General features: G+C 39.9%; 99 protein-coding genes, 2 tRNA genes, 1 rRNA gene, 4 pseudogenes and 1 other annotated feature (1 of these 107 running past the window's edge). Of the genes and pseudogenes, 85 read left to right on the forward strand and 21 right to left on the reverse strand.

Features of this window, described 5'->3' with window-relative positions:
- The first annotated feature begins 13 nt into the window (after nt 1-13).
- From rrf to C1A12_RS14700, 10 genes are all read left to right on the forward strand, one after another.
- Nucleotides 14-127, forward strand: a 5S ribosomal RNA gene (gene rrf / locus C1A12_RS14655).
- A gap of 66 nt (nt 128-193) precedes the next feature.
- A tRNA-Met gene (locus C1A12_RS14660) sits at nt 194-270 on the forward strand.
- Between the two features lie 165 nt (nt 271-435).
- Nucleotides 436-512: transfer RNA gene (locus C1A12_RS14665), tRNA-Asp, on the forward strand.
- A 122-nt stretch (nt 513-634) separates the two neighbouring features.
- Entirely contained in the window at nt 635-1603 is a 969-nt protein-coding gene (gene thiL, locus C1A12_RS14670; RefSeq protein WP_101844956.1) for a thiamine-phosphate kinase, read from the forward strand.
- 1 nt (nt 1604) lies between these two features.
- Nucleotides 1605-2057 carry a tRNA (adenosine(37)-N6)-threonylcarbamoyltransferase complex ATPase subunit type 1 TsaE gene (gene tsaE, locus C1A12_RS14675; protein WP_101844958.1) on the forward strand — a complete coding sequence of 151 codons (453 nt, stop codon included), beginning with the start codon at nt 1605-1607 and terminating at the stop codon, nt 2055-2057.
- Nucleotides 2054-2740 carry a tRNA (adenosine(37)-N6)-threonylcarbamoyltransferase complex dimerization subunit type 1 TsaB gene (gene tsaB, locus C1A12_RS14680; RefSeq protein ID WP_101844959.1) on the forward strand — a complete coding sequence of 229 codons (687 nt, stop codon included), beginning with the start codon at nt 2054-2056 and terminating at the stop codon, nt 2738-2740. The genes tsaE and tsaB overlap by 4 nt, the downstream gene beginning before the upstream one ends.
- Nucleotides 2741-3187 carry a ribosomal protein S18-alanine N-acetyltransferase gene (gene rimI, locus C1A12_RS14685; RefSeq protein ID WP_101844961.1) on the forward strand — a complete coding sequence of 149 codons (447 nt, stop codon included), beginning with the start codon at nt 2741-2743 and terminating at the stop codon, nt 3185-3187.
- Nucleotides 3184-4212, forward strand: a complete 1029-nt coding sequence (gene tsaD / locus C1A12_RS14690) for a tRNA (adenosine(37)-N6)-threonylcarbamoyltransferase complex transferase subunit TsaD (protein ID WP_101844962.1) — start codon at nt 3184-3186, stop codon at nt 4210-4212. Before rimI ends, tsaD begins: the two co-directional genes overlap by 4 nt.
- Before the next feature lie 340 nt (nt 4213-4552).
- A complete protein-coding gene (locus C1A12_RS14695; RefSeq protein WP_101844964.1) occupies nt 4553-5095 on the forward strand; it encodes a TetR/AcrR family transcriptional regulator in 543 nt (180 codons plus the stop codon).
- A gap of 144 nt (nt 5096-5239) precedes the next feature.
- Complete coding sequence (locus tag C1A12_RS14700) at nt 5240-5425, forward strand: CsbD family protein (RefSeq protein WP_101844966.1); 186 nt, start codon at nt 5240-5242, stop codon at nt 5423-5425.
- Nucleotides 5426-5513: 88 nt separating this feature from the next.
- Here C1A12_RS14700 and brnQ (C1A12_RS14705) read toward each other — a convergent pair whose 3' ends face one another.
- Nucleotides 5514-6881, reverse strand: a complete 1368-nt coding sequence (gene brnQ / locus C1A12_RS14705; protein WP_101844967.1) for a branched-chain amino acid transport system II carrier protein — start codon at nt 6879-6881, stop codon at nt 5514-5516.
- 350 nt (nt 6882-7231) lie between these two features.
- Here brnQ (C1A12_RS14705) and dacB point away from each other — a divergent pair, with 350 nt between their 5' ends.
- On the forward strand, nt 7232-8728 hold the full coding sequence (gene dacB, locus C1A12_RS14710) for a D-alanyl-D-alanine carboxypeptidase/D-alanyl-D-alanine-endopeptidase (protein WP_101844969.1): 1497 nt from the start codon (nt 7232-7234) through the stop codon (nt 8726-8728).
- A 48-nt stretch (nt 8729-8776) separates the two neighbouring features.
- Here the strand turns inward: dacB and C1A12_RS14715 are convergent, their stop codons facing one another.
- Both C1A12_RS14715 and C1A12_RS14720 read right to left on the reverse strand, forming a co-directional pair.
- Complete coding sequence (locus tag C1A12_RS14715; RefSeq protein ID WP_101844971.1) at nt 8777-9181, reverse strand: carboxymuconolactone decarboxylase family protein; 405 nt, start codon at nt 9179-9181, stop codon at nt 8777-8779.
- A gap of 14 nt (nt 9182-9195) precedes the next feature.
- Nucleotides 9196-10746, reverse strand: a complete 1551-nt coding sequence (locus C1A12_RS14720) for a BCCT family transporter (RefSeq protein WP_101844973.1) — start codon at nt 10744-10746, stop codon at nt 9196-9198.
- A 342-nt stretch (nt 10747-11088) separates the two neighbouring features.
- On the opposite strand from C1A12_RS14720, the gene C1A12_RS14725 reads away from it, so the two are divergent.
- The 5 genes from C1A12_RS14725 (at nt 11089) to C1A12_RS14745 (ending at nt 16267) form a co-directional block, all read left to right on the forward strand.
- On the forward strand, nt 11089-11979 hold the full coding sequence (locus C1A12_RS14725; RefSeq protein ID WP_101844975.1) for a 3-keto-5-aminohexanoate cleavage protein: 891 nt from the start codon (nt 11089-11091) through the stop codon (nt 11977-11979).
- Nucleotides 11980-11982: 3 nt separating this feature from the next.
- Entirely contained in the window at nt 11983-12927 is a 945-nt protein-coding gene (locus C1A12_RS14730; protein ID WP_101846459.1) for a 3-hydroxyacyl-CoA dehydrogenase NAD-binding domain-containing protein, read from the forward strand.
- Nucleotides 12928-12939: 12 nt separating this feature from the next.
- Nucleotides 12940-13410, forward strand: coding sequence for a thioesterase family protein (locus C1A12_RS14735; RefSeq protein WP_101844977.1), 471 nt, complete (start codon nt 12940-12942; stop codon nt 13408-13410).
- 127 nt (nt 13411-13537) lie between these two features.
- On the forward strand, nt 13538-15184 hold the full coding sequence (locus C1A12_RS14740; RefSeq protein ID WP_159462199.1) for a DUF2207 domain-containing protein: 1647 nt from the start codon (nt 13538-13540) through the stop codon (nt 15182-15184).
- A 291-nt stretch (nt 15185-15475) separates the two neighbouring features.
- Entirely contained in the window at nt 15476-16267 is a 792-nt protein-coding gene (locus C1A12_RS14745; protein ID WP_101844981.1) for an ABC transporter ATP-binding protein, read from the forward strand.
- 35 nt (nt 16268-16302) lie between these two features.
- Here the strand turns inward: C1A12_RS14745 and C1A12_RS14750 are convergent, their stop codons facing one another.
- Nucleotides 16303-18243: an ABC-F family ATP-binding cassette domain-containing protein gene (locus C1A12_RS14750; RefSeq protein WP_101844983.1), complete on the reverse strand. Its 1941-nt coding sequence runs from the start codon at nt 18241-18243 to the stop codon at nt 16303-16305.
- A gap of 158 nt (nt 18244-18401) precedes the next feature.
- On the opposite strand from C1A12_RS14750, the gene moaC reads away from it, so the two are divergent.
- From moaC to C1A12_RS14765, 3 genes are all read left to right on the forward strand, one after another.
- A complete protein-coding gene (moaC, locus tag C1A12_RS14755; protein WP_101844984.1) occupies nt 18402-18878 on the forward strand; it encodes a cyclic pyranopterin monophosphate synthase MoaC in 477 nt (158 codons plus the stop codon).
- 24 nt (nt 18879-18902) lie between these two features.
- The gene (locus C1A12_RS14760) at nt 18903-19556 is read left to right on the forward strand and encodes a redox-sensing transcriptional repressor Rex (RefSeq protein ID WP_101844986.1); all 654 of its coding nucleotides are present in this window, start codon (nt 18903-18905) and stop codon (nt 19554-19556) included.
- 237 nt (nt 19557-19793) lie between these two features.
- On the forward strand, nt 19794-21197 hold the full coding sequence (locus C1A12_RS14765; protein WP_101844988.1) for an MDR family MFS transporter: 1404 nt from the start codon (nt 19794-19796) through the stop codon (nt 21195-21197).
- Between the two features lie 16 nt (nt 21198-21213).
- Here the strand turns inward: C1A12_RS14765 and C1A12_RS14770 are convergent, their stop codons facing one another.
- From C1A12_RS14770 to C1A12_RS14780, 3 genes are read right to left on the reverse strand one after another with little or no spacing between them, the layout of a single operon-like run.
- Entirely contained in the window at nt 21214-21780 is a 567-nt protein-coding gene (locus C1A12_RS14770) for a GNAT family N-acetyltransferase (protein WP_101844990.1), read from the reverse strand.
- Between the two features lie 18 nt (nt 21781-21798).
- Nucleotides 21799-22008, reverse strand: a complete 210-nt coding sequence (locus tag C1A12_RS14775; protein WP_101844992.1) for a YdiK family protein — start codon at nt 22006-22008, stop codon at nt 21799-21801.
- A 1-nt stretch (nt 22009) separates the two neighbouring features.
- Complete coding sequence (locus tag C1A12_RS14780; RefSeq protein ID WP_101844994.1) at nt 22010-22720, reverse strand: CPBP family intramembrane glutamic endopeptidase; 711 nt, start codon at nt 22718-22720, stop codon at nt 22010-22012.
- 262 nt (nt 22721-22982) lie between these two features.
- Here C1A12_RS14780 and groES point away from each other — a divergent pair, with 262 nt between their 5' ends.
- The 12 genes and pseudogenes from groES to C1A12_RS14840 all read left to right on the forward strand — a co-directional run bounded on the left by groES (nt 22983) and on the right by C1A12_RS14840 (nt 35731).
- The gene (gene groES, locus C1A12_RS14785; RefSeq protein ID WP_101844996.1) at nt 22983-23267 is read left to right on the forward strand and encodes a co-chaperone GroES; all 285 of its coding nucleotides are present in this window, start codon (nt 22983-22985) and stop codon (nt 23265-23267) included.
- A gap of 57 nt (nt 23268-23324) precedes the next feature.
- Complete coding sequence (gene groL / locus C1A12_RS14790) at nt 23325-24959, forward strand: chaperonin GroEL (protein ID WP_101844998.1); 1635 nt, start codon at nt 23325-23327, stop codon at nt 24957-24959.
- A gap of 642 nt (nt 24960-25601) precedes the next feature.
- Nucleotides 25602-26063, forward strand: a complete 462-nt coding sequence (locus tag C1A12_RS14795) for a GNAT family N-acetyltransferase (RefSeq protein WP_200816617.1) — start codon at nt 25602-25604, stop codon at nt 26061-26063.
- Nucleotides 26064-26776: 713 nt separating this feature from the next.
- Nucleotides 26777-27003 (forward strand): annotated as a pseudogene (locus C1A12_RS14805) (YciI family protein); the annotation flags it as partial.
- Nucleotides 27004-27888: 885 nt separating this feature from the next.
- A complete protein-coding gene (locus C1A12_RS14810; protein WP_101846461.1) occupies nt 27889-28251 on the forward strand; it encodes a MarR family transcriptional regulator in 363 nt (120 codons plus the stop codon).
- A 13-nt stretch (nt 28252-28264) separates the two neighbouring features.
- Nucleotides 28265-28488: a binding site (T-box leader), on the forward strand.
- 46 nt (nt 28489-28534) lie between these two features.
- On the forward strand, nt 28535-29779 hold the full coding sequence (gene tyrS, locus C1A12_RS14815) for a tyrosine--tRNA ligase (RefSeq protein WP_101846463.1): 1245 nt from the start codon (nt 28535-28537) through the stop codon (nt 29777-29779).
- Between the two features lie 721 nt (nt 29780-30500).
- Nucleotides 30501-31253, forward strand: a complete 753-nt coding sequence (locus C1A12_RS14820) for a fumarylacetoacetate hydrolase family protein (RefSeq protein WP_101845004.1) — start codon at nt 30501-30503, stop codon at nt 31251-31253.
- A gap of 26 nt (nt 31254-31279) precedes the next feature.
- The gene (locus tag C1A12_RS14825) at nt 31280-32017 is read left to right on the forward strand and encodes a fumarylacetoacetate hydrolase family protein (protein WP_101845006.1); all 738 of its coding nucleotides are present in this window, start codon (nt 31280-31282) and stop codon (nt 32015-32017) included.
- Between the two features lie 13 nt (nt 32018-32030).
- Complete coding sequence (locus C1A12_RS14830) at nt 32031-32411, forward strand: 5-carboxymethyl-2-hydroxymuconate Delta-isomerase (RefSeq protein WP_101845008.1); 381 nt, start codon at nt 32031-32033, stop codon at nt 32409-32411.
- Nucleotides 32412-32508: 97 nt separating this feature from the next.
- Complete coding sequence (locus C1A12_RS14835; protein ID WP_235001623.1) at nt 32509-33951, forward strand: aldehyde dehydrogenase family protein; 1443 nt, start codon at nt 32509-32511, stop codon at nt 33949-33951.
- A gap of 71 nt (nt 33952-34022) precedes the next feature.
- The gene (locus C1A12_RS21685; protein WP_373420472.1) at nt 34023-34139 is read left to right on the forward strand and encodes a symporter small accessory protein; all 117 of its coding nucleotides are present in this window, start codon (nt 34023-34025) and stop codon (nt 34137-34139) included.
- Complete coding sequence (locus C1A12_RS14840) at nt 34136-35731, forward strand: sodium:solute symporter family protein (RefSeq protein WP_101845010.1); 1596 nt, start codon at nt 34136-34138, stop codon at nt 35729-35731. The genes C1A12_RS21685 and C1A12_RS14840 overlap by 4 nt, the downstream gene beginning before the upstream one ends.
- Nucleotides 35732-35749: 18 nt before the next feature.
- Here C1A12_RS14840 and C1A12_RS14845 read toward each other — a convergent pair whose 3' ends face one another.
- Nucleotides 35750-36691 carry a LysR family transcriptional regulator gene (locus C1A12_RS14845; RefSeq protein WP_101845012.1) on the reverse strand — a complete coding sequence of 314 codons (942 nt, stop codon included), beginning with the start codon at nt 36689-36691 and terminating at the stop codon, nt 35750-35752.
- A gap of 195 nt (nt 36692-36886) precedes the next feature.
- Here C1A12_RS14845 and hpaE point away from each other — a divergent pair, with 195 nt between their 5' ends.
- Genes hpaE through hpaI form a run of 6 tightly spaced genes read left to right on the forward strand, consistent with a single transcriptional unit; the run spans nt 36887 to nt 43249 of the window.
- Entirely contained in the window at nt 36887-38407 is a 1521-nt protein-coding gene (gene hpaE / locus C1A12_RS14850; protein WP_101845014.1) for a 5-carboxymethyl-2-hydroxymuconate semialdehyde dehydrogenase, read from the forward strand.
- A 21-nt stretch (nt 38408-38428) separates the two neighbouring features.
- A complete protein-coding gene (gene hpaB / locus C1A12_RS14855) occupies nt 38429-39904 on the forward strand; it encodes a 4-hydroxyphenylacetate 3-monooxygenase, oxygenase component (protein ID WP_101845015.1) in 1476 nt (491 codons plus the stop codon).
- A gap of 11 nt (nt 39905-39915) precedes the next feature.
- Nucleotides 39916-40896 (forward strand): 3,4-dihydroxyphenylacetate 2,3-dioxygenase, encoded by a 981-nt coding sequence (gene hpaD / locus C1A12_RS14860; RefSeq protein ID WP_101845017.1) that lies wholly within the window; start codon nt 39916-39918, stop codon nt 40894-40896.
- Nucleotides 40897-40934: 38 nt separating this feature from the next.
- Entirely contained in the window at nt 40935-41393 is a 459-nt protein-coding gene (locus tag C1A12_RS14865; protein ID WP_101845019.1) for a flavin reductase family protein, read from the forward strand.
- Between the two features lie 25 nt (nt 41394-41418).
- The gene (locus C1A12_RS14870) at nt 41419-42294 is read left to right on the forward strand and encodes an FAD synthetase family protein (protein ID WP_159462200.1); all 876 of its coding nucleotides are present in this window, start codon (nt 41419-41421) and stop codon (nt 42292-42294) included.
- Nucleotides 42295-42328: 34 nt separating this feature from the next.
- Nucleotides 42329-43249 (forward strand): 2,4-dihydroxyhept-2-ene-1,7-dioic acid aldolase, encoded by a 921-nt coding sequence (gene hpaI, locus C1A12_RS14875; RefSeq protein ID WP_101845023.1) that lies wholly within the window; start codon nt 42329-42331, stop codon nt 43247-43249.
- A gap of 715 nt (nt 43250-43964) precedes the next feature.
- On the opposite strand, the gene C1A12_RS14885 is transcribed toward hpaI, so the two are convergent.
- The 3 genes from C1A12_RS14885 to C1A12_RS14895 all read right to left on the reverse strand — a co-directional run bounded on the left by C1A12_RS14885 (nt 43965) and on the right by C1A12_RS14895 (nt 48208).
- Nucleotides 43965-45443 (reverse strand): aldehyde dehydrogenase family protein, encoded by a 1479-nt coding sequence (locus tag C1A12_RS14885; RefSeq protein WP_101845027.1) that lies wholly within the window; start codon nt 45441-45443, stop codon nt 43965-43967.
- 180 nt (nt 45444-45623) lie between these two features.
- Nucleotides 45624-46829: an iron-containing alcohol dehydrogenase gene (locus C1A12_RS14890; protein ID WP_101845029.1), complete on the reverse strand. Its 1206-nt coding sequence runs from the start codon at nt 46827-46829 to the stop codon at nt 45624-45626.
- 620 nt (nt 46830-47449) lie between these two features.
- The gene (locus C1A12_RS14895) at nt 47450-48208 is read right to left on the reverse strand and encodes a response regulator transcription factor (RefSeq protein ID WP_101845030.1); all 759 of its coding nucleotides are present in this window, start codon (nt 48206-48208) and stop codon (nt 47450-47452) included.
- Nucleotides 48209-48500: 292 nt separating this feature from the next.
- On the opposite strand from C1A12_RS14895, the gene C1A12_RS14900 reads away from it, so the two are divergent.
- The 9 genes and pseudogenes from C1A12_RS14900 to ald all read left to right on the forward strand — a co-directional run bounded on the left by C1A12_RS14900 (nt 48501) and on the right by ald (nt 59142).
- Complete coding sequence (locus tag C1A12_RS14900) at nt 48501-49823, forward strand: NAD(P)/FAD-dependent oxidoreductase (protein WP_101845032.1); 1323 nt, start codon at nt 48501-48503, stop codon at nt 49821-49823.
- Nucleotides 49824-49843: 20 nt separating this feature from the next.
- Complete coding sequence (locus C1A12_RS14905; protein ID WP_101845034.1) at nt 49844-50203, forward strand: cupin domain-containing protein; 360 nt, start codon at nt 49844-49846, stop codon at nt 50201-50203.
- A 94-nt stretch (nt 50204-50297) separates the two neighbouring features.
- Nucleotides 50298-51905: pseudogene (locus tag C1A12_RS21690) on the forward strand (amidohydrolase).
- A complete protein-coding gene (locus C1A12_RS14920) occupies nt 51902-52837 on the forward strand; it encodes a DMT family transporter (protein WP_101845040.1) in 936 nt (311 codons plus the stop codon). The pseudogene C1A12_RS21690 and the gene C1A12_RS14920 overlap by 4 nt, the downstream one beginning before the upstream one ends.
- Before the next feature lie 601 nt (nt 52838-53438).
- Entirely contained in the window at nt 53439-54014 is a 576-nt protein-coding gene (locus C1A12_RS14925; RefSeq protein WP_159462202.1) for a TetR/AcrR family transcriptional regulator, read from the forward strand.
- 94 nt (nt 54015-54108) lie between these two features.
- Nucleotides 54109-55497, forward strand: a complete 1389-nt coding sequence (locus C1A12_RS14930) for an aspartate aminotransferase family protein (RefSeq protein WP_101845044.1) — start codon at nt 54109-54111, stop codon at nt 55495-55497.
- 14 nt (nt 55498-55511) lie between these two features.
- A complete protein-coding gene (locus tag C1A12_RS14935; RefSeq protein ID WP_101845046.1) occupies nt 55512-56612 on the forward strand; it encodes a class II histone deacetylase in 1101 nt (366 codons plus the stop codon).
- 324 nt (nt 56613-56936) lie between these two features.
- A complete protein-coding gene (locus C1A12_RS14940; RefSeq protein WP_159462203.1) occupies nt 56937-57857 on the forward strand; it encodes a DMT family transporter in 921 nt (306 codons plus the stop codon).
- Nucleotides 57858-58005: 148 nt separating this feature from the next.
- Nucleotides 58006-59142: an alanine dehydrogenase gene (ald, locus tag C1A12_RS14945; protein WP_101845050.1), complete on the forward strand. Its 1137-nt coding sequence runs from the start codon at nt 58006-58008 to the stop codon at nt 59140-59142.
- 752 nt (nt 59143-59894) lie between these two features.
- Here ald and C1A12_RS14955 read toward each other — a convergent pair.
- Nucleotides 59895-60095, reverse strand: coding sequence for a class I SAM-dependent methyltransferase (locus tag C1A12_RS14955; protein ID WP_101845053.1), 201 nt, complete (start codon nt 60093-60095; stop codon nt 59895-59897).
- 673 nt (nt 60096-60768) lie between these two features.
- On the opposite strand from C1A12_RS14955, the gene C1A12_RS14960 reads away from it, so the two are divergent.
- Nucleotides 60769-61923, forward strand: a complete 1155-nt coding sequence (locus tag C1A12_RS14960) for a S1C family serine protease (protein ID WP_101845055.1) — start codon at nt 60769-60771, stop codon at nt 61921-61923.
- A 24-nt stretch (nt 61924-61947) separates the two neighbouring features.
- On the forward strand, nt 61948-62817 hold the full coding sequence (locus C1A12_RS14965; RefSeq protein WP_101845056.1) for a peptidylprolyl isomerase: 870 nt from the start codon (nt 61948-61950) through the stop codon (nt 62815-62817).
- A 461-nt stretch (nt 62818-63278) separates the two neighbouring features.
- Here C1A12_RS14965 and C1A12_RS14970 read toward each other — a convergent pair whose 3' ends face one another.
- The 3 genes from C1A12_RS14970 to C1A12_RS14980 form a co-directional block, all read right to left on the reverse strand.
- Nucleotides 63279-64805, reverse strand: a complete 1527-nt coding sequence (locus tag C1A12_RS14970; protein WP_159462204.1) for a CotH kinase family protein — start codon at nt 64803-64805, stop codon at nt 63279-63281.
- Between the two features lie 71 nt (nt 64806-64876).
- Nucleotides 64877-65575, reverse strand: coding sequence for a DUF4956 domain-containing protein (locus C1A12_RS14975; protein ID WP_101845060.1), 699 nt, complete (start codon nt 65573-65575; stop codon nt 64877-64879).
- Complete coding sequence (locus C1A12_RS14980) at nt 65575-66288, reverse strand: polyphosphate polymerase domain-containing protein (protein ID WP_101845062.1); 714 nt, start codon at nt 66286-66288, stop codon at nt 65575-65577. Before C1A12_RS14980 ends, C1A12_RS14975 begins: the two co-directional genes overlap by 1 nt.
- A 194-nt stretch (nt 66289-66482) precedes the next feature.
- Between C1A12_RS14980 and C1A12_RS14985 the strand changes: the two genes are divergently transcribed.
- From C1A12_RS14985 to C1A12_RS15015, 7 genes are all read left to right on the forward strand, one after another.
- Nucleotides 66483-67157: a response regulator transcription factor gene (locus tag C1A12_RS14985; protein WP_101845064.1), complete on the forward strand. Its 675-nt coding sequence runs from the start codon at nt 66483-66485 to the stop codon at nt 67155-67157.
- The gene (locus C1A12_RS14990) at nt 67147-68553 is read left to right on the forward strand and encodes a HAMP domain-containing sensor histidine kinase (protein WP_101845066.1); all 1407 of its coding nucleotides are present in this window, start codon (nt 67147-67149) and stop codon (nt 68551-68553) included. The genes C1A12_RS14985 and C1A12_RS14990 overlap by 11 nt, the downstream gene beginning before the upstream one ends.
- Nucleotides 68554-68679: 126 nt before the next feature.
- Entirely contained in the window at nt 68680-69078 is a 399-nt protein-coding gene (locus C1A12_RS14995; protein WP_101845068.1) for an HI0074 family nucleotidyltransferase substrate-binding subunit, read from the forward strand.
- Nucleotides 69079-70312: 1234 nt separating this feature from the next.
- Entirely contained in the window at nt 70313-70567 is a 255-nt protein-coding gene (locus C1A12_RS20945) for a hypothetical protein (protein ID WP_145997056.1), read from the forward strand.
- 792 nt (nt 70568-71359) lie between these two features.
- A complete protein-coding gene (locus C1A12_RS15005) occupies nt 71360-72718 on the forward strand; it encodes a S8 family peptidase (protein WP_101845071.1) in 1359 nt (452 codons plus the stop codon).
- Between the two features lie 223 nt (nt 72719-72941).
- Nucleotides 72942-73619: an N-acetylmuramoyl-L-alanine amidase gene (locus C1A12_RS15010; RefSeq protein WP_101845073.1), complete on the forward strand. Its 678-nt coding sequence runs from the start codon at nt 72942-72944 to the stop codon at nt 73617-73619.
- A 386-nt stretch (nt 73620-74005) separates the two neighbouring features.
- Complete coding sequence (locus tag C1A12_RS15015; RefSeq protein WP_101846467.1) at nt 74006-74563, forward strand: AAA family ATPase; 558 nt, start codon at nt 74006-74008, stop codon at nt 74561-74563.
- Nucleotides 74564-75164: 601 nt separating this feature from the next.
- Here the strand turns inward: C1A12_RS15015 and C1A12_RS15020 are convergent.
- From C1A12_RS15020 to C1A12_RS15035, 3 genes are all read right to left on the reverse strand, one after another.
- Nucleotides 75165-76571, reverse strand: a complete 1407-nt coding sequence (locus tag C1A12_RS15020) for a NucA/NucB deoxyribonuclease domain-containing protein (protein ID WP_101845075.1) — start codon at nt 76569-76571, stop codon at nt 75165-75167.
- Between the two features lie 1122 nt (nt 76572-77693).
- Nucleotides 77694-77981, reverse strand: a complete 288-nt coding sequence (locus C1A12_RS21135) for a LysM peptidoglycan-binding domain-containing protein (RefSeq protein WP_159462205.1) — start codon at nt 77979-77981, stop codon at nt 77694-77696.
- Nucleotides 77978-78325, reverse strand: coding sequence for a gamma-glutamyltransferase (locus tag C1A12_RS15035; protein ID WP_101845079.1), 348 nt, complete (start codon nt 78323-78325; stop codon nt 77978-77980). The genes C1A12_RS21135 and C1A12_RS15035 overlap by 4 nt, the downstream gene beginning before the upstream one ends.
- A 151-nt stretch (nt 78326-78476) precedes the next feature.
- Between C1A12_RS15035 and C1A12_RS21695 the strand changes: the two genes are divergently transcribed.
- Nucleotides 78477-78713 carry a hypothetical protein gene (locus tag C1A12_RS21695; protein WP_373420491.1) on the forward strand — a complete coding sequence of 79 codons (237 nt, stop codon included), beginning with the start codon at nt 78477-78479 and terminating at the stop codon, nt 78711-78713.
- A gap of 205 nt (nt 78714-78918) precedes the next feature.
- Nucleotides 78919-79638, forward strand: a complete 720-nt coding sequence (locus C1A12_RS15040; RefSeq protein ID WP_101845081.1) for a poly-gamma-glutamate hydrolase family protein — start codon at nt 78919-78921, stop codon at nt 79636-79638.
- Nucleotides 79639-80100: 462 nt separating this feature from the next.
- Here the strand turns inward: C1A12_RS15040 and C1A12_RS21425 are convergent.
- Nucleotides 80101-80253 (reverse strand): annotated as a pseudogene (locus C1A12_RS21425) (ATP-binding protein); the annotation flags it as partial.
- A 672-nt stretch (nt 80254-80925) separates the two neighbouring features.
- Here C1A12_RS21425 and C1A12_RS15050 point away from each other — a divergent pair.
- The 16 genes and pseudogenes from C1A12_RS15050 to C1A12_RS15120 all read left to right on the forward strand — a co-directional run bounded on the left by C1A12_RS15050 (nt 80926) and on the right by C1A12_RS15120 (nt 101239).
- On the forward strand, nt 80926-82416 hold the full coding sequence (locus tag C1A12_RS15050) for an aldehyde dehydrogenase family protein (protein WP_101845083.1): 1491 nt from the start codon (nt 80926-80928) through the stop codon (nt 82414-82416).
- A 65-nt stretch (nt 82417-82481) separates the two neighbouring features.
- Entirely contained in the window at nt 82482-83384 is a 903-nt protein-coding gene (gene dapA, locus C1A12_RS15055; protein ID WP_101845085.1) for a 4-hydroxy-tetrahydrodipicolinate synthase, read from the forward strand.
- Nucleotides 83385-83424: 40 nt separating this feature from the next.
- Nucleotides 83425-84816, forward strand: a complete 1392-nt coding sequence (locus C1A12_RS15060; RefSeq protein WP_101845087.1) for an NAD(P)/FAD-dependent oxidoreductase — start codon at nt 83425-83427, stop codon at nt 84814-84816.
- A 405-nt stretch (nt 84817-85221) separates the two neighbouring features.
- Nucleotides 85222-86808 carry a BCCT family transporter gene (locus tag C1A12_RS15065; protein WP_101845089.1) on the forward strand — a complete coding sequence of 529 codons (1587 nt, stop codon included), beginning with the start codon at nt 85222-85224 and terminating at the stop codon, nt 86806-86808.
- A gap of 68 nt (nt 86809-86876) precedes the next feature.
- Nucleotides 86877-87806, forward strand: coding sequence for a DMT family transporter (locus C1A12_RS15070; protein ID WP_101845091.1), 930 nt, complete (start codon nt 86877-86879; stop codon nt 87804-87806).
- 131 nt (nt 87807-87937) lie between these two features.
- Nucleotides 87938-88804 (forward strand): MurR/RpiR family transcriptional regulator, encoded by an 867-nt coding sequence (locus C1A12_RS15075; RefSeq protein ID WP_101845093.1) that lies wholly within the window; start codon nt 87938-87940, stop codon nt 88802-88804.
- A gap of 153 nt (nt 88805-88957) precedes the next feature.
- Nucleotides 88958-89397: pseudogene (locus C1A12_RS15080) on the forward strand (SDR family NAD(P)-dependent oxidoreductase); the annotation flags it as partial.
- A 232-nt stretch (nt 89398-89629) separates the two neighbouring features.
- Nucleotides 89630-90358, forward strand: a complete 729-nt coding sequence (locus C1A12_RS15085) for an MOSC domain-containing protein (RefSeq protein ID WP_101845095.1) — start codon at nt 89630-89632, stop codon at nt 90356-90358.
- A 1294-nt stretch (nt 90359-91652) separates the two neighbouring features.
- A complete protein-coding gene (locus tag C1A12_RS15090; RefSeq protein WP_101845097.1) occupies nt 91653-92513 on the forward strand; it encodes a MurR/RpiR family transcriptional regulator in 861 nt (286 codons plus the stop codon).
- Nucleotides 92514-92734: 221 nt separating this feature from the next.
- Nucleotides 92735-93661: a proline dehydrogenase family protein gene (locus tag C1A12_RS15095; protein ID WP_101845098.1), complete on the forward strand. Its 927-nt coding sequence runs from the start codon at nt 92735-92737 to the stop codon at nt 93659-93661.
- 1 nt (nt 93662) lies between these two features.
- Complete coding sequence (gene pruA / locus C1A12_RS15100; protein ID WP_101845100.1) at nt 93663-95240, forward strand: L-glutamate gamma-semialdehyde dehydrogenase; 1578 nt, start codon at nt 93663-93665, stop codon at nt 95238-95240.
- 489 nt (nt 95241-95729) lie between these two features.
- Complete coding sequence (gene putP, locus C1A12_RS15105; RefSeq protein WP_101845101.1) at nt 95730-97205, forward strand: sodium/proline symporter PutP; 1476 nt, start codon at nt 95730-95732, stop codon at nt 97203-97205.
- Nucleotides 97206-97437: 232 nt separating this feature from the next.
- Nucleotides 97438-98490 carry a proline racemase family protein gene (locus tag C1A12_RS15110; RefSeq protein WP_101845103.1) on the forward strand — a complete coding sequence of 351 codons (1053 nt, stop codon included), beginning with the start codon at nt 97438-97440 and terminating at the stop codon, nt 98488-98490.
- A 145-nt stretch (nt 98491-98635) separates the two neighbouring features.
- Nucleotides 98636-99604: an ornithine cyclodeaminase family protein gene (locus tag C1A12_RS15115; RefSeq protein WP_101845105.1), complete on the forward strand. Its 969-nt coding sequence runs from the start codon at nt 98636-98638 to the stop codon at nt 99602-99604.
- 207 nt (nt 99605-99811) lie between these two features.
- Nucleotides 99812-99934 carry a hypothetical protein gene (locus tag C1A12_RS21525; RefSeq protein ID WP_255408422.1) on the forward strand — a complete coding sequence of 41 codons (123 nt, stop codon included), beginning with the start codon at nt 99812-99814 and terminating at the stop codon, nt 99932-99934.
- A gap of 180 nt (nt 99935-100114) precedes the next feature.
- Entirely contained in the window at nt 100115-101239 is a 1125-nt protein-coding gene (locus C1A12_RS15120; RefSeq protein WP_101845107.1) for a tyramine oxidase subunit B, read from the forward strand.
- 953 nt (nt 101240-102192) lie between these two features.
- Here C1A12_RS15120 and C1A12_RS15125 read toward each other — a convergent pair.
- Nucleotides 102193-102738: a helix-turn-helix domain-containing protein gene (locus C1A12_RS15125; protein ID WP_101845109.1), complete on the reverse strand. Its 546-nt coding sequence runs from the start codon at nt 102736-102738 to the stop codon at nt 102193-102195.
- 429 nt (nt 102739-103167) lie between these two features.
- On the opposite strand from C1A12_RS15125, the gene C1A12_RS15130 reads away from it, so the two are divergent.
- The 5 genes from C1A12_RS15130 to C1A12_RS15150 all read left to right on the forward strand — a co-directional run bounded on the left by C1A12_RS15130 (nt 103168) and on the right by C1A12_RS15150 (nt 107032).
- The gene (locus C1A12_RS15130; protein ID WP_101845110.1) at nt 103168-103440 is read left to right on the forward strand and encodes a (2Fe-2S)-binding protein; all 273 of its coding nucleotides are present in this window, start codon (nt 103168-103170) and stop codon (nt 103438-103440) included.
- A 35-nt stretch (nt 103441-103475) separates the two neighbouring features.
- Nucleotides 103476-103784, forward strand: coding sequence for a (2Fe-2S)-binding protein (locus C1A12_RS15135; protein WP_145997066.1), 309 nt, complete (start codon nt 103476-103478; stop codon nt 103782-103784).
- Nucleotides 103777-104985 (forward strand): NAD(P)/FAD-dependent oxidoreductase, encoded by a 1209-nt coding sequence (locus C1A12_RS15140; protein WP_101846471.1) that lies wholly within the window; start codon nt 103777-103779, stop codon nt 104983-104985. Before C1A12_RS15135 ends, C1A12_RS15140 begins: the two co-directional genes overlap by 8 nt.
- A 37-nt stretch (nt 104986-105022) precedes the next feature.
- Nucleotides 105023-106204 (forward strand): FAD-binding oxidoreductase, encoded by a 1182-nt coding sequence (locus tag C1A12_RS15145; RefSeq protein ID WP_101845114.1) that lies wholly within the window; start codon nt 105023-105025, stop codon nt 106202-106204.
- A gap of 84 nt (nt 106205-106288) precedes the next feature.
- Nucleotides 106289-107032 carry an ornithine cyclodeaminase gene (locus tag C1A12_RS15150; RefSeq protein WP_101845116.1) on the forward strand — a complete coding sequence of 248 codons (744 nt, stop codon included), beginning with the start codon at nt 106289-106291 and terminating at the stop codon, nt 107030-107032.
- Between the two features lie 109 nt (nt 107033-107141).
- Here the strand turns inward: C1A12_RS15150 and C1A12_RS15155 are convergent, their stop codons facing one another.
- Nucleotides 107142-107525, reverse strand: coding sequence for a branched-chain amino acid transport system II carrier protein (locus C1A12_RS15155; RefSeq protein WP_235001624.1), 384 nt, complete (start codon nt 107523-107525; stop codon nt 107142-107144).
- On the opposite strand from C1A12_RS15155, the gene brnQ (C1A12_RS15160) reads away from it, so the two are divergent.
- The 7 genes from brnQ (C1A12_RS15160) to C1A12_RS15190 all read left to right on the forward strand — a co-directional run.
- Nucleotides 107517-108536: a branched-chain amino acid transport system II carrier protein gene (gene brnQ, locus C1A12_RS15160; protein ID WP_101845118.1), complete on the forward strand. Its 1020-nt coding sequence runs from the start codon at nt 107517-107519 to the stop codon at nt 108534-108536. The two genes, C1A12_RS15155 and brnQ (C1A12_RS15160), sit on opposite strands and share 9 nt — an antisense overlap.
- 874 nt (nt 108537-109410) lie before the next feature.
- Nucleotides 109411-111015 carry a sensor histidine kinase gene (locus C1A12_RS15165; RefSeq protein ID WP_101845120.1) on the forward strand — a complete coding sequence of 535 codons (1605 nt, stop codon included), beginning with the start codon at nt 109411-109413 and terminating at the stop codon, nt 111013-111015.
- Nucleotides 111015-111692 (forward strand): response regulator, encoded by a 678-nt coding sequence (locus C1A12_RS15170; protein WP_101845122.1) that lies wholly within the window; start codon nt 111015-111017, stop codon nt 111690-111692. Before C1A12_RS15165 ends, C1A12_RS15170 begins: the two co-directional genes overlap by 1 nt.
- A gap of 142 nt (nt 111693-111834) precedes the next feature.
- On the forward strand, nt 111835-112827 hold the full coding sequence (locus tag C1A12_RS15175; protein WP_101845124.1) for a tripartite tricarboxylate transporter substrate binding protein: 993 nt from the start codon (nt 111835-111837) through the stop codon (nt 112825-112827).
- 83 nt (nt 112828-112910) lie between these two features.
- Nucleotides 112911-113354: a tripartite tricarboxylate transporter TctB family protein gene (locus C1A12_RS15180; RefSeq protein ID WP_101845126.1), complete on the forward strand. Its 444-nt coding sequence runs from the start codon at nt 112911-112913 to the stop codon at nt 113352-113354.
- Between the two features lie 14 nt (nt 113355-113368).
- Complete coding sequence (locus C1A12_RS15185) at nt 113369-114868, forward strand: tripartite tricarboxylate transporter permease (protein WP_101845127.1); 1500 nt, start codon at nt 113369-113371, stop codon at nt 114866-114868.
- Nucleotides 114869-114907: 39 nt separating this feature from the next.
- A protein-coding gene (locus tag C1A12_RS15190; RefSeq protein WP_235001625.1) for an SLC13 family permease crosses the window boundary here: on the forward strand, nt 114908-115343 show its start. Its footprint extends 941 nt past the window's final position; only the first 436 of its 1377 coding nucleotides appear in the window; its start codon is at nt 114908-114910; its stop codon lies beyond the right edge, outside the window.

The following is a 115343-nucleotide window of genomic DNA, read 5'->3' on the forward strand; positions in this document are numbered from 1 at the left end:
CACCTCTATATGATGTGGTGGCGACAGCGAAGAGGTCACACCTGTTCCCATGCCGAACACAGCAGTTAAGCTCTTCAGCGCCGATGGTAGTCGGGTTTACCCCCGTGAGAGTAGGACGCTGCCACGTCGTTTCATTTTTTCAGTACTCATTGCTGATATTTCATGGAAACTAAATAATAGTTATCCACATTATCGCGGGGTAGAGCAGTCTGGTAGCTCGTCGGGCTCATAACCCGGAGGTCGCAGGTTCAAATCCTGCCCCCGCAACCAAAATTCAACTTACCTCGTTGCATATACCTCTTTGTTAGTTGGAAATAGTAGTACTTTTAAGTGCAACCAAAATTCAACTTACAGCATCGAAGAAAAAGTGACTTTCAATTAATTCAGCGGAGGACGTTGAATTATATTAGCAATTACACTTACAATTTAAATAACGGTCCGGTAGTTCAGTTGGTTAGAATGCCTGCCTGTCACGCAGGAGGTCGCGGGTTCGAGTCCCGTCCGGACCGCCATTACATCTTAAATTACAGCCTTAGGGGTTCCTTCCTAAGGCTTTTCTTTTGTTCTTTTTTATTTTCGCGTCCTTCCTTGGTATAATGGGTTTATTGTGAAGAGGCGTGAGAGGAGTTTTTCTATGGACGAGTTTTCTTTTATACGATCAATTCAGCCTTCTACTTATTCTCAGTCATCTTTGATTAAGGGAGTGAGTGATGATGCGGCAGTCTTTCGTCAACCATCCGAGGATATTGTGACGACGGTGGATACTATGGTGGAAGATGTTCATTTCTCAAAAAAGACAATGGATCCCTATCATGTAGGCTATCGGGCGTTGGCTGCGAATCTAAGTGACCTGGCAGCTATGGGTAGTACGCCTGCCTTTTATTTAGTCTCCCTGGTGGTTTCAGATGAGTGGTCGGAGGAAGAACTTAAGGAGTTATATCGCGGCATGAGCACACTGGCTGAAGACTATCGTATTGACTTAATTGGCGGTGATACGGTATCTGGAAAGCAGTTGTGTTTATCGATTACAGTGTTTGGCTATGTTTTAAAAAATAAAGCGCGTTATCGTAGTGTTGCTCGTCCAGGTGATGTTGTATTTGCAACAGGGACGTTAGGAGATGCGCGGGGCGGGCTTGAATGTTTACTTACCGATCTTTATGACCCTTATTTAGTAAAGAGACACCGAATGCCTGATCCGCGGGTGAATTTTGCTATAAGCTTAGCAGCTCTGTCACGTGTATGCTTAAATGATGTAAGTGACGGTATTGCAAATGAAGCTAATGAAATCGCTGAGTCTTCTGATGTCGTACTTGATTTAAACGTTGGCGACATTCCTTTTTCTCCTCAACTTGCGAAGCTTTTTCCTGACCACTATGAAGAATGGATGCTTTCAGGTGGGGAAGACTTTGAATTAATTGGGACGGTTAGTGATAAGGAATGGCCGCTTGTGCTTGAGGCTGGCAAGCGAACGAATACCTCGGTCAATCAGATCGGCCGTGTAATAGAGAGTAAAGGTAAGCCATCTGTCCATCTTTCTAAAGAAGGGAAACGATCACTGTTAACTAAATCAGGGTATACCCATTTGCAAGAGGAACGTGGTTAATATGACAATGATATGGAAGACACATTCAGAAGAAGAAACGAAGGAGTTTGCCGAACAACTTGGGCGCTTACTGACCGCTGGTGATGTGCTGACACTTGAGGGAGGTTTAGGTGCTGGAAAAACGACCTTTACAAAAGGACTGGCCCAAGGTCTCGGAGTTAAGCGAACCGTGAACAGTCCAACGTTTACGATTATAAAAGAGTATATGGGACGGCTGCCGTTTTATCATATGGATGTGTATCGTTTAGAGGAGAGCGATGAGGATTTGGGTTTTGAGGAGTTTTTCCATAGTGAAGGGGTGACGGTAGTGGAATGGTCGCAGTTCATTGAGGACTACCTCCCTGAAGAGCGTTTAGACATCGTTATTACGCAAGTTAGTGAAACATCGCGTACGATTTCGGTTACACCCCGGTCGCCTCATTTTGAACAAGTGTGTAAGGAGTTGGACTCATGAATATACTAGCGATCGATACGTCAAATGATGTGTTAGGTCTTGCGGTTGTCAAAGACGGAGTCGTCTCTGGAGAGCTGATGACCAATGTGAAGAAAAATCATTCGGTACGGCTGATGCCAGCGATCGATCAACTGATGCGCGAAACACAGACGAAGCCGGCGGAGTTAGACCGGATAGCCGTGGCGCACGGTCCGGGTTCTTACACGGGAGTAAGGATCGGATTAACCACCGCAAAAACTATGGCCTGGTCGTTACATATTCCGGTGATCGGGATATCAAGCCTAGAAGCAATGGCGAGTCAGGGACAGCTTTTCGAGGGGCTGATTTGTCCATTTTTTGATGCGAGAAGAGGGCTTGTTTATACAGGTCTTTATGATCACAATATGGAAGTTATCAAAGAGGAAGCGAATGTGGTTATGACGGATTGGCTTAGCTCCTTAAAGGAGATGGAGGAATCAGTTCTGTTCGTCAGTCAAGACCTTACATTGCACGAGGATGTGATTAAAGAGTACCTTGGGGAGAAAGCGGTGTTTCCTGGTGCAGGGTATCATTATCCGCGTCCGTCTTATTTAGGTCTGGCGGCAATTGATAAAGAGCCAGGGTCTTTACATGAGCTCGTTCCGAACTACTTACGGCTCCCGGAAGCTGAGGCAAAATGGCTTGCGCAGCAGGAGAAACAGTAAATGGCACAGATTCGGCAAATGCTTGAAAGTGACGTAAAGCAGGTGATGGACGTCGAACACGCAACGTTTACTGTGCCCTGGTCGGAGGAAACGTTCAGGAGTGAAGTAAACGGAGAGAATCCTTACGCTCACTATTACGTGATTGAAGAGGATGGAAAAGTGTTCGGCTATTGCGGCGTGTGGTTAATTATTGATGAAGCACACGTTACAAATATCGCGATCCATCCTGACTATCGGGGGAAAAAGTACGGAGAGCAGTTGTTTCGGTATTCATTTGAACAAGTGATTGAAATGGGTGCCATTCAGCTGAGCTTAGAAGTGAGGGTGTCCAACACGGCTGCCCAGTATCTTTACCGCAAGTTCGGACTCGTTCCCGGCGGCATAAGGAAAAACTATTATACGGATAATGGTGAAGACGCATTAGTGATGTGGGTGGGGTTAAAATGAAGAATCAATATATTTTAGCGATTGAAACGAGCTGTGATGAAACAGCTGTTGCCATTGTAAAGAATCAACGTGAACTTGTAACTAATGTAGTTGCTTCACAAATTGAGAGTCATAAGCGATTTGGCGGTGTCGTGCCGGAAATCGCTTCCCGGCATCATATTGAACAAATAACAGTTACTCTTGAAGAAGCACTAACTAAGGCAGAGCTTTCGATCGACGATATTGAGGCGATTGCCGTGACAGAAGGCCCTGGACTTGTCGGAGCCTTGCTTGTCGGTGTAAATGCTGCAAAAGCTCTAGCGTTTGCAAAGCAGAAACCGCTTGTCGGTGTTCATCATATTGCGGGACATATTTACGCCAACCGTCTGGAAAAAGAATTTGAATTTCCACTGCTTTCTCTTGTCGTCTCAGGGGGGCATACAGAGCTGATTATTATGGACGAGCACGGAAGCTTCGAAGTAATAGGAGAGACACGTGACGATGCCGCAGGAGAGGCCTATGACAAAGTGGCGCGTACGTTAAAGCTTCCTTATCCCGGTGGACCGCAAATTGACAAGCTTGCCCAGCAAGGAGAAGTGTCGATCGATTTTCCCCGGGCCTGGCTTGAAGAAGACTCGTTTGATTTCAGCTTCAGTGGTTTAAAGTCCGCAGTTATCAACAAGATGCACAATGCAAAACAGAAAAATGAAGATCTTCCTCCACAGGATGTGGCGGCAAGCTTTCAGGCAAGTGTTGTAGATGTGTTATCCACAAAAACGTTCCGAGCGGCAGAAGCGTATGGCGTTAAGCAGGTGATCGTTGCAGGCGGGGTGGCTGCCAACAGCGGCTTACGTAAGGCGTTGGAACAGAAGTTTGAAGCTGTGGATTGTGAATTGTTAATCCCGCCGCTTCACTTATGCACAGATAACGCAGCAATGATAGCAGCTGCTGGGGCTGTTGCTTATCAACAGGGGCATCGAGCCGGGTATGATTTAAACGCGAATCCTGGTCTTAACCTTGAAATGTACGGCAGAAGAGGCTCTTAAACTCCCTTTTATAAAAGGGAGTTTTCTTTGTATCTGTTTAGTTATACACAGACGTATATTTATACAGTGGATGAAATAATTATTTGGTTGAATTTAAAGTATAGAAAACGTTCCCATATTTTGTGGATAACTTAACTGTTATTTGTGGATAATGTGAATAAACTTGTTGAAAACCGATGATATCCATACACAACTGTTGAAAAGTGTGTGGATAGTAATACTTCTGTCATACAACTCTATGCAAATCTAATTCCACTCCTAAATGATCAGCTTAAATTGAAAAACCCTAAAACTACTGATAACATTATTGAAAAACGTACTTTATAAATGAGGGAAGAACATGCCAAGAGAATCGAAACGGCATAAAATTTTAGAAGCAGCTGCATTGATTGTAAAAGAACAGGGCAGTGATGCTTTGACGTTGGATGCTGTAGCTAAAAGAGCACAAGTCAGCAAAGGAGGTCTCCTGTATCATTTTTCAACAAAAGAAGCTCTGGTGGAAGGGCTCGTACAGCACATGAACGATATCTACCGCGGGAATGTGGAGGAGCTTGTTGAGAAAGACGATGGAGAGACAGGGAAATGGGCGAGATCGTTTATCAACGTCATGCATGCGAAAAGTGTGGAAAACGAAACGATCAGTGCCGGCATGTTGGCAGCTCAGGGGATAAATCCCAAACTGCTTAAACCATTACAGGATACATATGCAGATTGGCAGAATCATATTGAACACGACGGAATTGATCAAGTGGATGCGACAATTCTGCGTCTTGCTGTGGATGGCTTGTGGTTATCTGAAATTTTTGGTCTTGGTCCCTTGAATCCGAGTCTTAGGAAAAAAGTGCTTGAGCGGTTAACGGACCAAACGCATCCCACGGATTAACAACCTGTTAAAGGGTATAAGTCATCAGGACCTTTCTGGGAAATGGTGGCTTTTTTCTATTTCATGTAAACAGGAATAAAAGAATAGGATCGTTCTTAAACGGGTATATATTCTCCAAACGTTTAAAAAGGAGAGTGAAGATCGATGGCTGATAATAATGGGATGACTGATAAAGTAAAAGGTCAGAAGAATAAGGCCGAGGGAGAAGTGAAGAATCAAACAGGAAAGCTTAAGAACGATCCTAAAATGGAGAGTAGAGGAAAGAAGGATAAAGCAAAAGGAAAAGCCCAGAAAGGGATTGGAAATATTAAAAATGATATAAATAATTAAATCTGCTTGATTGCAGAGAAAGCAAAAACACCTCCAAAGTTGTAAAATGATTTTACATTTGGAGGTGTTTTTTATATAGCTTCCTAATTTAATTTTCAACTGTCCTGTACTGTGGAGTGGAATCGTCCTGTCCCGTCCAGAAACAACCGATCAAAGCACCTGCTAACGCTGGAAGAATCCAGCCGAGTCCGATGTCGTAAAGGGGTAAATAATGAACATAAAACTCCCTGACGGCTTCAATCGAGGAAAGGGAGGCTCCTGGTAAACTTTCAACTAAAGTATGGTACCCATCGACGATACTGACGAAAAACGTTAAAAACATAGATACAGCGTAAACACTGCGTTTATGAGCAAACAGAGGGGAGCTCAGTCCTAATAAAATAAGAACAATTGCAAGCGGATATAAGAACATCAATACCGGCAGAGCAAACTGAATAATATTGTTTAAGCCAAAGTTTGCAATCGTAAAGGAAACCAGGCATAGGATCAGCACGAACGTCTTATAGCTCACTTTTGGAAAGGTGTTATGGAAAAATTCACTGCACGAGCTGATCAAGCCGATACTTGTTTTTAAACAAGCGAGTACGATTATAATCGCAAGTAAAACCGCGCCAAAAGATCCGAAATAATATTGAGCGACAGCTGCAAAGATCAGCCCGCCGTTATCCAGTGTACCAACAGCCGATACACTGGAAGCCCCCATGTAGGTGATGAGGCCATAAATGAGCATCATTAAGCCCATAGCGAAGATTCCTGCTTTCCACGTAGCTTTTGCGATAGCCTTCGTGTCTGTAATTCCCTGGCTCTTAATGGCGTGAATAACGACAATCCCGAAAGCGAGAGAGGCTAGAGCATCCATCGTGTTATAGCCTTCTTTAAACCCGGTCATAAACGCCAGTTGAGAGTAATCGCCTGCTGGTACTCCAAAATTCCCCATCGGCCGTACGATTGCCACGATAATTAATAGGAATAAGAACACTAAGAATGTCGGCGTTAAGTACTTTCCGATATAATCCATAATTTTGGCAGGATTGAGAGAGAAATAATAGACAATCCCAAAAAACAAGAAGCTGAAGACACCAAGCCATAAGCTTGCTTGATCAGGATTCATAAAAGGTTCAAAACCGACCACAAAAGGTACCGTTGCAGTACGGGGAATAGCGAAAAACGGGCCGATTGTTAAATAAAGGATGAGACTAAATATAAGTCCAAAAAGTGGATGGACGCGGCTTGCTAAATCGCGCACTCCATTACTTCCTGACAAACCAATCGCCAGAATTCCTATAAACGGCAGCCCGATTGCTGTCACTATAAAGCCGATCAGCGCCGGCCAGAAGTTTGTCCCGGCCATTTGCCCTAATTGGATCGGAAAAATTAAGTTCCCGGCCCCGAAGTATAGCCCAAACAGCATCGTCCCGATGAGGGCATACGTTGAAAATGGTATTTTTTTCTGCATATTTCTTTGTTCCCTTCTCGTTGTAAAATGTGTCTCTATTTTTAACAATAAAGATAATATTAACAGGGATTGAGAAAAGGGACAACACGCTTAAGCTAAATAGGCTGCTGCAGCTTTCAATTACATAATCGATCAGCGGCTTTCCTAAATAAGAATGAGTGCATTGGAATAAGCTATATGTATAAAAAACCTACTATGGGGCTGTTTTCTACTTTAAAAATTAAAAAAAACTAAGACTTTCGCCAAAGGGACCAAGTATTTCACATATATTTTTACATTAAATTGTTAAAATTTTCTGTTTAATCTGCTAAGGTTAAAGGGACTACAATATTGAAGGAGGAAAATACATAATGAGGCTGTCCATCAAAAGTAAGCAAATGCTTATCCTGTTCCTTGCCGTGTTCTTAACGTTTACTCCTTCTCAAGCCATGGAGGAGCCTCAGGTAAAGGCATCACCTGAGGAAGGATCTATGTCCGATCAAATTGATGAAATAGTAAGTGATGAAAGATTAGACGGAGCATTAGCGGGAGTCAGTGTGCGTTCGGCTGACAACGGTGAGGTGAGTTATGAACATGATGGTGATGTTCGTTTAAAACCCGCCTCTAATATGAAGCTGCTGACAGGAGCTGCTGCACTCGAGACGCTCGGGGAGGATTACACGTTTACGACGGAAGTCTTTGTGGATGGCAGTATTAAGGGAAAGAAGCTGCATGGTGACTTGTATATAAAAGGAGAAGGCGATCCAACGTTAATGCAAGAGGATTTTGAAGCGTTCGCCCAATCCGTGAAAGAGAACGGAATTCAGGAAGTCAAAGGGGACCTCATCGCTGATGATACTTGGTACGACGATATCCGCTTATCTGAAGACATTTCATGGAACGATGAAACCAACTATACAGCTTCACAAATCTCAGCACTGACTGTATCTCCAAATGAAGACTATGATGCGGGAACTGTGATTGTCGACGCGTATCCTGCAGAGACAGAAGGCGATCCGGCGGAGGTGCAAGTCACCCCGGAGAATGACTATGTAGAAATCGTGAATAAAACAGTTACCACAGCCTCTAGCCAGTCCAGGGACATTTCTATTGAAAGGGAGCATGGCACGAATCAGATTATTGTTGAAGGGGAAATTCCACTGGAAGGGAGTCGTTCACGGTCCTGGGTAGCTGTTTCTGAACCGACAGGACTTGCCCTGAACTTATTTCACAAGGCATTAGCCGAAGAAGGAATCAAAGTCAAAGGTGAAGAGCGTGCAGGTGAAAAAACGCCCGAAGCAGCAGACTCACTTACTTCAAAAGAGTCTATGCCGCTAAAAGAGCTGTTTATACCATTTATGAAGCTCAGTAACAACGGGCATGCGGAAGTGCTGATAAAAGAGATGGGCAAAGTGGTTCATGGTGAAGGCAGCTGGGATAAAGGTCTTGAAGCAGTGGAAGAGTTTCTTGAAGGCAACGATGTTAACGCTGATGAGATGAGACTGCGTGACGGTTCCGGGATGTCACACGTCAATATGGTCCCGGCAAATGAAATATCACAACTTCTTTATCAGGTTCAAGACAAAGAGTGGTTCCCGACTTACTTAAATTCACTGCCGGTCGCTGGAGTAAGTGACCGCTTCGTCGGTGGAACGCTGCGCAATCGAATGGGCAATACCGCCGCAGAGGATAACGTGCAAGCTAAAACAGGTTCTTTAACAGGTGTGAATTCTCTATCTGGGTATGTGACAACAAAGGACGGGGAAAAGCTCATCTTCACGATTCTTTTAAACAATTACCTTGGAGCAGCTCAATCGATAGGAGATGAAGTTGCTGTTGCGTTAGCGGAGTATGAATCCGGCGAATAAAGTAAAAAAGTCACCAGCTTCCCTATGGAAGGGCTGGTGATTTTTTGGTTAAGCGTATGCAGCTTCTTTGGATCGTTCGTGAAAAACGTGCTGTGCCTGTTTTACTGCATTGATGACAGTTGGAAAACCGACATACGGAATGAGTTGAATCATGGCTTCTACAATTTCTTCTTCTGTTAAGCCCACGTTGAGCGCGGTATTAATGTGCAGTTCAAGCTGCGGAAGACTCCCCGCCCCTTGGGTAACCAGACTTGAAAGGACGGTCAGAGCACGATGCTTATTGCTTAAATTACTGCGGCTGTAAATATCCCCGTAAGCAAATTCAACAATATATTTTCCGATATCAGGAGCAATGTCTTCAAGTCCTTTCATCAGTTCAAAATGGTTTGTTCCTTTTTCTTCATTTGTATAATCGCGTAACTTCTCGATTCCTTTTTCATAGCGTGTTTTCATGGTGTGAACTCCTTTTACGATGCATTTTTTTCTTCTTCTTGCGCTTCAGCTGCTTCTTTATCTTCGTTTACAAGTTTAATAAATGACCAGCCTAAGATCGGGAGAATGATCAGCAGTGGAAAGCCTCCGATGATACTTATCGTCTGCAGGGTTGTCAGTCCGCCCAGATACATGAATACCATTGGCAGTACAGAAAGAGCGAGAGCCCAAAACAGTCGGTTTAAGCGGATCGGTTCCTTTTCAACACGTTTTTGAACGACAGAGGCGATAACGTAAGAGCCTGAGTCATACGTTGTTGACAAAAAGACGACTGCCAGTAATACAAATACGATGATGGCAAGTGTTGAGAATGGCAGCTGCGTTAAGGTTCCGATGATGGCTGCAGCATCTCCCTGCTCATTTAACGTATCCACTACAGAGTATTGTCCGGTCAGCTCCAGGTGCATGGAGAAGTTTCCTAGAATTCCAAAGAATAAGATCGTACCTAAACTTCCAAAGAGCACCGTCCCGAAGACGATTTGACGAATTGTACGACCTTTAGAAATCCGTGCAATAAACAAACCGACAAACGGAGCGTAAACAATCCACCATGCCCAGTAAAACACAGTCCAGCCTTCCGGGAAGCCGGTCTGTTCAAAGCCGCCAAGGTCATTAAAAGGTTCGGCCCACATGCTCATAAGAAAGAAGTTGTCCATCATGCGGCCAAGTGCTGTACCTGTTGATTCCATAATAAATGTCGTCGGTCCCACAGCAAAAATGAACAGCAGCAGGACAAAGGCCATCCACAAGTTAATATCACTAAGCAGACGAATCCCTTTCTGCAATCCAGAATAGGCACTGAATCCAAAAATCATCGTACATATGAGCAGGATTATTGATTTTGTGAAGATCGTATCGGGCATACCGACCAGGTGATTCAGACCGGCTGAAATAATCGGTGCAGACAGGGCAAGACCGGTCCCTCCTCCTCCGAGTAAACCGAACATGAACAGCACATCAACCAGTCGGCCGATCGGACCATCGGTGTATTTTCCAAGCACCGGACGGCAGGCTTCACTGATTTTAAATACATCCGTCTTTTTCACAAAAAACAAATAGCCAATCGGAAGGGCCGGGATCGCAAACATTGCCCAGGCAATCGGGCCCCAGTGGAAGAATCCGTAAGTAGAAGCCCATTGAATTGCTTCTTTAGATTCGGCTTCCATTCCAAAGGGAGGCCCCTGATAATAATAGGCCCATTCAATAACGCCCCAATAAAGAATTCCGGTTCCGATCCCGCTTGTAAACAGCATCGCCGCCCACGAGCTTGTTTTAAATTCCGGTTTCGTCGCTCGATCCCCTAGCTTAATGTCTCCGTAGCGGCTTATTCCTACGAAGATTAGAAAGAGAAGCATCACTAATCCTACTGATAGAAATAAGAATCCTAATCTCTGAGTGACAATATCGTTCGCTGCTAACACGACCTCTTTTCCTTTTTCCGGGAAAATGATCAGCGGGAGCGATACACAAATTAATAAGGACAATGCTCCCCAAAATGTTTTCCAATCCATGAGTTCTTTCCTCACAATAATCCTCCTTCATTTGATTTAATATTTATTTCAAGTTGTTTTCTTCTGCCTTTAAAACTGTACAATCCAGACGGTTTTCTTTCAAAATAGAGATAAGGGAGCAAATTAGAGTATATAGGATCATATAGAAGATAGTTGATAATATAAGACTTTTATCACAGATTTTGAATTGCATCAGTTTTTAATAGGTTATTACACGGAATAAGCGGAAGAATCTTAAAGTCTTCTTAGTTTTTAACAGGATATGAGAAAAAGGGATTGAAAATAAACAGTCCGGATGGTACACTTTGAAGCGTTGAACAATCAGAACTAAATCTAATTCAAAGGAGGACCTTTGGAATGAATAATAAAGTATTACTCACTTCTGCCGTTACAGGTGCAGGAGACACGCTAGAAAAAAATCCAAACGTACCGGTCACACCGAAAGAAATCGCAGAATCAGCGATTGAATCGGCGAAAGCAGGGGCAACGGTTGCCCATGTGCATGCACGTGATCCAAAGACAGGCGGCATCAGTCACAATCTTGAGCACTACCGTGAAATTGTGGATCGCATTCGAGAGTCTGAAACCGATGTGATCATTAATATTACGTCCGGGGGCGGGGGAGATTTTATCCCAAGTCTCAATACACCGGCTGCCGGCGGTGATGGAACTGATATCCAGACACCAGCAGAACGACACGAGCCGGTTGGTGAGCTGCTTCCTGAAATGTGTACTCTGGACTGCGGAAGCACGAATTTCGGCAACATGATTTATATGAGCCCGACAGACTGGCTGAGAGATCAGGCTAAGCTGATACAAAAAAGCGGCGTAAAGCCTGAGCTTGAATGTTTCGACACGGGTCACATTCGATTTGCCAGCCAATTAGTGAAAGAGGGACTGATTGATGGGGATCCGATGTATCAATTCTGTCTGGGAATTCCCTGGGGAGCGGCTGCAGATGCAGAAACGATGATGTATATGAAGAACCGCATTCCAGAGAACGCGCACTGGTCTGCTTTTGGAATCGGTCGGATGCAGCTCCCGATGGCTTCTCAGACCGCACTTCTTGGAGGGAACATCCGTGTCGGGCTGGAGGATAACATCTATCTCTCCAAAGGGGTTCCGGCAAAAAATGAGCAACTGGTCGATAAAGCAGTCACGATGCTGAACGGACTCGACCTTGAACCAATGACACCACAGGAAGCTCGTGAATATCTCAATCTTCGGAATCCGCTTGGAGGGAAATAAGTGATGAAAATTGCAATTGTTGGCACAGGAGTTATCGGAAATGGCTGGATTGTACGCATGCTTGCTCAAGGGTATGATGTAGTAGCAACGGATCCGGCAGAAGGGGCAGAAGAACGAATGCGTAAAGCGGTTGAGCAATCATGGCCTTACGTGGAAGCACTTGGATTGGCGGAAGGTGCATCTAAAGATCGATTAACGTTTGAACAAGAATTAGCAGATGCCGTTAAGGGTGCTGATTTTATTCAGGAAAACGTGCCTGAGGTCGAAGAATTAAAACAAACCGTACTACAGACGATTGACCAGCATGCAAAGCCGGATGCGCTGATTGGATCAAGCACGTCGGGGATCATGCCGTCAGAACTGCAGGAGAACCTTCAGCATCCCGAGCGGTTTGTCGTTGCGCACCCTTTCCACCCCGTCTATATCCTGCCGTTAGTGGAGGTTGTGCCTGGAAAACATACTACGCTTGAAAACGTGGAAAAAGCGAAGAACTTTTATGAAAGCATCAATATGAAAGTGCTGCTCGTTCGGCACGAGATTGAAGGACACATTGCCGATCGCTTAATTGAAGCAATTTGGAGAGAATCTCTTCATATTGTTAATGAAGGCATTGCGACCACAGAAGAAGTCGACAAAGCGTTTACTCACGGAGCAGGACTTCGTTATGCACAGTACGGACCTTTCCTGACCTTCCATTTAGCAGGCGGAGAGGGTGGTATGCGTCATATGCTGAAGCAGTTTGGGCCGGCACTGAAAAAGCCGTGGACGAAGCTGGAAGCTCCTGAACTGACCGATGAACTTTATGATAAAGTAGTATCAGGATGTGAAGCACAGTCGAACGGCATGTCGATGTCTGAGCTCGATCAAAACCGTAATGAGTTTTTGATCCGTTTATATGATTTAGTTCAGGAATACTGGCCAAAAGAGCAAGAGAAAACACGAGTGTAAAGGAGAGGTCATATGGAACAATCCTTTCTATTCAGACAAACCGTCCCTGCAGATTGGGTGGATTACAACGGGCACATGAACGATGCAGAATACAACCGTGCATTCAGTCAGGCGACAGATGCATTTATCGATCACCTCGGACTTGATGAAGAGGCACGCGCCCACTTTTCTTACACGATTTTTACCCTGGAAACCCACACGTGTTACTTGCAGGAAATGAAACAAGCGTCAGCCTTTGAAATTACAGCCCGTGTACTCGATTATGACGCCAAACGCATCCATTTATTTTTATTTATGCATGATGCAGACGGCAATATCGTGGCAACCTTGGAGGAAATGCTTATGGGAATTGATCAGAACGAAGGAAGAGGAGCACCATTCCCGGAGGCCATTAAAGAAAGTATTGCAGGCTTCTATGAGAAATGGTCGGAACACGATCTGCCTAAGCAAGCAGGCCGTACCATCGGTATTCGAAGAAAATAAACACCTCAAAAGGCAAGCAGTCTAGCATAACTAGAGGCTTGCCTTTTTATATGGGGATGGGGAAATTGTGAAAGATGAAACCTTTTCTTGTTAAGTTCGTAGAAAAGACAGAAAGCAGGTGACGAACGTGAAAAAAATAATCAGTGTATTTCTTCTTTTCTTTCTCTTAGGATTCCCTGTTACGGTAGCTGCGGTTGATTTTGAGATTGATGAAACGAACATAACAGCTTCCTTGCAGGCAAATGGTCAAGTGGCAGTAAAAGAAACCCACACGTACAGTTTTGACGGAGACTTTAACGGAATTACACGGACGCTTATTCCTAAAAAGAATACGGCGATCGCCAATGTACGCGCTGCTGAAGGAGACACCAGCTTGAAGGTTGAACAGGAAGATAACCTTTACAAGGTTTACCGCAGCGGTTCGGATGAAACGGTGACGGTCGACTTGTTTTATACCATTAAAGATGGTGTGAGTGTGTATGATGACGCTGCCGAGTTTTATTGGCCGTTTTTTGATGAAAGCAATGAATCGACGTATCATAATATGACGATCACGATTGAGCCCCCTGAACCTACTGAGGCAAAAGCGGCTTACGGCGAGGATGAAGCCTACGATACGGCAGTAACCAACGAGGACGGGAGTGTAACCTTCGAGCTTGGCGAGGTACCTGATGGAGAGAATGGAGATATCCGCGTAGCGTATGATCCACACCTTTTTCCTGCCACCCCTGTAACGAGTGAAGAACCGATGCTGGAAACCATTCAATCCGAAAAAGAGGCTTTAGATGAAGCGGTGGCCGCCAGAGAGGAGCAGCATGCACGCTGGGGAACCATTGGAGCATACACCACAGGCAGTTTAATACTTGCTGGCTTAGTATTAATCATACAAGGTTGGAGAAAAAGACAGGAAACCCTGCGTGAAGCAGAGCGGCAAAGTGATGGGGCAAGCCGTTTTCCATCCGTTTCAATGAGCCTCCCCGCTATGCTTGCTTTTACGAATCACGGGCACCTGCCGACCACATCGCTAACAGCTGCATTGCTTGACCTTGTTCGAAAAGGAAAGGTAGAGAAAGTGTCGGAAAAAGAATTTAAATTGGTTGACCGTTGGACCGACCATGAACATGAACGTCGTTTAATAGAGTGGTTGTTTGATGAGATCGCAAATAAAGAAACATTTCATGTGGATGATCTTACTGCTTATGCTGAGAACAAAGATAACCATGAAAGCTATCAACTGAACTACAGCGCCTGGCGAGATACGGTGAAGAACGAATATCTCCAATATGATTTATATAAAACCTCTGAGAAACCGAGGTGGATCGCAGGAATAGCTGCACTGATAACGCTGCCGCTTGTCATTCTCTTCCCTTATTATGAGCAGTTCGGCTGGATGGCTGCTTCCATTGCGTTACTTATCTTTTTTGTTGGCTTCGCAATTGGTTACCGTCCACTTACTATAGAAGGACACAAAATTAAGCTCGCGCTGCAGCCGCTTAAACATGGGGACCAGTGGAAAACATGGGAGAAAGAAGATCAGGTGCCTGCCCTTTTATATCAAATTGGTTCAGGCAGACGCGATCTGTTATCAAACCCTAATCCTGCTGTATCTTCATCAAACGACGACTGGGTCCTCTTCCTGCTGCTCGGAACCACTTTGCATAGCAGCTTTAAGAAAGCTGACGAGCACGCCTCTGTTTCCGCTGCTTCAAGCGTTGGCTCCGGCGGTGGAGGTGCTGGTGTCGGTGGCGGAGGAGGAGGTTCTGGCGCTTTTTAATCTTCTGTATAGAGAAGGGGCAGGGAAAAAGCTCTCCAAAAAGGTAAAACGGAGATCCTTTTTTCCAGCCCCTTTGTTCATAAACGCCTCGCTGAAAGTGTTAGAAATCATAGATGGATAGAGTTATTTATAATAGAATAAATGATAATCACAAACAAAAATCCATGACAATAGTGGGACATGGGTGATATTTGCTTGAATCCTGTGAATCATCATAGTTTGAATTTAAATAAGGGAGAAACCTATTTTAATTAAACTAGACAGCTCAAGTATTAGAAGGGAGTCTTACATATGGTACTAGAGATGGAGAACGTGTCGATCAGACGGGGAGACAGCTGGATCTTGAAGGACATTAATTGGAAGGTGGAAAAAGGGGAGCATTGGGTGCTGCTTGGTCTGAATGGTTCAGGAAAAACATTTATGCTCAATCTGATGAATGCGTATACGTTTGCGACCAAAGGTAACGTCAATGTCCTCGGTCTGCAGTTTGGCCAAACCTATCTTGCTGAGAAGCTGCGGCGGCAAATCGGGTTTGTATCTTCAGCAATTCAACAGAAGATCCATCAGGGGGATAACGCGTTTGAAGTCGTCCTAAGCGGAGCCTTTGCGTCGATCGGCCTGTATGAAAAACCGACAGACGAAATTAGGCAGAAGGCTATTTCCCTCCTTGAAGATCTTGGCTGCATAGAGTACGCCAACCGGGAATATGAAACGTTGTCTCAAGGGGAACGACAGCGTGTACTCATTGCCCGGGCACTAATGGCAGATCCTAAGCTGCTCATTCTTGATGAGCCGACCAATGGGCTCGATTTTATAGCCCGTGAACGATTGCTTGAAGCGATTGAAGATCTGGCAAAGAAACCAGACGCACCTACCATTATTTATGTGACCCATCACGTTGAAGAAGTTTTACCCGTGTTTCAGAAAACGCTGCTGCTGAAAGAAGGAGAAGTATTTGGCTCAGGCGATACTAAAGAAATGATATCAACCCGGCAGCTTACTCAGTTTTTTGACCTCCCAGTTGAGGTAAGCTGGCATAACGATCGGCCTTCTCTTTCTAAGGTGCAGATGGCGAAAAAGTAAAAAAGTTCAGCGTGATGTTCACGCTGAACTTTTCGTTATGAATCGAGACTTTCCCACTCTTCGAGCAATGCTTCCATCTTTTCCTGCAATTGTTCATTTTCTTCTGTAAGTTCAAGCGACTTCTCATGATCCTGGAAGACTTCAGGCTCACATAAGCGCGCATCATTTTCTTCGACTTTCGCTTCAAGCTGTTCAATTTCCTGCTCGATTTCTGCGATGCGGCGTTTACGTCTGCGTGCTTCGCTTTTTTGTGCTTTATCCTGCTGGAAGCTGTTTTTTACGTCCTGCTCCTGCGTCTTTGTGGCCGCAGCCTGTTCCGCAAGCTCGGCTTCCTCGATCTCCCTTAGCTCACGTTCTTCCTGCTTCTTATGAAGATAATAGTCGTAGTCACCGAGGAAGACGCGCGTTTCTTCAGGCTGCATTTCAACAATCTGTGTTGCGATTTTGTTAATGAAATAACGGTCGTGTGAAACGAAAAGAATCGTCCCCGGGTAATCAACAAGTGCAGATTCAAGCACTTCCTTGCTGTCTAAATCGAGATGGTTCGTCGGCTCATCCAGGATCAGCAGGTTGGCTTCCTGCATCATCAGTTTCGCGAGCGAAAGACGTGCTTTTTCGCCGCCGCTTAGCGCAGAGACCGGCTTTAATACATCTTCTCCTGTAAATAAAAAGTTTCCGAGAATCGTGCGGATGTCTTTTTCATTTTTCAATGGATAATCATCCCACAACTCGTTCAGCACGGTTTTTTTTGAGTTCAGCTTTGTCTGCTCCTGATCGTAGTAACCGATTTGAACATTCGTGCCGATCATTATATTGCCTTCGGCCGCCTTTAAGTCTCCAATAATCGTTTTTAAAAGCGTCGTTTTCCCGACACCGTTAGGTCCGACTAAAGCAAACGAATCGCCACGCTGTAAGTCAAATGAGAGCTGTTCGAACACATTGGCGGACGACTCATCGTAGCGAAACGCGAGGTCACGGATCTTCAGCACATCATTTCCGCTTTTCTTCGCAGTCTGAAAACTGAAGCTTGCAGACTTCTGATCGGCTTTTGGTTTATCGAGCTTATCCATTTTCTCCAGCTGCTTGCGCCGGCTTTGCGCACGTTTACTCGTCGTCGCCCGCACGATATTCTTTTGAATAAACTCTTCCATCTGCTTAATCTCGCTCTGCTGCTTTTCATAATGCTTCAGCTCAAGCTCATAATCTTCTTCTTTCTTCTTTAAATAGTCACTGTAGTTGCCGTGGTATTTCTTCGAGCCCTGGTGGGCGATCTCATAGACAGTATTGACGATCTTATCTAAGAAATAGCGGTCGTGTGAGACGATGACAACCGCACCCTCATAACCCTGTAAATACGTTTCAAGCCATGAAAGCGTATCGATATCCAGGTGGTTCGTCGGCTCGTCTAATATCAATACGTCCGGTTTTGTTAACAGCAGCTTACCAAGCGCCAGGCGTGTCTTTTGCCCACCGCTTAATGTCGCAATCGACGTGCTCCAATCGAAATCATGGAAGTTCAGTCCATTTAATACGGCTTTGATCTCAGCTTCATATTGATAGCCGCCTGCCATCTTAAAATAATCCTGCTTCTCATCGTATTTCGTAAGCAGCTGCTGATATTTATCCTGATCAGCAAGCAGGTCAGGGTCGGCCATGTCAGCTTCCATCTGTCTCAGTTCACGCTCAAGCTTCTGCAGATGAGCAAACACTTTATTCATTTCATCCCAAATTGAATCGTCTGACTGCAGTCCAGTGTTCTGCGCCAGGTAGCCCATCGAGACTTCTTTCGGTTTAAAAATGTCTCCCTCATCATGGCTCATTTCTCCCGCCATCATCTTAAGAAGCGTACTTTTACCGGCCCCATTTCGTCCCACAATTGCAATCCGGTCATTCATTTGTACATCCAGTTTAATATTTTTTAAAATTAACTCGGCGCCAAACCGTTTCGTTAATTGATTTAGTTGCATGAGAATCATGTCGTTTCACCTCAATGAAATAAGTGTATCTCACATTGGACGAGGCTAGCAAGGAGAGGTACTTAAGAGATTGTGAACGCTTTAACACTTTCGTTTGATTTTTTGATAAAATAAGAGTAGTGTTTGAGTAACTACCCGTGTAGCAAAGGAGTCACCGCATGTCTGAATTTACGCATTTCAATGAGCAGGGGCGGGCCCGTATGGTCGATATTTCCGAGAAGAAAGATTCCGTACGTACCGCGCTTGCTCATTCAAGTATTGAAGTAAATGAAACCATATATCATAAAATTACAAACGGCAGTATTGAGAAAGGGGACGTGCTTTCTGTCGCCCAGATCGCTGGGATTATGGCGGCAAAGAAGACACCCGACTTTATTCCAATGTGTCACCCACTTCCATTAAAAGGAATTGACGTTAACTTTGAGTGGGAGACGGAAGAGAACTACGTGCTGCACATTCTTGTATCAGTGAAAACGAAAGGAAGTACGGGTGTTGAAATGGAAGCACTAACCGCTGCATCTGCGACAGCTTTAACCGTTTACGACATGTGCAAAGCAGTCGATAAAGGCATGGTCATCGGACCGACCTATTTAGAAGAGAAAACAGGAGGGAAATCCGGCGACTTTAAACGATAAAGCCGTTAAGGGGAGGTTAAACCAATGGATGAAGAAAATGCAAAAATCCCACAGGCGACTGCAAAGCGCCTGCCATTATACTATCGGTTCATTAACAATCTCCATAGCCAGGGCAAGCTGAGAGTTTCCTCGAAAGAGCTGAGTGAAGCTGTCAAAGTCGATTCCGCAACGATTCGGCGCGATTTTTCTTACTTTGGAGCCTTAGGAAAAAAAGGCTATGGATATAACGTCGAGTACTTACTCTCGTTCTTCCGGAAGACGCTCGATCAGGACGAAACGACAAGCGTCGCCTTAATCGGAGTCGGGAACTTAGGAACTGCGTTTTTAAATTATAATTTTATGAAAAATAATAATACGAAAATTGAAGTGGCATTTGATGCGAGAAATGAACGGATCGGTCAGACAGTCGGCGGCGTGCCGATTAAGCATATCGATGACTTAGAGAAATATATGGAAGGAATATCTGTAGCGATTTTAACTGTTCCTTCTTCCGCCGCTCAGGGAATTGCCGACCGTTTGGTGAAGGCGGGGATCTCCGGCATATTGAATTTCACCCCGGCGCGTATTACCGTGCCCTCAAGCGTCCGTGTGCACCACATTGATTTAGCCGTCGAGCTGCAGGCGCTCGTGTATTTCTTAAAGCATTATCCTTTAGACGAAGAAGAGGACAACGAATAAGGTTGTTCTCTTTTTTATACTTTAATAATGTTTAACTTTGTTAAAGGGCTAATGTATAAGAAGACTTCAACTTCCGCCATTGGACATGGCGGAAACAATCAAACGATTTTGGAAAGCAGAAGACATTGCAGGTGATGTAGGGTATTTGCCTGATGAGCAGCAAACGATGTGATGTCAATTTATAGAAGTGATAAAATAAGGGTTATACAATAGTCCAGAGTAATGAAGGTGAGTACTTTGAAAAAAATACCGAGCAAATGGCTGGTCGTTCTATCCGTTTTATTCGGAACATTCACCGTCATTTTAAATAACAGTATGTTAAACCCGATCCTTCCGCGCTTCATTGAAGTATTTGATTCCAATGCCGTTTCGGTTGGCTGGATTTTAACCATATTTATGGTCTCCATGGGAATGACGATGCCGTTGACCGGCTATTTAGGCGATCGCTTTGGGAAGAAGAAAGTCTATATCACCGGGCTCTCTCTGTTTATCATTGGTTCGATCTCCGGTATCTTGTCTCAGACATTAAGCATGGTTATTATGTCACGAGCTGTGCAGGGGATGGCAGGCGGGATGATGATGCCGATTGCGATGGCGCTGATATTCAATTCATTTCCGCGTCATGAACGAGGATTGGCTGTCGGTGTATATGGTGTTGCCGCAATGGTGGCACCGGCGATTGGACCTACAATCGGTGGATTCATCATTCAGTTTCTCGAATGGCCATGGCTGTTCGCATTTAATATTCCGTTTGGTGTCCTTGGTCTTCTCTTATCAATAAGGTTCCTTGAGCCAACAGAAACCCACCCCGAGAAGAAGTTCGATTATCCCGGCTTCCTTATGATTACGCTCGGGATTGGGGCGGTCCTGCTTGCACTCGGCCGGGGACGAGAGCTTGACATGCTCCTCGACCCTTTCAACGTAACGCTTATCATTGCAGGTTTAGCTGCCATCGTGGTGTTTGTTTTCTATGAAAATCGTCAGAACGATCCGCTTCTGAACTTATCGGTATTTAAAGTGCCTACGTATTCTGTCTCAATTCTAGTTACATCAGCGGCTTCAATTGGTTTATTCTCCGGTATCTTTTTGCTGCCGCTGCTCATTCAAGTCGTCTACGGTTTAAATGAAGTCATGACAGGCCTTCTGTTTTTACCGGCCGCGGCAGCCAGCGGCATCTTCATGTCGATCGGCGGACGATTACTTGATAAAAAAGGTCCGCGCTATGTCGTGCCGCCTGGTCTCGCCATCATGGCTGCAGCTACGATCGGACTAGGCATGCTGCACGTCTCCACCCCATATTGGATGATCCTGCTGCTAAATACCGTGAGGGGGCTCGGCATGGGAATGGGGAATATGCCGGCTACAACTTCAGGGATGAACTCGATTCCTGAGCATCTCGTCGCACAAGGGTCAGCGATGAACAACATCATCCGGCAAATCTCATCATCTTTTGGTATCGTATTTTTTTCGATTTACTATGAAGTGCGGCGCGCACAGGTGGCAACAGCACCTGATATGGACATGCAGTCCGCTACATTGCAAACGTTAAACGAAGCATTTCTCGTTTCAGCCGCCGTTCTCTTAATTGCGCTGCCGTTCTCCTTTGTGTTAAAAGGCGTACAAGATGATAAGCAGGCATAAAAAAATGCTGAAGGAGCTACTCCAGCTCTTCTTCAGCATTTTTTTCTTTCTGCTCGCGCCACTCGCGTGCAAGCAGACCATAAATAAACATATCGTACGCTTCCCCGTCGCGTAGGATAAACTCACGCTGAGCACCTTCGTACGCAAAGCCGAGCTTTTCATACAGCCATAACGCCGGCTGATTGTACTCAAAGACTGTCAATTGCAGACGGTGAAGGTTCAGCTCATGGAAGGCGTAGTTGATTAACAGCTCCATCGCTTCACTTCCGTAGCCTTTTCCTTGAAGGTCAGCATCCCCAATTGCAATGCTGACCCAGCCATTACGCTGATTCCACAAGATGCTGTCAAGCTCCACGAAGCCAATGAACGTCTCCCCGTCACATATGGAGAAAAGAAAATCACTGTCGCTTTTATTCGCCTCATCGCGCCATTTCTTTAACGAATCATAAGAGCGCGGACGGGCAGCTGCGGCATCGAAGCGGCGCAGAAAAAGTGAGTGGTTGAACCATGATGAGATTTGTTCCAGATGCTCATCTGTCACAGGGCCGAGCCGAACACGGTGTCCGTGTAAGATGGCTTTCATAGCCTAAACCTCCTGTCCCTATTTCTTATTCTCATTCTTCTTCTGTTTAATCTTTAGGTGAATGTTGATTAAGCGAATCGTCACCGCAAAGTTAAATGTCGCAATCACAGCGGGGAACAGCGTCGGAAAATCCCAGATCGTATCAGAAGTCGGACGCGCCGCGATATACGTAAAGGCAACTCCCATAAAAAAGTAAATAGCCGCCATGGTAAGCGGAGAGGCTCTCATACTAGAACAACCCTCCTAATAAGATCGTCTGCAGCTCTTCCTGCATGCGGCGGATATCTTCCTCAGTATAGAACAGCTGGGTAATGACAACCATTGAGTTCATCGCCATATGAGCTATGATCGGTGTAATGATGCTCTTCGTTTTTACATATAGGAAGGCAAACACAACACCCATAGAGAAATACACCAGCATATGAAGGAAGTCAAAGTGAAACGCACCGAAGATGACAGAAGACAAGAGAACGGCAAGCAGGAAGTTCGTACGCTTATAAACCTGCCCGAAAATCACTTTACGAAAAATAATTTCTTCGGTTATGGGTGCGAACACAACGGGTAATAGAATGAACAGTGGTGATTCTCTAGCGATACTCATTAAATCCATTGTATTCTCAGATCCAGCAGGTATACCAAAAACCTTCGTTTCGATTGTAGCGGCAATTCCCTGTGCAAATAACGCCATGAACACACCTAGAATTGACCAGAGGACAATCTTCCCGGAACTTGAGCGCTCGCCGCGCAGCTGAGGATCGGTCATATCAGGTTTTAACAGACGCAATATAACAATCGTGGCAATGGTGAAGCTGATAATGGACCATACCGCAATTGCATCAGACTCACCGAGTCCAACCATAAGCATCAACGGCAGTCCAATAAAGGAAGACAGCTGAGCAATAATATATGTGATAATGATCCACCAATATCGTTTTGGCATGTGGCATAACTCCTTTTTAATTGGAAAAGCAGGGTGTTTCCATACTTTATGTATTTTATCATAATTTAAAAACAACCCCTAAGAATAAAGGCTTATAAAGGCTGCGGTAATTGTAGAAAAAAGTTGATAAAAAAATGATAGTTTCTACTTGAAAATCAAAAGTGAATTGATTATTATAAGAATTGTGTTAGCACTCGGGTGTATCGAGTGCTAACAAGCGACATGAATCGAAATATTAACCTGACTAAGGAGGGTGTCCTAATTGTTAAAGCCATTAGGTGATCGTATTGTTATTGAATTAGTAGAGGAAGAACAAACGACGGCAAGCGGAATCGTACTTCCGGACTCTGCCAAAGAGAAGCCGCAGGAAGGTAAAGTGATCGCGGTTGGTACAGGCCGTGTAACAGACAATGGAGAAAAGGTAGCACTTGAAGTAAGTGCTGGCGACCATGTCATTTACTCTAAGTTTGCTGGTACTGAAGTGAAGTACGAAGGCAACGAATACTTAATTATTCGCGAGAGCGATATTTTAGCAGTCGTTCAGTAAGACCTTAAGCACAATCAATTCTATCGATACGAATTTTGATAAGGAGGGCATTTTATTATGGCTAAAGAACTGAAGTTTAGTGAAGACGCACGCCGTGCCATGCTGCGTGGTGTAGATACATTGGCTGATGCCGTTAAAGTAACATTAGGACCAAAAGGACGTAACGTTGTTCTTGATAAGAAATTTGGTTCCCCGCTGATTACGAACGACGGGGTAACAATCGCGAAAGAAATCGAACTCGAAGACCACTTCGAAAACATGGGTGCACAGCTTGTGTCCGAAGTAGCTTCTAAAACTAACGACGTTGCTGGTGACGGTACAACCACTGCAACTGTTCTTGCACAGTCTATGATCCGTGAAGGACTTAAAAACGTAACTTCCGGAGCGAACCCAGTAGGCATTCGCCGCGGAATTGAAAAAGCTACACAAGTCGCAACGGAAGAACTGCGCAAAATCTCTAAGCCAATTGAAGGCCGCGAGTCTATTTCTCAAGTAGCTTCCATTTCAGCTTCTGACGATGAAGTAGGTCAGTTGATTGCTGAAGCAATGGAGCGTGTAGGTAACGATGGTGTTATTACAATTGAAGAATCTAAAGGCTTCAACACAGAGCTTGAAGTTGTAGAAGGTATGCAGTTCGACCGCGGATACGCTTCCCCGTACATGGTCACTGACCAGGATAAGATGGAAGCCGTACTTGAAGACCCATACATTCTAATTACAGATAAGAAAATCAACAACATCCAGGAAGTTCTGCCTGTGCTTGAGCAGGTTGTACAACAGTCCAAGCCACTTCTATTGATCTCTGAAGACGTAGAAGGCGAAGCGTTAGCGACACTCGTTGTAAACAAACTTCGTGGAACATTCAACGCCGTATCCGTTAAAGCACCAGGCTTTGGCGATCGTCGTAAAGCAATGCTAGAAGATATTGCAGCCTTAACAGGCGGTCAAGTCATTACAGAAGACCTTGGTCTTGATCTGAAGAATACCACACTTGATCAATTAGGACGCGCTTCTAAAGCCGTCATTACAAAAGAACACACAACAATCGTTGAAGGTGCCGGAAACCCAGAGCAAATCGCATCACGCGTTTCTCAAATCCGTGCACAAGCAGAAGAAACAACTTCTGAATTCGACAAAGAAAAACTACAAGAGCGCTTAGCTAAGCTTTCAGGCGGGGTTGCCGTTATTAAAGTCGGTGCTGCAACTGAAACAGAGCTGAAAGAGCGTAAACTACGCATTGAAGACGCCCTGAACTCTACTCGAGCAGCAGTAGAAGAAGGCATCGTAGCAGGCGGCGGTACAGCCCTTGTAAACATTATCAAGTCTGTAGAAGGCCTTGGCCTTGTTGACGATGAAGCAACAGGTGCAAGCATCGTTCTACGCGCCCTTGAAGAGCCAGTACGTCAAATCGTACACAATGCTGGACAAGAAGGATCCATCATTGTTGAGCGCTTGAAAGGCGAAGCTGTAGGCGTTGGCTTCAATGCAGCCACAGGCGAATGGGTGAACATGGTAGAACAGGGTATCGTAGACCCAACCAAAGTTACTCGTTCCGCACTTCAAAACGCAGCGTCCGTAGCGGCTATGTTCCTAACTACTGAAGCAGTAGTTGCAGACCTTCCTGAAGAAGAAGGTTCTGGCGGCGGTATGCCTGACATGGGCGGCATGGGTGGAATGGGCGGCATGATGTGATAGCCCCCAAAACCCTTTCAACATAGGGTTTGAGAACAATTTGACTGGATTTTGACTGGTTTTAAAAATCGTTTACTAAATCTACTGGCCTCTCATGAGTTCATAAACTTTTGAGAGGCTTTTTTTATTCATAAATATGAGCCGGAAGGATGTTTTCACTATGATTAATAATTTGGAGATGTTTACGGAAGAAGAACGAACGAGGGGCTTTCTTTTTTTGTGTCCCCAGCTGCCTAGGATTGAAAGAATGTTTTGCATGTGAGACACTTACTAAAACTTTCTCTACCCCTAAATGAAGAGATATTTCCCCATGGTGTCTCGTCGTTAGCCTGGGAATAATTTAGCCTATCGTCTCTTTTTTGTAATCTCTAAGATTTTTTATATTATGCTTAGCGTACGTTTTCCGCGTTTTGCTGGTTGTACCCCTTATATAGCAGCTTTAACAACGTTAATATTCCCCACAAAAAAGACAACCGCAACAACCTGCGATCGCCTTACTTTGATCTGTTTTTTCTCTTTTCAATTTCCTGTTTGATTATCGGTATCCTTTTTCTTTAACCGCTTTTTTCACTTTAGGATTATTCCGCAGTTTTGCAACCTTAGCCAGTAAACTACAAAGGGGGAATTTTGGTGAGCTATATAATGCTTCGAAACGTAATTGAAGATGATCTTCCGGTTTTTTTTAAACACCAACAGGATCGGGATGCAAATCACATGGCGGCATTTACAAGTAAGGACCCGGGGGATTGGAACAGCTTCTTAACCCACTGGAATAAAATTCTGACGGATAAAGACATCATCAAGCAAACGATCACTGTTCAAAATAAGGTTGCTGGAAATATTCTATGTTTTGAACAGTTCGGCGTACCAGGGGTTAGCTACTGGATAGGAAAAGAATATTGGGGCAAAGGAATCGCTACCAGTGCCTTAAGGGAATTTTTAAAACACGTTACCATCCGTCCACTTTATGCTCGTGTTGCCAAAGACAACATTAGGTCACTCAAGGTTCTGGATAAATGTGGTTTTAGAATCTCTGGCGAAGATAGTGGTTTTTCTAACGCACGTGGTGAAGATGTCGAAGAATTTGTTCTTACACTTGAATAAAGATTATTTACAGTGTGTCAGTAAGTTACTGTGAGACTTGGTTTTAAAAATATTTTAAAAAACATAGTTTATTCTGTTAAAGGGTGTAATTAAAGAAAATTGAATTACACCCTTTGTTCCATTTTAGGGAAATATTGGCTAATACGAAGGATCGCTTTTTTTAACGTGAAAGGATAATTGAAAGCGAAGTTTTTATTATCTTTGCTTTTAAAATCCTATCAGGCATACTTGCATCATAAAGCAGGTACGTCTTTATAGTAATGACATTTCGTCCACTTTAGTTATTATTTCATAACCTCGTACTCCAGCTTCATTGCATCACTATTTCCATAAACTTCAGTATTTAAGAGTTTTAAACCGTTCTTTATTATTATGTTGATAGCCACTCCCAAGTTAAAAGTAACCCAAGCTCTCCTGTTACCTCCCAAAGATACGTCTTTTGCGTATGCAATAAATATATACATCCACCTTGTATTTCACGGACACTAGAGAGTTGCTGTGTTGGCTTCAACCAATTCGATTGTGTGATTCTCACATTTTTATTAATTGAAAGGAATTTTGCTTCCCGCCCAAGAAAGTGTTAGGGAGACCAAAAAAATTAAATTATTGTCGATTCAGTAAAGGTTAGTTCGTCGTATATATAGAAGCGGAATTACCCGAATGAATGTTACAAGGGTTAACAAAGCTTCAAAAAATAAAGGAGGTAAACACATATGAGATTTATGATCATTGTCAAGGCTACAACAGATTCAGAAGAGAAGGTTATGCCGAGTGAGGAACTTTATAGTGCCATGCAAAAGTACCATGAAGAATTGAGAGAGCTGGTGTTTTGCTCGATAGGGCTGGGCTGCAGCCTAGCTCAAGCGGAATACGGCTTTCCTATCCAATACCTGGAGAAAAACCGAAAGTCATTGATGGTCCGTTTACGGAAGCTGAAAAGGAGCTTTTATTGAACCGGGTAAATGATTGTGAGTCCTAAAGCATTGAATTAACTTTCTTCGCCTTGTCGATTGTAGCGTTCCTCGTTCGTCGCTTCAAAAGTCATCTTCCGACAAGTAGGAATTAAAGATTCTTTTCTTCTAGTCTGAAATATAGGAGAAGTTTTGGTGACTGGATAATTACTGGATACTGTCCATAAAGTATTAAAACTTATTGTGTTTAATTAATTTAGTTACTAAGGAAAACCTTGGTATAATAAGGTTCTACAAGATCTGTTATGGTATATATAGCTAAGCAAGTGAATGGGCGGCATGATGTGATAGCGCCCAAAACCCTTTCAACATAGGGTTTGAGAACAATTTGACTGGATTTTGACCGGTTTTTTAAAAAGTGCTACAAAATTTAACAAAAACTCTAGAGGATACTGCATGTAGTGGATATTTATCCCTGCGATCTTTGGCTTTTGGAAAAAGTCATTTCAAATAAAGCCTTTGGAGTTGCTTATGGACGAGGATACGGATCCTCTATGAAGAGTAATTGTGTAAAATGGATATTATTTATCATGCTCGTATTATTTGTGAGTTTGAAATTTTAGGGTATGTAACAAGAAAGAATAGTAAAAGAGAGAAAAAATGGGAATTACTATAATGCGCTTGAATATTGCAAAGGTATATTTTTTTTGGTAATATCGTTTCATAGCTAACGATTATGAAAATTAAAAGGGAGGTTTGTTGTTATTCATTCATTTAATGAGGATGGGGAGTTATTACCTGATGAGAAGGATACGATCAATCTCTTAGCTAAACTTCCTTTGGATTCACTTGACTTAGATGCTATTTCAGTTGTTACGAATATTTATAAAGTTGCGCAAGGACTAAGAAATAAAATGGAACGTGAAGTTTTATCAGAGTTTGGGTTATCGTGGACATCCTTTTCATTGCTTTATGATTTGTGGATCTGGAAATCGATAGAAACAAAAAAGTTAGCAAAATCAGCAGGAGTTACAAAAGCTACTATAAGCAATATTACAAAAACAATGGAACGAAGAGAGCTTTGTTTTCGAAAAAGGGATAACAGAGATAGACGGATTACTTACGTAAAGATAACAGATAAAGGAAAAAAAGTAATGGAGAAGTTATATCCGCATTTTCATAAGAGTGAAGTAGATATTGTTTCAACATTAACTTTAGATGAACAAAGAAACATTTCGAAGTTACTAAGAAAGGTAATTATAGAGAATGATTTTTAAACAATTTAATAGTTAAAAAGCGAGGACAGGAAAGACAGTAGTAGTTATCTCACTGTATTCAGAGAGTCGATGGGTGGTGTGAATCGACGCAAAGGTAATACGAATTACATTCCTTGAGCTTTCTTTGTGCATTAAAATGTAGCAAAGAACGGACGAACCGTTAATCATAGAGTGGGAGGATTAAATGATCCTTCAATTAGGGTGGTACCGCGTGAAAAAGTTAACCACGTCCCTTTTTCTTAGGGATGTGGTTTTTTTATATTTAAATTTAGGAGGAAGAGGAATGAGTAATTTTCTAGAACAATTAAGCGAGGAACAACTAAAAGAAGTAAAGAGACAAATGAAAATCTATAGCCAGGGAGTTCAAGAAATTATTCCAACTGAAGAGTTAGAAAACAAGGTGGCAAAATCTATCATAGAGAATAAACCACTTAAGATAAAATTGGGTCTAGATCCTTCTGCTCCAGATGTACACCTTGGGCATACAGTTGTTCTAAACAAGATGAGGCAGTTTCAGGAGAATGGTCACATAATCCAACTCATTATAGGAGACTTCACGGGAAAAATCGGTGATCCAACAGGTAAATCAGTGGCAAGGAAACAATTAACGGATGAAGAAGTAAAGCATAATGCGGAAACATACTTCGAACAATTTGGAAAGGTAATTGATATGGAAAAGGTAGAGCTTCATTATAATTCCAAATGGTTATCTCAATTAAATTTTGAAGATGTTATCCAGCTTGCAGGAAAAATAACGGTAGCACGTCTATTAGAACGAGATGACTATGAAGAGCGTATGGCTATGGGCAAAGCTATTTCCTTACACGAATTCTTTTACCCTTTAATGCAAGGTTATGATTCTGTCATGTTAGAATGCGATATAGAGCTGGGTGGAACAGACCAGCATTTCAATATTTTAATGGGAAGGCATTTTCAAGAGAGATTCGGGAAAGAAAAACAAGTAGCATTGTTAATGCCACTATTAGAGGGGCTTGATGGTGTTGAAAAGATGTCTAAGTCCAAGAAAAACTATATTGGTATTTATGAGAGTCCACAAGAAATGTTTGGGAAAACTATGTCTGTTCCAGATGAATTAATGATTAAATACTTCGAATTGGTAACAGATTTTACTCCAGAACAAATACAAAAAGTAAAAGAGGATCTAAAATCCGGTGTATTGCATCCAAGAGATGCTAAAATGCTGCTTGGTAAGACAATTGTTAGAATGTACCATGGCATTGAAGCGGCAGAGCAAGCAGAACATCATTTTGTTTCGGTCTTCCAAACAGGTTCTATGCCTGATGATATTCCAGTAATAGAGTGGGAAGGAAATAAGGAAGTATCAATCGTTGAGCTGTTGGTTGATTTGCAAATTTTAAATTCTAAAAGTGAAGCGAGAAAAATGATTAAAAATAATGGCGTTAAAGTAAATGGAAATAAGGTAGAAGACCCATATTTACACCTTGCAATCACTGACGGATTAATTGTTCAGGTAGGTAAACGTAAATTTGTAAAATTGAAATTATAATGTAAAAAATAACCACTAGATAAGGATGGTAATTATACAGTTTTAAAAATAAGGACTGGGTATTATTTGGAGTAGGAATTGACCTTCAAGATTCGAACTCAACGGACAGAGGAAAATATTAATTTCACATGGTTATTTTCATTTAATTAATGGTTTAGGTAGATTTCAATTGAAATTGAAAGGTGGCTAACAATGCATTCTCTATCGGATGTCAAGTTTTTTTAAAATTAACGGTACGATCACACGAATAGCGCCTATAGGGACTCTGAAAAAATCTAAAGTTTATAAAATGTAAAAAGAGTGGGAGTAGTTGCTCCCACTCTTTTTATGCTTTTTTAGACCTTTCAATTAACTAAGATAAGTATATTGAAAGTGTTTATTTAAGTAATAGCCAGAAGGAGGAGCTCTCAAATAGCGTAATTGTTAGGAAGTTGGGGGGATTCTTTTGGATTGAAGTCTCTCCAAACAAGAGTACTTTTTTGCTTTTTCCTTTCCATTCCTTCGCAATCGTTTATATTCTTCTTCTACTTTAGATTGGCTTAAAAACAAAGCAATTAGACTCCACAAACAATAGGTTTAACTGTGGGTACTGCAGTTGTATATTTTTTTAATATGATAAACGTATATTATAGATATTTTAAATATGAATGTGTGGGTGTTAGTTTAATATCAGATACTTCTGAAAATATAAAAAAAGAAAAACTTAAGAGGAGTGTATTTTATGCCATATGCTAAAGCTGTTTTTGGAGGAGCAATACAAGAGTCAAGAATTGAACTTCCATCTTCTAACTTCAAAGCCACATCAGATGATCACAATGATATAGAAGGTTTTTGGAACCCACCGATCACTGGGACGATTTACGGTACTCTATTAAACTATCGTGGAAGTCTAGAGGACATGGGAAGTGCCCTTCATAACGATCCTTATAAATCACCCCCAAAAGCCCCTGTTCTTTATATTAAACCAAGGAACACCTTGGTAGGCCATAAAGGGATTATTCCAATACCTGAAGATACCGACGAATTAGCGGTTGGCGCAAGTATTGGGATTGTGATCAGTAAAAAAGCCACTCAAATCACACAAGAAAATGCGGAGGATTATATAGAGGGATATACGATTATTAACGATATAAGCATTCCCCATTCAAGCGTTTTTCGGCCAGCTATCAAAGAAAAAGCACGAAACGGATTTTGTCCTGTTGGCCCATGGGTGATGGAGAAAGACGCTATAGACAATATAAATGATATTGAAACTAAAGTTTTCATTAACAACGATCTTAAACAACAAAACACCACAAAGAACTTAGTTAGATCTGTGGAAGAATTGCTTCAAGATGTAACTGAATTCATGACATTAAATAAAGGTGATATATTAATGGTAGGAGTGTCAGAGAACCCTCCCATTGCAACCAAAAACGATAAAGTACGTATCGAAGTGGAAAACATCGGTGTATTAGAAAATACTATCCAATAATAGATAGAATGGGGAGGAATTTATACATGAAAACAGCACGTATAGCTTATCAAGGAGATATTCATTTCGCTAAATCGACAAAAAATGGGATTGAATTGGAAAATGGAAAGGCGGTGGGTGAAGAAGAAGTTGTTTGGCTTCCACCCATTGAGCCCCAAACCTGCTTTGCATTAGGGCTTAATTATTTTGATCATGCTAGTGAGTTATCTTTCGAAGCACCTGAAGAGCCACTAGTTTTTTTAAAAGGACCTAACACCTTCATCGGTCATCGTGGTTTTACCCGCAGACCGGCGGATGTCAGAAATATGCATTATGAATGTGAATTAGCTGTAGTGATTGGAAAACAAGCAGAGAAAGTTTCCAAAGAAAATGCGTTGGAATATGTATCAGGGTATACCATTGCTAATGATTATGCATTTAGAGATTATTTGGAGAACTATTACCGACCTAACTTACGGGTTAAAAACAGAGATGACAGCACCCCATTAGGGCCCTGGTTGGTTGACGTAGAAGATATTGCCGACCCGATGGACCTCTCTCTGCGCACCTACGTTAATGGTGAAATTGTTCAAGAGGGATCGACGAAAGATATGATTTTTGATATTCCTTCTTTAATTGAGTATTTGAGTGGCTTTATGACGTTGAGCCCTGGAGACATTATTCTGACAGGTACTCCAAAAGGGACAATCGACACGAAGGTAGGGGATGAAGTAGTTACAGAAATTGAAGGTCTCGGAAAACTTACGAATACGATTATTGCCTAAGGGGGAGAGAGTCATGCCACACGTCATTTTAGAATATACAGACAACCTTTCATCTCATACCAACATTCAACTATTAGTGGAAAAAATTATCCAAGTATTGGCCAAAAAAAATGAAACATATCCGACCGGCGGAATCAGGGTTAGAGCATATGAAACCAATTATTACAGTATTGCGGATGGGAAAGAAGACGATGCATTTCTACATGCCATTGTAAAAATAGGAAAAGGACGAAGTGAAAAAGAAAAAGAAGAAACTTGTGAAGATGTTTTTTCTGTTATGACTTCTCACTTAAATGATTATTCCAATAACCATTACTTAGCATTATCACTTGAACTGATAGAGTTTCAACAAAGGACCTATAAATGGAACAATATACACGAAAGGTTCAAATAGACGGTATATCCATATTAGGCAATGATCAAGCTCCATGGATAACACATTTTAGACTATTACTTGAAAGCGTTTGCTATAAAATGAGGAGGTTACTATTTTGACAACTACCGATTCAATCAAAAAAGAAAAGCTTTTTATCAATGGACAGTGGACAGAAGGACACGACTATACAGACCTTATTTCCCCGTTTAGTGAAGAGTTGATTGCCGAAATACCAGTTGCTTCTTTAGAAGAAGTCAATGGAGCAATTGAAGCAGCATATACGGCCAAAAGCAAGATGAAATCCTTATCTGCATATGAACGTGCTGAAATTTTAGAAGAACTTGTTGTGCTTTTAAAGGAAGAAAAGGAAAGAGCAGCAGAAATTATTGCTTTGGAAGCAGCCAAGCCTATTTCTACTGCGAAAGGGGAGGTAGAACGAACAATACAAACCTATAAATTTGCTGCAGAAGAGGCTAAACGTAATCATGGAGAGATGGTATCCATGGATGCTTCTCCGGGTGGGAAAAATAGAATCGGTTATACCAAGTACGAACCCGTTGGTGTAGTCGGAGCTATTACCCCTTTTAACTTTCCGATGAATCTAGTCGCACATAAAGTTGGTCCGGCCATCGCTGCAGGAAATACCATAGTACTAAAGCCGGCATCTCAAACCCCATTATCTTCCTTTTTCCTAGCAGAATTGTTAGAAAGAGTAGGCCTTCCTAAAGGAGCACTTAATGTGGTTACAGGCAGAGGTAGCGTAGTAGGGAATGCCCTTGTAGAAGATGAGCGTATAAATATGATTACTTTTACCGGCAGTCCAGAGGTCGGAAAGGAAATTAAAAATAAAGCAGACTTGAAAAAAGTAACACTAGAATTAGGTTCTAATGCTGCACTGATAGTGGATAAAAGCACGGATATCCATTCTATTATTTCTAGATGTGTCACAGGTGCCTTCACGTTCCAAGGTCAAGTCTGTATTTCCTTACAACGTATTTATGTTCATGAAGATCTTTATGAAGAATTCTTACAAGCATTTGTGAAAGAAACTAAAAAGCTTAAACTTGGAGATCCTCTGGATGAAACCACTGACGTGTCTTCCTTAATTTCTCCATCTGAAGTCGATCGTGCCTTAATTTGGATCAATGAAGCAGTACATGAAGGCGCTAACATAGCAACTGGTGGAGAAAGAGAAGGCAACATGCTGAAACCTACAGTCCTGACAGATGTAAATTCTCATATGAAAGTATCTTGTCAGGAAGTATTTGCTCCAATTGTAATTATTGATAAAGTCTCATCCTTAGAAGAAGGGATTGAAAAAGTGAATGATTCTAAATACGGCCTGCAAGCTGGGATCTATACCGAATCTATTTCTGCAGCTTTAGAAAGTGCGGATCAGCTGGAAGTTGGTGGGGTAATCATCAATGATTTTCCAACTTTCCGGGTCGATAATATGCCTTATGGCGGGGTCAAGGAAAGCGGTACAGGTAAGGAAGGTGTGAAATATTCTTACGAAGAAATGTCTGAAATAAAATTTGTAGTTATAAACAAAAATTAACCATTATAATTGTTTATTTTCAATTATTGTCACAACAGAAATGTAAGCGTAAACAAAAAAGGAGGAATAGAATGATAGGGTTTGAAGACTTTTGGGTTGGATTCGTTTGGTTCGGAACCATCATAGCCCCTATTTTTTGTATAGTTTACGGTGCATTGATGTGGAATAGAGGGGGCGAGGAAGAATGAATTTGACGATTTTGATTCCCCTCCTGCTTATCTACATCGGTGTCATGTCAGCACTGGCTTATTATGGTTATAAAAAAACCGTCACCCAGGAAGATTATCTAATAGGAGGAAGAGATACCAACCCAATTATTATGGCCCTTTCCTATGGAGCTACATTCATTAGTACTTCCGCAATGGTTGGTTTCGGAGGAGTTGCTTCCGTTTATGGGATGGGATTACTATGGTTGGCATTCCTGAACATAGTTTTAGGTATATTTGTAGCATTTGCTATTTTTGGAAAACGGATAAGAAGAATGTCAAAAAAAATGAATGCTACCACTTTTTCTACTTTTCTTGGAAAATACTATGATTCTAATTTTATAACCACTTTTTCGGGTGTTATGATATTCATCTTTATGCCGGCTTACACTAGCATAGTACTAATCGGAGGAGGGAGATTCATTCAAGAAACGCTCTCTCTTAATTACAATATTGCTTTATTGTTAATTGCTTTAATAGTAGCTGTTTATGTCATTACCGGGGGAATCAAAGCAGTCATGTATACAGATGCCTTCGGGGCAATTATTATGTTGGTCGGCATGGCGATTTTCCTTGCTATCACCTATTACGCGGTGGGTGGTGTAGTGGATGGTCATAACGCGTTAAGAGCATTATCCACTATGGTACCTGAGGGAATGGTTGGCGATGGACATAATGGTTGGATGAGTATGCCTGATGTGGGATCTACCATATGGTGGACACTCGTGAGTTCACTGATCTTAGGAGTAGGTATTGGCGTTCTAGCACAGCCCCAGCTGGTCATGCGTTCGATGACCGTAAATAGTGATAAGTCCTTATATCGTTCCGTAATAGTAGGCGGTATTTTCATATTTTTTATGGCAGGTTCTGCTTATATGATTGGACCATTAAGTAATGTTTATTTCATGGAAACAACCGGACAACTGGCTATTGAAGCTGCAGGGGGAAATACCGACATAGTGATACCTAAGTTGATTAATTCATTAATGCCAGATTGGTTTGTCTATCTATTCACATTAAGTTTGATTTCTGCAACAATCTCTACGGTAAGCTCGTTAATCCATGTGCAAGCAGCAGCATTCAGTGAGGATATTTTGGGCACATTAGGATTTAAGGGACCCCTATGGAATAAAATAAATCCAGCGAAATTAGGGGTGATTATCGGGGTGATACTTGCCGTTCTGTTGGCTTATCTTCTTCCTGGTGGAGTTATTGCCCAGGCAACCGCGTTCTGGTTTGGGATTTGTGCTGCAGGATTTTTGCCTTCTCTCGTAGGGGCTATGTTTTGGAAAAAGGCTACCAAAAGAGGGGCTGAAGCCAGCATTATTGTCGGCTTTTTGACAAGTGTCTTAGGATTCTTATTTTTAAAAAGCTCCCAGTCTACAGCATTCGGTCTTTCACAAGCACTATTCGGAAAAGACTATCTGCTTCCTTATCCTTGGACGCATATCGATCCTTTGGTATATTCCCTTTCTTTATCAACACTAGTCTTTATAACGGTAAGTCTCAAAACAAAGTCTCAGGAAGAAATCCTGGAAAAGGATTGGCAACAAGAAAACGTCGCAGAGCAATAATAAAAGAACCGCAAGCTTCTATTCGGAAGCTTGCGGTTCTTTTATGTCAGGAATGGGTGTTACATTTAGATTTTCATTGAATTGGTCTTTTATTCTCTGAATAAACCGTTCAGAAGCTTTTGATAGATAGCGACCTTTATGCCAGATCAACACAGACTCAGCTTTGATGTTAATATCAGCAAATTGATAACTCTTCAGGTTACTGAAACTAAAAGCATGCAGAGTAGACGCGGGCACAATGGTGGCTCCCATCCCGCTTGAAACTAAAGAAAGGAGCATTGTTGGTTCTGGACATTCACAAACAATGCGAGGTTCTATCCCATGCGCTTGGATCTCATCCAAGATGAGCTCAAATTGGCCTTCCCCTTTAAGTCGGTGAAGCAGCATTAAAGGTATGTCTGTTAAGATATCAAACTCTACATATTCGCCGCTATGATCGAGTTCCCATGAATCCGGGACCACAAGGACATATGGTTCGGAAGGTAACGGAAAAATATCAAAATTTTCGGATTGTAAAGGTAAACGTACTACACCTAACTCAATCTCTCTGTTTCGAATCGCTTCTTCAAGGAAATAGGTATCGCCTTCACGAAGCTGATAAGTAATATTAGGATAATCAAGTGTAAACTGGCCGAAAACGGAACTCACAAAGGAAAAACATGTTTTGTTGGTCCCTATGTTTATCTTTCCTTGAACCCCTTCACTGGTTTCTTGAACTTCAGTCATAGATTCTTCAAATAAAGCTATTATATCTCCAGCTTTTTTATAAAGAATCTCTCCAGCTTTCGTCAATTCCAGCTTTCGACCTTGTCGATCAAATAATTTCATCTGTAATTCTTCTTCCATTAACTTAATTTGTTGACTTAAGGGTGGTTGAGACATATGTAGTTTTTCTGCCGCTTTGGTTACTTGTTTTTCCTCGGCTACAGTACGAAAGTAGCGTAACTGCTTGAGATCCAACGTGATTTCCACCTTTCTAACATATATCTAAAATATATAGTAAATAGATATTATAGATATTTTTAATATACTAATGCGTGTGATACTTTAAATATACAGAGTTAATTGAATTTTTACAAACTTTATTGAAAGGGGTTACAACATTGTCAGCTTAACAATGTTGTTTCCGAAACATTTTTAGAAGGAGGAAGAAATATGAGTAATGTCAATGTCGTACATAAAGTACGTCAAGAACTCCAAGAAAAAGTGAAAGATGTCAAATTATATATTGATGGAAAGTTCATAGTTGCTGAATCAAATGAACAATTTGACAATATCGAACCGTTCACCAATGCAAGAATTAACTCAGTTGCTTCTGGTGCAAGAACCGATATTGATAAGGCAGCTAAGGCAGCTAGAAAAGCATTTAAAGGGGAATGGGGAGGCTTACCGCAACAACAACGATTGGATTATATATATAAGATTGCCGATTCCATTGATCGCCACGTAGAAGAGCTGGCTCACCTGGAATCTTATGACACTGGATTGCCAATCTTCCTGACGAAAAAAATGGTAAGTCGTGCTTCTAAGAATTTCCGCTTTTATGCGGAAATGGTTTCCAGTCAAATGTACGGAGATGCCTATCAGGTTGACGATGAATTTTTAAACTATACCATTCGCAAACCAGTTGGTATTGCTGGTTTGATCACTCCATGGAATGCACCTTTCATGCTAGAAACTTGGAAAATAGCGCCCGCACTAGCAACCGGAAATACGGTGATCCTTAAGCCAGCGGAATGGTCGCCACTAACGGCGAACAAACTGGCGGAAATCATTGACGAAGAAGTCGATCTACCGGATGGCGTTTTCAATGTTGTCCACGGCTACGGAGAGACCGCCGGAGCTTCCCTGGTAGCTCATGAGGATGTCGAGCTCATTTCCTTTACTGGGGAAACGACTACAGGCTCAGAGATCATGAAAAATGGAGCGGATTCACTGAAACGTTTTTCCATGGAGCTTGGGGGAAAATCGCCGATTATCATATTCGATGATGCGGATTTAGACAGGGCTTTGGATGCCTGTACATGGGGGATATTCTCTTTCAACGGAGAACGGTGTACGGCGAATTCAAGATTATATGTCCATGAAGATATTGCTGAAGATTTTGTCAAAGCATTAAAAGAAAGGATAAGCAATATCAAAGTAGGCGATCCATTGGATGAAAAAACCGAAGTCGGACCGTTGATCCATACCAATCATTATAAAAACGTTAAAGGGTACATCGAACTAGCGGAACAGGAAGGATGCGAAGTCTTTCAAGGAAATGTTCCTGAAGAGCACAGTCAAGGTAATTATATTCCGCCTACGATTCTATTGAACGCTGATAATTCCATGAGAGTAGTTCAGGAAGAGGTTTTTGGTCCAGTACTTACAGTTATGACTTTCAAAGAGGAAGAGGAAGTTATTGAAAAGGCAAATGATGTCCGTTACGGATTGGCTGGTTATGTTTGGACGAAAGACATCCAACGGGGCCATCGGGTATCACAAGCGGTAGATGCCGGTATGCTCTGGATCAATTCACAGAATGTTCGGGATCTGCGCACACCGTTTGGTGGTTCTAAGCATAGTGGAATTGGCCGTGAAGGCGGTTACTACGCTTTTGAATTCTATACCGAAATGCAAGTCATTCACGTAGCTATTGGAGAACACAGAATTCCACAATTCGGTAAAAATTAATTTTATAAGGAGGAATATTTTATGCCAGCAAAAACAGGTGCTGAGTACATTGAACGATTGAAAAAAGCGAAAAACAACATTTACATTCATGGAGAAAGAGTAGAAGATCCAACCAGCCATCCTGCGTTTAAAAACGTGATTCAATCCATGTCTAAGTTATATGATCGACAATATGAAAAGCCAGATAAAATGCTTTACACTTCCCCTCAAACTGGGGATAAGGTGGGGATGACTTTTCACCGACCAGAGACGGTTGAAGACTTGATCAACAGAAGAGAAGCTATCCAAGAGTGGGCGAGAATTTCCGGTGGTATGATGGGACGTACCCCAGATTATTTGAACGCCGAAGTCATGGCAATGGGTGTAGCAAATAACTTGTTTGCAGAAGCTGATCCAATGTTCGCTGAAAATGCGAAAAACTACTATGACTATGCTCGAGAAAATGATGTTAGTTTAACGCATACGTTAATCCATCCTCAAGTAAACCGACAAAAAGCACAGCATGAGCAAAAAGATGCAAACGTTGCTTTGCATTTGGTAGAGGAACGATCCGACGGAATTATCGTGGATGGTGCTCGACTCCTGGCTACGCAGGGTGGCATCACAGATGAAATTCTAGTTTTTCCTTCAACCGTGAAAAAAGCAGGCGAGCTGGATGACCCGTACTCTCTAGCATTCGTCGTACCAAACAACACACCTGGGTTGAAATATATCAGCCGTGAATCGTTTGACTACGGTAAAAACGAATGGGATCACCCAATGAGCAGCCGATTCGAAGAAGGAGACTCCATCGTTTATTTTGATAACGTTTTCGTACCTTGGGAGAAAGTATTTGTATGCGGAAACTCATCTATCTGTAATCGGACTTTCTTAGAAACGAACGCTGTTGTGCATATGTCCCACCAGGTAGTCGCTAAGAACATTGTTAAAACGGAATTCGTACTCGGGGTTATCTTGAGTGTCATGGATGCTATCGGTATTGATAAGTTCCAACATGTGATGGATAAAGGAACGGAAGTTATGTTGATTCTCGAAAATATGAAATCCCATCTATACAAGGCTGAACATAACGCAAAACTAGATAAATGGGGAACGATGACCCCAGACTTTGAAGCATTGAATGCCGCAAGAAATTGGTATCCGAGAGTCTACCCTAGAATTACAGAAATTCTACGTATTTTAGGTGCTTCTGGATTGATGGGTATTCCATCAGAAGCAGATTTTCACCATGAAGAAATCGGTCCACTGCTAGATCGAGCTTTACAGGCCAAAAATCTTCAAGGTTATGACCGGGTTAAGCTTTTCCGTTTAGCGTGGGATATAACGATGAGTGCTTTCGGAAGCAGACAAACGCACTATGAATACTACTTCTTTGGTGATCCAATTAAAATGGGAATGACTTATTTTGAACAATTTGATAAAGAGCCGATGAAAGCGTATGCACAGGATTTTTTGAAGAATATCAAGTCGTCTAAACCAGATCTTTCAAGAGTGTGAGGAGGAAAAATATGAGCTTTGACATTATTCGTTCAGGTAGAGCCGTGCTCCATGTAACCGACCTAGAAGAATCAAAGAAATTTTATGATGCCCTGGGGTTTATTGTAACTGAAGAATCGGACACAGAACTTTATTTACGTGGGTTGGAAGAACATAACCATCATAGTTTGCTGCTTAAGAAAAAAGAATCTCCGATACTTGAAGTCATCAGTTATAAAGTGAGGACAGATGACGATTTAGATCAATTAGCTGCTAAACTCGAGCAGGATGGTAACCAAATTAAATGGCTTGACAAAGGAACACAAAAAGCATTGGGAAGAGCGTTCCGCTATCAAGATATTTCCGGTTTACCCGTCGAATTTTATGTAGAAATGGATACAGTAGAAAGAAAACTTCAACAATATCAACTTTATAAAGGGGCAAAAGTCCAGCGTATTGATCATTTTAACTGCATGGTATCTGATGTAGAACAAGCCCATGATTACTATATTGAAGAACTAGGTTATGCTTGCTCAGAATACACGGCCGGTGAAGAAGATAAAATTTGGGCGGCATGGCTTCATCGAAAACCAAGCGTTCACGACGTCGCTTTCATGAATGGTCCCGGACCTAGACTCCACCATATTGGGTTCTGGTTGAACGATCCAATGAGCTTGATCCATGGATGTGATGTTCTAGCTTCTCTTGGCTATAGTCCGAATATTGAAAGAGGTCCAGGCCGGCACGGACTGTCCAATGCTTTCTTCCTTTATTTACGCGATCCGGATGGACATCGAATTGAGCTATATAATGGAGATTATTTCACCGGGGATCCAGATTCCAAACCTCTACGCTGGGAACTGGATGACCCTATGAGGCAAACGTTCTGGGGACATGAAGCACCAGATAGCTGGTTTGATGAAGCCACAGAAGTATTGAATGTTTACACGAATGAAAAAGTTGAAACTAAGGAAGCCAAGTTAAAGAAAAGAAAACCGACGTTTGTCATTTAACGAATGGATATCAAAAAAACAAATAAGAGGTGATCAAGATGGACGATCGCATGTTCAGATCGGCAATGGGTAAATTCGCTACAGGAGTCACTGTCATTGCCTCGGAATCAAATGGAGAAACACACGGAATGACCGCTAATGCTTTTATGTCTGTATCTTTGGACCCTAAATTGGTATTGATATCTGTAGGATCCAACGCGAAAATGAACAAGGTCATTCAAGAATCTCAAAAGTTCACGGTAAATGTTTTATCTGGAACCCAGAAAGAAATGTCTATGATATTTGCTGGCCAAATCAAACAAGAGCAAGAGGTAGACTTTGGACTTTTTGAGGGAATGCCGATCATTGAAGATTCGTTAGTAAGCTTAGCTTGCAATGTTTATGATACACATGAAGCGGGTGATCATACCCTTTACATCGGGGAAGTAATCAACCTGAATCTTAAAGATGGTGAACCTTTAGCGTTTTTCGAAGGAAAGTATAAACAAGTGATGTAAAACTATTACAGAGGAGGGACGGAACTTGAAGACGATTAAAGTAGATTACCCTATACAAAATAACGTGAGGAAGAATAAAGAAGATTGTGTGATAGCCTTAGGTTTCTTTGATGGAGTGCATTTGGGTCATCAGAAAATTATACAGACTGCCAAAAAAATAGCTGCCAATAATAATTTAAAGTTAGCCGTGATGACTTTTTTTCCTCATCCCTCTTCTGTAATAAAAAAAGGAAAACAAATCACAAGCTATCTTACTCCATTGGCCGTAAAAGAGAAAAGGTTCAAAGAGCTGGGTGTCGATATCATGTATGTAGTCGAATTCAATGAAAAGGTAGCAAAGATCCCTCATTATAAATTCGTCGATGACTACCTATGTGGATTGTCTTGCAAACATGCGGTAGCTGGATTTGATTATAAGTATGGGTTCAAAGGAAAAGGAGACATGGCACAACTTCCTATCGATAGTAAAGGGAGGTTCGAAGTCACTACTGTGTCTAAACTCTCGATGTACGAACAAAAAGTAAGTTCAACTTTACTTCGGAGTTTTCTGTCTACTGGAAAGGTAGAAAATATCCCTGATTACTTGGGAGACCGCTATAAAATGCTAGGAACCATGATAGGGAGGGGCAAAGAGATCGCATTTTATTTTGACCCCGATTACTCCCTCCCTTGCATGGGAACCTATGAAGTGACTATTTCCACTAGCAATATGGAAGCCAAAGGGTTTTGTGAAGTGGATATGAATGCGTTACCAGGAAAACTGCTCGTCACTCTTTTCCATGATTCCATCATAGGATCTTATGAGATTGTCGAGCTTAATTGGAATAACTTTATTGCAGATTTACAAATGAATGAGCTTCACGCTCAAACCGATTTTAACCATATGTATGTCAGTCAATGATTGAATGATTGTTTATTAATGAGGAGGAATTATAATGGCAAGAGATTATACGGAAATCAAATCTAGATTAAGAGGTTCTATCACCCCTGTTATTACACCATTTAAAGCAAACCATGATGTGGATTTAGATAAATTCGCGGAATTGATTGAATTTCAATTGGAGAATGGTACCCATGGTATCTCCGTCACAGGTACTTCAGGCGAACCTAGTTCCTTAAGTGTTGAAGAAAGAGAACAAGTAATGCAAAAAGCGATTAAAACAATCAATGGGCGAGTCCCTTTCGTACCCGGAACCGGGTCTACCAATCACGAGGAAACCATGCGCTTAACGAAAAAGGCTGAGGCGCTGGGTGCAGATGCTGCTATGGTCATCGTACCGTATTATAATAAACCTAACCAACAAGCATTATATAAACATTTTAAAACAGTGGCTGATGCGGTTGATATCCCGATTATCATCTATAATATTCCAGGGCGTACCGCGACCAACCTTCATGTCGATACTTTGGCTAAACTGAATGAGGATTGCCCGAACATTATTGGTGTTAAAGAGTCAAATAAGGACTTTGAACATGTCAATCGTGTACTGCAGCGATGTGGCAAGGATTTTCTCCTATTATCAGGAATTGAACTCCTCTGTTACCCAATGCTTACGATTGGAGGTGTAGGATCCGTCAGTGCTACAGCGAATGTTTTGCCTGGTAAAGTGGCACAAATGCATGATGCTTGGTTCGATGGAGATGTGGAAACCGCACAAAATCTCCACTATGAGCTCATGGAATTGAACGATGTCTTGTTCAAAGATACCAACCCAGCCCCGGTGAAAGCAGCACTCGGCATGATGGGAAGAATCGAACCTGTTTTAAGACTCCCAATGGACCTGCCATCACAAGAATTGCAGGATGAAATCCAACAAACTTTAGAGAAATATGGTATTGCCTTGCAATACGCTTAAACAGAGAACAGGATGCCCACAAGGGGATCCTGTTCTTTCCTTTTTAATAGTAAACTTTTAGATGTGATGTTTTTTACTTGGAGTACCTCTCTATGATTCTCTATGATATTGTCATTAAATTAAAAGAATGTTTTATTTACAGAGCTTTTTTTAAAAAGGGTCCAGGGTGTGATAGGGGGGCCTTGATTTTCACTAGTTTTTTGGTAATGGGGAAGAGTAAAGAAAGCAGACTGTTCTTTCCTTTTTCTCGGATGAAAGAGGATTGGAATAGGCATTAAAGCTGCTATTAAGTATTACACTAACATAGGCTTTGAACTAGAAGCCTAACACTTATTCGGCCAATCGGTAACTTGTGGGGTTAACGAAGAGGACAACCCTTTGTTTTTAACTGCATCTGATTTTGCACGTTACCACCAATGGGAGGGGCTTGTACCCAACCCAAGGAAAAAGATCCTATTCATTGATAAAAGTATAATGGATATCAAGTTTCATATGTTTACTATCATATTAAAAGGCTTCCAGAAAAAGATAGGAAGGTGGCAGAACAGCTTATGAGGTTGCACATTCCCTCTAACGTAATTTCAATAACGATAGCGAAAACAACACGGATTCCCCAGGGGGGACAAAGGTTTCGCTAATATATTGAATTTATTTTACTAACCAAAAAAATTGGTGATCCGCCATCATGCAGACCACCAATTTTTTATACTCCGTATTAAAAAGGATATTCAAGCTTTTCCTTCTGCACTGATATCCATTTTGTTGTGGTGAATTCCTCGACAACCCAATCATGACCAAAACGGCCAATACCGCTATTCTTAACACCCCCGAAGGGAACATTGCTTTCTAAAACTGCAGGCATATCGTTTACATGGGTTGTACCTGCTTCAATTTCGAGTGCTAAACGTTCACCTTTTTGGATATCATTCGTAACAATTGCTGCTGAAAGACCGAATTCTGTATCATTTGCGATACGGATGGCATCATCATCATCTTCAGCAATAATAATTTGAGCAACAGGACCGAAAACCTCCGTAGAAGCAAGTGTGGAGTCATTGGAAACATTGGTAAAGACAAATGGAGAAATTACATTTCCATTACGCGCACCTTCGACTGCAACTGTTAATCCTTCCTCTTTTGCTTTTTCTACTATTCCCATGATTTTATCGGCTTGTTTATTATTGATAACAGGTCCGATCACTGTTGCAGGATCTTTTGGATCGCCTACTTTGAGTGATTTTACTCGTTCTACATATTTCTCTAGAAAAGCATCATATATTCCCTGATGAACAATAATTCGATTTGTGATTGCACAAATTTGACCATTATGCATGAATTTACCGAATATGGCAATATCTACAGCCTGATCGATATTTGCATCTTCCAAAATTACCAATGGGTTATTTCCACCTAGTTCCAGAGCCATTTGTTTCATTGTGTTTCCAGTTTTTTCTCTAATATGCTGGCCAACAGCAGTAGAACCGGTGAAACTGATAAAGTCTGAATTTGGGTTGATGATAAATTCGTCTCCTGATTCTTCCGTGTCTGTCAAAATCGAATTGAATACACCAGCAGGGAGTCCTGCTTCCTCAAGTGCTTTCGCGAAAATCTGTCCTCCAACGAGACCAACCTGAATATCTGGTTTATGCACTACAGCATTTCCTAAAGCTAAGGCGGGAAAAATCGTTCTGGTAGCCATATTAAATGGAAAGTTAAAAGGTGTAATCGAAGTAATCACACCTAGAGGCAGGCGGTAAACACGATTCACCTTGCCTGGTGTATTGGAAGAATATTCTTTCGGAGCATAGATTTTTTCTACCATCGGGATAGCATCATTAATGTCACTGATACCGAAACCGAATTCTACTTCCCCTTTTAATGCTGTTCCGCCAGTTTCGCGGATAACCAACTGTATAATATCTTCTTTATTTTCTTCCAAAAAGTTCAATGCTTTAGTTAAAACTTCTCTTCTTTCCTCAGCACTAGTTCTTGCCCATTCTTTCTGAGCTTTATTTGCTGTTTCAAAAGCATTCCTTATTTGCTCTTTATTTGCTAATTTAACCGTAGATACCGTTGAGTGATCATACGGGTCTTTAATCTCGTAATCTCTGCCGCTTTTTCCGTCTACCCATTGCCCTCCAATGTAGCTTTTGTTTATTTGATCTAGTAAAGAGATATCTAATGTTTTTGGCATGTAATCTACCTCCAAATATAGTAAAATGACGAATCTGAACATTCCCCTTAAATCGACCTCATTACTTTAGCAACTTGTTCGATGGATGATTTCTTTATTCTTATAAGGCATTAATAAAATCCTGAACTATGCTACCAATTATTACTTTCAATAGCAGTGTTTCTATCCAACCCTATTTTCTTATTTTCTTAAGGGACTTTGTACATATTTTAAATCCTTAACATCCGAACCAACGTAAGCGGTTTCAATAAGGTCTAAAATATCTTCTTTTGAAACGTCTGTAGGGTTAGCCATGATACTTATTTCTTCGTTTAATGTTGCCTCAGCTAAAATATCAAATTGGTCTCTCCTTACTCCAGCCTCACTTAACGTGGGGATATGCACTTGTTCGGCTAAGGATTTAACTGCTTCAATGGCCTTGTAAGAAGCTTCCGCATCAGATAGATTATTTACTTCGATTCCCATGTGTCTTGCAATATCTCTATGTCGATATTGGACATGCTCATCTGTTGCGTTGAATGCCATTACATAAGGCAAAGTAGAAGCATTTGCTACCCCGTGGGGAAGACCACAATATACACTTAATGGATGGGCAATCGCATGCACTACTCCAAGTAAGGCTGAATTAAAGGCGTATGCAGCTAGCATACTACCAAGCATCATATTATGGCGGGCTTCTAAATTATTGCCATTTTTATATGCTTCAACTAGATTATTAGAAATAAGTTCGATGGCTTTTAAGGCATTCACATCACTTGGTACGGAGGCAAATTTGGAAACATAAGCTTCAATTGCATGTGTTAGCGCGTCCATACCTGTTGCTGCTGTGATGGAAGGAGGTAATGCAATCGTGAGTTCTGGATCCACTAGTGCAATATCTGCTCCACAGTGACGACCGCCAATAACCATTTTCCTTTTCTTTTCTGTGTCTGTGATAACAGTAATAGAAGTTGCTTCACTTCTGGTCCCTGCAGTTGTGGGAATGGCAATTAATGGTTTTGTCTGATTCTTTACCATATTGATTCCATCATATTGATTAATTGGACCAGGGTTCGTTAGTAGAATATTAATTGCTTTTGCAACATCAATCGAACTCCCTCCACCAATAGCAACGATTCCATCTACTTCTTCATTTCTACCTAATTTTGCTCCTTCATTCAAAATTGTATCAGGCGGATTTGGTACCACTTTTGAAAAGGAAACTGTTTCTACTTGGTTTTCTTCCATATAGGACTTCACTTTGTCAACAATCCCCGCTTGCTCAACGCCTTGGTCATAGATAAGCAAAACTTTTGTTGCTGATAATTCACTTAATACTTGACCAATATTTTTAACAGCCCCATTCCCAAAAGTTACTTGACAAGGAATACCAAATTGAAATTGCATCTTTATTCCCCTTTCGTATAAATTAATATTTTATTTTTATAAATCTGCACAGACCTAATATTTCGATTCTTCTTCCCTTAAAAAATGTCATATGGGAATGAAACTAAACTTCTCCTTTCTAACCATAGAACACCAGTTCAAATAATTCTTCTGTTAAATACGATTGCAAGCCCTTACATTTCGATGTATTCATACTAATGGTCAGTACATTTTAGGGTTAATAAGGTCTTTCACCATAGATATTTTAAAAATTTTTTAAAGAGGGATCGAGAGTAACTGGAGTATCTCATAGACTTTTAAAATATGGTTATTTCGGATGATTAAATGGAATTTGGAATGTTAAATTTTGAAACTGGTGTCTCAGCTCTAAAATTGTCTATAGCATATGGGGGAAGCACTTCACTTAAATCAGCATTTTAATTTCCTAATTTTCAGAAGTGACTGATATTAATCTAACACTCTTGAAGGCATAATTAAAATATATATAATGTTCGTTTTTTATATGAAAAACGTATACGACAGGTCAACACTCAAATTTATCTGTAGTTGAATTAGCAATAAATATATAAATTTGATGGAAAGAATACAAAACTTTCATCTTTCCCATTCAGTATGTTGGTTTAGATGGAATTCAGTTTAAAAAGAAGACCTGATCGATTATTCACATCGAACTTTTGGTAGAGGCTACGGATATGTTTTTTTACTGTATTAACACTAATAAAGAGATTCTCTCCAATTTCTTTGTTGGAATAACCTTGCCGAATAAGTTTTAATACTTCTATCTCCCGGTCGGTTAAATTATATTCTGCATTTTTGAATGCGTTTTCAAAATTATCCGTATAAAACCTATCATTCAATTTTTGGGCTATACATCTAGAAAGTATTTCTAGAGTCATTTGTTCACTTTCATCTATAATTCCTTCATTTTTTTCATTTTTTTCGGAAACAAAGTCTACTAATCCGATTATATTCTTGTTTTTGACCAAGAATATCCCTGTATTGTTGTAGAAGCCGTATTTTTTCATGAAGCTATTATAATATTCGCTGTTTTCGTATTCTTTTTTGGATTGAATGTCAAGCAGGCTTATAACTCTTCGTTTCGGTATCCAATGTTGCGATAGTTTGTGAGGAACTAAATGGTCCATATCCATGTAATTATTTAGGTAATCTTTCGTAATAGACTGATTTGTATTTAAAGTAATGGGATCATATAATTGATTGTTTTCATCACAAAACCAGAAATTCAATTGGTGGAATCCAAACCAATGTTCAAATGCTAATAATACTTCTTTTCGGAAATTTTCGTTAATAATTGAGATCTCGTCCATAAACCCAAGTACTTTTTTATACTTATCGTCACTCAAAAAATGAGAGACCATGTTTAGCCTCCTTGTCTTTAATTAATCTAATATACACGTTTAGACTAATGATGTTCTCTTAAGAATTATGTAAATTATATACATGGATACTGAATTATTCAAATAGTCAGTCAATATGGTCCCTTTGGGTAATAGATTTATTCTCGCCCTTCATACAAAATAAAATTATAAAGAAATTTATTCAAAAGAGAGGAGACCATGTACATATAGACCAAGATATGTGTAGACAGATTGAAACAACGAACATTTAATTGGTTTAGTTTGTAAGAGTAGTAAGGTAGGAGGGATTTATTTGAATAATGAAAACTATGATGTCATTATAATCGGAGCTGGATTTGCGGGGGTTACATCGGCACGAGAGTTAAGTCAAAAAGGGTACCGTGTTCTGATTTTAGAAGCAAGAGATCGCTTGGGAGGCCGAACTTGGCTTGACCAGCGCCTGGGGAGGAGCCTGGAAATAGGAGGAACCTGGGTCCATTGGTATCAACCACACGTTTGGTCAGAGATTACCCGTTACGGATTAGATGTGGTACCGTCCCCGGAACCTGACAAGGCTTATTGGGTTGCTGATGGAAAAAGGTATAATGGCACACCTGATGGTCTATTTGAAATATTAGATGAAGCCAATGAAGCCCTGCTTGCGGATGCCCGAAAATACTTTCCTCTTCCGTATCAGCCTTTTACCTCGAAGGAACTAAAGGACATTGATTATTTAACTGTATCTGAACAAATTAAAAAGCTTAAATTAAGCAAAGAGATATCGGATTTAATGCATAGTATGTGGTCGTTAAATTTCAACGGACCGACAGAAAAAGCTGGAATCACTCAAGCAATGCGCTGGGCGGCATTATCTGATTATAATTGGAAATTGATGATGGAAATATGTGCCAGCTTTAAAATCGAAAAAGGTACAAAAGCATTGATCGACAGTATTTTTAATGATGCTAAAGCAGAAATATTCTATTCAAAAGTAGTTTCCCTCGTGGAAAAAACAACGAATGGATTTAAGGTTCAAACGGAAGAGGGGGAACAGTTCAATGGTAAGACAGTTATTGCTACTCTCCCACTCAACGTGTTAAACACAATTGAATTTGATCCTCCGTTGTCAGAAGTTAAATGTAAAGCAGCAGACGAGGGACAGACGAGCAAAGGTATGAAGTTCTGGGCGAAGGTCAAAAACTTTACAACTCCATTTTTCGCTTTTGCTCCAGCCGATTACCCAATTAATTATGCACAACTGGAATATACGGAAGGGGATGACGGAATCATTGTGGGGTTTGGTCCAGATGCGGGTGAATTGGAACCGGAAAATAAGGCTGGAGTCGAAGAGGCTCTTAGACATATGATCCCTCAGATAGAGGTTATTGAGTCCGTCGGACATGACTGGGTGGACGATAAATTTTCAGGAGAAACTTGGGCGATGCAGAGTAATAATCAGCTGACAAATTATTTATCAGAACTGCAAAAGCCAGAAGATGGATTATTTCTTGCTGGATCCGACTATGCAAACGGATGGGCAGGTTTTATAGACGGTGCTATTGAAAGCGCTTTCTCAGTAAGTGGAAAGGCAAATAAATATCTAACAAATAGATTGCAGAAGGAAGTAACTATTTAATAAAAAAGGAGAGAACATTCATGATACATCTAAAAAACAGCGTGGTATACGAATTGTCAAAAAATACAGAGGAATGGGAACCTTTTATCGTAGAAGGAAACGAAATTGGACAAGTAAGCTGGCTAAGGCAGACGCAAGATGAAAATGGAGTTTTGGCTGCTGGGCTATGGAGGCATCTTCCAGAGGAACATCCAGTTGGAATGCCTTATGGAGTTGCAGGAAACGAGACATTTTACGTAGTGAGTGGAGAAGCAGAAGTTGTGACAGACAAAGGAGAGAAAGTGGAACTCAAAGAAGGCAATTCTTATTCCTTTACTGATGGCTTCGCTGGAACTTGGACAACAAAAAAAGCCTTCGTAAAATTCTTTATCGTCAGCTAGTTGCTAATAGAAAATCAACTATGAGGTGAAAGAATATTCTTATAAGAAGGTGGCTTTTCCTATGAAGATAAGTGAACAAACATATGTTGCACTGATGAATGGAAAAATCATTACCGTGGATGATCAGGATTGTATCGAGGAGGCGGTTTTACTAGTTGGAGACCGCATAGCAGCTGTAGGGACAAACCAAGAAATTCACGATTTGCTTCCAACGAATGGTACAGCCGTAGACTTAGGTGGTAGGTCAGTCATTCCAGGTATCGTGGATAGTCATGTCCACACTGAGCTAACTGTTAATAGTTTAACGAATGCAGTGAGTGCACATACTCCTCCTTACACTAGTGTGGAACAAATTTTGAACGTTATTAAAGAACGAGTTGATCATACACCGAAAGGCAAATGGGTCATTGCAAGAGGGTCTAATGCTCTGCCAGAGAAGTTAAAAGAAGCCCGTCTGCCTACAAGGCAGGAATTAGATAGGATTGCTCCGGAAAACCCTATTATTTTTAACATGGAAGTCCATGTGAATATCATGAACACAATGGCTATTGAAAAGATGGGGTGGACGCAAGAGTCATGGCTTCCAAATGGAGCAACGTTAGGAAGGGATTATCAGACCGGAGAATTAACAGGTGTTTTTACAGAGGGGTGGGAAGGTCTTCCATTGATGCCTTGGGGGTATGAAAAGCTTTTAGATGCTTTGCGCGTAGGTACAGTCGAACATTTTGTATCCAAAGGTGTGACTTCTGTCCATGAACTTCCGTATTCTACGGATGGTATACGAGCATGGCAACAACTGCAAAGGCAGGGAGATTTACCCCTAAGGCTTAGACTTTATCTTCAGCACCCAAACTTAACTGATATTGATCAAATTATAAATACAGGATTACAATCGGGATTTGGAGATGAATGGCTAAGTTTAGGAGGCATCAAGTTATTTGTAGATGGACAGGGAATCCATGCAAACTTGCATCCTGTCTTTGATAGTAAATATACACAGGAATAACTTAATAAACTGGTTTATAAAGTGCATTCATCTGGATTACATCTATGGACACATGTAGCAACAGAACCGGCATTGGAAATGGGGCTAAAGGCATATGAATATGCTTTAAAAAGGTATCCACGTCAAGACCATAGATTAAGGTTAGAACATGCAGCCGAACAAATTAACCAATATAGTGATTCCGAGGAAAAAATACAACGAATGCAGAGTCAAGGTATTGTTCCTATCATGACACCTCAATTTACTCATTGTTTACCTGATTTTGTTTCTCCAACTCTCCGTGATTATATTGACAGAGGACTTGTGCTTCCAGGGAATTCTGACTCTACAGGTTCTCAACCGGAAGGATGTAATCCGTGGCATAGCATTTGGGTGGCTGTAACGCAGGAAAACTATTATGGAAAACGGAAAAACCTTGACCAAGGGATCTCTCCGCTAGAAGCAATTAGAATGTTTACAATGTGGGGGGCGTGGGGAGGCTTTGAAGAGAAAATAAAAGGTTCCATTGAGCCAGGAAAGCTAGCAGACATAGTAGTATTAGGTGATCACCCACTAACTTGTGATCATGCAGCCCTTAGAGAAATGACTACAGAGCTTGTCATTATTGGCGGAAGAATAAAATTTGCAGGACCTAATTTTCAAGGAATTGATATTTCTGATATGGTATATCATCACACGGGGGGTTCGCACATATGAGAAGAGGAACGATGTTCATTGTTCTTGCAATGGCATGTATCGGAGCAAGTATCCCACTTGGAGATTCAATGATGGAGACGTTTCCCGTCTGGGTTTTCACGTGTATTACTCTAATGATTGCAACGATCATATTAGTGCCCTTTTCGACAGCGTATGAGAAAACAAAATGGACTAAGCTCGGTTGGAAAAACTATTACGGAATGTTTATGCAGGCATTACTAACTGCCACGTTATACACAATATTTTTGCTTTATGGTGTGATTCATGCAAGTGCCATCTCGGTAGGTATCATCAGTAGTATCACACCGGCGGTTGTATTTATTTTGTCTTTCCTATTATTAAGGGAAAAATTGAATCTTAAAAAAGCAATATCAATCTTATTAGCCATAGTCGCAGTGTTGATTATGAACGTGGCAGGTGTTCATACTAATGGCGAAGCAAGCCTTTTGGGAATTACTTTTATGCTTTTGGCTGTTCTCGCGTTATCCTTGTTTTTTATCTATGCGAAGAAATTCTCTGTTGAACTACCTCCTTACACACTTGCTGCAGGTCTAGTATTTTTCGGAACATTGCAGACCTTACCCATGGCATTATTTGAATTAAGTTCTCTAGATTTATCTGTCTTCTATGATGGTTCGGTTTGGTTGGGAATCCTATTATATAGCCTTTTAGGGTGGATGTTTGCCTACTCTTTAACATTTATTGCTATGCCCCGAATTAACGCGAGTACAGCAGGAATGGCTAATGCTGTAATACCTGTAGTTGCTTCAGTGGTGGCTCTAGTTTTTTATGGGGCATCCATACGATTTGTTGATGGTATGGCATTGCTTCTTGTCATCGCCTCTATCATTATAGCTGAATTTCAAGAGAAGAATAATGAAGTTACCATGGATGCCATACCTTCAGAAAAGTTAGAGGAAAAATCGATATAGAGTGGCAGGGGCTTCTACTATTGATAGATGTAGAATATGATAGTATTTGGAGATATTATTTAGATGAAAAATTCGTAAAGGGACAGTTCTTCCATTCATACTGTCCCTAATTTATTTCGGTGTATGATTTTATAAATTTTAACAATCATTTTTCAACCAATTTAAAGGCCTTTGCTAAAAGTAGCAAGGCTTTTTTATATCAGCCGGTGGCAAGGTAATGAATAATATTCTTTTTCCCTGATAATTGTATTTCCAATTACTCCATTCTACCTGCATAACCAGACCTATCTAAAAATACCTCTAACCATTCTTTTAAATTCCCATGAAAAGACATATTTTAAATCCAATAAAAGGTCTACAATCTGAATAGGGGATGCTTATATTTCTTCCAAATGACACTATGATGGAGGGTAGCTTCTTGGAAATGTATAATTGAAATAAACGTTGGTCCCTTCATAGTTATTTAAAATCTATTTCGGTACAAGCGAAGGGATCCCAACAAAAACGATACAGGCTATAGTTGAAAACGTTAGATATTAAAGTACAATGTAAGCTCGCTAACGGGACTCCGACAATGATCAAGGACACAGGGGGAAAAGCAATGACTACTTTAACTAGAAACAAAATCATAACAAGTGCCTTACACCTTTTCATCGAAAAAGGCTACAACGGGACATCGCTAACAGATATTGGGGAGGATGTCGGGATAAAAAAACAATCAATATATGCCCATTTCAAAAATAAAGACGATCTTTTTTTGCAAGTGATGGAGAAAATAATCAAAGAAGAAATTACCTTTTTAAGAGGTTTTTTTGAACAAGAGAAAAATGAATCGATTGATCATATTTTATACCACTTTATCGTTGACTTAAAAAGTAGATATAAGTCGGGGGGGAGGAATATTAAGTTTTTGCTTCAGATGATGTTTTTGCCGCCTCGTCATTTAGAAGAACATGTTATTACAAAGTCTTTTACATATTATAATCAGCTGCATACTGCTATCGAAGAAATTTTTAAGGTTCATCAGGGTTCCTTAGGTGTGGATCCCGAAGACGGAGCGGTCTCATTTTTGAATTTTATTGACGGGCTGCTTGTGGAACTTATTTATAATCACGAAAATTTCGAGAAGCGTTTTACTGTAGCATGGGCTGTATACTGGCGGGGGATTAAAAAATAAAAATCGACTGTTGTAAATATTCTGAATCTTATTTATACTAAAACTGACGAACGTTCGTCAGGTAAACTTTAAAATTTTCAAGGAGGTAACTTTTATGAGTGAACCATTAACGGAACAAAAGATTCATCCCGACTTTTTGCACCAGGCCGACAAAGATTTTTATTTTCACCCGACGACACCACTGAAGCAACAGCAGCAAGAAGGTCCGGGGTTGATCTTGAAAGAGGGAAAAGGTATTCACGTGACGGATGTCAATGACGAGGTTTATTTGGATGGAGTGTCCTCTTTATGGAACGTAAACATTGGTTATGGCAGGGAGGAGATGGCCGAAGCAGCGAAGCAGCAGATTTCGAAGCTATCGTATGGATCATCTTTTTTCAATAATTCTCATGATCAGGTTATCAAGTTGTCGCAAAAACTGTCAGAGTTAACACCAGGAGATTTAAATGTCAGCTTTTTTACCTCTGGCGGATCAGAATCCAACGAAACCGCCTTTAAGATTGTTCGACATTACTGGAAGCTGAAAGGAAAGCCGGAACGAACAAAAATTATTGCTCTTGACCTCAGTTATCATGGGGTGACGATGGGGGCAACCAGTGCAACAGGCGTTCGTGAATTTGATAATATGATCACTTCGTCTGCACCGAATTTCTTCCATGCTACCCCTTATCTGACCGCTTGCGAACAAGGGGACAAGTCGCATCCTGACTATGAAAAAAGCATCCGAGGAATGATTGAAAATGAAGGTCCCGAAACCATCGCTGCGGTAATCTTAGAACCTGTTCAGGGGGTTGGGGGAATCAATATTCCGCCAGAAGGATATTTGAAAGCTGTAAGAGAGCTATGTGATGAATATGGGATATTTATGCTGGCAGATGAAGTGATCTGCGGTTTTGGCCGTACTGGAAAAATGTTCGGTGTCGACAACTGGGAGGTCGTACCGGATATGATGTCGGTAGCCAAAGGGATTACCAGTGGCTATATGCAGCTCGGGGCTGTGCTTATGAGAACGAAAATCAGAGATGAACTTGTCGAAATATCCGAGGGTGTATTCTTTCATGGGTTTACTTACAGCGGCCATCCAACCGCCTGTGCGCTTGCTCTTAAAAATATAGAAATTATCGAGAGGGAAGGACTCGTCGATCATGCCAGACAAATGGAGACCGAACTGAAAAAAGGTCTGGCATACTTAGAAGACAAGCACAGCATAACGGCAAAAAGTAGAGCGATCGGTTTATTAGGAGCGATCGAGCTGTTTGAAGACCGCGACAATGAAAAAGGATTTGATCCTTCCGTAAATGCCGCCCCACAAGTCGTAGAAGAATGCTTAAACCGAAATCTCCTGCTGAGGCCTTTAGTATTTGGAGGTATAAACGCGATAGCTTTGGCACCGCCACTGGTTGTAACAAAAGCTGATATTGAAACAATTATTGGTAAGCTGTCTGATTCCATTCAAGCCTTTGAAAAACGATATAAGAAGTAAAATGGGGGAGCCCAATGAGAAATAACACAGGATTTATTTGTGATGAACGCTATTTTTGGCACGATACAGGAAATGGTGCTTTGTTTCTACCACCAGGTGGATGGATCGAGGCGGATGAGCATGGGGAAAGTCCGAAAAGCAAACGACGGATAAAGAATTTGCTGGAGAGAAGTGGATTTATCGATGAATTGACGGGCATACGTCCAAGGGCTGCAACCCAGGAAGAGATCGAGTTCGTTCATCGCTCTTCTTATGTGGAGAAGGTAAAGCAGTTAAGTGATACGCTCGGCGGGGATGCAGGAGAACTTGCCCTTGTTGGCAGAGGTTCCTATGAAATCGCACTGCTATCTGCAGGTGGTGTCATGACAGGCGTGGATGCGGTAATGGAAGGGGAGGTAGACAATGTCTATGCTTTAACTAGACCGCCTGGCCATCATGCAGAAACCGAACAGGGAATGGGCTTTTGCCTTTTTAATAATGTGGCGGTTGCCGCGCGGTATGCGCAAAAGAAGTATGGCCTTAAACGAATCCTGATTTTGGATTGGGATGTTCATCATGGCAATGGGACGGAAAATGTCTTTTATGACGATCCCGATATCTTGTTTATTTCGCTTCATCAAGATGGGAACTTTCCGCCAGATCGAGGTGCAAGAGAAGATATCGGGGAAGACGCTGGTAGAGGCTACAATATCAATATCCCATTACCTGCAGGAACAGGAAATGCCGGTTATCGATATGCATTAGAAAAAGCGGTTGCCCCCATTGCTGATCAATTTAAGCCAGAGCTTATTCTAGTATCTGCAGGCCAGGATGCCAGTGTATTCGACCCACTAGCTCAAATGATGGTGACAGCTCAAGGATTTGGCGAGATGGGAACAATCGTAAAGGACATAGCTGAACGTCACTGTAAAGGTCGTCTAGTAGCCTGCCACGAAGGTGGATATAGCCCGGCTTACGTTCCATTTTGTACCTTAAGAATTATTGAAGCTCTTAGTGGAGTGCAAAGTAAAGTAATAGAAGACCCTTATTATAATGCTATTAAAGGTTTACCGACAGAAGTATTAACTAAGGAACAAAAAGAAGCGGTAGATCAAGTGATCGCTATTACACATTAGTTTTCTATTAATATTGAGTGCATAGGAACTATAGCCCGTAACAACAAGTTCGTAACTTAAAACCTTTAGCTTAGAGACGGGAGGAAAGCTCCTCAAATTATTTTTGATGATACCAATTTTGAAAGCGTTGTCAATCATGTTTTTCCGAAGGACAAGTTTGTTCTCAGTTCGAGAATAAACAAGTCATGGATATGTCTACAGAACAAAGATTGTTTAGTTGATTTGTACTATGAACGTATGGTTTGGTGTGGCATTTATCATTACGGAGAACTAAGCGGAAGGCTTAGTTCTCTAAGTCAAACTTGAATAAAAATGGGGGAGTCTATGAATAAAGGGTTTCTTTATATCTTGTTGGTAATGTTCTTTTTGGGTATTAGCATTCCAATTGGAGATTATGCAATGAGGACAGTACCTGTATGGTTATTCACCGCTTTAACTCTAGCTGTTTCCAGTATTGTTCTACTACCAGCTGCCAAACGTTACGATAAGGTGAAATGGCGGAAACTTGGAAGAAATAATTATTATGGGATTTTTATGCAGGCACTTTTTACTTGTGTGCTATATACTGTCTTTTTATTATATGGTCTCACTTACACGAATGTTATCTCGGCAGGTATTATCAATAGTATGGTCCCCGCTATCGTTTTGCTTCTTTCTTTTTTCCTTCTGGGGGAAAGGCTGAATATGCGAAAAATTATAGCTATTACTTTAGCAATCCTTGCCGTTATGGTTATGGAAGTAGTTGGAGTTGAACCAAATCAAGAAGCTAGTTGGTTAGGAAACATATTTATGATTTTGGCTGTGGTATCATTAGCCATGTTTTACGTATATGCGAAAAAATTTGCTGTAAAAATTGCCCCCATTACAATGGCGGCGGGTTTATGTGTGATAGGGCTTATTATGACATTGCCTATGGCTATTTATGAAGCCTTCTCTTTTGATTGGAGCTCCTTAAATTCTTCCCTTTGGGTAATGATTCTTGCCTATGCTTTTTCAGGGTGGATTCTTGCCTACACCTTTACGTATTTAGGTATGCCAAAAGTGCCGGCAAGTACCGTGGGAATGGCTACGGCGATCATCCCTGTAACGGCAACCATAATTGCAGTCCTTTTTCTGGGGGAATCCTTAAGTTTGTTTGACGGAGTCGCTTTACTCATGGTTATTGCCTCGATATTTATCGCAGAAACCAACAATCATTCTAAAATCGATGATGTAGAACTTGAACCTCAAAAAGAAACTATTTGAGACATAAATGGTATTCGGAAAAGTACGTAGGAATCCCCATCTACGAACTAACATACAAGGTTTTAATTGATAGCATTTTATCCGGACTTTATTTAGAACTAAAGATATAAGATGCAAACAAAATGATTATTCTTAAGGAGGAAATCATATGCGTATCGGTGTACCGACGGAAATAAAAAATAATGAAAGCAGAGTAGCCTTATCGCCTGCAGGAGTGCAACACTTGGTTTCGATGGGGCATGAGGTTGTGGTGGAAACAGGTGCAGGGGTGGATTCAGGATTTACTAACAATCAATATAAAGAAGCAGGGGCAGAGATTGTTTCGACAGCTGAAGAAACATGGGCGATGGAAATGGTAATGAAAGTAAAGGAGCCGCAGCCGGTGGAGTATACCTATTTTAGAGAAGGGCTGATCTTGTTTACTTACTTGCATCTTGCTGCCGAACCTGAACTAACTAAAGCACTTGTAGAAAGTAAAGTCGTAGGTATCGCATACGAAACGATTCAGAAAGAAGATGGCTCTCTTCCGTTGTTGACGCCAATGAGTGAAGTCGCCGGACGTATGGCCGCACAGCTCGGTGCTCAATATCTTGAAAAACCAAAAGGCGGCTTGGGAGTTCTGTTAAGTGGTGTTCCTGGTGTTAAGCGCAGCAAGGTAGCCATCATCGGTGGGGGAGTTGTAGGGACTAACGTGGCAAAAATAGCCATCGGTCTCGGAGCTAATGTGACTATTTTGGATCTTAATCCAGACCGTTTGCGTGAATTGGATGATCTTTTTGGAAATGATGTCAATACCTTGATGTCTAATCCATTGAATATTACAGAAACCGTCGGGGAATCTGATCTTGTCATTGGAGCTGTTCTTATACCAGGGGCAAAAGCACCTAAACTGGTTACGGAAGAAATGGTGAAATCCATGAAAGAAGGGAGCGTTATTTTAGATGTTGCGATTGATCAGGGAGGGATTTTTGAAACCGTAGATCGAATTACTACTCATGACAATGCAACTTACGTTAAACATGGGGTTGTCCATTATGCGGTAGCAAATATCCCTGGAGCCGTGCCTAGAACATCTATTATAGGTCTTACAAATGTAACTGTGCCGTATGCTCTTGAAATTGCCGGGAAAGGTTATGCTAAAGCTAGCCTGGAAAACTATGCGATTATGAAGGGAATCAATACTCTTGAGGGCGCTGTGACTTACCAAGCTGTTGCGGATGCTCATAAGCTGGAATACAAGTCAGCAGGAACTTTACTATCTGCCAAAATGTCTGTAGTTTCATAGTATAGATTTTTTGAACGTGTAACTTATTGACTGGCTTTTGACTGGATACCGTTCATTAATATTGATATCTTATTTAGCAATAACCTAACACTTTAAAGTGGAAACACTGGTAATATAGGCATCTTTAACACCTATTTTTAAGTATTTCGTCTATTCAGAGTATGGGTGGCATGATGTGATAGCCTCAAAAACCCTTTCAATATAAGGTTTGAGAACGATTTGACTATATTATGACTGTATTTTAAAAAATATTGAAGAGAAAAAGCCTCTCAGTAGTTCAAGTTATCTACTTAGAGGCTTTTTAGATATTAGTATTGGATGTAAATTGAAGTATGCAGGAACTATAGTCATTTTCTATAGGATAATAGCCTGAGACAGCATCTTATTTTTCAAACAACACTCCGAAATGATAAGAGGCGAGGTCTGCTTGTTTTAAATGAGTTAACCCTGCTTTTTCTCCCCAATATTTTATTTTTTCAGGGGTTGGCCGAATGGCCATGGAAGGTCCTCTTGGTGTTTTGTGTGGTTTCCAATGAATAACACCTAGTTTTCCTTCTGTTTGTAGGAGTTGCGCCGTTCGGTTTAGAAGTTCGAAAGGTTCTTCGCAATGCAACATGTTAAAAACTAATATAATCCACCTATGGAATATTTCGGGGTATGTTCTGAAGAGTTTTATTGTGAGATAAGTCCCCATGGATTAAATGTGTATTTTGAATGTCTTCCTCCACTATTCGTTTCCTACAAATATCTAATTATTCTTCATTAATATCTATCCCAATGACAGAACCAGAAACAATTTTTGCTGCAGGAATTAGAAAGGTACCAAAACCCCATCCTACATCAACATAGTTTTTTGTGTGATGATCCACTTCTAATATATTAAGGAAAGAAACTGGATCGAAGAAGGTTGCCCACAAGGCCGCATCCGGCAAATCAAACTCTCTGTATTGCAAGGTTAATCCCCTAGTCTTCAATTTACATTTTCTCTTCCATTACATACTATATTCATCAGAGGAAAAATGTTTAATTGGAGTTTTTAAGCATCCATTTGAAGCGTTTCTTTCATTTTTGTCCAAGCGAATCTTTACGTCTAGCTCTTTGTTAATATAGAAGTTTTGTTTTATAGTTTCTGGTTCGCTGAAAAGTTTTTTGTCTCATCTATATGGATCCATAATATCCATAGAAAATAGTGGTCTGGCAGTTTCAGGTTTTATTTTTTCATTTCAGTTGGTGAACCAGATATTTTAAAAATGTATTAGTTCACCAGGTTAAAGATCCATTTCTTTTAGGATCAACCTAGGAGGTGTTTTAGTGACTAGATACTGTTCATCGTACCAGGGATCAGACCCCAAAACTATTAATGTATTTTTAGCTTTTTTTAAGTCTCGTTAATATTATATTGGAACTTAAAAGCGATCCCTTCTCTTTTGCATTAGTGTATTTCCATAGATTAAATAAGTTATCATTATGATTTATTACACACGAGGGACTTTTGGAAAATTTAAAAAAAGAATTACTAGGGAAGGGATTTTCCATATTAAAATCGTGTTTTCTGACATACCTCTGACACATTCAAGTTTTATAGTGAAATCATAATTTAAATCTTATGAAACGAGGGCTTAGGAAATGAGAGAAAAGAAACGGTCTCTTTTTAAATTAATCGGGTTATCTATGTCCGCTGGTGTTTTAGGTTCTGCGCTTACGTTAGGGATCACTTCTTACGATGACAATACAGACGTGAATCCAACTGCTGTTGAAAGTACATTTGAAGAAACGGTTGATGTCGACGTATCACAAATGTCTGCAGATTCATATTTATCTACAGCTGATATTGTTGCTGATGCATCCGATGCAATAGTCGGAGTCGTTAATATGACGATGCAAAGTAGTCCATTCCAAAATACTGAAGAGGTAGTAGAAAGTGGAACGGGATCGGGTGTCATCTATAAGGTTACGGATGATGCCGCTTATATCGTTACAAACAATCACGTAGTAGAAGGGGCCTCCGAAATTCAAATTTCTCTTAACGATGGGAAAGAAGTGACGGCTGAACTGGTTGGAGCAGATGCCCTCACTGATATCGCCGTATTGAAAATTGAAGGCGACTACGACATGACACCGCTGGCATTCGGGGATTCCGAAGATATTCGGGCGGGAGAAGAGGTTATTGCTATCGGTAATCCTTTAGGGCTTGACTTATCCAGGACTGTTACCCAAGGCATTATTAGTGCGAAGAATCGAACGATTTCCGTGTCAACTTCTGCTGGGGAGTGGGATCTGGATGTCATTCAAACCGATGCAGCGATCAATCCTGGAAACAGTGGGGGGGCACTTATCAATTTCTCCGGCCAATTGATTGGGATTAATAGTCTGAAAATAGCAAGTGATGATGCAGAAGGACTTGGCTTTGCCATACCTAGTAACAATGTTGAGGAGTTGATCGAAGATATCACAAAGGATGGCAAAGTGGATCGTCCATATCTTGGATTAGGCGTGATGACGATAAACCAAGTTCCTTCTTATTACTCGCAGTCGCTTCCTGAGGATGTGAAAGAAGGGGTCATTATTGGGTCTATAGACGATATGTCTGCTGCAGCGAAAGCCGGACTGAAGAAAGAGGACATTATTGTATCTCTCGAGGATCAGTCAGTAACTAGTGCAAGTGATCTTCGCAAGTATCTTTACACGAATCACAAAGCCGGTGACAAAGTGGACATCAAGTTTTATCGTGACGGAGAAGCACAGACAATCCAAGTCACGCTGACAGATCAGCCTGAATGAAAATAAGACAAGGGGGAAGGTAGAATGAACAAAAAAATAATGATAGGAGGCGGAGTATTTCTCGTTGCGGCGGTGCTCTGCATCTTCCTTATTATAAAAATGTATGCAGAAGAAAGTGTAGCGACAGTCAATGGAGAAGAGATTGAGAAGGAAGACCTGTATGATTTGCTTGTCAGTCAATATGGAGATGAGGCACTGGATTCTTTAATTACAAGCAAAATTGTACAATTAGAAGCAGAGAAAAACGATATTGACGTGAGTCAAGAGGATATTGATGAGGAGATGGCTATCTATTACGATCAGTATGGCGGTGAAGAAGCTTTTCAAAGTACCTTGGAAGAAAGCGGTGTGACTATTGCTGATTTCAAAGAAGACTTGGAAGAATATTTGGCTATGAATCAACTACTTAAAGATAGAATTTCTGTTACGGATGAGGAAAAGGAAGCGTATTTCGAGGAGAATAAAGAGAGTTTCAACCAACCAGAACAAGTGACTGCAAGACATATTTTAACTGAAACAAAAGAAGAGGCTCAAACGGTTCTTGATAAGCTGGAAGAAGGAGAAGACTTTGCTGATCTCGCGGCAGAATATTCGACGGATGACACCACGAGTGAATCTGGAGGTGACCTCGGTACCTTCGGCGAAGGAGAAATGGTGGAAGCTTTTGATAAGGCTGCCTTTTCCATGGAAGCTGGGGAAGTGAGTGATCCGGTAGAAACGGAATACGGCTTTCATATCATCGAAGTGACTGATCGTACGGATGCGAAAGAAGCTGTCTATGAAGATGTGGAAGAGGAAGTAACAGATGCACTGTACGATTCCAAGCTAAATGAAGAATACAGTGTTTGGCTCGAAGAAAAAATGACAGAGTATGAAATTAACAATAACCTATAAGATAAGTGGAGAAAAAAGATCAGTCGAAAAAACGACTGGTCTTTTTGTATAGTGGTGAATCGCCGATTATTGATTTATAGATCGAGCACTTACTTAAAAGCGAAAAAAGTAATGAGAGTACACGTTCAGTACCTGCATGAGACGAAATAATGGTTGGTGCACAAAAGAAAAGGACACTAGTTTCCCAAATGTCTCACATGAATACAATGATGAGATTGGTCAAAAGACGCTTATGAAGGCTGCCTGCCAGAAACTTTTTCGGTTATAAATTATAACGAAAAACAGACCATAATAATCCCGAGGAAACAGGATACCTCGCAATATGAGTTTCAAGAGCGCGCTCGGGTGTTTGTCCGCAGAAAGAGAATGGTCTGGTGCTCCTGAAGACAAGAAAAAAGCTTGTAGAAAACACAGGGTTTCTCTACAAGCTGAAAAGACTGCCGAGCTATCGGCAGTCTTTGTTAAGCACGATATCTTTTGAAAAGGTTGATAAACACGGTTGTTCCAAGCAATAAGATGACTAGCACGGAAACGGAAATCAGGTTTCTTTTTTGGGAAGCTGTGTCAGCAGTTGAACTGCCTTCCATCCCGCGCATACCTTGTGGTCTTTCTCCGCCCATGCCTTCAGGCCCCCTCCCATCTGGCATGGCGGGTATTTCACCGTCCTGCATTCCTTCTGGCATTTGACCTTCTTCCATTCCCTCTGGTCTATCACCATTTCCTTGTCCGCCCATCCCTGGCATGCCGCCACTGTTTTCACTCATTCCTTCTCCATCGTCATAGCTAGGAATATCTCCATCCAGTTGCTGTTGAACGTTCTCTATCCTTTGTTCAAGGAAGCTGGTGATTGCTGGATACCCGTCAACAGCTCCGCTGCCTGTATTAGCCTGGAATTCGTCATACGTATAAAAAGCAGTAGGGTCCTCCTTTACAGAATCACTGATTAAATCTTTCACTTCACTTACTCGTTGTTCAATATTATCGAGTTTATTTAATGTTTGTTGAATGTACGTGTGATAGGTTTCTTTATACTGGTCATCTGATAGCACGTAATCCGTCAAAGGGTGTTGTTCTACAGAACCTATCGTAGGTTCGTCGATAAGCATGGTGATTTGTTCTTCATCCCCCATTCCCCCTATGGACATGTTGTGGTCCCATGGAAGGAAAGTGAATATACCGTCTTGTTCATATAAGTAATAGTTGTGGCTTAAATTCCCCTGGTAGCTGTCCATATTTGCCATAACAGTACTGACCGCTAGATAGCGCAAATATGAATCAACATCGAAATAGTCTTCTACATTCTTTCCTTCATCGAGAGCTTCAATGAAATCAAGCAGGTCGGTATTTGTCTCCAGACCAATTTTTTGTTCGAGGTTCGTGCCTTCAATGCCCATGCCCTCTTCCCAAGAGAGGCCGGCTCCTATATTTGCTTTAAAGAGGTTGCCTGTGGAATTTCCGAAATGGCGCTCCAGGTAAGGTTCTTCAATGTTTTCAACACTCAAATACAATCCGTAAGATTTCCCGTTCACGGATACATGAACAAAGGAATACTCTGGTGTTTCAATTCCCATTTCTTCCATGATTTCATAGGTCAAGTACTCTCGCATATAGGAAGGATCGGCAAAGTTATTGTTCAAGTTAATTTTTGTGAATCCTTCTAAGTTCTGCTCTATATACTCATTGAATTTTAACTTGAAGCTGTAACGTTCGGAATCCGAGTTTGCTACAGAGTTTAGAGAAGAATTCCCCTTAAATCGTACTCCTGTGTAAGGAACGTCAATTCCGTTATAAGTGACAGCAGCTTCCTTGTATTCTTCCTCTAAAGGATTTTCCAGCATATCTTCAAAATCAGATTCTTCGATTTCAATATTTACTTCACTGATCTCTTCTTTGTTGAAGATGGACGTTTCCTCTGCGCTTATTGTTAGTGTATTGGTGAGCAGTATAAGGATTACCATAGCACTTGCAGTAAGGCTTTTTTTCCACATTGGTAATTTCATCACCTTTCTATAAACCAAAAGGGTGCTCTCCCCATATGGGTGACACACCCTTTTTCTTATTATTGGACATAATCTCCGTTATAACTTAGTAAGACTGCATTCTCTACTCCTTGTACATTCGTTATGCTGTTGACGAAGCCAGCTTCTTTCTCCTTCAAGCGGACTTCGAATGTGATTTCTGTCTCCGAGTCTGTGACGGATTTTTGTTTTATGTCGTAACGTTTGACGGCTTTTTTCATTTGGTCAAAGATGCTTTGTTCAGTATCGTCTCCTGTGAAGTTGACGATAAATAAGTAAGGAGTCTCTGATTTCGACTTTTTCATAAAAACAAATAGGACAATACCGATAAGAATTGAGCCTAAGATAGCTAATGAATAGAAGCCTGCTCCAATGACGATTCCACTGGCGAGAGCCCAAAATAGGAAGACTAGATCTGTCGGGTCTTTGATTGGGGTTCGAAAACGGACTATGGAGAGAGCTCCGACCATCCCAAGCGACAAGACAAGATTGGATCCTATCGCCATGATGACAAGCGAAGTAATCATAGAGAGCCCGACGAGTGTGATGTTAAAGTTTTTTGAGTACAGAACCCCGCTGAAAATCCGCTTATACAAAGTGTAGATAAACAGTCCTACTAAGAAAGAGAGAAGCATAGTAATTCCTATTTGCAGAAGCGAAATATCTGTATTGAAGTTGGATAATACTTCTGTATTTAAGAGATCTGAGAAAGATGTTTCATTATTATTGTTATTTTCCATTATTGATCCTCCCAAGCATTTGATTTAGTGAATTTGCGACAAATCGTGTACTTCGAAGCAGCCTGCCGCTGAAGTCCGTTTAGTTGAAGGGCATCCCGAACATAATTGGGAATATACTCATCAAATTTCACTTCCATAATATAAACTGGTTCATCTAGAGCTTTCACTGGAAGTAAATCAGGATCAAAGGGATTAATTTTATTAAGGCCGGTGCGCAAGTCCTTGTCAAAGGTAATGCGGGCATTGCCTTCTTTTGCAACAAAGGCTTCCCTTATATAATCCACTATAACTTTCGGTCTTAATAGGCGGTTCTTCATTTCATGACGCACTTCCTTAAGAAGAGGAGAGGACGTACCATTTAGAACGGAGAATTCGTTATCTATGAGACGTTCCAGTGTATCCCTGGAGATAGCTGCTCTTTCCTTGGCGATGAAGGTATTCCGTTTAATCTTCTTCTCGAAGTGGATGACTGAATCACTCCTGTTATAGAGCCGAACTCGATATTTGTGCCGGTTTTCAATGCCGGCTTGCTTTTCTTGTAAAGCTTTATTCTCTATATCGTCAAAATAGACGCTTCGAATATGATATTCTCCTTTGTGATCAGCGTGGGTATCTTGCTTAAGAAAATGTTTCAGCCGGTGCCGGATCAAGTAGTATTGATGATAATTGACATAGTATTTCATCTCATGACGGAACTTTAATTTCTTGACCATGAATCATGACCTCCTTTCGTTAGTCTTACTTTAAACTCAGAATGTGTCAGGGAGATGGCAGGGGAATAAAAAGCAAGCAGAAGTTAAAAAGCTTCCTAATTATATAAGTTATTAAAGGATTCATGTTTGACATTCCGTTGACACACGATTGTGTTATTCTGAATCTAGATTGAACTGGAGAAGGTGAGCAGAAAGTGGAGAGAATAATGATCGTCGAAGATGAAATGCCGATCAGCAAAGTATTGAAGGCTTACTTGAAAAAAGCGAACTATGAAACCGTGCAAGTATTCAGGGGAGATGAAGTTCTTAGAAGATTTGAGGAAGAATCCCCTTCTTTAATTATATTGGATGTCATGCTTCCTGGCATAAATGGGTGGGATGTCCTGAGGAAAATACGGGAGAAGAGCGACTGTCCTGTCATCATGCTTACGGCGCTGAGTGAGGTGGATGACCGTCTGAGCGGACTCAATCAGGGGGCGGATGATTACATTGCTAAACCTTTTGTAGGGGATGAGGTAGTTGCCCGAACCAAAGCTGTTCTTCGACGGGTGGGAAAACAAACTTTGCCGGTTAAAAGCTTCGGAAAATTAGAGGTGGACCTTATTGGTCACAGGGTAAAATTAGGCGAGGAAGAGATCACTTTGACCCCACGTGATTTAACGTTATTGACATTTTTTGCAGAGCATCCTAATCAGACGTTTACGAGAGAACAGTTGATTGAAAAGGTATGGGGATGGGAGTACGAAGGCAGTGACCGCGCTGTCGATGTGAGCATCAAACGTATCCGAAATGCGCTTAGAGGCTGGCCGGTCTCTGAAGGGGAAATACGAACGCTTCGCGGGTTAGGATACCAGCTCAGTGTTTACTGATAAGAAAATTCCTTTGCAGCGGTATTGGACGACAAGATATGTTTGGACATTGGTGGTAGGACTCCTGGTAATCGGCCTTATTTCGGCTATCTGGATCCGGTACCAAACGTTAGAAAATCGTTTGAGCATGATGGAATTTGTAGCCGAACAGACGGCGGGACGTTTGGTGAATGAGGGTAGGGTTATGCCACAAGAAGAGGAAGATATTTTTGTGCAGGGCCGGGAAGATTTCATGAACATGAATAGTCGGCCGCAATTATATATTTTGAATCAAGAAGGGGATGTAGTGTTCCAGGACCGGCCGAATGGCCAAAATATGCCTGAAATGTTCACTTCCTCCTTACTGGATGAGGAGGGAAGTGTACAAGAAGTATCCTCATCATCGGAGACCTTTTACATTGTGAAAAAACCGATTGAAATTAACTCCGCGATGGTAGGGTGGGTCCTTCTCACCGAATCCGAAAAAAATTTAACGACGGTCGATCAAGAATACTGGCAGCTATTGTTCATACTTGTCTGTCTGGCTCTGCTAGGCTGGCTGGCTATTTATTTCTTATCCAGGCGGCTTTCGAAGCCAATCAAGGGAGTAGCTCAAGCGGCTAGAGAATTACAAGCAGGTAATTATGGCTTTCACATCCAGAGTGAGAACGTGAGAGAAGAAGAAATATATGACCTCATTCATTCCTTTCAAGAAATGTCTTATAAACTAAAACATCTCGAAGAGTTACGGAGTCAATTATTGGCCGGGGTAACGCATGAGCTCAAAACTCCAGTGACCTCAATTAGTGGAATGCTGCGCGCAGTTAAAGACGGAATCGTGGAAAAGGAAGAAGCAGAAGAATTTATTGATATTTCCTTAAAAGAAACGGAGAAATTAGAACGGATGGTGCTCGATCTTCTCGCTTTCAATACGTTTGCTGCTAATTCTGTTCCTTTAGCTAAAGAAGTTCAATCCATCAACCGCACCGTGAAAGATGCTGTGCACCGTTGGGAAGTAGGGCAGGAGAGAGAACAGATTCAATTAGCCTTACATCTCTTGCCGGAAGATGTAGAGATACGAGTCGATCCTATGCGTTTTCAGCAGATTATGACGAATCTTCTTAATAACGCGGCCTACGCGTTGGGGGGGGAAGGGGAGATTTTCATCAGACTCCATTCGAAGCAAGAGGAGATCCATATAGATGTAGAAGATACGGGTACAGGAATTAAAGATGAGGAAAAAGCTTTCATATTCGAACGCTTTTATCGAGGAGAAGACAAAAAGTATAAAACTGGAGGGCTGGGTCTAGGTTTAACATTCAGCAAAATGATTGCACAATCTCTGGGAGGAGATTTGACCTTATATGAAAGCTCTTCAAGAGGAACGATCTTCCGTATTTCGTTATCAAAACAATAAACTAGGTAAATTCAGTAGACTAAATTAAGAATGGGGTGAAACTCTGGCATAGATTCCTTACAAGATAAACGCGTGGGTTGCATAATGCCAAAAAAGCTTTCGTCCAACAAGTGAGGAGGGGATTTTATGGAAAGGTTACGTCAACGTTTAGAAGCAGCAGAAAAAGCGGTGGCTTCCTTTGAAAATCTGGCTGCCCTTAAAAACCCCGATGATGTGGAACGAGATGCAGCGATTCAACGGTTTAAATACTCTATCGAGGCCAGTTGGAAAGCGGCTAAGCAATATTTATATGACGTAGAAGGAGTGGATGCCGGCTCTCCAAAAGGCGTCATCCGCAGTTGCAGGGAAGTCCACTTGTTGGAGGATGAAGAGGCCGTTCTAGCTTTGGAGATGGTAAATGATCGGAATTTGACCGTCCATACCTATAATGAAGAAGTGGCCATTAAAATCCACAAAAATTTGACCAAGTATAATAACCTTCTTCATCAATGGGTTGAGCGGATGAATGGGAAAATGATGGAATAGCCAATAAAAGATAAAACCCCAGACGTTAGCAATTGCTCCTAGTTTGAGAACCCAACATTTAAAAAAATTTAGCCCAAACGGTTGAAGACCCATTTGTTTTAGTCTGATATTTAGGTGTTTTGGTGACTGGGTATTGACTGGATACTGTTGATAAAGCAATAAAACTTATTGTGGTTAATATTTATTTGCTAACGGAAACCTTGTGATAATAGGGTTCTGTGTAGCTTATTATTATCCTATTAATTAGCCGAGTGAATGGGCGGCATGATGGACCCCTCCCTCGGTAGGCAACCATTGTATAAGCAAATATATAACTTGTAAGTCTTAAGGGTGAAAAAACAATCCTGTAATCAATAGTTCAAACCTGAGCTAAGAGTGCAGGGAACGTAAAAATTCACATCATAAGGGGTTGTAATGACATCATGACACTAGTTTTGTTAGGAGTGAAAAGTCGTATGCTAATTATTGCAGGTAAGCAGCCAGAATTAAAAAAGCACACCATGTTAAAAGATAAAAACAAAATAACATGATCAACCTTGTAGCTGTTCAACCCACATTAGAATAAAAACAGTGTAAAAAAGAGCTCATGTATGTACAGAATACTACGGATTTATATAAGGCTGACTACTTCGGATACGCTCCGAACGTTCCTACGTCGCTTTCCTCGGTTTTAACGAGTCGAGAATCATAACCAAATACAATGATCAACCAAAAACCAGGCTATGTCTGCTTTTTTTGTGGTGATTTTTCCTTTAGGTGGAGGCCCGTTGTTTGAGTTGCAAAGGAAAAAAGGCAACTTTATCATCGAAAGGCTAAAGAAAGGGTAAGTTCTTGTCGTTAGAGAACCGAGGTTGATCATCTATTTTACTTAACTGAAAATGACAGTTTAAAATAGTTGTCTTATTTTAAGAAAAATTTGTAAGACACACTTTATTATTTAGAAAATTCGTGATAATTTGAATAATGAAAACGGATTCAAAACTAAGTTTACTATAATAAACCAAAGAGGGATATTAACAACGAAAAGAAGTTCAGAGTAATTTACATCCTATTAGTGATGATATATTCATTAAATCTTTGTATGACATATGGAATTATTGTGGTACAAAATTTCAATACAGATAATATTAATTCGGGAGATTTTGAGAACTTATTCTTAAGTACCATTTTTCACACACTTCTATTAATACCTAGCGTGAAGGCATTAAAAAAACTAACACATAAAGAGATAAAAGTGAAAATCAAACTTATAAATGGAGGAGAAATTGACAATGCATACTTTCTTCACCCTACTTATGGAAAGAGGATCCTTTTAGGTGATAACCCAGATCAAAATTTATGCAAGGAGACTGTTGCAATACCTATTAGTAATATAGAATATTTTCATTTCAGCATTAAGGACAAAACAAATAAACTTAGCAAAGTGAAACAATGCAAGCAAGTAATTTCTGAAAATCAAGTAGTCAAAGTGAAAAAATTAAAATCATAGTTTAACTCTTTATTGATTGAATTCAATCTTAACTTCAAGTCTTAACGCATTGGGGGCAAATCTGCAACTAGAAAAGTAGATTGAAAATTCGAGATACTGTTTTTTTATTTTAAGATGTTTTTCTCTAAAATGTCTTGTTACTAATATAAGATGGATCCAAGCGGGCGTAATGATTTCAACTCATTCTGAATTCGGGGACTTCGGGGGAGCAGTTTTAGTACAAAAGTATCGGCTAAACTAGGAGTGAATGCATAAAAATTCGAAGTAGTAAAATAAAGCACCCAGTGGAGTATTTCACTCCACTGGGTGCTTTATTCTTTCTACGGTCCAATCTACAGTCTCTTTAATGTGGACCAGGGGTGAGATTTTTTATTTAAGGAGAAAAAAGATTGACCAACCCTGAATGGACTATTTATACCTTGATAGTACAGGGGTTGAATGAATGTGCTTTTACACCATATTCGTAGAAGCTACGTAGTGGTTTGATTTAACACATTTTGGACACTTTATATTAAAGTGATTCAAGAATTACGAGAGAAGCAAGCAGGTTATGACTTTAAATGAAGTGATACGAGGGAAGATAATTCCTATAGCGAGTTTCCAGTTCTGGAGCTAAGCTTACTTGATCTTAGGAAAATTCTTCAGTTCTATAAAGCGGGAACTATTCATTTTGTCTATCAGTTAAAGAGATCCTATGCTGGAGAAAATGGTTGTGCAGTCTGCTACAAGTGCCGCCATCTATTTATTTGTTCTTTCATAGTATAGATTACTACAAAGAATAGAGGTGGTAGAATGTTAGGATTCTCTATGATTCAATTGACCAAACAACATGGTGATAAGTTAGATAAGGAGTTACGTAAAAATCTTATTCATTTATATAAGCCTTTACGTCGTACCCCTTGCTTCTTGCATCGTTCCATTGAAAAGTTCTTGGAAAAGAATAAGAAGTTTCCTGTCATTATTGAATTTGAAGATGAAGACGTGTTTTATTCAGCTTTTAATAAGGTGGATGACCTTATTAGTAAAGAAAGACATTGTAAGATCAAGCATGAGTTTAAGAGTACATGCTGTTGTTCAGGCATATTAACAGGATCAGCAATTGAAAAAGTGCTAACGGACGATTGTCAAATAAAAAAAATCTATTACGATCGTGAAGTGACTGCATTGTTGGATGTCGCTTCTCCAGCTGTTCAAGCACGTGAGTTAAACGAACTGGGTGTAACTGGGGAAGGGGTTAATATTGCTATCGTGGATACAGGAGTGTACCCGCATCCGGACCTTACTGAACCCAACAATCGAATCGTTGCTTTTAAGGATGTGATTAATAATCGAATAGAAGCTTATGACGATAACGGTCACGGCACCCATTGTGCAGGAGACGCTGCGGGTAACGGACATTCTTCAGAATCTAAATATCGTGGTCCTGCTCCAGACTCCGGAATTATTGGGGTTAAAGTTCTTAACCAAACGGGCTCGGGCTCTCTTTCTACAATTATCTCTGGGATCCAATGGTGTATTGACCATAAAGAAGAATATCAAATCGATATCATTTCTTTATCTTTAGGGGCTGCAGCTGATGAATCCGATTGTAATGATCCCCTGGTACAAATAGTGGAAAGAGCGTGGGAAAGTGGAATCGTTGTTTGTGTGGCAGCTGGGAATTCGGGTCCTGACCAACGAACAATAGCCACGCCTGGGATTAGCTTGAAAGTTGTTACCGTTGGAGCGATCGATGACTTCAATACAGTCAATCGAAGCGATGATAAAATTGCTTCTTTTTCAAGTCGAGGTCCTGCTTGTGGAGAGGATGCAAAACCAGATTTAATTGCCCCTGGGGTAAACATTATTTCTTTAAGGTCCCCCGGATCTTTCCTAGACAAAACTTCCAAGTCAAGTCGGGTGGAAAACGATTATTTTACTCTATCCGGTACTTCAATGGCCACTCCTGTCTGTGCTGGTATAGCTGCGCTTGTTCTTCAGACACATCCTGAATACACCCCTGACCAAGTCAAACAAAAGCTTCTCAATGGCACGGTAGATATTGGGTTGCCCGTTTATGTTCAAGGAGCTGGATACTTGGATGCTGAAAAGACCCTGGAGTCCATGGAAGGACAGGATAAGGAAAGGGAAAATCCCGGTGTACCGAAGTAAAGCTCGTATGTAACAATTCGAGCTTTTATATTGTTGGGAAATACCAATATTTCACCATAAAACTCACGCTAATAAAAGGAATAATCCTGCATATTTTTTGTTTCTTGATTCTGATAAGATGCAAAAACCATTATTCGCCTTCCACACTTGTCTCCTACCATTTCACATTTACCACGTATGGTATAAGTAAGCACGGATATTTTTTTGAAAGGAGGGAAACAAGTTGTTTAAATTATATTTAGATCCCGGACACGGGGGAAGCGATCCAGGTGCAACAGCACATGGATTAGAGGAGAAAAACCTTAATTTGGATATTGCATTGGAAATTCGTAACATGCTGCGTGATGAATACACGGGTGTAGAGGTCAGAATGAGCCGGTCTACGGATGTTTTTGTCAGCTTAGCCGCCCGGACGAATGATGCCAATACATGGGGAGCGGATTACTTCCTGTCTGTTCACATCAACGCTTTTAATGGTTCGGCTCGCGGTTACGAAGACTATATTCATACCAGTCTTGCAGACTCTTCAGTCACAGCAAGATACCAGGAAATCATGCATGAAGAAATTACTGCACTGAACGAACTCCCCGACAGAGGAATGAAAAAAGCAAATTTTCATGTTCTCCGAGAATCCGCAATGCCTGCGCTGTTAACGGAGAACGGATTTATTGACAATGACAGGGATGCGGTCAAATTACGCGACCCGTTATGGAGACATAAAGTGGCCAGAGGACATGTCAACGGACTGGCAAGAGCGTTTAATTTGAAGAAAAAGGCAGACATTCATCGGGTTATCGTGGATGGGACGCAGGTAGGCGCTTACCAAAACCATCAAAATGTGCTTGATGCAGTTAATCGTTATCTGAATAACTCTCAAAAAATCGTTGTTGAAAAAGTATAAGAGAGTTTAAAAGGACAAGGGAATTCCCTTGTCCTTTTAAAATATAGAAATCTCCCGTTATCAATCAATAGGGGAAGCTTTCAGCAGGATTTAATTCAATTGACATTGCCTCAATGGAAGAAGCATCTCTTTTTTACATGATTACCTTGTTGTTTATAGGCGGAGGTAGCGCTTCTACTGCGGGAGGATTAAGCTTACTGCCCCCAAGGATACAACAAAATAACCAAAAAGACCATGGGACAAACGCTGATGCAACCAATAAGTCTAAACGATGGTTCAACACGCGTAAGTTTTGGTATCTGGCATTGCCTTATGTTATATGTGGTTATACAAAGACTATGTTGGATATGGTGAAATTACAAGAAAAAAGAATTTGGGGGGAGACTATGAAGTTGGTATTGATATTCGGTCCACAAGCAGTTGGAAAGATGACTGTAGGTCAAGAATTAGATAAAACTACCGATCTAAAACTATTTCATAACCATGTGACCATTGAATTTCTACAACCTTACTTTGGTTTTACATCAGAAATGTGGGATTTATCGAACCTCATGAGAGAAGAATTTTTTGAAGCTTATTCTAAAACAGATAATTATGGATTGATCTTCATTTTTGTATGGGCGTTTAATCAAAAGGAGAACTGGAATTTAGTAGAAGGGATTACCGATAGATTTGAATCTAAGGGAGCAGAAGTTTATTTTGTGGAATTAGAAGCAGATATGGCAGAGAGGTTGATACGAAATAAAACACCTAACCGCCTTAAGCACAAGCCATCAAAAAGAAATATTGAACAATCTGAGCAGAGGTTAGTAGCTTCAATGGATAGGCTTCGTTTAACTTCTAGAGAAGGAGAAATAGATAGGAATAATTACATAAAAATTAATAATACAAAATTAAGTGCGAAAGAGGTGGCATTAAAGATAAAGAATGAGTTTCAGTTATAAATAGGGTTTAAGATGAATTTTATTTAATATGATTATCTCTAATTCAATTCTTTAATAATCGGGGGCTTTAATTGAATAAGAGGTAGAGTCAGAAAACTATAGCTGACGAATGGTATTGGAAGCAAATTAGATCATTTCTTACTTGTATCATCTTACATATCACCTTTTTCCACTATTTAATGATATAACGTTTATATCACAGGCTGTTTTACATGAGTAACAAAACCCTATAACAAAGGTATTTTCCCTCTTATATCATGTGTTACGGTACTTTTATAGTTATTCGTTATAAATGTTAAAAATCTTTTATGGAAATATAAACCAAACTAACTTGCTGTAGTAGGAGCTATATCACGTGTATGAGATAAACCTAGCATGGAATTATTTAACGAATAAAATTTGTGTATTTTTGTGGTATATCCTTGTTAGAAGATCAACTGATATAACACCTTAGATTTTATTCAGTTTTATAATACTTAGATCACTAGCTGTTGGGAAAAAACGCAACCAATGAAGGGTTGCGTTTTAAAAGCCATATCATTTGATAGAGGGGCTGGCTATTTTGAAAACAAATGCCTACTACTTTTGTTGAATCGATTCATTATTCATTAAATCCTATATAAAACTCATCTTCATGTAAAATTCGATTATATGCATACCATGCTGCTAACCAACGTCCATGAGTATTGTTGGCCTCAGTTGGAATGTATCGTACCGAGAACCTGCCATCCCCTTTGCCGGCTCCCTCATACGTGCTAGCAAAAGGAAATTCATCACATTCATAATCATCACCAGGTTTAGTAAGATTCGCACATGCTCTATCTTTAGCTCTTCTATTTTCGTTAACTGCTTCTTGGTCATAGCCAGAATAAATTCTAGTTAGTGGATCTCTAGGTTCCATTCCTGGAATTAAGCTACCTGGAGTTGTCAAGACATCTTGATGATGCTGAAAAGCTTCTTTCATCACATCAAAGTACGGATCATTCAGGTCATAAGTAAAAGTTGGTATAAAATTCGCAAAAATAGCCCCTTGTCTTTGAGAAAAGCCAGGAGTAAACAGATAAGTGGCTGAGTCCATTCGAATGGTTTCCTTTGGTCCGTCTTGTGTGATAGGCGGGTATTTTCTGCTAGGTGGATCTACAGTTATTCTTGGCCACATATCCATGTAACTTAACTGATCTTTATTGTTACCGGTAATTGGAGGGGCATCAGATGTAATATAAAATTGGTAATGACTACTTGATTCCCAATTTGCTAAGGTTCTTGTGACATTTTCATCAGCGCCTATACAATCACGGGTTTCAGAAACACCGTCACATTCCGTGCTGAGGCTAACTCTGGAACCTCTCCATCCTCTGCTGTCAAGGTCTGTATTAATATCATCTATTGTATAATTATAAGTAACTCCCCGAGTTCCGTTATATGAATTAGCAATAGCCGTTACTCGAAAGGCAACCCAGTCACAAAAAAAGGGAAACGGACTCGGACCACATCCGACTGGATCACTATACACAACATAGCTCGACCAACATTGAGAATAACGGTTTTTAATCCATCCGGATGCTGCATTTTCATTCTCTATACAAGATTCAAATGAAATATCATCGTACTGAAATCCAGGTGGACTCCATGCTTCATCTGTTATAGTATTAGAGTTCGTACTAATGGAATCACTTTCCTTATTTCCCCTTTCCTCCATGATTTTAACTGCATTTTTCTTAGTCTCTGCCTCCATTTGCTCCAATGTTTGTTCTTTTGGTTCATGCTGCTGATTAGAAATAAGTCCTAATTTTTCTGGGGATTCCCCCTGTTCCAGTTGGCTAATCACCTCTTTTGCTTTTTCTGGATCACTCGTTGGAATAATATACATTTCTGGTTGTGCTTCCGTTTCTTCTTTTTCCTTGGCTTCTACTGGGGAATTTTCTTTAGCCTCTATTCCAACTGGATTAGCTGAAAATAGGCATACGATCGTGAAAAGTAAGACTACAAATTGGTAGTATTTTTTCATTAACTTACCTCCATTTCTTATTTCCAAAAAGGGATTACAGTATTATAGAATAGAGTTCGACGGAAAGAGCAATCTGGATGTAAGACGAGAAGTATGAAAAGTTTAGTAAACAATTAAAATAGAGTGGAATTTATGGAAATTTATGTTATTCTATAACACTAAGAAATATTATACCAAACATCTCTAAAAAACGTGCAATATATTTTAAATTTTCAATATATTTACGAAAATGCAATTGTTGTCTGAAAGGCAGGGATTTTATGCAATTAAATTTCAACTGTACAACGGAGGATGGGAATGAAGGATCCATGTTTCCCGAAACCATCCCGTCAACACTCCTGCATGCGTTAAGACGGACAGGTCTTAGGGTGTGAAGCACAGGTAGATTGGGCAGAACGAAGGCTAAATCCATAAATAAGGTATGCTGACGGATATGTCCCACGGCTGAAAAACTAGATAGGATGAGAATCGTTCTTTGAGATAGGAACTGACGAACTTCCGAAGGTAAGGGTCTAAAGATTCGAATGTAGGGAAACTTACTTGTCATCTTACGATGACGTGAGTGGTGTGGAGTAAAACTGCCCCCTCTGAAAGACGCTATACCGAACCATGGCGGTATCGAGCTCACAGGCTTACAGGAAGCATCTACGTCTAGTATGGATAACTACGTTGTATGGTACTTGGAAAGCAAGGAACGTTGAATCAAGGGCTGTCACCCGAAATGGTTGTTATAAAGCCATGCTGAAAAGCATTTATCCTTGTGAGGGTAGGGGAATGACTGATGAAACTTCTGTAATGGAAGTGGAGGAATAGCCCCAAGTTAGAGTAAGTGAATGACACCGATCGGGTAGGAACGTGGAAACATCACTCCAAAGGAGGGATGCCACAGTGTCAACGCTGCCAAACTGGGATTATTATAATATGACGGAGACCTTTACGGATCTTTATGAAAAAGCGAGTCAGGGAAATACGTTTTCTCACCTATATGAAACCATCATATCGAGAGAAAACATCCTGCTCGCTTTTCGCATGATTAAAACCAATAAAGGTTCTAAAACACCAGGCACCGGTGGGAAGACCATCGATGACATGAAAGAGCTATCCGAAACTGATCTGGTAATTTTAATGTTGACCCGGATTAAGTGTAGTAGACCGCAATTGGTTCAGGTTTACTATTTTGTCCATCGGCTTTTGATGCTGATCAGCAATTTCCAAAAGGTAACCCCTTGCTTGAACTGTATAAGTGGTAGCCGTTTCAAGATCTCCACCTTTATCCTTGACATCCGATGTTTCACCTTGCCCTTCATCAGTAACTCCTTTAATGGACTCTTCATCTTTATTTTTAGCATCCCATGTTCCGCCTCGCCGTCCATCAGCAATTCCATTAATGGTCCCTTCTTCTTTGTTCATTTCAAGTGCTTGAATTCCGCCGAAGTAGATGGGAAGATGCTTGGCTTGTGTCTGTATCCTCGGTCTCTCAAGTCTTCCTTTACCTCTTCAGAAAAGCCATCCTCTACATGCAGATCTCCATCTTCTCCATAGAACCTTTTGGCTTTTATGGAGTCTTCAAACGATTCATCCAGATAGAAATGTCTAGTTAACACTTGTGCCATTATAGATGGAATTCTTCTTCCTCCAGGGCTTCCAATCCCAATAGCTCTTTCTTGATTGAGAAATACTTGTTCTTGGGCGTTTATGAGGTTCATAATTGTTTGGTGAATCTTTCTTAGAACTGTAATGATGTTCAATGGCATCAAGGAAGAAACCCTAAATGGATATTTGATGGCGTTCTAACAAAAATCAATAAGCTAAAAGGAAAGCAGACATTTGTCTGCTTTTTTATTTTGGTGATTTTTCATTTTGCACTCCGAATCGTAATACGTTCCAAATCTTCTAACCTCCGTCATTAAAAATCGCGTCTATTCCCCAGAGTTTCCTTCATCTATAGAGTGGCTGATTTACCAGAAGAATGTATCTCACGGACAGTATTGGTTAAACACCGGTAGCAACGCGTACCAGGCGATGAAAGACGCATGGAGGGGCCAGGGGATCCAAGGGACGGATCTACATACTTTTACAAGCCTTATACAGCTACCTCTGAGTGAATTTTTGTCAATACACGCTCCCACAAGCAAAGAATAGACTGTTGGAAAGGGGTGTAAGGTTAACTTTTGAAACATGGGAAATTGAAGAAAAAATTGAGGCTCTGACTGTCCTGTATTCGGTTTATCGTACCAGTCAAGACTACGAAGATATTGATGATCTGTTGCAGGAGCTGAACGGGCTACTCAATCGTTTGCAGCGATTAATAAACTAATGAAGTTCTAAAAGAAAGAGGGATAATAGAATGGGAAGAATCAGTTGGGGCACCATTGCTTTGGTTCTGTTGCTTTTCTTCGTCGGGACCGGGAAGATTAGCAAAGCCGAAGACTGTGGAGGCGACCGGTTCTGTTCGTTTCAGGAGCTAAATGAGGTGTACGAGGAAGGGGAAGACTGGGAGATCGAAAAAAGGACGGACGGGGATCAGCGCTGGCTGGTGAGCGCCATTCATGGCGGTGGTATTGAAGAAGCCACCTCTACTATCGGAACGGCCATTGCTGGGTCCTCCTATCCGTACTATGCCTTTAAAGGTAGGTTATCATCGGGGAATTTCAGCAATTTGCATATTACTTCCACCCGGTTCGATGAGCCGCAGGCATTGGAAATGGTCGGAAGTGCTGAGCACCATATTGCGCTTCATGGGGCCTCTGGAACGGAGCCGAAGACCTTACTCGGCGGTAGAAACACAGAGCTGAAAGCCATCGTGAAAAATCAACTAGAAGCAAGAGGCTTTACGGTCTCAGCTGCACCGGACCGGATCGACGGGGATCATCCAGATAATTATACGAATCGCACGAAGTCCGGGCAGGGGGTGCAGGTGGAGATTACGAGAGCCCAGCGAAAAGCCTTTTATAAAAACGGCGACATCAGCTTATCCTCTCGAAACGATCCTTCCAATCAAACTGAAGCGTTTACCACTTACGTTCAGGCTATCCAGGCCGCCATGCAGAAGTATGAAGGAATATAGAAAAGACGCTGTGCTGTTTTGGTGCAGCATCTTTTATGCGATTTAGTCTGGAAACTCCTTATTCTCCGGCGTCACCTTTCTGGTCACTAATACACCGCACAAGGTGAAAATGAATGTTTCAGCATGACCGAGAAACTGTGCTGAAGGGTCAGTGAAAGACTAGGTGTAGTTGGAGAAAGGAGGCTGATCCTCTCATTACCAAGACTAGGTTGAGGATCGGGGGGCATCGATCTATGATGGGTTCCGACCGCAAACCTTTAGCAACGGAAGCGTCTAGCGGACGGCGGTAGTGAAGGTTTATCAAATATCTCCTACAAACACACAAACGTAAACGTTGATGTTTACGTTTGTGTGTTAGGGGTCAATGTTAGTCATCACTATTTCCGAAATAGGTGTATAAACTAAATGATCGCTTTGATCTCTAGCACCCTCAGGGAGCTTCATTTTTAGGACTGGGTGATTGAAAGTTAATATAACTCTTGTCCCTCCCCCTTCCTCGCTTAGTACTTCTATTTTTCCATTATGAGCTTCTACTAGTTGTTTTGTGATCGCTAACCCTAAACTGGATCCCCCTTGGTTAATTGTAGTGGAAGTACCCCTATAGTATTTAAAAAAGCACCCTTAGTGGGATGCCTTTATATTCAAATAGTAACTTACCACATACCCACACATAGATAAAACACTTCAACTGATTATAACAACAGTATTATTCAATACAAATCACGTTCAATAAAACTCAGGAATCATGACTGGCAGTGTAGAGGTCATATAGCTATTCTCTAAAGTTCTTAACAACCGTTTCAATGACTGGATTGTGACTGGATAATACTCATAATTGTCTATGTGCTATTTATCAAAAAGTATCTTTAATAAGTTGAAAAAGCGTTTATAGAAAGAATTTCAGTTCTTATTTCTAGCTATTTTTATCAAAAAGGGAATGGGCGGCATGATGTAAGCTGTCCTAGAAACCTTTTAATAAATAACGATTTGATACCCTGTAAATGATATTGACTGAATTTCTTTAAATTACGTCAAAATCTAAGAAGCCTCTCAAAAGTTCCTTGAACTTTTGAGAGGCTTTTTCATGAAAAGATATGAAAGTATAAAAATATCTAGAGAATCATTTTTATAGTGATTCGTTCTTTGTTAGTTTTTGCAAAAATGAATTATTTTATTCCCTTTTATTAAAAAGGGTTTACATCAATTCATTAATCTGATACATTATTTTCAAACAAGTTAAAAAATTCTGTTTCCCAAATTAAAGGGCGAACATGGGAGGTTAAACTAATGAAAGTAATAGGTTACAATTTAAAACCCAAGGTAAAAGAGTTCTTGGAAGGGACTATAGGTCTCTACATTAATGGAGAATACGTTCAAGCGGTCAATGGGAAAACTTTTGAGGTTATTGACCCTGCTACTGAAGAATCAATTGCCCAAGTTAGTGAAGCACAAACGGGGGATGTTGATAATGGTGTGAAAGCTGCAAGAAGAGCTTTTGACGATGGTGAATGGTCAAAAATGAAAGCGTTTCAAAGGTCGCGTCTCATTTACAAATTCGCAGATCTTCTGGAAGAAAACCGTGAAGAGCTTGCTCAACTAGAGGCTCTTGATAACGGAAAACCATATAAAGTCGCATTAACAGATGATGTTGATGGCTCAATTGAACACTTCAGATACTATTCGGGTTTCGCAACAAAAATACAAGGAAAAACAACGCAAGTCTCACCAGAATATTTAAATTACACTGAACATGAACCTGTAGGGGTTGTAGGACAGATTATTCCATGGAACTTTCCTCTATTAATGGCTGCCTGGAAGCTTGGATCAGCTCTAGCTGTAGGATGTACAGTAGTGATTAAACCTGCAAGTGAAACACCGCTTTCCCTACTTTATGTAGCGAAACTTTTCCAAGAAGCTGGTTTTCCTGACGGTGTGGTCAATATCATTCCAGGATCGGGTCGAGAAGCGGGTGAAGCTATTGTTACTCATGATTTAGTGGACAAAGTGTCTTTCACAGGATCCACTGCTGTAGGTAAAGAAGTGATGAAAAAGTCTGCAGATCAAATTAAAAACGTCACTCTCGAATTAGGTGGTAAGTCACCAACTATTATTTTAGATGATGCAAATCTAACAGAAGCTATAGAAGGGGCTTTTAATGGAACGATGTATAACCATGGACAGAATTGTAGTGCCTGTACACGAGTTTATGTACACCGTAGCCATTACAATCAAGTAATTGAAGCATTAGCACAAAAGGTAAACATGGTGAAATTAGGTGCAGGAATGGATTCCGAAACAGAGATGGGTCCACTTGTTTCAGAAAAACAAAAACAATCTGTTCTTGGCTATATCGAGCAAGGAAAAAATGAAGGTGCACGTCTTGTAGCGGGAGGCGAACAAGCATTTGATAAAGGGTATTTTGTTAAACCAACAATTTTTGCGGATGTAGAAGATGATATGACTATTTCAAGAGAAGAGATCTTTGGTCCGGTAATGTCGGTTTTTGTTTTTGATAACGTAGAAGAAGTTATTAAAAGAGCAAATGATAGCAATTATGGCTTAGCGGCTAGTATTTGGACAGAAAATATAAAAACTGGCCACTATATTGCCCGTAAACTACAGGCGGGGACAGTTTGGATTAATGATGTTGGACTTGAATGGGAGACAATGCCATTCGGCGGATACAAACAATCTGGCATTGGACGTGAAATGGGTGGAGAGTATGGCTTGGAGAATTACACAGAAGTGAAAAGTGTATATGTGAATATTGAACAATAACAGGCCGGAAATATTACGCGAAACCGTAAGAAATTCTAATTAATTTATTTTTGAGGAGGATATTTATGTATAAACCATTCGGAATAATCCCAGCTTTACCTACACCTATGAAAGAAGATCATAGTATTGACTATAAGGGCCTTGAACAACTTATACAACATTTAATAGATAGCGGAGTGAACTGTCTTTTAGTAGGGGGAAGTACTGGAGAATACTCACTAATGAGCATAGAAGAGCGAAAAGAAGTAATTAAATTTGTGTGTGAGACTTCAAAAGGTCGACTACCTGTTATGGCAGGGACAGGATGTCACCGAACAAAAGATACAATTGAACTTACTAAGTACGCAGCTGAAGTTGGGGCAGACTGTGCCCTGGTAATTAATCCATATTATATGCCGACTAGCAGACAAGGAATTATTGATCATTACAAGGCAGTAGCAGAAAACTCCAGCATTGGGATCGTAATCTATCATTATCCAGATGCTACAGGTGTGGAGCTTGATCCAGAACTAATAAATGAAATAAGCCAAATAGATGGAATTGTAGGTATTAAAAATACTGCCGATGGCGAGCATACCTCTAAACTTATTGCATTGACAAAGAACAATCCAGACTTCGCGGTACTTACTGGTTTTGAGCATTTAATTTTGCCTACCTTAGCAATAGGGGGACATGGTGCTGTGGGAGTAGCACACAACCTGGCTCCTAGAAAAATAGCAAAACTATATGATTTAGTCGTAAACGAAAACAACTTAAAAGAAGCCACTAAATTAAATCAGGATCTGTTGGATCTATATAATGCTATAGAAGAAGAGACTATTCCAGGTACAGTAAAGGCAGGCTTGGAAGCATTGGGGTTATCGGGGGGATCAAGTAGAATGCCACTGGTGTCCGCTTCTGAAAACTTCAAGTCAAAGATTGAAAACATATTAATTGAATTAGGGGAAGGAAAGGTACAACAACATTAATTGAATTAGACAGATTATAGTAGGGATGGGAGGAAGACCAATGAAAGATGTAATTATCATAGGTGGCGGGCTTGCTGGTTTGTCTGCTGCCTGGCGCCTTAAACAACACGATATTTTATTGCTGGAATCCGATGACCGTGTTGGTGGGCGTGTACGTTCTGAACGGCGGGGAGATTATTGGTTAAATTGGGGGGGGCATGTATATGCTGGTGCTGGTTCAGCTACAGATGAATTATTTAAATCTGTAGAAGTAACTGCATTACCTGTACCGGGTATTTTATCTGCAATGTCTTTGAATGGAAAATTGCTTTTAGGTGGTCGGGTTGAACTGTATCCATTCAGGGTTCCAATGTCATGGAAATCCAGGTTTGCCCTCCTGCGTGCAGGTGCTAAAGTGCGTGCGGCTGTTATGAAATATGGCAGAGTAGCAAAAAGACGTCCGACAGAGGACTATAAAGCTTACCAACAACGAGTTCTAGATTTCATGAATGATCGAACTTTTACTGACTTTTCAGGATCATTACCGGAAGATGCTGATGCGATTTTTAGACCTACAGTTAGCCGCTCTACTGGTGATCCTGAGCAAATATCTGCAGGGGCAGGTGTAGGATATTTCCACATGATATGGAACAAAAGTGAAGGGCTGACGAGAAATATTGTTGGGGGCCCATCAACGCTTACGAACACGATTGCAACAACGTTAGGAGAACGAGTTCAACTTAATGCCAAAGTTATAGAAGTAATTCAGAAAGAAGATTCGGTGGTTGTCCATTATGTTCAAGATGGCGTAGAGCTTGTGGAGGAAGCACGTTATGCAGTTCTAGCTACTCCTGCACCAATTACGAAAAAAATTGCAGTAAACATTGATTCGGAAATCGCCGATGCTCTTGATCAGGTGACTTATGGTCCACATGTTAGTGCAGCATTTTTAACAAATGAAACGGGATCTCAAGTTTGGGATGATGTATATGCTTTTGCGACTCCTAAACGGTCATTCGATGTTCTTATCCATAGTTCTAACCTTGTTCATTCGTACTCGAAAGAACGAAAGCCAGGAAGTAGTTTTATGACTTTTTCCCCAGCTGAACGTGGTCGACAGCTTCTAGACAAATCTGATGAGGAGATTATTCAAATATATTTGAATGATTTGAATGAAATATTTCCAGGTTTTAGTGAAAAGGTGGTTGAGGCTCATGTGAATAAATTTCCATTGGGGTCAGCTTATGTGTTCCCGGGCCGTGCAAAGATACAGCCAATTTTAACAAAATCTGCTGGTCGAATGTTCTTAGCAGGTGACTATTTAGGTACCCTATACACTGAAACAGCTATTCAAACGGGGTTTGATGCAGCACAAAATATTAACAGCTTACTGGAATTCGGGATTCTTGAATCTCAAAATGAACAGAAAGTCAAGACTGTAGCTTCTAATTAGTTCTCTGGATTTATAAGAAAATCAGTGAAGGATTTACACTTCTTACTCTATTATTCTTTTAGAAAAAGCATTAAGGTCCATGCGAAATAAAAACTATAGCCTCCCTGGTATAATTATGTTGTAAGCGCTTACCAACACAGGTTGGCAAAATGCGAAAATTGAATACGGATATTCAACTTTCCGCGATTAAAGTTGTAGATAAAATCATTAATTAAATAGTGTAAAAATGAATGTTAAATAGACTGTTTTCGTACTCTATCACCTAAGGTTCTAGGAATCCCCTTATATAATCTCAGCATTGAATATAAATGGCAGGGTTAAAGGGGTCTTCAATCTAATAACGAAGCAACTAGAATATAAATTCGTTATTAGATTGATAGTATATAGGGAGGGAGAAGAAAATTTATGAGAAAAAAAGAAAAAACATATAGACTTTATAAGGCAGTATTTATCCCAGCTATAATTATTCTTACGATAGAAATTATTTTCGGTGTTTTTTTTACAGAAAATTTTGGTGCAGTCCTTAATAATACTATTTATTGGGTAGGAGATAACTTTGGTTGGTGGATTAATATATTATCAGTATTGTCCATTATTTTTGCGGTTTGTTTCGTAATTTTCAAGTATGGGGACGTTCGTATCGGAGGGGAGGATGCAGAGCCGGAGTATACTATCTGGCAATGGGTATCCATCACCACCTGTGGAGGCATTGGCGTTGGCTTGTTGTTTTGGGCCATGGGAGAACCCATTTACCACTTTATGACACCGCCTGTATCTGCCGGGGTAGAGTCCGAATCCCGGGGTGCTGCAATCTTCGCAGTTAGTCAAACCATGTTTAACTGGTCCTTTGTTCAGTACTCCATGTATTCCTTTTGCGGTCTCGCATTCGCTCTGCTGACGTATAATTCCAATAAAAGTCTTTCCTTTGGTTCACTTGTAGAGCATAGTTTTAATCGTAAGATTCCCAAGCTGACCACTGTGGTTCAAATATTCGCTGTTTTTGCTCTTGCCAGTGGAGTTTCCAACTCCATGGGAGCTGGTCTCCTACAGATAGGTGCTGGTGTTGAAAGTATTTTTCATATAGGACAAGGAAATATGGTCTGGCTGCTCATTGCGGTTTTCGTTGGAGCCTTTTTTATTATTTCCTCTGTTACGGGTATCTCTAAGGGACTAACGAAAATTTCATCCATCACTATGATACTATTATTTTTCTTGTTAGGATATGTACTGTTTTTCGGAGATGCTCGGTTTATCAGCAAAATCAGTACTGAAGCTCTTGGCAACCTCATGGATAATTTCTGGAGCAAGATCACTTATAATAATACGATGGTGCCCCAGGATCAGTGGCCGAATGAGTGGACCATTACTTACTGGAACGCCTTTATAATCTTTGCTCCTGTTATAGGGATGTTTTTGGCTCGGCTGGGAAAAGGGCGAACTGTACGACAATTTTTGTTGTTTAACATACTTGTACCATCGATCTTTTGCCTCATCTGGATTGGGGTTTTTGCCGGTATGATTATGAAAGTACAATCTGCTGGCATGGTAGATGTCTGGGCTGCTGTACAGGAGTTAGGAATGCAGACTACAATTTATCAAGTTCTTGGTAATATGCCCGGCGGTACTTTCATTCAAATCGTTTTCCTTTTAACCGTCATCTTTTCATTTGTAACTTTGGCCGATCCTATGAGCTCTGTACTCGCTACTCTTTGTGTTCATGACCAGCAAATTGATGATGAGCCACCTACCAGGATAAAAATATTAATGGGAACTATTGTAACCACAGTCTCTTACCTTCTAGTCGCTTCTGGAGGTACTGATTCTGTTAAGGGATTGTTGAATCTGGGAGGGTTGCTGATGACGATCCCAATGCTGTGGTTGTTCCTTGAAAACTTCCGCATTGGCGGCAATCTGCTAAAGAAAAAGAATTACCTTAATAGTCTTCCGAAGGATAACTCTACACTAAGCCAAAAGGTTAAAAAGATTAAATAAAAAAACTATATGTTCTAAGTACTGATGGGAATACTCAGGTGACTTAAATTAGCGCTGGAGTGGATGCTATGAAAAAAAGAATGTTAAATCTTAGAGTTTACCTTATCACGATTGCTGGCGCGGCATGTTGGGGGCTAATTGGTTTATTTATTGCTCCCTTGTATGCACATGGTTTTACACCATGGGATGTAGTTGCCATTCGAGGAATTTTTTCTTTTGTGATTCTCATCCTAATTATGGCTGTATTTTATCGTGATCAGTTACGTACCAGAGTCATAGATCACTTTTATTTCTGTGGTGCAGGAATTCTTAGTATTGCGTTTTTTAATTATTTTTACTTTGAAGTTTTTTCTCAATCAAGTTTATCCCTTGCTGTAACCCTATTATATACCGGACCCCTGTTTGTAACTGTCCTTTCACGACTTTTCTTTAAGGAATCTTTGACTGTTCGTAAGAGTTTAGCCCTTGCTCTTGCTGTTATAGGTTGTGCGTTTGTTGTGGGATTGTTACCTTTTGGCCAACAAGGTATACCTATGAATATCATGGTAATGGGAGTTCTTTCAGGGTTCTGTTATGCATTGTATAGTATTTTTAGTAAGCCTATAACAAAACGATATTCTGCGTTAACTATTACTATGTATACGTTTTTTTATACAAGTATTTTTATGGTATTGACAAGTGATATCGTTAAGAAAACTGGTCAATTTCAACAATTAGATGTTTTGGTATATGCCGTTTTGTTGGCTTTAGTGACAACAGTAGCAGCTTATCTTTTGTATTCTTCCGGTTTGAAATATCTTGAAGCTAGCAAGGCTTCGATTTTAGCGACAATAGAGCCTATTGTTGCAGTATTAACTGGAGTCCTTTTTCTTGGGGAAAATCTTCAACCTTGGCAGGTGTTAGGAATTGCATTGGTTTTGTATTCAGCAATTCTGGTTGCCGAAAAACGAAGTAGGGTGAAGAAAACAGTTGAGTTGAAACAGTATAAAATTCACTGATTGTCTTAACAATCAAAGTAAACTGAACAGGACGTAATTTTTTGATTTGTTCATCTCCTATAATAAGATATAATATTAATGATGGTGATACTTATGAGATTACCTGTCGCCAGTGGTGAAAGGAGATTCAAATGAGCTCACACAACCAATCATTAATTACTGAAATAATTAATATTAAAGATTCTCTACCAAAAAAACAAAGACAATTATGCGATTATATCTTAAAGAGTTATCAATCAATAGGGTTGACAACTGTTAAAGAGCTTGCAGATAATGCTAAAGTTGGAGTTTCAACGGTTATGCGCACGATAAATGCATTAGGGTATGGCAACTTTAATGATTTTCGAAAAGATATCTTTAATGAATCATTGCCTGCTGAATCAAAATGGACGTTAAAGAAGTCTTTTTCCGAAATCCCTAATAAAGAAGAGAGTGCCCCAACTATATTGCAAGTTTGGAACGAATCTATGAATATTCTGGATAAATCATTAGACTCAGAATTGATAGAAAATTTCGAAAGTGTAATTGACGTTATTAGTCATTCAAGTCAGCTTAGTATTTTAGGTAGTAGACCATATAAGGCCATGGCTTTATATCTTGAACAGTTGCTTGGAGAATTTTATTCTAAGATTAGACAATTAAGCCATGATACCGAAGTGCTCTTTGATAAAATATTACAACTAGAAAAGGATGAAGTTTTACTGGTCTTTGCTTTTGAACCATACACTAATCGAATTATACAAGCAGCTATGCTGGCCCATCAAATGGGGATCAAAATTATATTGATAACGGACCATATTTCTTGTCCTATTTTTCGATACTCTTCTGTAACATTAAAAGTAGAAGTAAGTGAAAAACAATTTTCTGTGGTACCCATTATTACCTTGATAGAGTCATTAGTTATTGAACTTGGTAAACGTTCCTCTGAAGAATCAATAAAAAAGTTGAAAAAACTAGAGAGAACACTCCTTGAAAATAATGTAACTTATTCATATTAAAAGACTTTGTATTACGTTAAGTCAGGACTAAACCCTATTGGTGTTGATTTAGGTATTGATGTAAATAAACTTAAAAATTATTTACTATCGTGAAATGATTAATATCCTGCCTAAAAACGCTTGAACCTGATTAGGTTCAAGCGTTTTTTATAGGATTATCAACAGATGATTAATGTGAATCAGCTTGGAGTGTTTAGAGGACTGAGAGCTGTTATTCCGCATATGGAAAAACAGCAAAAAGGTTCTATAATAAACAATTTATCAATTTCTTCGTTCGCTCTAATCAGTAAATCTTCTGCCTATGCTGCGACAAAAGCATCTGTAGTTGCGATGTCTAAAGCAGCAGCAATTGAATTAGGAAAAAAGGAATCCGCGTAAACATGGTACATCCAGGTGGAATTGAAACGGAAATGGCCACGAAAGGGCAGAATGTTCCGGACTATTATAGTTCTGTTCCTTTAGGGCGTATCGGACAACCTGTTGAAATTGCTCGAACTGTAGCGTTTCTTGCTTCTGATGAGAGTTCATATTGCACAGGAACAGAAATTGTCGTTGATGGTGGAATGACTTTGGGGGCTGAGGAAGATCAATAAAAAAGTAGGGTAGACCATTCAAAAAAAGGCTTTTTAATTAGAAGAAACTTGTTGTGGATATAGTGCTATGTGAGACATTTTAGCTAAAGTATTATACAAAAGGGATTAATTACCCAACAGCTTAGGGTTTACCACTTAGATGCATTAATTGATTGTGATTACGCTTCATATTTCTTCAGTCAGATGAACGTAGGAGAATTGGATTTGAGGCAAAGGCATTGGAGGGAATAACATGTTGGTTGGTCATATTAAGGAAATTGTTCGCCATCCGGTAAAATCTTTTCGTGGAGAAAGTGTACAACAAACTAAAATAATGGAATATGGTTTATATGGAGATCGCAGCCATGCTTATTTAGATGATACAAAAAATCAAAATTTCTTAACCATAACCCATTTCCCAGAAATGGTTCGTTATAAAGCTGGATTGGTAGGAGAAGAATTAATGGAGGAATATCCTAAAGTGAAAGTAACGACACCCGAGGGTAGGTTTTTTGATTGGAAAGACCAAGAACTAATAGAAGAAATCGAAAGCAAATCGAACCGGAAAGTCTCTACTATTGAATATTCCCCTACATATGTGCCTATAGGGCCAATTGCAGTAGAAAACATTTTACTTACAACAGATGCTTCATTAGATAAGTTGAAAGAACTATGGGGAAAAGACGAAGTTGATTCGAGACGTTTTCGTCCTAATTTATTTATTTCTTTAAAGGATAAAGCTCCATTTATTGAAGAAGAATGGATTGGCCGTCGGATTAGAATAGGAACTGACGTAGAAATAGAATTCGTAGGACATTGTAAAAGGTGTATGATTATTACTGTTAATCCTGATAATGCCGAACGAGATTCGAGTTTACATAGAACGGTTATAAAAGAAAGAAACAATAACTTTGGCGTTTATGCTTCTGTAATAAAAACAGGTAACATTCAAGTAGATGATGAAGTTCATCTTCTTGAATGAGATGGTTATAAAAGACTATGTATTATAAAGAACCTGTTAATTAACTATACTAGCTAATAGAAGTTGGTTGAAAAGTCATGAGGTTACCTTGAATTCAAGTCTTCTGGTTAGGGGGAGACAGTTGGATAAGCATAGTTTAAATAGAAAAAGTTGCTGTTGCCAACTTGTTGCCGGATTGTCGCGCAAAATGATCTAAAAGCCTATTAATCAATCCTATGTGAACCTATTTCTATTGGAAGAAGAACTGATAAAACAAACTTTAACCCAAGATTATCCAAACCGTTCCTAATCAGTAATGCACCTTGACAGGGTGGCGCTAGTTACATGGCAATGTTTAATATAAGTAAGGTGATAATTCTGACTGGATTTTCTTTATTAATAGAGGTCTTATTTAACCCATACCAACACTGTGAAGTTTTGGAAATTTGTTGTATTGGGGTTTTTAGATCTTATCTTCTATTATTTATTTAATTAAGGGAATAATTTATTAACGACCTAAGCTCTGTTGTAAAGGGATTTATTGCCTGATGTAATACCTGATTGGTATCCATTTTTGTCATTCAAAAGACAAAATGTTATATTTTAATTAGCCTCTCATTAGTTCGTAGAACTTTTGTGAGGCTTTTTTCTTGTGCATTGCCATAATGTTAAAAAAAGATGAGGTTCCACGTGCTCAATTGTATTAGCTTGGTTGATACAGAAGGGGCAGGAACTTCTATTGTCGGGATTTTTGATTTACGGAGTTGCCCTTTCAAAAACAGTTTATACGAGTAAAAAGAATCCTAATTTGTATTATTTATCTAAATGAATGCATGGGTGGCAGGCAGTAATTTGCTTTTTTTATACCTGAAGGTACCGGTTTATAAATTTATAAATAAATACTTACGATTATTTTCCTTTTAAATTAAAAAATCGTTCATTATTCCTTGGACCCTTTAGTGGTTTTTGGGAGTTCACTAATTTAAATTGAAAAGTCAATGAAACCCTCAAAAAGAAATCTCTGTAGGATTCAGTTTTGGTTTGTTTCCATGTTGGCCTCATTCACTACTCATACAGCCGTGGTATTGTTATAATTGGTTTAGTAGTATTCTACACTTTTTTGTCTAATAGTATTGGAACCAAAACTGGAAATATAGAATCAAGCTCTCAAAGAATATAGTTATCGGTTATTGTTTATAATAAAAATAGGTAGATTTAAGGCAGGTTATACCAAACATGTGGAATTCTGCAGTTATAAATCATTAGTATCAACTTGCTATTAAATCTAAGCTTACATATAAAAGGGTATGGTTAAATGGAAAAATATAAAGAAAACATTTTAGATTATATAATTTCTAATAAAAGTCGGTTGACTAAAAAACAACAGTTATTATGTGATTATGTGTTGGAAAATCACAAAGACATTGGCCTAATGACAGTGAAAGAGTTAGCAGAAAAAGCAAATGTTGGAAAAACAACGGTATTAAGATTTGTACAAGAATTAGGGTATGATAGTTTTTTTGAGCTTAAAAAAGAGTTTCATGAGGTTCAAAAAGACTACTCGGATAAGTGGGAAAATGTACAACAGTCTTTTCTCGAGGTTCAAGAAAATAATGTTAATAAAACGTTATATAGTGTATGGCAAGAAGTCTTAAAGGTATTGGATAATTCATTAAATCCTCAACTATTAGACAATTTTGAAGCAGCTTTGGAATTATTGGAGAAGGCTAAGAGCATTAACTTGCTTGGCTCACGTCCCTATAAAGCGATAGCTATTTATACTGAAGCCCTTATAGGAGAATTTGATTCCAGGGTAAGGCAACTAAGTCATACTGACGCCATCTTAGACCACGTACTTCAGTTTGATGAAGATGATGTTTTAGTAATATTTACATTCTCTCCTTATTTGCAACGTGATATTGATGCAGCTGAATTAGCCTTTCAGCAAAATGCTTCTATAATATTAATAACGGATTATTTATCATGTCCTATAACGGATAAGGCTAACGTGGTATTAAAGCTTGAATCAAGTGATCGATATTACACCCTCGTGCCGATGCTCAGTTTGGTAGAAGCTATGGTTATAGAATTAGGCAGACGACAGTCTGGAAGTTCCGTCAACAGAATTAAGAAGTTAGTAAATACATTGAGAGAAAAAAACTATATAGTCGATTAATGAGTTCCCAACCCTCTGTCTAAAGACAAATAGACAGAGGTTTTTTTAATACCAAATGGAACATAAGGTCCTTTTTTTATTAAAAAGGGTTGAACTAATTCAAAATTCTGATAATATATATACCAAGTAAACGCTTACAATATTGCTTCAGTAGATTTATAAAAGGAGGGGTTCTTTTAAAGAGAATAATATATTTTTAATTGAGGGAGTGTTTAATAAGTATGGAGGCACTTTTAAGTAAAACCTTTCAAAATCTTTCAAAGAATTCTATGGCCAACAAAATGGCTAAGAAATATGGTCTCCGGTTTGGTGCGAAGCGGTTTGTCGCTGGAAGTAATTTGGAGCAAGCAATTGAAAGCGTAAGAGAGTTAAATAACAATGGTATGTTGGCGATGTTGAATTATTTAGGAGAGTTTACCAATAGTGAAACAAGCGCTTCAGAAACAACAGAAGATTTAGTGGGGACTATTAAGGCAATAAGAAATGAGCAATTAGATTGTTATTTATCTATTAAGTTAAGCTCTATAGGTCTGGAAATAGGTAAGGATGTCTGCCTTGATAATTTAAAAAAGATACTGGATGAAGCAGAAGCAACAGGAACTTTTGTTAGGTTAGAGATGGAGAACTACTCTAACTGTCAGAAAACATTAGATATTTATAAGGAGATGAAAACAAAGTATGAAAATATCGGAACCGTTATTCAAGCATACTTGTATAGGTCAGCGAAAGACATAAGCGACCTGAATAATTATAACGCCAACTTGAGATTGGTTAAGGGTGCTTATAATGAATCAGCTGAAGTTGCATATCCTAAAAAATCCGATGTAGATGAAAATTTCGAGAGTATTATTACTACTCATTTATTAAATGGAAATTATGCAGGAGTTGCTACTCACGATGATGCTGCAATAAAACACACAATTCGTGTAGCAAAACAAAATAATATTTCAAAGGATAGCTTCGAATTTCAAATGCTTCATGGAATTCGCCCGGATCTACAAAAGCAATTAAGAGATGAAGGATATAAAATCCGCGTTTACTTGCCGTTCGGGAGTGACTGGTTTGGTTATTTTATGCGACGCCTTGCTGAAAGGCCGGAAAATCTAGCATTTGTTGTTAAAAATACATTTAAAAAGGGAGCTGTATAGTATGGTCCAAACTTTAGACTCGCTAAAAGTTGAGCATTTCGAAAATGTAGATAATACTGATTTCACTGATGCAAAGGAAAGGGAGAAACTTAAGAAGGAAATTAATAAACTTCGGAAACAAGGATTAGAAAAAGAATATCCAGTAGTAATTGATGGGAAAGAATATTATACCAAAGATAAAATTGTCTCCACTAATCCAGGGAAAAAAGGTGAAATCATTGGTTATGCCAGTAAAGTAGATAAGGAACTTGCAGAAAAGGCATTAATAAAGTCTACGGAAACATTTAAAAGGTGGAAAACAGTAGTTCCCAAAGAGCGAGCAAATTACTTATTTCGCACAGCAGAATTAATGCAAGAGCGTCGGCATGAATTTTCAGCTCTTCTAGTTCTTGAAGCAGGAAAAAATTATGAAGAAGCAGATGCGGAAGTTTCAGAAGCTATAGATTTTATGAATTTTTATGCTCGTTCGATGATTCAACTAGAAGAGGATACGCATTATTTAAAGAGAGTTCCGGGAGAAAAAAATCATTTAAAATACGTTCCACTAGGCGTAGGATTTATTGTCCCACCTTGGAACTTTCCGTTAGCTATAACTATTGGTCTTACCGTTTCAGCAGTGGTTACTGGAAATACCGTGCTCTTAAAGCCGGCTTCTTACACGCCAATTATCGCCTATAAGTTTTTCGAGCTAATCAATGAAGCAGGTTTACCTAAGGGAGTTATTAATTTTATTACTGGTGACTCAAAAGAATTTGGTGACTTTGTCACTGGACATCGCCTTACTCGTTTTATTAGCTTTACAGGTTCTAAAGATGTCGGCCTCCGTATCAATGAGATTGCTGGTAGAACTGCTGAGGGTCAGGTGTGGATTAAGCGTGTGAATGCTGAAATGGGTGGTAAAGATGGCATTGTGATTGATGAGACAGCAGATTTAGATAAAGCAGCTCAATCAATTATTACATCTGGTTTTACCTTTCAAGGCCAAAAATGTTCTGCTGGTTCAAGAGTAATAGTTGTTGAAGAAGTTTATGAGGAGCTTCTGAATAAAGTCGTGGAATTAGCAAGGGAACTATCTGTTGGTTCTGGAGAAGAGAACCAAGATGTCGGTCCAGTAATTCACGAGAAGGCCTATAATGAAATCTTAGATTATATTAAAGTTGGTAAACAAGAAGCTGTACTTAAATTAGGAGGAGATACTGCGGGGGAAGAAGGTTATTATATTAACCCTACAATTTTTGCAGATGTAGATCCAAATGCCCGTATTATGCAGGAAGAGATCTTCGGACCAGTTATTGCTTTTGCAAAGGCAAAAGATTGGGAAGAAGGGATTGAGATATACAATAATACGGACTATGGTTTGACCGGTGGTTTCTTCTCCTCAAAACAGGATCGCTTAGATGCTGCGGTTGAACGTATGTATTGTGGCAACCTTTATTTAAATCGTGATATTACAGGAGCTCTGGTAGGGGTACACCCATTTGGTGGCTTTAACCTTTCTGGTACAGACTCCAAAGCTGGTAGCTATGAATACTTGAAACTGTTCAGTCAAGGAAAAACGTATACTCAAGCAGATGAATAAAGTATGTCTCTTTCCTCTCCTATTAATTATAGGAGAGGAAAGAGACCAATTTGTATTAACTACATGACAGACCTACGCTTATCCACTTTATGTTCCGCTCGCCCCTTTTATACCCTAAGTAAATTGTGCTTGGATGAACATTACATTAAAGATTCTCAGTTAATATAATCGATGAATTGTACACAACATATAGAACAACTTCTTTAGTCACCGATGATGGAAAGGTTATACGATATTTTCATTATCTCTCGTTAGAGGATGTTTTTTCTGTTAACCTCCCTTTCGCTCAAGGTAGTTTTATAACAAAAAACTGAAAGGTAGTGAAATATATGTTTACAACTGGTACATTAATAGTTTTATTTGTTCCTATGCCCTTGCTCATTTTATTTTCAATAGTATCCGTTTTTAGCCAGACAAATAATGAAAAACAAAATAATTTATCAACTGAAAAAGAACGGAAATTAGTATAAAAGGAGGCATCTGTGAAACATGAATTATATTTCTTTGATTGTATTTGTCACCTATTTTGCCCTTTTACTATTAATTGGTTATCTAGCATATAGAAAAAGTAATAACTTTTCAGACTATATATTAGGAGGTAGAAAACTAGGTCCAGTCATTGGCGGAGTTAGTACGGGTGCTTCTGACATGAGTGGGTGGTTGTTATTAGCGTTCCCGGGCGCTGTTTATGCGGGAGGAATTTCGAGTGGTGTTTGGCTTGCAGTCGGACTGGCAATTGGAGCTTATGTGAATTGGAGATTCGTAGGTAATAAGATAAGGCAATTCAGTATAGTAGCCGGTGATTCTGAGACACTTCCTGAATTTTTAGAAAATCGTACACGAGATAAAACTAGAGCTATTAAAATTATTTCTTCATTCTTCATTCTGATCTTCTTTACTTTCTATGTTTCTTCGGGGCTAGTGGCAGGAGGATTACTCTTTGAACAAACTTTTGGTATTTCCTACACTAAGGGCTTACTAATAATTGGTTTAGTTGTTTTAATTTACACAACTACAGGTGGCTTTTTTGCTGTAACCTGGACGGATTTTCTTCAAGGAATAATTATGTTGTTTGCTGTAGTGATTGTACCTATAGTAGCGTTCACTGAGCTAGGAGGATGGAAGTCTACCATATTTCAGGTGGGAGATGTTTCAACCAACAACCTTGATGCCTTCTCAGGAATTACAATTTTGGGTGTTATCTCTGGATTAGGCTGGGGTATACTTGGATACTTTGGTCAGCCACATGCCATTTTAAGATTCATGGCATTTAGCTCTTCAAAAGACGTCACTATCGGAAGAGCAGTTTATACTGTATGGAATGTGGTCGCTATGTACGGTGCCATGTTTATCGGTATAGCAGGAATTGCTTTTTTTGCTAATAATCCTTTAAACGATCCAGAAGTAGTGTTTATTCAATTATCCCAATTGTTATTTAATCCATGGGTTACTGGTTTGTTATTAGTTGCCTTATTAGCTGCGGTTATGAGTACAGTAAGTACACAATTGTTAGTTTCAGCTACTGCTTTGGCTGAAGATTTGTATAAAGGTTTGTTTAGAAAGAAAGCTATAGAACGTGAACTATTTTGGGTCATCCGATTGGCAATTATAGCAGTTACCGGTGTGGCTCTACTCGTAGGTTTAAATCCCCAGTCGTCAATTTTAGGGTTAGTTAGTTATGCATGGGCGGGTTTCGGTGCTGTATTTGGTCCTTCAGTTTTACTAACACTGTTTTGGAAAGGAACCACTAGAAATGGAATACTGGCAGGTATTATTGTGGGAGGTCTTACAGTTATATTGTGGAGTTTGCTTTCCTCTGCAGGCATTATCCCATTTGTACTATACGAACTTATACCGGGCTTCATTTTTTCCACTTTAGCTATTCTCATTTTTTCGAGGTTAGGTTCACCACCAACTAAAGAAATGAATGAAGAGTTTGAGTTAGCGCACCAAAGCAATATATGACTTGGAGTTAAGTTTGGGTTATCACTCTTATTGGGGTTCGATATAAGAATGTACGAGCTTCAAGCCAAATATAGGTAGAAAAAACCAAATTTAGGAGGGGGAGAATATCTAAACGACTAAGAAGAAATTTTATTCTTAGATGAAGAAGACATACCATCTGGTTCCATAGCCATTTCTCACTGTTATCTGTGAAAGAAAATCTATCAATTTAACAAAAAAGGAGTGTGAACCTATGAGTTTTAAAAGAATGATCCATGCTGTTGACACCCATTCTGGGGAACCCATGCGTGTTATTACAGGAGGAGTTCCTAACATACCTGGAAAAACTGTTTTTGAGCAGATGTGTTGGCTTGAAAGAAACGACGATCAGCTTCGTAAGTTTATGTTAAGAGAACCAAGGGGATATCCTCCTCATTGTTGTAACATTATTGTACCACCGAAGCACCCAGATGCAGATGCTGGTTACATCATCATGGAGCAGGTTGAGTACCCAGTTATGTCGGGTGGGAATACTATTGCAGTGGTTACAGTGTTATTAGAAACTGGAATGTTGCCTATGCATGAACCATTAACAGAACTAACACTAGAAGCTCCCGCAGGACTTATTAACATAAAAGCAGAATGTTCAAATGGCAAAGTTTCCAGCGTTACATTTAAGAATGTTCCAGCTTTTGCACCCTATATAGACACAGAAATTAATGTACCTCATTTAGGTAAAGTAAAGGTAGATGTCGGGTGGGGAGGGATGTTTTACGTCATTGCTGACGTACGCCAGTTTAAGGATCTTGAACTCATCCCAGAACATGGACGTGAAATTGCTCGCATCTCCTCTATGATACGCAAGGCCGCTCAGGAACAATTACCTGTGGAACATCCTGATTATCCGGCAGTAGGTATTACTATATCTCAGCTTTCTGGCCCGCCTACAAATTCTGAAGCAGATTGGAAGAATGTTGTTAACGTCGCTTCTGGAAATCTTGACTGGGAGGATCTTTCTACCTGGACAGGGGCTCTGGATCGGTGCCCTTGCGGGACTGGAACTAGTGCAAAAATGGCCACGTTGTATGCTAAGGGCGAATTAAAATTAAACCAAGATTTCCGACACGAAGGGATTTTAGGGACAGTATATAATGGTTGTCTTGTTGATGAGGTTAAAATTGGAGACTATAAAGCTGTTGTACCAACTGTTAAAGGACAGGCGTGGATTACTGGGTTTAACACTTATGTACTTGATCCAACAGATCCTTTTCCTAACGGATTCAGTATAGGAGATATTTGGGCGTAAGGGAGTAAAATAAGACAGATTAAATAATTTCGGGATAAATTCAGTAATAATAGGTTGTTGGACAAAAAATTCACCAAAATCCCATCAGAGTAATTGAAACTTTAAAAAAATATATCAGACACTATTTAAATCTAAGGAGGATATTATGCGACAAATTACAGAAGAAGAAGTACAAAATATACTTAATATGGAATTGGTTCTCCCTGTTATCAAGGAGGCTTATGAAGATTGTGTTGAAGGGAATATTTATGCAGGAAACCGTATTTTTATGCCTATTCGAGGAGAAAAAAATGTCGGACAATGGCTAGTCGCTAATTGTACGAACAAACCATTCTTCGGTTCAAAATTCTCATCTGTTTTCCCAGGAAATAAAAAAAAAGGTATGCCTAGTACAATCTCTAAAATCAGTTTATATTCAGCTGATACTGGCGAACTTCAAGCACTGATTGATGCGAACTATCTGACTGCTATCAAAACAGGCAGCAGTGCAGCAATGGCTACTGACTTAATGGCAAGAAAAGATGCCAACAAACTAGGAATTATCGGCTCAGGACTCCAAGCGTTTTCTCAAGTATTGGCCATCCAAGAAATTCGGCCTATTGAGGTACTTTACGTGTATGATATTGATCCTGGACGAGTAGAAAAATTTATTGAAAGAATTGAAAAAGTCAAAAATCGGCCATATAAAATTATTGCGGCTAAAATGGCAGACGAGTGCGTGTCATCCTCTGATATTATCTGTACTTGTACTACCTCACTTACTCCTGTTTTTAAAGGGAGTTCAGTGAAACCTGGTACACATATCAACGCGATTGGTTCTTTTACCTCTTTTATGCAGGAAATTGATACAGAAACAGTACTGAAATCGGATAAAGTAATCACGGAACACGTTGAAGGTTTATGGGAAGCCGCCGGTGATATTTTGATTCCATTCGAACAGGGGAAGATTACTAAAGACAAAGTGTCAGGTACGGTGGGAGATGTGCTAACTGAAAAAATTCCAAAAAGAGAAAATGAGCAAGAAATCACGCTCTATGAAAGCGTCGGATCCGGTGTCTTAGATATCGCACTTTCTATTGCTGTTTACAATAAATTAGGGAAAGATGTGAAATAAACTATTATTAAAGTATTTATTCAGAAAGGGGCATTGTAACGTGACAGCGTGACGGGGAGTAAGATCTAGACAATTGCACCAATAGCCAAAGTCCATAAAACAAGGGTTTATCAATTTTGCCTTAGGTCAAGTACTTACACCAAAGGTATGAATGAGGAATTTGAGTTAGCTCAAAAAAGTAAAATATGATTGAGGAGTGAGAGGTTAATGTGGATTATCACTACTTTTTCTAAAGAAGATATAAGGATGTATGAATTTCAAACCAAAAAGGAAGCAGTTAATTTTATGAAAACAATTAAGGTACGAAAAGTGTTAACGTATATTGAATAATTCAAGTCCCTAATTGTATTAGAAACATAGTTTTCAATACAGAATTGACCTCAAGGTAAATAATGAGTGATAAAGAAATGATTGTATTTAGCATCTAGTATTCTATAGATTCAATAGCTTTTCACATTAAATACAGAGTTTTATTAAATAGTATCAAGCTTATAATTAGGAGGAAAAAATATGACTAACCAACAAGTAGAATTTTTATTCTTAAGTGAGGAAGACATTGTAGAAGCTGGTGCGCTGAACATGGATCACTGCGTGGAGACTATTGATGAAACATTTAAATTACTTGGTAAGGGTGATTATGTAATGGGGGGGCCAAGAGGGGATGATCATGGAATAATGTTATGGTTCCCTAAAAATACTCAATTCCCTAATATGCCTCTTAAAGGGCCAGACCGTCGTTTCATGTCTCTTATTTCTTATCTTGGTGGAAACTTTAACATCTGTGGGGAAAAGTGGTATGGATCTAATATAGAAAACCAAAAGAAGGGGTTGCCACGTTCTATTCACACCATAACATTAAATGATGCTGATACTGGTGCTCCTCTTGCATTAATGTCCGGAAACTTGATTAGTGCCATGCGTACAGGGGCGGTTCCGGGAGTTGCTACAAAATACCTGGCTTCCAAAAATGCAAAAGTAGTAGGAGCTATTGGAGGAGGGGTTATAAATAGAGCTTGTATAGAAGCTATTATCACTTCACACCCAGCTACTGAAAAAATAACGTTGTTTGATATTAACCTTGAAAAAGGCAAAGAAATTGCAAATCAATTAACCAAAGAATTGGGAGTTGAAACAGTAGCGGCTGAAAGCATGCAAGAATGTGTTGAGGAATCAGATATTTTAACTGTAGCTACTTCTGGTCACCAAAAACCTCGTATTGAAAAAGAGTGGATAAAAGAGGGAGCGTTAATCACTCTTACAGGAGCTGTAGACTTTCCTGATGAAATTTTGACTGAAAATACAATTGTTGCAGATTTATGGGGAATGCATCAAGGATGGTTGCGAGATGGATTAGAACACGAAGAAGGAATAGATAGTATCTTGGATTGGGCAATGTCAGGACAATTATTGAAACTAGTGCAAAATAATAAATTAAATGAGCAAAAAGTAAAGGATCTGGGCAATATTGCTCTAGGAGAAATAAAAGGAAGAGACTCAGAAAAAGATATCATTATTTTTGTAACCGGGGGACTTCCTGTTGAGGATGCTGCATGGGGGTATAAAGTTTACCAAAATGCTAAAGAAAAAGAAATTGGCCAAAAATTAAAATTATGGGATACTCCACACTGGGCTTAGGGAAATAATTATTACTTAAGAGTTAACTGGAACAGGTAATCTCTAGCTACTATAGTGATATATAAAAGCTATATACGACCATCTTGTCAAGCGAGGTGGTCGCATTATTTCCTCTAGGGGAAATTTTCATTAATTCTACACAATGGAATTGAATATTTTTACTAGATTATGAATTGATAGAAGAGGTTTTTTATCTATCTAACAATAGTTTCCACTCATACCATACATCCCTTTCCCTTCTTCAAATAGGTACTCTTTCATGGTGGAGACGGATGGATAGCCAAGATAACAAGTGGTTGGTAGGTAGCTCAATCAGTGATAATCACTTGGTACTTTTCCTCATCCTTTGTAGTCATCAATGCCAATGACTTGTTGTAATTGTGAGACTGCTACCTCATCTAACCTACGCTTAATGACATTGCCATACTCTTACTCATCTATGACTGTATCTATATACTCATGGAAACATACTAAAAACTACCAGAAATAAAAATATACATTAAATTGAACACTATTCCTCTTTATTCACTTAGATGAAGACATGGGCGGCATGATGTGATAGCGCCCAAAACCCTTTCAAAATAGGATTTGAGAACAATTTGACTGGATTTTGGCTGGTTTTAAAAATCGTTTACTAAATCTAGGATCCCCTCAAGAGTTTATAAACTCTTAGGGGTATTTTCTTTCAATAGGTGATTGGTCCTTTCCCTTTGGAAGAAGTTAAGCTATAAGCGATCAATTTTCCTCTGTTACAAATTCCAGGTAAGTTTTCTCGCACCATTCTTGTTCCAAGGCTTGAATCTTTCCTTCTAAATCTTGGTCACTTGTTGTGCCCCTCGCACACCCAATTTACATAGGGTTACGCTTGATAATTACCATTTCTTTATTCTTAAGGTATTTTGATGAGTAACAGCCTATTCCTTGATTGCTGGTAATATTAATCCCAGCTTTTATTAGCTAGAGTTAGTAGTACTAACAAATAAAAACTTAATAGGGTTTTCCGTTTTATTGAACCAATTGTGAGGTTTACTTGAATCTAAGTGAATACTGTCTCCAGAATAAAGATCATACTCGTTCTCATTCAAAATAATAGTTAATGTCCCATCTATAACATAAATAAACTCTTGACCTTCGTGTGAAAAGGGGATTCCTCTTTTATCACCTGGCAGTAAGGTGACTAAGACCGGGACAAATAAAGGATCAGAAACATTCCCGGAAAGGTCAGAATAAGTAAAAGATTGTTTTTGTATGGTTTGTTCTTCACTTGCTCTTCTTATCATGCCTTCGTCAACTTGTATATTATCTGGGAAAAAATAGCTCGGACTCACTTCAAGAGCTTCTGAAATCTTTCTTAAAGATAATAATGTTATGGAACAAAGTGAACGTTCCACTTGTGATAAAAAACTTATAGAGAGATTTGTTTTTTTCGAAACTTCTTTTAGTGTCATTTTTCTTTCTTTTCGTAGGCTTTTAATTAAACTTCCTATCTCTTCATTCATGAGTACACCTCAAAATCAGTATATATTCGATCAGTCTTAGAGTTGTTAGTTAAATCAAATTATATAGGAATACAGATTCAATTAAAACACGAGGGTGTAAAGGTTACAATGAAGGTCGGGGAATAATACAACATATCTAATAAAGGAACCTTTGCCTTTCTAGCACCGTAAAAGGGCATAAGTGTTTGAATTTTAAGAAAACATAAAGTATAATTTCAGTGAGACTTAAATTTTCCCTGATAGCTATTAAAAAAATTGAATTAATAAAAGGGTATATATTTTTTTATTCAATAATTTAAGTGACACTGAAATTTGGTAGCGCTTACGGATAACTATTTTAATCTCTCTTTCTCTTATAGAATTCTGCAGTAAGATTAATAATCTTTTTGTAGATACTTTACTTAAACGTAAACTGATGGAGGCTTAATAATGAATAAGGATGAATTGATCATATGTAGGTGCGAAGAAGTGAATTATCAAACTTTAAGAGATACAGCTCACAAATACCAGTGTACTTCCAGAGAGTTGAAACTAAGAACTCGGGCAGGCATGGGCTACTGTGGGGGGAGATCATGCCGCTTAATGGTGGATAAAATTGCGAATTCAAATGAAGGTGAGCAAGATCTCACGTATATATCGCTGAAATATCAACCACCTGTTCGACCAATTAAGTTTGAAGATTTAGGGGGGGATAAGAATTGACGCGAAGAATCTTAGACCACCCTATACTGGGAAAAATGGAAGACTTAGATGACTCTAATTATGTATCTTTTCAATTTAATGAAGTAATTTACCAAGGAATAGAGAATGAGTCATTGGCTGCTGCATTGTTAGCTAATGGCATTCGTACGCTACGCTATCATGAAGAAAGTGGAAGAGCTAGAGGGATTTATTGTAACATTGGCCATTGCTATGAGTGTAGGGTTACTATAGACGGAAGGCCAGGGGTTAGAGCCTGTTTAACGCCTGTTAAGGAAGGGATGGATGTCGTAAGTGGCAAACCTATATCTTCTAATGAAGGAGGGGTGAGCAGTGAGGCTGAATAATGCAATCATTATTGGGGCGGGGCCCGCAGGACTTACCGCAGCTGCGACTTGTGCAGAAAATGGAATGAACGTCCTGGTTATTGACGAGTACATGAGAACGGGTGGCCGGTTACTGGGACAACTATATGAAGAACCAGATGGTGGTTGGTGGAATGGAATTGAAGAGTCACGGAACCTATATGAAAAAGCCGTTGAACTAGGAGTTGAATTTCACTTGAATACTCCGGTAAATAATTTGGAAAATGAGGGCGGCGTTTGGACTATTTATACTGAGCAAGAAATTTTTCAAACCGAACATCTATTATTAGCTACTGGAGCGGCAGAGTCTCCAATTCCTATTCCTGGGTGGACGTTGCCAGGAGTTATGTCGGTGGGGGCAGCTCAAGTGATGACAAATGTTCATCGTGTTCAACCTGGCGATCGAGGAATTATTATTGGCGTGAATGTCTTGTCTGCTGCAATCGCAATGGAGTTAAGTTTAGCAAATATAGAAGTAGTTTCACTAGCTTTACCAGAGAAAAACCTTATCACTCAAGAATCCGCGAATCCAAAAGAGGTTATGAAATCTCTGCTGCATGTATCTCATATGGCTCCCTCTAAGTTCGCTCGCTGGGGTAGTAGACTTATGAAGAACAGTTTTATGCAAACATTAGGAGTTAATTTCTACCCTAAGAGTGGAGTGAAAATGTGGAACATTCCAGTTCAGCTTAGAAAAGCTGTTACAGAAATTTATGGTGACGATAAAGTAGAAGGAGTCAAACTAGCTACGATTAATGCCAAAGGAGAGATTGTTCCGGGAAGTGAAGAAAATATTACTTTAGACTTTGTGTGTATTGCAGGAGGGTTATACCCTCTGGCCGAATTAGCTGCTGTCGCAGGGTGCCCCTTCTATTTGGTAGAAGAATTAGGGGGCTATGTTCCATTACATAATGAAAGAATGGAAACCCCTCTGCAAGGGCTTTATGTCGCAGGTAATATTACCGGTATTGAAGGAGCCAAAGTTGCTGCTTCCCAAGGAAGAACGGCCGGGTTATCAATGGTTTGCCACGCCACGGAAAATCAACTGGAGGATGAGATTAATTACTCTATGGAACAAACTTCTAAAACTAGAGAGGAAGCTCATATACAATTTCATCCGGAAATAGATAAAGGACGTACAAAGATTTTAAACCAATGGAAATCTTATCATTTGGAAGAGTGAGTAAATGGGTATTTTATAACACCGGGGAGGAATTGATTTGGCAAATAACCGTCATTGTGACGTTATAGTAATCGGAGGCGGTATTGTCGGTTCGGCTATCGCATATTATTGTTCGAAGTCTGAATTGGATATTACCCTTCTGGAAAAGAAAGAGTTGGCTAGTGGTACGTCTTCTAAATGTGACGGCAATATCTTGGCAGTTGACAAAGATCCAGGTTTTGATAGTCAGATGTCTTTGAAAAGCCAAAATCTGGTTCATAAATTAAAAGAGGAACTCGAGATTCCGTTTGACTATAGGAATCCTGGCAGTGTTTTGGTTTGTGAAAACGAATTGGAAATGGAGGCTGCCCAGCGATGGGTTGACCAACAACAAGAAGCGGGGCTGGATTTCAGGATGTTAGACCGCGAGGATTTACGTAATGAGTCATCTTATTTAGCTGATGATCTTTTCGGAGGTCTGGAATGCCGAACTGATTCTATAGTAAATCCCTACATGTTGACATATGCAATGGGGCAAGGCGCAAAAAAATTCGGTGCGAAAATACATACTCATACGGAAGTGAAAAATCTTTATAAAAATCAAAAAAAGATATTTGTTTTAGAAACCAACCACGGTACTTTCACAGCAAACAAAGTGGTGAATGCATGTGGGGCGTGGGCTCCATATATTGGGGAGATGTTAGACATAAACATTCCCATTAAACCACGAAAAGGGCATGTCATCGTCGCCTCAAGACAGAAGCCTGTTGCGTCTAGGAATGTCATGGAATTTGGTTATCTTATATCAAAATTTGGAGGAGAGAGGCAGGTAGATCCAATTACTGAGAAGTATGGAGCTGCTCTAGTGTTTGAACCTACCGAAAGCCAAAATTTTTTAGTAGGAAGTAGTCGTCAATTTAATGGTTATGATACAAAAGTAGATCATGATGTTGTAAAACACATAGCCAAAAGAGCAGTACGCTTCTTCCCTAAGATAAGAGATATGACAGTAATTAGAACATATGCCGGGCTCCGCCCTTGGACGATCGATCACCTTCCTATCATCTCACATGTAGAGGAGGCTCCGGGATTCTATATAGCAGCTGGACACGAAGGAGACGGAATTAGTTTAGCTGCTATCACAGGCAAAGTAATCGAAGAGATGATAAATGGGTTCGAAACCTCTATACCTACTGAACCTCTTCGTTATGATCGTTTTAGTATGGAAGAGAGAGTATGACTACATTCATTCCTATGAAGGAAGAGTTTTCTTTACATTGTTGTAACTGTAGATCTTATTTGACATGAGAGGATGATGGTACAAGTGTTAATTTTAAATGCTGAAGAACAGAAGAAACTTATAGATATGAATGAGGTGATTGATTACGTAGCTGTTGCATTAAAAGAGTTTTCATCAGGGCGAACAGTAACTCCTATACGTGCTGCTTTGCCGTTTCGGAAAGGAGAGAACACATCCCTTGTTATGCCTTCGGTAGCTGAAGAACTTGAAAGCGTAGGGTTAAAAGTCGTAACTGTAGCTCCTAATAACAAAAAAATAGGTAAGAAAACGATTAATGGAGTTGTGATGCTTTCTGACTTTGAAACGGGGGAGCCTATTTCTTTATTAGAAGGATCCCATTTAACAATGGTTAGAACTGGTGCTTTATCAGGGGTAGCTACCAAATATTTATCTCGTGAAGACTCCAAGAAACTATGTGTTATTGGTACGGGGGAGCAAGCGAAAGGCCTCGTTGCTTCTGTATTGGCTGTACGTGAGATAGAGGAAGTTTTGCTATACAACCTGTTAGCACCCATTCAAGAAGGTGTTTTTAATTCAGAGGACATTTACGGAGAACTAGGAAGAATAGTCAATGGTGAATTGAAAGGAAGAAATAGTGATCAAGAGATTACGGTATTTGAATCGGTAGGGGTAGCCGTGTCTGCAGACAAGGTGGTAGTGGAAGCGATAGAAGCTGCTTTAGAAGAAACGGTGGTTGACATCATCGTAGCCCAATACATTTATGACAAAGCTTTAAAGAATAATGTAGGTACAACAATTCAGCTTTAAATTCGATACTAAAAATGATAAGTCAAGAAAATCATTCAAAAGGAGGGGTGTTTTTTCTATCATCCTCTCCATATTCACCCGAGAATGTAAGCGGTTTAAGTATGGAGTATTAGATATAAAAAATATGAAAAGAGGGAGGAATTGGTCCTATAACAGGTTTTATCGCTATCTCATAAACCACAGAAGTTGTTCTTGGGATGACATAGAAAGGGCCAAGCGCTAAGAAAAGGAGAACTGAGAATACCACCGCAAACTTAGGATGCACTCTGCTAGCCAATTTTTCTACTGTTCCTCCGCCACGTGTGAGGGCCACAATTGCTAAAAGAACGAGCCCTACACCTGTAATTAAAAATCCTGTCATAGCAATCCAAGTATTTGTTCCTGCTTGCTGTCCAACTATTGGTGCGAAGATTACATTTCCGGCTCCCAAAAACATAGCAAAAAGCATAAGACCTATAATTAAAATTTTTGAAAATGGCAATGAATCGTTCATTCAACTGACAACACAGCGATTTATTTATTCGTTTTCTCCTTTTTATTTATCCTGTTCACTATACTGCTATCTTGGAATACAACAAAATTTGTAGATCGTTTAGGGAAAATCATAACCCCTATATTCGGAGTTTTGCTGGTGGTTTTGGTGATAAAATCTATTGCTACACCAATGGGTAGTCCAGGTTCTTCTCGAGGAGATTACGTAAGTGGGACCTTTTTGAAAGGATTCACCGAAGGGTATTATACGATGGATGTTCTAGCTGCCTTTGTATTTGGCGGTATTTTCATTAAATCGATTAAGGGGTTAGGTATAAAATCAGAAAAAGAAGTTTCAAAGTTATTTGTAAAAGCAGGGTTGATTACAACTGTTGGTTTAGTAGCTCTTCAAGTATCTATGGCTTGGATCGGCGCCACAAGTATAGACGCAATCGGTTATAAAGAAAACGGAGGAGAAGTATTAGCACAAAGCTCAGAATACTTGCTTGGCCAGGCGGGCATATATGTAATTGGGCTGGTTATCCTTCTAACGGGAGTGACTACTAACGTTGCTTGTTTAGGGGCTGTTTCTGAGTATTTCGAAAAAATCCAAGCGTCTGTGTCCTATAAGAAATGGTTAATAGTATTTGGAGTATTAAGCTTAGTTTTTACCAATTTTGGGCTAAATACTATTTTAACAATGGCTTCTCCAGTTCTTCTGTTATTATATCCATTAGCTATAGCGCTAATCGGATTAATCTTTGCTAATAACTTATTTGGAGGTCATCAAGCAGTATATGTTGGAACAATAACAGGTGTAGGTATTGTAGCAATACTGGATGCTTTAAAAGAAGCAGGTGTTGGTCCAGAAACAATTAATAGTTCTTTCAGTTTTATACCTTTTTTTGAAAATGGAGCTGGGTGGATTGTGACAGGTTTAGTAGGATTTGCTGTAGGTCTTATGATAGCGAAAGTCAAAAGAGAACCTACTACTTTAATTAATAACGCTGGACAAGAAGTGAAAGACGCTTAGTTTGGATAAGAGTAAGTAAAGTTATACATAAGGTGTCTTGGTAAAGTGTTTTTTACTAAGGCATCTTTTTATTTGAAAACTTTTAAACCTTCACAAAGCTTTTATAAAATTTATCGATCGAAGGGTTATACCCGCGTATCCATTCCCATGTTAAACATGGTCGCACTTCTGACTGGATATTGACTGGATTTAATTTATAAATACATATATCCTATTTGATCTTCTTGCTAATAACGTAAAGTTGGAACACCGATTATTTAAGGATTCTTACGTCCTATCTATTATTATTTATTTAATACAGTGAATGGGCGGCATGGTGTAAGCTGTCGTCAAACCCTTTGATATGAAAACCTTTTAAAAGAATATTGACAGGATTTATTCCGTTCGTTTAGATCTGAAGAGCCTTTCATTAGTTAACTAAACTTCTGAGGGGCTCTATTTCGTAAGTAACTGTAAAAGAAATAGCTCCTAATACTAAAACACTACTAAGCTTTCATACGAAAATCAGAAGAAGATGTACATACTTATAAATTTAGCTCTGTAGACTATGACGTACTTCAACTCCAATTATAACGTAACAATTAAATTCTAAGGAAGCAGAAAATAGCGGAATCCATATTGATTGTGGATTCCGCTATTTTTTTAGCTTTTATTAAAGTATTTCCCCATGAAGGTCCGGGTTTTTATTGGCAGATGGAGCATGGGGACTGGGGTTTTCTTGTTCGCAAATAAGTGACCGTTTACATGGAGTTTTGGTTTTTAACACAGAAACCAATATTCAAAGTTTTCAGAACTTATTGACGAATTTTGTCCAATTGATTACCGTTGTTATACAAGTTGGAAAGGTCACTTATATAGGAAAGGGGGAGTGTAGGTGATTAAAAAATTGCTGAATGTATCCATTCAAACAAAAATATTAGGGCTGGTAACTGGTTTGATTATTTTTGTAATCGTTTTATTGTTAGGGGTGTTTACTTATTTTGATACACAGCAAATCTTTTCTAACAAAAAGGATTTAAGTTTACAGACAGCAACTACATTATCGTTTATGCCAACAGTAAGTCAGGCATTGGAAGGTGAGGAGCCTTACTCTGAATTAAAGACTTTATCTGAACGGATAAGGATGCAGTCCGGAGCAAATTTTGTAGTTGTGCAGGATAAATTCGGAAAAGTCATTACGCATCCCGATCAGGAGAGAGTAGGGGAGGTGCAGATTTTTGACGATGGTTATAAAGCTCGTGTCTTTGGAGGGTATTACTACTTGACTTCAGAAGAGTTCATAGGCAAATCTATCGTCGGAAAGGCTCCGGTATATTCAGGAAGCGGTTCGGTATCCGGTGTGGTAACCGTAGGATATCAGGTAAAAAACATAAAATTAGAGATAATGGAACGCATGAGAGATATCCTTACTTTTTCTATTTTTGTTGTTATCGTTGGCATCCTCGCCAGTATTTTTTTAGCGAGACACATTCGAAAAGATACGATGGGACTGGAACCAAGAGAGATTGCAACCCTTTATTGGGATAGAGAAACAATTTTCTCATCGATGAATGAAGGGGTTATTGCTACAGATGAAAATGGAAAAGTGACGATGCTCAATGAAGCGGCAAAAGACCTTCTTCATCTATCGGATCAGTCGCTCAACGGTTATCTGGTAGATATTATGCCAACCGTCCACCTCGATAAAATCATTAGTAAAGAAAAGCAATCAATCAGTTATGAAAGTTATTTGAACTTCAGAGTCATCATTCTCACAATTGTGCCTATCCTCCGAGGAGACAGGGTTTTAGGAACCATCATAACATTGAGGGATAAAACGGAGATTACAGAAATGGTCAATGCTCTATCGGAAGTAAAAAAGTACTCGGAGGATCTGCGTGCGCAAACACATGAATTCGCAAACAAGATGCATATGATTTCCGGACTTTTACAATTGAAAGAATATGAGGAAGCCTTCCAATTGGTTCAAGAAGAAGTTGCAACGATTGACAACTATAACCGGATGATCTTTGAAAGAATACAAGACACAAAGGTGCAGGCGATTTTGCTTGGTAAAATAAGTAAAGCGTCAGAAAAGAAAATCAACTTTGATTTGGAAAAGGATAGCTTTTTGAGTGAATTGCCATCTCATATAGAAGTACCTCATCTGACTATGATTATAGGAAATTTGATTGATAACGCCTTTGATGAAGTATTGAACCAATCTGAACGGAACGTTACCTTTTTTGCATTGGACATAGGGAAAGACGTCATGTTTGAGGTGAGTGATAATGGGTCAGGAATTCCTGAGACCAAAATAAGTAATGTGTTTAAACCTGGTTATTCCACTAAATACAGCGACGTCCAACGAGGTTATGGATTATATAATGTGAAAAATAAAGTGGAGGAACTCAACGGAACCATTGAAGTTCATTCTGATGAGAGAGGAACGATTATCAGTATATTCATTCCAAAAAACAACGTGGGAGGAAGCGTGTAATGATAAAAGTTATGATTGTGGAAGATGATTTTAGGATTGGCAACATCCATGAAAAGTTCATTAATAATATAGAAGGGACGACTTGTGCTGGCAAAGCTTTATCCGGCGAAAAAGCGCTGTCTTTACTAAAAGAAATGGACATTGACCTGCTGTTACTGGATATTTATATGCCAGATTACTTAGGGACGGATTTAATAGATAAAGCGAGAGAATACAATCCGCAACTAGATATTATTATTGTGACAGCAGCTCAGGAAAAAGAATTTTTGGAAGAGTGTATGAGAAAAGGAGTCTTCAATTATTTGATTAAACCAGCGACTTTCGAACGCTTTCAGGAAGTAATTAATGATTATAAACAGCGTCAGCAATTATTAGAAAAGAGATCAGTCATTGACCAGGATGTCGTTGATGAACTTTTCACCACCCTTTCAGGAAAACGGCAGGCTGGCCATTCGTTACCGAAGGGAATTGACCAGATAACATTAAAAAAGGTTCTGGATATGTTGGACACTCGTAAAACAGGATATACGGCGGAAGAAATAGGGAAACAAACTGGCACCTCAAGATCAACAGCAAGAAGGTACCTGGAATATTTAGTGTCTGAAGAAAGAGCAGAAGTGGAGCAAGTCTATGGAATAGTCGGAAGGCCTGAAAGAAGGTATTATTTAATCCATTGATATCACCGTGAACAATATGACCAAAATCACCTTTATACAGATAATTTCTTTTATGATGATAACGCTGACATGAAAGAATATTCGTACTAATATGACAAATAAGTAATGAAAGCACTTACAAATTGAAGGGGAGGAGATTATTTTGAAAAGGTTATCAGGTATTTTATCTTTATTGTTTGTTATGTTCATCATGGGTTGTTCGTCTGACGGGTCTACCGGAGCTTCGGGAGATGAAAGCAACTTCCCTGAAAAAGACATTGAATTTGTAGCGCCTGCCTCACCAGGTGGCGGATGGGATGGAACAGCCCGGGCGATGCAGAAAATCTTAACAGATGAGGGAATTGTAGATGAAAATATCAATGTAGTTAATAAACCAGGAGGAAGTGGAGAAGTTGGCTGGCAGTACTTATCCAGTAAAGACGCTCATAATATTACAATTAATTCCAGTCTTGTTATTACAAATAATCTACTTGGTCAAAGTGAACTCACTTACAAAGATTTTACTCCATTAGGAGTGCTGACAACCGAATGGATCTCTATCGCAGTACCGCCTGAATCGGAGTATGAAAAAGGTGCTGAAGTGATGGAGCAACTGAAAAAAGACCCTACTTCCATGAAGATCGGCGTAGCACCAGGTTTGGGAAATAATGACCACTTATCATTTGTTCAAGCTGCTAAAGAATATGGAGTAGATGTCCCTAAGTTGGAATTTCAAATTTATGAAAGTGGCGGTGATGTTGTTTCCGCGCTGTTAGGAGGACATATCGATGTAGCAACCATGTCTGTTTCTGAAGCGAAAGAGCAGCACTTAGCTGGTAAGTTCAAAATGATTGCTGTTTCATCTGAAGAGCGTATTGAAGGGTTGGAAGAAGTACCAACCTGGAAGGAGCAGGGCGTCGATATGGTATTTCCTCACTGGAGAGGTATCATGGGACCACCAGATATGACGGAAGAAGAAATTGCTTATTGGGATGAAAAAATTGGAGAGATGGTTGAGACCGAAGCTTGGAAGACTCTGTTAAAAAATAATGAGTGGCAGTCGTTTTATAAGGACAGCCAGGAATCAAAAGAGTTCTTACAACAGCAAACAGAGAACTATGATGAACTTTTGAATGAGTCAGGATTAACAGAATAGCTTATTCTGGCAGGGCTGCTTCTGAGTGTTCTCCTACATGATGAGGCAGCTTTCTTTTAATTAAAACGGGGAGGGTGGAACAGGTGGTTCGATTACTCACACCTTTATTCTTTGGAATTTTATCGATCGTCTATTTAATTTTAACAAGCCAGGTTCCTGAATCAAAAATCGGAAATCCGAATGGACCGATTTACTTTCCTATGGTCATTGGAATATTCATGCTCCTGTGCAGTATTGTCTATTTCATTCAGGAATGGAAACATAGGAAGGAAGAAGTGGCAGAGTTTAAAAAGCTAATGGCCGGACGTACGCCATTTCTCATTGGCTCTACCATTGTTTTAATTTTGATCTACACCTTTTTATTTGAACGTATCGGGTTTCTATACTCCACAATTTTATTTCTTGGAGGCTTGCTTTTCATCGTAAATGGGAAAAAGCACTGGCTGCAAAATATACTGATTGCAGTCATATTTTCATTCATTTCATGGTATTCATTCGCTGAACTGCTTCAAGTGAGCTTACCGTAGAGAGGAGGACGAACATGGGGGTTGATTTTCAGAATGTTATCCAAGGTTTATTAGTATCAATTCAGCCAATGAATTTGCTCTGGATACTGATCGGTGGATTCTTAGGAACGGTCGTCGGGATGTTGCCAGGATTGGGTCCAGCAACAGCCGTAGCAGTCCTGATCCCGATTACGTTTGGAATGGATCCGACCAGTGCACTGATCCTGATGGCATCTATCTATTATGGGGCCATGTATGGGGGATCACGAAGTTCCATTCTATTGAACACACCGGGGGATGGTTCTGCGATTGCAGCCACTTTCGACGGGTATCCAATGTCACAGAAGGGGCAGGCAGGACAGGCTTTAACTCTTTCTGCTATTGCTTCATTGATTGGCGGAATTTTCGCCATCTTCGGGTTTATATTATTGGCGAAACCCCTGGCTACATTTGCCTTGCGGTTTGGTCCGGCCGAGTATTTCATGCTGATGGTATTCACCCTATCAGCAATCATTTCCTTATCCAAAGGAAATATGGTAAAAGGTTTTATTTCAATGAGCATCGGTTTGATTCTGAGTACGATTGGAATCGATCTGCAAACCGGGGTACACCGATTTACTTTCGATATTCCGCAATTAAGTGAAGGTATTGATTTTCTGGTTGTCATTATCGGTATCTATGCCGTCGGAGAAGTACTATATAATTATCTTTCTATCAACTCTTTGAAGTTAGAAAAGAAAAAAGTCGGCAACAAGTGGATTACGAAAGAACAATGGAAAGCCTCAAAATGGCCGATGATCCGAAGCGGTCCGGTTGGTTTCCTGATCGGGGTCCTTCCTGGGGCTGGAGGATCGATTGCTTCTATGCTTAGCTATACGACGGAAAGACAATTGTCTAAAAATCCGGAGAAGTTTGGTAAAGGTGCACCAGAAGGACTAGCAGCTCCTGAATCTGCTAATAATGCTGCTTCTGTTGGTGCATTTATTCCGTTACTTACGATGGGGATTCCAGGTTCAGGTACAACAGCAGTCATTTTAGGGGCGGTCATCATGCTTGGTCTTCGTCCAGGACCTTTATTATTTGAAGATAACCCTGATATGGTTTGGACGCTTGTGAATAGTATGTTCATCGGAAATATCATGCTCGTAATTTTAAACATTCTTTTGGTCGGGTTGTTAGTAAGAATTCTTGATACCCCGCCTAAGATTCTCTATCCGCTTATATTGGTGCTAGCTTTCATTGGTACCTATACACTAAGTTACAGTATGGTAGATTTCTATATACTGATTATCTTCGGTTTCATTGGGCTGTTTATGAAATTGCTTAAATTCCCGATTGCTCCATTAATACTAGCTGTAATAGTAGGTTCCGATATGGAGCAAAATTTCCGGAAGAGCCTTGTTGCGCACGATAACTATCTTAATATCTTTTTTGCTTCTTCCGTTGCAACTACTCTAACAATCCTAACGATATTGTCTGTGATGTATCCATTCATTCTTGATTGGATTCAAAAAAGAAAGCAAAAACAAGCCTAATATCAGTCCCCAATCCAAGCATGAAACTGGGGGATGAAAATGAATAAAACATGGATGTTATTATCGATGGCAGGGGCGATTTATGCAGTGTTTTTCTGGCCGTTTGCCAGTTGGGGTGTGACCGTTCAATCCGTAGCTGTGCTGGTCATCATCCAGCTATTATGGATTGGGCGTGTTTTTAAGCTTGCGCATAGTTCCATCATTCTAATATTGTTACTGTCTTTTCATTTTTACACCTACGATGAAACGTTGAGCTATTTCGGTTCCGGTTTGGTTTGGCTGTTATTTTCCACGTTCATCTTAGCGTATGCTTTCATCCAGACAGGGTTGGCTGCCAGGGTTTCCCTTTACGTCCTGAGTCTTGCCAAGGGATCGGGCAAACTTTTGATTCTAGTTTCTTTCTTATTAATGTTCGTCCTTACTGTGATGATTCCCTCGAATATCGGAAAAGGAAGCCTGGTCAGTTCGGTGCTTG

The organism is Halobacillus sp. Marseille-P3879 (genome assembly GCF_900240285.1).
GTDB lineage: Bacteria > Bacillota > Bacilli > Bacillales > Halobacillaceae > Halobacillus_A.

Bases quoted from the DNA above. Each gene is read 5' to 3' on its own strand.
- thiL (WP_101844956.1), top strand. From the start codon at position 635: ATGGACGAGTTTTCTTTTATACGATCAATTCAGCCTTCTACTTATTCT.
- tsaE (WP_101844958.1), top strand. From the start codon at position 1,605: ATGACAATGATATGGAAGACACATTCAGAAGAAGAAACGAAGGAGTTT.
- tsaB (WP_101844959.1), top strand. From the start codon at position 2,054: ATGAATATACTAGCGATCGATACGTCAAATGATGTGTTAGGTCTTGCG.
- rimI (WP_101844961.1), top strand. From the start codon at position 2,741: ATGGCACAGATTCGGCAAATGCTTGAAAGTGACGTAAAGCAGGTGATG.
- tsaD (WP_101844962.1), top strand. From the start codon at position 3,184: ATGAAGAATCAATATATTTTAGCGATTGAAACGAGCTGTGATGAAACA.
- C1A12_RS14695 (WP_101844964.1), top strand. From the start codon at position 4,553: ATGCCAAGAGAATCGAAACGGCATAAAATTTTAGAAGCAGCTGCATTG.
- C1A12_RS14700 (WP_101844966.1), top strand. From the start codon at position 5,240: ATGGCTGATAATAATGGGATGACTGATAAAGTAAAAGGTCAGAAGAAT.
- brnQ (WP_101844967.1), bottom strand. From the start codon at position 6,881: ATGCAGAAAAAAATACCATTTTCAACGTATGCCCTCATCGGGACGATG.
- dacB (WP_101844969.1), top strand. From the start codon at position 7,232: ATGAGGCTGTCCATCAAAAGTAAGCAAATGCTTATCCTGTTCCTTGCC.
- C1A12_RS14715 (WP_101844971.1), bottom strand. From the start codon at position 9,181: ATGAAAACACGCTATGAAAAAGGAATCGAGAAGTTACGCGATTATACA.
- C1A12_RS14725 (WP_101844975.1), top strand. From the start codon at position 11,089: ATGAATAATAAAGTATTACTCACTTCTGCCGTTACAGGTGCAGGAGAC.
- C1A12_RS14730 (WP_101846459.1), top strand. From the start codon at position 11,983: ATGAAAATTGCAATTGTTGGCACAGGAGTTATCGGAAATGGCTGGATT.
- C1A12_RS14735 (WP_101844977.1), top strand. From the start codon at position 12,940: ATGGAACAATCCTTTCTATTCAGACAAACCGTCCCTGCAGATTGGGTG.
- C1A12_RS14745 (WP_101844981.1), top strand. From the start codon at position 15,476: ATGGTACTAGAGATGGAGAACGTGTCGATCAGACGGGGAGACAGCTGG.
- C1A12_RS14750 (WP_101844983.1), bottom strand. From the start codon at position 18,243: ATGATTCTCATGCAACTAAATCAATTAACGAAACGGTTTGGCGCCGAG.
- moaC (WP_101844984.1), top strand. From the start codon at position 18,402: ATGTCTGAATTTACGCATTTCAATGAGCAGGGGCGGGCCCGTATGGTC.
- C1A12_RS14760 (WP_101844986.1), top strand. From the start codon at position 18,903: ATGGATGAAGAAAATGCAAAAATCCCACAGGCGACTGCAAAGCGCCTG.
- C1A12_RS14770 (WP_101844990.1), bottom strand. From the start codon at position 21,780: ATGAAAGCCATCTTACACGGACACCGTGTTCGGCTCGGCCCTGTGACA.
- C1A12_RS14775 (WP_101844992.1), bottom strand. From the start codon at position 22,008: ATGAGAGCCTCTCCGCTTACCATGGCGGCTATTTACTTTTTTATGGGA.
- C1A12_RS14780 (WP_101844994.1), bottom strand. From the start codon at position 22,720: ATGCCAAAACGATATTGGTGGATCATTATCACATATATTATTGCTCAG.
- groL (WP_101844998.1), top strand. From the start codon at position 23,325: ATGGCTAAAGAACTGAAGTTTAGTGAAGACGCACGCCGTGCCATGCTG.
- C1A12_RS14795 (WP_200816617.1), top strand. From the start codon at position 25,602: ATGCTTCGAAACGTAATTGAAGATGATCTTCCGGTTTTTTTTAAACAC.
- C1A12_RS14810 (WP_101846461.1), top strand. From the start codon at position 27,889: ATGGAACGTGAAGTTTTATCAGAGTTTGGGTTATCGTGGACATCCTTT.
- tyrS (WP_101846463.1), top strand. From the start codon at position 28,535: ATGAGTAATTTTCTAGAACAATTAAGCGAGGAACAACTAAAAGAAGTA.
- C1A12_RS14820 (WP_101845004.1), top strand. From the start codon at position 30,501: ATGCCATATGCTAAAGCTGTTTTTGGAGGAGCAATACAAGAGTCAAGA.
- C1A12_RS14825 (WP_101845006.1), top strand. From the start codon at position 31,280: ATGAAAACAGCACGTATAGCTTATCAAGGAGATATTCATTTCGCTAAA.
- C1A12_RS14830 (WP_101845008.1), top strand. From the start codon at position 32,031: ATGCCACACGTCATTTTAGAATATACAGACAACCTTTCATCTCATACC.
- C1A12_RS21685 (WP_373420472.1), top strand. From the start codon at position 34,023: ATGATAGGGTTTGAAGACTTTTGGGTTGGATTCGTTTGGTTCGGAACC.
- C1A12_RS14840 (WP_101845010.1), top strand. From the start codon at position 34,136: ATGAATTTGACGATTTTGATTCCCCTCCTGCTTATCTACATCGGTGTC.
- hpaE (WP_101845014.1), top strand. From the start codon at position 36,887: ATGAGTAATGTCAATGTCGTACATAAAGTACGTCAAGAACTCCAAGAA.
- hpaB (WP_101845015.1), top strand. From the start codon at position 38,429: ATGCCAGCAAAAACAGGTGCTGAGTACATTGAACGATTGAAAAAAGCG.
- hpaD (WP_101845017.1), top strand. From the start codon at position 39,916: ATGAGCTTTGACATTATTCGTTCAGGTAGAGCCGTGCTCCATGTAACC.
- C1A12_RS14865 (WP_101845019.1), top strand. From the start codon at position 40,935: ATGGACGATCGCATGTTCAGATCGGCAATGGGTAAATTCGCTACAGGA.
- hpaI (WP_101845023.1), top strand. From the start codon at position 42,329: ATGGCAAGAGATTATACGGAAATCAAATCTAGATTAAGAGGTTCTATC.
- C1A12_RS14885 (WP_101845027.1), bottom strand. From the start codon at position 45,443: ATGCCAAAAACATTAGATATCTCTTTACTAGATCAAATAAACAAAAGC.
- C1A12_RS14890 (WP_101845029.1), bottom strand. From the start codon at position 46,829: ATGCAATTTCAATTTGGTATTCCTTGTCAAGTAACTTTTGGGAATGGG.
- C1A12_RS14895 (WP_101845030.1), bottom strand. From the start codon at position 48,208: ATGGTCTCTCATTTTTTGAGTGACGATAAGTATAAAAAAGTACTTGGG.
- C1A12_RS14905 (WP_101845034.1), top strand. From the start codon at position 49,844: ATGATACATCTAAAAAACAGCGTGGTATACGAATTGTCAAAAAATACA.
- C1A12_RS14920 (WP_101845040.1), top strand. From the start codon at position 51,902: ATGAGAAGAGGAACGATGTTCATTGTTCTTGCAATGGCATGTATCGGA.
- C1A12_RS14925 (WP_159462202.1), top strand. From the start codon at position 53,439: ATGACTACTTTAACTAGAAACAAAATCATAACAAGTGCCTTACACCTT.
- C1A12_RS14930 (WP_101845044.1), top strand. From the start codon at position 54,109: ATGAGTGAACCATTAACGGAACAAAAGATTCATCCCGACTTTTTGCAC.
- C1A12_RS14935 (WP_101845046.1), top strand. From the start codon at position 55,512: ATGAGAAATAACACAGGATTTATTTGTGATGAACGCTATTTTTGGCAC.
- C1A12_RS14940 (WP_159462203.1), top strand. From the start codon at position 56,937: ATGAATAAAGGGTTTCTTTATATCTTGTTGGTAATGTTCTTTTTGGGT.
- ald (WP_101845050.1), top strand. From the start codon at position 58,006: ATGCGTATCGGTGTACCGACGGAAATAAAAAATAATGAAAGCAGAGTA.
- C1A12_RS14960 (WP_101845055.1), top strand. From the start codon at position 60,769: ATGAGAGAAAAGAAACGGTCTCTTTTTAAATTAATCGGGTTATCTATG.
- C1A12_RS14965 (WP_101845056.1), top strand. From the start codon at position 61,948: ATGAACAAAAAAATAATGATAGGAGGCGGAGTATTTCTCGTTGCGGCG.
- C1A12_RS14970 (WP_159462204.1), bottom strand. From the start codon at position 64,805: ATGTGGAAAAAAAGCCTTACTGCAAGTGCTATGGTAATCCTTATACTG.
- C1A12_RS14975 (WP_101845060.1), bottom strand. From the start codon at position 65,575: ATGGAAAATAACAATAATAATGAAACATCTTTCTCAGATCTCTTAAAT.
- C1A12_RS14980 (WP_101845062.1), bottom strand. From the start codon at position 66,288: ATGGTCAAGAAATTAAAGTTCCGTCATGAGATGAAATACTATGTCAAT.
- C1A12_RS14995 (WP_101845068.1), top strand. From the start codon at position 68,680: ATGGAAAGGTTACGTCAACGTTTAGAAGCAGCAGAAAAAGCGGTGGCT.
- C1A12_RS15005 (WP_101845071.1), top strand. From the start codon at position 71,360: ATGTTAGGATTCTCTATGATTCAATTGACCAAACAACATGGTGATAAG.
- C1A12_RS15015 (WP_101846467.1), top strand. From the start codon at position 74,006: ATGAAGTTGGTATTGATATTCGGTCCACAAGCAGTTGGAAAGATGACT.
- C1A12_RS15020 (WP_101845075.1), bottom strand. From the start codon at position 76,571: ATGAAAAAATACTACCAATTTGTAGTCTTACTTTTCACGATCGTATGC.
- C1A12_RS21135 (WP_159462205.1), bottom strand. From the start codon at position 77,981: ATGAACAAAGAAGAAGGGACCATTAATGGAATTGCTGATGGACGGCGA.
- C1A12_RS15035 (WP_101845079.1), bottom strand. From the start codon at position 78,325: ATGCCATTGAACATCATTACAGTTCTAAGAAAGATTCACCAAACAATT.
- C1A12_RS15040 (WP_101845081.1), top strand. From the start codon at position 78,919: ATGGGAAGAATCAGTTGGGGCACCATTGCTTTGGTTCTGTTGCTTTTC.
- C1A12_RS15050 (WP_101845083.1), top strand. From the start codon at position 80,926: ATGAAAGTAATAGGTTACAATTTAAAACCCAAGGTAAAAGAGTTCTTG.
- dapA (WP_101845085.1), top strand. From the start codon at position 82,482: ATGTATAAACCATTCGGAATAATCCCAGCTTTACCTACACCTATGAAA.
- C1A12_RS15060 (WP_101845087.1), top strand. From the start codon at position 83,425: ATGAAAGATGTAATTATCATAGGTGGCGGGCTTGCTGGTTTGTCTGCT.
- C1A12_RS15065 (WP_101845089.1), top strand. From the start codon at position 85,222: ATGAGAAAAAAAGAAAAAACATATAGACTTTATAAGGCAGTATTTATC.
- C1A12_RS15070 (WP_101845091.1), top strand. From the start codon at position 86,877: ATGAAAAAAAGAATGTTAAATCTTAGAGTTTACCTTATCACGATTGCT.
- C1A12_RS15075 (WP_101845093.1), top strand. From the start codon at position 87,938: ATGAGCTCACACAACCAATCATTAATTACTGAAATAATTAATATTAAA.
- C1A12_RS15085 (WP_101845095.1), top strand. From the start codon at position 89,630: ATGTTGGTTGGTCATATTAAGGAAATTGTTCGCCATCCGGTAAAATCT.
- C1A12_RS15090 (WP_101845097.1), top strand. From the start codon at position 91,653: ATGGAAAAATATAAAGAAAACATTTTAGATTATATAATTTCTAATAAA.
- C1A12_RS15095 (WP_101845098.1), top strand. From the start codon at position 92,735: ATGGAGGCACTTTTAAGTAAAACCTTTCAAAATCTTTCAAAGAATTCT.
- pruA (WP_101845100.1), top strand. From the start codon at position 93,663: ATGGTCCAAACTTTAGACTCGCTAAAAGTTGAGCATTTCGAAAATGTA.
- putP (WP_101845101.1), top strand. From the start codon at position 95,730: ATGAATTATATTTCTTTGATTGTATTTGTCACCTATTTTGCCCTTTTA.
- C1A12_RS15110 (WP_101845103.1), top strand. From the start codon at position 97,438: ATGAGTTTTAAAAGAATGATCCATGCTGTTGACACCCATTCTGGGGAA.
- C1A12_RS15115 (WP_101845105.1), top strand. From the start codon at position 98,636: ATGCGACAAATTACAGAAGAAGAAGTACAAAATATACTTAATATGGAA.
- C1A12_RS21525 (WP_255408422.1), top strand. From the start codon at position 99,812: ATGTGGATTATCACTACTTTTTCTAAAGAAGATATAAGGATGTATGAA.
- C1A12_RS15120 (WP_101845107.1), top strand. From the start codon at position 100,115: ATGACTAACCAACAAGTAGAATTTTTATTCTTAAGTGAGGAAGACATT.
- C1A12_RS15125 (WP_101845109.1), bottom strand. From the start codon at position 102,738: ATGAATGAAGAGATAGGAAGTTTAATTAAAAGCCTACGAAAAGAAAGA.
- C1A12_RS15130 (WP_101845110.1), top strand. From the start codon at position 103,168: ATGAATAAGGATGAATTGATCATATGTAGGTGCGAAGAAGTGAATTAT.
- C1A12_RS15135 (WP_145997066.1), top strand. From the start codon at position 103,476: ATGGAAGACTTAGATGACTCTAATTATGTATCTTTTCAATTTAATGAA.
- C1A12_RS15155 (WP_235001624.1), bottom strand. From the start codon at position 107,525: ATGAACGATTCATTGCCATTTTCAAAAATTTTAATTATAGGTCTTATG.
- C1A12_RS15170 (WP_101845122.1), top strand. From the start codon at position 111,015: ATGATAAAAGTTATGATTGTGGAAGATGATTTTAGGATTGGCAACATC.
- C1A12_RS15185 (WP_101845127.1), top strand. From the start codon at position 113,369: ATGGGGGTTGATTTTCAGAATGTTATCCAAGGTTTATTAGTATCAATT.